This window comes from Brevibacillus composti, assembly GCF_016406105.1.
GTDB classification, from domain to species: domain Bacteria; phylum Bacillota; class Bacilli; order Brevibacillales; family Brevibacillaceae; genus Brevibacillus; species Brevibacillus composti.
Genome location: NZ_CP066308.1, coordinates 906,680 through 1,019,382, shown reverse-complemented (window position 1 = coordinate 1,019,382; position 112,703 = coordinate 906,680). Strand labels below are relative to the sequence as shown.

At 54.4% G+C, this 112,703-nt stretch carries 121 protein-coding genes, 1 pseudogene and 2 riboswitches (2 of these 124 running past the window's edge); of the genes and pseudogenes, 39 read left to right on the top strand and 83 right to left on the bottom strand.

From position 1 onward, the window contains the following. From JD108_RS05385 to JD108_RS05375, 3 genes are all read right to left on the bottom strand, one after another. A protein-coding gene (locus JD108_RS05385; protein ID WP_198828885.1) for a M14 family metallopeptidase crosses the window boundary here: on the bottom strand, positions 1-83 show its beginning. 1,762 nt of this gene lie to the left of the window's left edge; the window shows 83 of its 1,845 coding nt (coding positions 1-83); its start codon is at positions 81-83; its stop codon lies beyond the left edge, outside the window. Positions 84-2,401: 2,318 nt separating this feature from the next. Further along, positions 2,402-3,781: a S8 family peptidase gene (locus JD108_RS05380; RefSeq protein ID WP_228728319.1), complete on the bottom strand. Its 1,380-nt coding sequence runs from the start codon at positions 3,779-3,781 to the stop codon at positions 2,402-2,404. 405 nt (positions 3,782-4,186) lie between these two features. Further along, the gene (locus JD108_RS05375; RefSeq protein ID WP_198828883.1) at positions 4,187-5,767 is read right to left on the bottom strand and encodes a long-chain-fatty-acid--CoA ligase; all 1,581 of its coding nucleotides are present in this window, start codon (positions 5,765-5,767) and stop codon (positions 4,187-4,189) included. 253 nt (positions 5,768-6,020) lie between these two features. On the opposite strand from JD108_RS05375, the gene JD108_RS05370 reads away from it, so the two are divergent. Beyond that, positions 6,021-7,022 (top strand): LCP family protein, encoded by a 1,002-nt coding sequence (locus JD108_RS05370; protein ID WP_198828882.1) that lies wholly within the window; start codon positions 6,021-6,023, stop codon positions 7,020-7,022. A 174-nt stretch (positions 7,023-7,196) separates the two neighbouring features. Next, a complete protein-coding gene (gene aspA, locus JD108_RS05365; RefSeq protein ID WP_198828881.1) occupies positions 7,197-8,624 on the top strand; it encodes an aspartate ammonia-lyase in 1,428 nt (475 codons plus the stop codon). A 157-nt stretch (positions 8,625-8,781) separates the two neighbouring features. Here the strand turns inward: aspA and JD108_RS05360 are convergent, their stop codons facing one another. Both JD108_RS05360 and JD108_RS05355 read right to left on the bottom strand, forming a co-directional pair. Beyond that, positions 8,782-10,044 carry a sensor histidine kinase gene (locus JD108_RS05360; protein ID WP_198828880.1) on the bottom strand — a complete coding sequence of 421 codons (1,263 nt, stop codon included), beginning with the start codon at positions 10,042-10,044 and terminating at the stop codon, positions 8,782-8,784. Beyond that, positions 10,037-10,273, bottom strand: a complete 237-nt coding sequence (locus JD108_RS05355) for a winged helix-turn-helix domain-containing protein (RefSeq protein WP_228728407.1) — start codon at positions 10,271-10,273, stop codon at positions 10,037-10,039. The genes JD108_RS05360 and JD108_RS05355 overlap by 8 nt, the downstream gene beginning before the upstream one ends. A gap of 36 nt (positions 10,274-10,309) precedes the next feature. Here JD108_RS05355 and JD108_RS05350 point away from each other — a divergent pair, with 36 nt between their 5' ends. Both JD108_RS05350 and JD108_RS05345 read left to right on the top strand, forming a co-directional pair. Next, the gene (locus tag JD108_RS05350; protein ID WP_198828879.1) at positions 10,310-10,459 is read left to right on the top strand and encodes a transposase; all 150 of its coding nucleotides are present in this window, start codon (positions 10,310-10,312) and stop codon (positions 10,457-10,459) included. A gap of 1,302 nt (positions 10,460-11,761) precedes the next feature. Further along, positions 11,762-12,241: a hypothetical protein gene (locus JD108_RS05345; protein WP_198828878.1), complete on the top strand. Its 480-nt coding sequence runs from the start codon at positions 11,762-11,764 to the stop codon at positions 12,239-12,241. A gap of 439 nt (positions 12,242-12,680) precedes the next feature. On the opposite strand, the gene JD108_RS05340 is transcribed toward JD108_RS05345, so the two are convergent. From JD108_RS05340 to JD108_RS05270, 15 genes are all read right to left on the bottom strand, one after another. Further along, positions 12,681-13,763 (bottom strand): tripartite tricarboxylate transporter substrate binding protein, encoded by a 1,083-nt coding sequence (locus JD108_RS05340; RefSeq protein WP_198828877.1) that lies wholly within the window; start codon positions 13,761-13,763, stop codon positions 12,681-12,683. A gap of 26 nt (positions 13,764-13,789) precedes the next feature. Beyond that, entirely contained in the window at positions 13,790-15,307 is a 1,518-nt protein-coding gene (locus JD108_RS05335; protein WP_198828876.1) for a tripartite tricarboxylate transporter permease, read from the bottom strand. A gap of 13 nt (positions 15,308-15,320) precedes the next feature. Further along, positions 15,321-15,785, bottom strand: a complete 465-nt coding sequence (locus tag JD108_RS05330; RefSeq protein WP_198828875.1) for a tripartite tricarboxylate transporter TctB family protein — start codon at positions 15,783-15,785, stop codon at positions 15,321-15,323. Positions 15,786-15,986: 201 nt separating this feature from the next. Beyond that, positions 15,987-17,102, bottom strand: coding sequence for an amidohydrolase family protein (locus JD108_RS05325; RefSeq protein ID WP_198828874.1), 1,116 nt, complete (start codon positions 17,100-17,102; stop codon positions 15,987-15,989). 10 nt (positions 17,103-17,112) lie between these two features. Next, positions 17,113-18,138 (bottom strand): LacI family DNA-binding transcriptional regulator, encoded by a 1,026-nt coding sequence (locus JD108_RS05320; protein ID WP_198828873.1) that lies wholly within the window; start codon positions 18,136-18,138, stop codon positions 17,113-17,115. Between the two features lie 139 nt (positions 18,139-18,277). Beyond that, positions 18,278-18,889 (bottom strand): sporulation-specific diadenylate cyclase CdaS, encoded by a 612-nt coding sequence (gene cdaS / locus JD108_RS05315; RefSeq protein WP_198828872.1) that lies wholly within the window; start codon positions 18,887-18,889, stop codon positions 18,278-18,280. A 107-nt stretch (positions 18,890-18,996) separates the two neighbouring features. After that, on the bottom strand, positions 18,997-20,220 hold the full coding sequence (locus JD108_RS05310) for a cysteine desulfurase-like protein (RefSeq protein WP_198828871.1): 1,224 nt from the start codon (positions 20,218-20,220) through the stop codon (positions 18,997-18,999). A gap of 209 nt (positions 20,221-20,429) precedes the next feature. Next, positions 20,430-21,143, bottom strand: a complete 714-nt coding sequence (locus tag JD108_RS05305) for a methyl-accepting chemotaxis protein (protein WP_198829998.1) — start codon at positions 21,141-21,143, stop codon at positions 20,430-20,432. Beyond that, positions 21,140-22,525 (bottom strand): methyl-accepting chemotaxis protein, encoded by a 1,386-nt coding sequence (locus tag JD108_RS05300; protein WP_198828870.1) that lies wholly within the window; start codon positions 22,523-22,525, stop codon positions 21,140-21,142. The genes JD108_RS05305 and JD108_RS05300 overlap by 4 nt, the downstream gene beginning before the upstream one ends. Before the next feature lie 418 nt (positions 22,526-22,943). Then, on the bottom strand, positions 22,944-23,156 hold the full coding sequence (locus tag JD108_RS05295) for a hypothetical protein (RefSeq protein WP_198828869.1): 213 nt from the start codon (positions 23,154-23,156) through the stop codon (positions 22,944-22,946). A gap of 286 nt (positions 23,157-23,442) precedes the next feature. Beyond that, the gene (locus JD108_RS05290; RefSeq protein ID WP_198828868.1) at positions 23,443-23,643 is read right to left on the bottom strand and encodes a cold-shock protein; all 201 of its coding nucleotides are present in this window, start codon (positions 23,641-23,643) and stop codon (positions 23,443-23,445) included. Positions 23,644-23,799: 156 nt separating this feature from the next. Beyond that, positions 23,800-23,967: a hypothetical protein gene (locus tag JD108_RS05285; protein ID WP_198828867.1), complete on the bottom strand. Its 168-nt coding sequence runs from the start codon at positions 23,965-23,967 to the stop codon at positions 23,800-23,802. 102 nt (positions 23,968-24,069) lie between these two features. Beyond that, positions 24,070-24,780, bottom strand: coding sequence for a B3/B4 domain-containing protein (locus JD108_RS05280; protein ID WP_198828866.1), 711 nt, complete (start codon positions 24,778-24,780; stop codon positions 24,070-24,072). Between the two features lie 34 nt (positions 24,781-24,814). Beyond that, the gene (locus JD108_RS05275; protein ID WP_198829997.1) at positions 24,815-25,453 is read right to left on the bottom strand and encodes a LysE family translocator; all 639 of its coding nucleotides are present in this window, start codon (positions 25,451-25,453) and stop codon (positions 24,815-24,817) included. A 64-nt stretch (positions 25,454-25,517) separates the two neighbouring features. Next, complete coding sequence (locus JD108_RS05270; RefSeq protein ID WP_198828865.1) at positions 25,518-26,135, bottom strand: FMN-binding negative transcriptional regulator; 618 nt, start codon at positions 26,133-26,135, stop codon at positions 25,518-25,520. Positions 26,136-26,258: 123 nt separating this feature from the next. On the opposite strand from JD108_RS05270, the gene pdxR reads away from it, so the two are divergent. Beyond that, the gene (pdxR, locus tag JD108_RS05265) at positions 26,259-27,638 is read left to right on the top strand and encodes a MocR-like pyridoxine biosynthesis transcription factor PdxR (RefSeq protein WP_198828864.1); all 1,380 of its coding nucleotides are present in this window, start codon (positions 26,259-26,261) and stop codon (positions 27,636-27,638) included. Here the strand turns inward: pdxR and JD108_RS05260 are convergent. The 3 genes from JD108_RS05260 to JD108_RS05250 all read right to left on the bottom strand — a co-directional run bounded on the left by JD108_RS05260 (position 27,633) and on the right by JD108_RS05250 (position 30,094). Then, positions 27,633-28,223, bottom strand: a complete 591-nt coding sequence (locus JD108_RS05260; RefSeq protein WP_198828863.1) for a dienelactone hydrolase family protein — start codon at positions 28,221-28,223, stop codon at positions 27,633-27,635. The genes pdxR and JD108_RS05260 overlap by 6 nt on opposite strands. Positions 28,224-28,376: 153 nt before the next feature. Next, positions 28,377-28,862, bottom strand: coding sequence for a hypothetical protein (locus tag JD108_RS05255; protein WP_198828862.1), 486 nt, complete (start codon positions 28,860-28,862; stop codon positions 28,377-28,379). Between the two features lie 233 nt (positions 28,863-29,095). Next, the gene (locus tag JD108_RS05250) at positions 29,096-30,094 is read right to left on the bottom strand and encodes a zinc-dependent alcohol dehydrogenase family protein (RefSeq protein WP_198828861.1); all 999 of its coding nucleotides are present in this window, start codon (positions 30,092-30,094) and stop codon (positions 29,096-29,098) included. Positions 30,095-30,357: 263 nt separating this feature from the next. On the opposite strand from JD108_RS05250, the gene JD108_RS05245 reads away from it, so the two are divergent. The 11 genes and pseudogenes from JD108_RS05245 to JD108_RS05200 all read left to right on the top strand — a co-directional run bounded on the left by JD108_RS05245 (position 30,358) and on the right by JD108_RS05200 (position 36,848). Beyond that, on the top strand, positions 30,358-30,726 hold the full coding sequence (locus JD108_RS05245) for a winged helix-turn-helix transcriptional regulator (protein WP_198828860.1): 369 nt from the start codon (positions 30,358-30,360) through the stop codon (positions 30,724-30,726). 169 nt (positions 30,727-30,895) lie between these two features. Next, a complete protein-coding gene (locus tag JD108_RS05240) occupies positions 30,896-31,339 on the top strand; it encodes a MarR family winged helix-turn-helix transcriptional regulator (protein WP_198828859.1) in 444 nt (147 codons plus the stop codon). A gap of 1 nt (position 31,340) precedes the next feature. Then, on the top strand, positions 31,341-32,396 hold the full coding sequence (locus JD108_RS05235) for a threonine aldolase family protein (protein ID WP_198828858.1): 1,056 nt from the start codon (positions 31,341-31,343) through the stop codon (positions 32,394-32,396). Next, positions 32,393-33,112 carry an alanyl-tRNA editing protein gene (locus JD108_RS05230; protein WP_198828857.1) on the top strand — a complete coding sequence of 240 codons (720 nt, stop codon included), beginning with the start codon at positions 32,393-32,395 and terminating at the stop codon, positions 33,110-33,112. The genes JD108_RS05235 and JD108_RS05230 overlap by 4 nt, the downstream gene beginning before the upstream one ends. Before the next feature lie 506 nt (positions 33,113-33,618). Then, the gene (locus tag JD108_RS05225; RefSeq protein ID WP_198828856.1) at positions 33,619-33,915 is read left to right on the top strand and encodes a DUF4183 domain-containing protein; all 297 of its coding nucleotides are present in this window, start codon (positions 33,619-33,621) and stop codon (positions 33,913-33,915) included. An 86-nt stretch (positions 33,916-34,001) separates the two neighbouring features. Continuing rightward, positions 34,002-34,283 (top strand): annotated as a pseudogene (locus tag JD108_RS05220) (DUF4183 domain-containing protein); the annotation flags it as partial. Between the two features lie 279 nt (positions 34,284-34,562). Continuing rightward, on the top strand, positions 34,563-34,997 hold the full coding sequence (locus JD108_RS05215; protein ID WP_198828855.1) for an Ig-like domain-containing protein: 435 nt from the start codon (positions 34,563-34,565) through the stop codon (positions 34,995-34,997). Further along, entirely contained in the window at positions 34,918-35,406 is a 489-nt protein-coding gene (locus JD108_RS22780) for an Ig-like domain-containing protein (RefSeq protein ID WP_407649422.1), read from the top strand. The genes JD108_RS05215 and JD108_RS22780 overlap by 80 nt, the downstream gene beginning before the upstream one ends. Next, positions 35,313-35,795 (top strand): immunoglobulin-like domain-containing protein, encoded by a 483-nt coding sequence (locus JD108_RS05210; RefSeq protein WP_228728317.1) that lies wholly within the window; start codon positions 35,313-35,315, stop codon positions 35,793-35,795. Before JD108_RS22780 ends, JD108_RS05210 begins: the two co-directional genes overlap by 94 nt. After that, on the top strand, positions 35,792-36,583 hold the full coding sequence (locus tag JD108_RS05205; protein ID WP_198828854.1) for a DUF3889 domain-containing protein: 792 nt from the start codon (positions 35,792-35,794) through the stop codon (positions 36,581-36,583). Before JD108_RS05210 ends, JD108_RS05205 begins: the two co-directional genes overlap by 4 nt. Positions 36,584-36,695: 112 nt before the next feature. Next, complete coding sequence (locus tag JD108_RS05200) at positions 36,696-36,848, top strand: hypothetical protein (protein ID WP_198828853.1); 153 nt, start codon at positions 36,696-36,698, stop codon at positions 36,846-36,848. A gap of 362 nt (positions 36,849-37,210) precedes the next feature. Here JD108_RS05200 and JD108_RS05195 read toward each other — a convergent pair whose 3' ends face one another. The 5 genes from JD108_RS05195 to JD108_RS05175 all read right to left on the bottom strand — a co-directional run bounded on the left by JD108_RS05195 (position 37,211) and on the right by JD108_RS05175 (position 41,896). Continuing rightward, positions 37,211-37,804, bottom strand: coding sequence for a sulfite oxidase-like oxidoreductase (locus JD108_RS05195; protein WP_198828852.1), 594 nt, complete (start codon positions 37,802-37,804; stop codon positions 37,211-37,213). A gap of 179 nt (positions 37,805-37,983) precedes the next feature. Further along, on the bottom strand, positions 37,984-39,330 hold the full coding sequence (locus tag JD108_RS05190; RefSeq protein WP_198828851.1) for an aspartate aminotransferase family protein: 1,347 nt from the start codon (positions 39,328-39,330) through the stop codon (positions 37,984-37,986). Positions 39,331-39,485: 155 nt separating this feature from the next. After that, positions 39,486-39,920 carry a CoA-binding protein gene (locus JD108_RS05185; RefSeq protein ID WP_198828850.1) on the bottom strand — a complete coding sequence of 145 codons (435 nt, stop codon included), beginning with the start codon at positions 39,918-39,920 and terminating at the stop codon, positions 39,486-39,488. 43 nt (positions 39,921-39,963) lie between these two features. After that, positions 39,964-41,466, bottom strand: coding sequence for a leucyl aminopeptidase (locus JD108_RS05180; RefSeq protein WP_198828849.1), 1,503 nt, complete (start codon positions 41,464-41,466; stop codon positions 39,964-39,966). 34 nt (positions 41,467-41,500) lie between these two features. Then, entirely contained in the window at positions 41,501-41,896 is a 396-nt protein-coding gene (locus tag JD108_RS05175; RefSeq protein WP_198828848.1) for a DUF309 domain-containing protein, read from the bottom strand. A 149-nt stretch (positions 41,897-42,045) separates the two neighbouring features. Here JD108_RS05175 and JD108_RS05170 point away from each other — a divergent pair, with 149 nt between their 5' ends. Together JD108_RS05170 and JD108_RS05165 are read left to right on the top strand one after the other, a co-directional pair. Then, on the top strand, positions 42,046-42,528 hold the full coding sequence (locus tag JD108_RS05170) for a divergent PAP2 family protein (protein WP_198828847.1): 483 nt from the start codon (positions 42,046-42,048) through the stop codon (positions 42,526-42,528). 56 nt (positions 42,529-42,584) lie between these two features. Further along, positions 42,585-43,385 (top strand): cobalamin-binding protein, encoded by an 801-nt coding sequence (locus JD108_RS05165; RefSeq protein ID WP_198828846.1) that lies wholly within the window; start codon positions 42,585-42,587, stop codon positions 43,383-43,385. A 97-nt stretch (positions 43,386-43,482) separates the two neighbouring features. Here JD108_RS05165 and JD108_RS05160 read toward each other — a convergent pair whose 3' ends face one another. From JD108_RS05160 to JD108_RS05135, 6 genes are all read right to left on the bottom strand, one after another. Then, entirely contained in the window at positions 43,483-44,100 is a 618-nt protein-coding gene (locus JD108_RS05160; protein WP_198828845.1) for a 3D domain-containing protein, read from the bottom strand. Positions 44,101-44,309: 209 nt separating this feature from the next. After that, positions 44,310-44,570 carry a YuiB family protein gene (locus JD108_RS05155; RefSeq protein ID WP_198828844.1) on the bottom strand — a complete coding sequence of 87 codons (261 nt, stop codon included), beginning with the start codon at positions 44,568-44,570 and terminating at the stop codon, positions 44,310-44,312. A gap of 229 nt (positions 44,571-44,799) precedes the next feature. Continuing rightward, the gene (locus JD108_RS05150) at positions 44,800-44,943 is read right to left on the bottom strand and encodes a YuiA family protein (protein WP_198828843.1); all 144 of its coding nucleotides are present in this window, start codon (positions 44,941-44,943) and stop codon (positions 44,800-44,802) included. 179 nt (positions 44,944-45,122) lie between these two features. Beyond that, positions 45,123-45,605, bottom strand: a complete 483-nt coding sequence (locus JD108_RS05145) for an NUDIX domain-containing protein (protein WP_198828842.1) — start codon at positions 45,603-45,605, stop codon at positions 45,123-45,125. Positions 45,606-46,421: 816 nt separating this feature from the next. Beyond that, the gene (locus tag JD108_RS05140; protein ID WP_198828841.1) at positions 46,422-46,676 is read right to left on the bottom strand and encodes a hypothetical protein; all 255 of its coding nucleotides are present in this window, start codon (positions 46,674-46,676) and stop codon (positions 46,422-46,424) included. Positions 46,677-46,689: 13 nt separating this feature from the next. Then, positions 46,690-47,880, bottom strand: a complete 1,191-nt coding sequence (locus JD108_RS05135; protein WP_198828840.1) for an NAD(P)/FAD-dependent oxidoreductase — start codon at positions 47,878-47,880, stop codon at positions 46,690-46,692. A gap of 335 nt (positions 47,881-48,215) precedes the next feature. Here JD108_RS05135 and JD108_RS05130 point away from each other — a divergent pair, with 335 nt between their 5' ends. Both JD108_RS05130 and JD108_RS05125 read left to right on the top strand, forming a co-directional pair. Continuing rightward, entirely contained in the window at positions 48,216-49,226 is a 1,011-nt protein-coding gene (locus JD108_RS05130) for an NAD(P)/FAD-dependent oxidoreductase (protein ID WP_198828839.1), read from the top strand. 159 nt (positions 49,227-49,385) lie between these two features. After that, positions 49,386-49,667, top strand: coding sequence for a hypothetical protein (locus tag JD108_RS05125; RefSeq protein WP_198828838.1), 282 nt, complete (start codon positions 49,386-49,388; stop codon positions 49,665-49,667). A 74-nt stretch (positions 49,668-49,741) separates the two neighbouring features. Here the strand turns inward: JD108_RS05125 and JD108_RS05120 are convergent, their stop codons facing one another. The 8 genes from JD108_RS05120 to JD108_RS05085 all read right to left on the bottom strand — a co-directional run bounded on the left by JD108_RS05120 (position 49,742) and on the right by JD108_RS05085 (position 56,367). Further along, positions 49,742-50,239, bottom strand: a complete 498-nt coding sequence (locus JD108_RS05120; RefSeq protein WP_198828837.1) for a hypothetical protein — start codon at positions 50,237-50,239, stop codon at positions 49,742-49,744. 40 nt (positions 50,240-50,279) lie between these two features. Continuing rightward, positions 50,280-50,732: a hypothetical protein gene (locus tag JD108_RS05115; RefSeq protein WP_228728316.1), complete on the bottom strand. Its 453-nt coding sequence runs from the start codon at positions 50,730-50,732 to the stop codon at positions 50,280-50,282. A gap of 137 nt (positions 50,733-50,869) precedes the next feature. Continuing rightward, positions 50,870-52,507, bottom strand: coding sequence for a M20/M25/M40 family metallo-hydrolase (locus tag JD108_RS05110; protein ID WP_198828836.1), 1,638 nt, complete (start codon positions 52,505-52,507; stop codon positions 50,870-50,872). An 82-nt stretch (positions 52,508-52,589) separates the two neighbouring features. Then, positions 52,590-53,324 (bottom strand): IclR family transcriptional regulator, encoded by a 735-nt coding sequence (locus tag JD108_RS05105; protein WP_198828835.1) that lies wholly within the window; start codon positions 53,322-53,324, stop codon positions 52,590-52,592. Positions 53,325-53,343: 19 nt separating this feature from the next. Beyond that, positions 53,344-54,033 carry an amino acid ABC transporter permease gene (locus tag JD108_RS05100; RefSeq protein ID WP_198828834.1) on the bottom strand — a complete coding sequence of 230 codons (690 nt, stop codon included), beginning with the start codon at positions 54,031-54,033 and terminating at the stop codon, positions 53,344-53,346. 64 nt (positions 54,034-54,097) lie between these two features. Further along, a complete protein-coding gene (locus JD108_RS05095; protein WP_407649421.1) occupies positions 54,098-54,901 on the bottom strand; it encodes an ABC transporter substrate-binding protein in 804 nt (267 codons plus the stop codon). Between the two features lie 24 nt (positions 54,902-54,925). Continuing rightward, positions 54,926-55,648, bottom strand: coding sequence for an amino acid ABC transporter ATP-binding protein (locus JD108_RS05090; RefSeq protein ID WP_198828833.1), 723 nt, complete (start codon positions 55,646-55,648; stop codon positions 54,926-54,928). Positions 55,649-55,962: 314 nt separating this feature from the next. Then, positions 55,963-56,367 (bottom strand): cupredoxin domain-containing protein, encoded by a 405-nt coding sequence (locus JD108_RS05085; protein WP_198828832.1) that lies wholly within the window; start codon positions 56,365-56,367, stop codon positions 55,963-55,965. A gap of 255 nt (positions 56,368-56,622) precedes the next feature. Here JD108_RS05085 and JD108_RS05080 point away from each other — a divergent pair, with 255 nt between their 5' ends. Beyond that, the gene (locus JD108_RS05080; RefSeq protein ID WP_228728314.1) at positions 56,623-57,132 is read left to right on the top strand and encodes a sigma-70 family RNA polymerase sigma factor; all 510 of its coding nucleotides are present in this window, start codon (positions 56,623-56,625) and stop codon (positions 57,130-57,132) included. Beyond that, positions 57,108-58,226, top strand: a complete 1,119-nt coding sequence (locus tag JD108_RS05075) for a hypothetical protein (RefSeq protein ID WP_198828831.1) — start codon at positions 57,108-57,110, stop codon at positions 58,224-58,226. The genes JD108_RS05080 and JD108_RS05075 overlap by 25 nt, the downstream gene beginning before the upstream one ends. Positions 58,227-58,449: 223 nt before the next feature. Here JD108_RS05075 and JD108_RS05070 read toward each other — a convergent pair whose 3' ends face one another. The 3 genes from JD108_RS05070 to JD108_RS05060 form a co-directional block, all read right to left on the bottom strand. After that, positions 58,450-58,818, bottom strand: coding sequence for a hypothetical protein (locus tag JD108_RS05070; protein ID WP_198828830.1), 369 nt, complete (start codon positions 58,816-58,818; stop codon positions 58,450-58,452). Between the two features lie 151 nt (positions 58,819-58,969). Further along, positions 58,970-59,329 carry an iron-sulfur cluster insertion protein ErpA gene (gene erpA / locus JD108_RS05065; RefSeq protein ID WP_198828829.1) on the bottom strand — a complete coding sequence of 120 codons (360 nt, stop codon included), beginning with the start codon at positions 59,327-59,329 and terminating at the stop codon, positions 58,970-58,972. A 153-nt stretch (positions 59,330-59,482) separates the two neighbouring features. Further along, the gene (locus tag JD108_RS05060) at positions 59,483-59,704 is read right to left on the bottom strand and encodes an aspartyl-phosphate phosphatase Spo0E family protein (protein ID WP_198828828.1); all 222 of its coding nucleotides are present in this window, start codon (positions 59,702-59,704) and stop codon (positions 59,483-59,485) included. Positions 59,705-60,167: 463 nt separating this feature from the next. Here JD108_RS05060 and mqnE point away from each other — a divergent pair, with 463 nt between their 5' ends. Continuing rightward, positions 60,168-61,271: an aminofutalosine synthase MqnE gene (gene mqnE / locus JD108_RS05055; RefSeq protein WP_198828827.1), complete on the top strand. Its 1,104-nt coding sequence runs from the start codon at positions 60,168-60,170 to the stop codon at positions 61,269-61,271. 290 nt (positions 61,272-61,561) lie between these two features. Here the strand turns inward: mqnE and JD108_RS05050 are convergent, their stop codons facing one another. Then, positions 61,562-61,822, bottom strand: coding sequence for a DUF1450 domain-containing protein (locus JD108_RS05050; protein ID WP_198828826.1), 261 nt, complete (start codon positions 61,820-61,822; stop codon positions 61,562-61,564). Positions 61,823-62,009: 187 nt separating this feature from the next. Here JD108_RS05050 and JD108_RS05045 point away from each other — a divergent pair, with 187 nt between their 5' ends. Next, a complete protein-coding gene (locus JD108_RS05045) occupies positions 62,010-63,077 on the top strand; it encodes an NAD(P)/FAD-dependent oxidoreductase (protein WP_198828825.1) in 1,068 nt (355 codons plus the stop codon). 110 nt (positions 63,078-63,187) lie between these two features. On the opposite strand, the gene JD108_RS05040 is transcribed toward JD108_RS05045, so the two are convergent. From JD108_RS05040 to cysK, 6 genes are all read right to left on the bottom strand, one after another. Then, entirely contained in the window at positions 63,188-63,766 is a 579-nt protein-coding gene (locus JD108_RS05040) for a hypothetical protein (RefSeq protein WP_198828824.1), read from the bottom strand. Between the two features lie 44 nt (positions 63,767-63,810). After that, positions 63,811-64,152, bottom strand: coding sequence for a hypothetical protein (locus tag JD108_RS05035; RefSeq protein ID WP_198828823.1), 342 nt, complete (start codon positions 64,150-64,152; stop codon positions 63,811-63,813). Positions 64,153-64,241: 89 nt separating this feature from the next. Continuing rightward, a complete protein-coding gene (locus JD108_RS05030; protein WP_198828822.1) occupies positions 64,242-65,303 on the bottom strand; it encodes a copper amine oxidase N-terminal domain-containing protein in 1,062 nt (353 codons plus the stop codon). A 506-nt stretch (positions 65,304-65,809) separates the two neighbouring features. Then, the gene (locus tag JD108_RS05025; RefSeq protein ID WP_198828821.1) at positions 65,810-66,145 is read right to left on the bottom strand and encodes a YuzD family protein; all 336 of its coding nucleotides are present in this window, start codon (positions 66,143-66,145) and stop codon (positions 65,810-65,812) included. Positions 66,146-66,178: 33 nt separating this feature from the next. Continuing rightward, the gene (locus JD108_RS05020) at positions 66,179-67,315 is read right to left on the bottom strand and encodes a bifunctional cystathionine gamma-lyase/homocysteine desulfhydrase (protein WP_198828820.1); all 1,137 of its coding nucleotides are present in this window, start codon (positions 67,313-67,315) and stop codon (positions 66,179-66,181) included. 1 nt (position 67,316) lies between these two features. Further along, positions 67,317-68,240, bottom strand: a complete 924-nt coding sequence (cysK, locus tag JD108_RS05015; RefSeq protein ID WP_198828819.1) for a cysteine synthase A — start codon at positions 68,238-68,240, stop codon at positions 67,317-67,319. A gap of 298 nt (positions 68,241-68,538) precedes the next feature. Here cysK and JD108_RS05010 point away from each other — a divergent pair, with 298 nt between their 5' ends. Continuing rightward, a complete protein-coding gene (locus tag JD108_RS05010) occupies positions 68,539-68,760 on the top strand; it encodes a NifU family protein (protein ID WP_003389720.1) in 222 nt (73 codons plus the stop codon). Between the two features lie 25 nt (positions 68,761-68,785). On the opposite strand, the gene JD108_RS05005 is transcribed toward JD108_RS05010, so the two are convergent. From JD108_RS05005 to JD108_RS04995, 3 genes are read right to left on the bottom strand one after another with little or no spacing between them, the layout of a single operon-like run. Next, positions 68,786-69,754 carry an alpha/beta hydrolase gene (locus JD108_RS05005; RefSeq protein ID WP_198828818.1) on the bottom strand — a complete coding sequence of 323 codons (969 nt, stop codon included), beginning with the start codon at positions 69,752-69,754 and terminating at the stop codon, positions 68,786-68,788. Then, positions 69,751-70,710 (bottom strand): 2-hydroxyacid dehydrogenase, encoded by a 960-nt coding sequence (locus JD108_RS05000; RefSeq protein WP_198828817.1) that lies wholly within the window; start codon positions 70,708-70,710, stop codon positions 69,751-69,753. The genes JD108_RS05005 and JD108_RS05000 overlap by 4 nt, the downstream gene beginning before the upstream one ends. Beyond that, entirely contained in the window at positions 70,655-71,752 is a 1,098-nt protein-coding gene (locus tag JD108_RS04995) for a hypothetical protein (RefSeq protein ID WP_198828816.1), read from the bottom strand. Before JD108_RS04995 ends, JD108_RS05000 begins: the two co-directional genes overlap by 56 nt. A gap of 123 nt (positions 71,753-71,875) precedes the next feature. On the opposite strand from JD108_RS04995, the gene JD108_RS04990 reads away from it, so the two are divergent. Then, positions 71,876-72,391 carry a phosphatidylglycerophosphatase A family protein gene (locus JD108_RS04990; protein ID WP_198828815.1) on the top strand — a complete coding sequence of 172 codons (516 nt, stop codon included), beginning with the start codon at positions 71,876-71,878 and terminating at the stop codon, positions 72,389-72,391. 50 nt (positions 72,392-72,441) lie between these two features. Here the strand turns inward: JD108_RS04990 and JD108_RS04985 are convergent, their stop codons facing one another. The 4 genes from JD108_RS04985 to JD108_RS04970 form a co-directional block, all read right to left on the bottom strand. After that, positions 72,442-73,227, bottom strand: a complete 786-nt coding sequence (locus tag JD108_RS04985; RefSeq protein WP_198828814.1) for a TIGR01457 family HAD-type hydrolase — start codon at positions 73,225-73,227, stop codon at positions 72,442-72,444. Between the two features lie 126 nt (positions 73,228-73,353). Continuing rightward, positions 73,354-73,992 (bottom strand): helix-turn-helix transcriptional regulator, encoded by a 639-nt coding sequence (locus tag JD108_RS04980; RefSeq protein WP_198828813.1) that lies wholly within the window; start codon positions 73,990-73,992, stop codon positions 73,354-73,356. Positions 73,993-74,084: 92 nt separating this feature from the next. Beyond that, complete coding sequence (locus JD108_RS04975) at positions 74,085-74,519, bottom strand: DUF86 domain-containing protein (protein WP_198828812.1); 435 nt, start codon at positions 74,517-74,519, stop codon at positions 74,085-74,087. 74 nt (positions 74,520-74,593) lie between these two features. Continuing rightward, entirely contained in the window at positions 74,594-74,698 is a 105-nt protein-coding gene (locus JD108_RS04970; protein ID WP_198828811.1) for an amino acid ABC transporter permease, read from the bottom strand. A gap of 122 nt (positions 74,699-74,820) precedes the next feature. On the opposite strand from JD108_RS04970, the gene glpX reads away from it, so the two are divergent. From glpX to JD108_RS04945, 5 genes are all read left to right on the top strand, one after another. Further along, positions 74,821-75,795 carry a class II fructose-bisphosphatase gene (gene glpX, locus JD108_RS04965; protein WP_198828810.1) on the top strand — a complete coding sequence of 325 codons (975 nt, stop codon included), beginning with the start codon at positions 74,821-74,823 and terminating at the stop codon, positions 75,793-75,795. Positions 75,796-75,805: 10 nt separating this feature from the next. Continuing rightward, positions 75,806-76,075, top strand: a complete 270-nt coding sequence (locus JD108_RS04960; protein ID WP_198828809.1) for a DUF3055 domain-containing protein — start codon at positions 75,806-75,808, stop codon at positions 76,073-76,075. A gap of 246 nt (positions 76,076-76,321) precedes the next feature. Further along, on the top strand, positions 76,322-77,488 hold the full coding sequence (locus JD108_RS04955; protein ID WP_198828808.1) for a dicarboxylate/amino acid:cation symporter: 1,167 nt from the start codon (positions 76,322-76,324) through the stop codon (positions 77,486-77,488). Positions 77,489-77,651: 163 nt separating this feature from the next. After that, on the top strand, positions 77,652-77,921 hold the full coding sequence (locus JD108_RS04950) for a hypothetical protein (protein ID WP_198828807.1): 270 nt from the start codon (positions 77,652-77,654) through the stop codon (positions 77,919-77,921). A gap of 200 nt (positions 77,922-78,121) precedes the next feature. Beyond that, positions 78,122-78,271, top strand: a complete 150-nt coding sequence (locus tag JD108_RS04945; protein ID WP_198828806.1) for a hypothetical protein — start codon at positions 78,122-78,124, stop codon at positions 78,269-78,271. Positions 78,272-78,289: 18 nt separating this feature from the next. On the opposite strand, the gene JD108_RS04940 is transcribed toward JD108_RS04945, so the two are convergent. Beyond that, the gene (locus JD108_RS04940) at positions 78,290-79,393 is read right to left on the bottom strand and encodes an acyltransferase (protein WP_198828805.1); all 1,104 of its coding nucleotides are present in this window, start codon (positions 79,391-79,393) and stop codon (positions 78,290-78,292) included. A 230-nt stretch (positions 79,394-79,623) separates the two neighbouring features. Further along, the gene (locus tag JD108_RS04935; protein ID WP_228728313.1) at positions 79,624-80,214 is read right to left on the bottom strand and encodes a YutD family protein; all 591 of its coding nucleotides are present in this window, start codon (positions 80,212-80,214) and stop codon (positions 79,624-79,626) included. A 123-nt stretch (positions 80,215-80,337) separates the two neighbouring features. Here JD108_RS04935 and JD108_RS04930 point away from each other — a divergent pair, with 123 nt between their 5' ends. Beyond that, entirely contained in the window at positions 80,338-81,441 is a 1,104-nt protein-coding gene (locus JD108_RS04930) for a YhcN/YlaJ family sporulation lipoprotein (RefSeq protein WP_407649400.1), read from the top strand. Positions 81,442-81,513: 72 nt separating this feature from the next. Here JD108_RS04930 and lipA read toward each other — a convergent pair whose 3' ends face one another. Beyond that, entirely contained in the window at positions 81,514-82,401 is an 888-nt protein-coding gene (lipA, locus tag JD108_RS04925; RefSeq protein WP_198828802.1) for a lipoyl synthase, read from the bottom strand. 169 nt (positions 82,402-82,570) lie between these two features. On the opposite strand from lipA, the gene JD108_RS04920 reads away from it, so the two are divergent. Next, positions 82,571-83,782 carry an ornithine cyclodeaminase, nickel-pincer nucleotide-dependent gene (locus JD108_RS04920; protein WP_198828801.1) on the top strand — a complete coding sequence of 404 codons (1,212 nt, stop codon included), beginning with the start codon at positions 82,571-82,573 and terminating at the stop codon, positions 83,780-83,782. 80 nt (positions 83,783-83,862) lie between these two features. On the opposite strand, the gene JD108_RS04915 is transcribed toward JD108_RS04920, so the two are convergent. Continuing rightward, positions 83,863-86,049 carry an ATP-binding protein gene (locus tag JD108_RS04915; RefSeq protein WP_198828800.1) on the bottom strand — a complete coding sequence of 729 codons (2,187 nt, stop codon included), beginning with the start codon at positions 86,047-86,049 and terminating at the stop codon, positions 83,863-83,865. Next, complete coding sequence (locus tag JD108_RS04910; RefSeq protein ID WP_198828799.1) at positions 86,046-87,170, bottom strand: metallophosphoesterase family protein; 1,125 nt, start codon at positions 87,168-87,170, stop codon at positions 86,046-86,048. The genes JD108_RS04915 and JD108_RS04910 overlap by 4 nt, the downstream gene beginning before the upstream one ends. Before the next feature lie 137 nt (positions 87,171-87,307). On the opposite strand from JD108_RS04910, the gene larC reads away from it, so the two are divergent. Next, positions 87,308-88,219, top strand: coding sequence for a nickel pincer cofactor biosynthesis protein LarC (gene larC / locus JD108_RS04905; RefSeq protein WP_198828798.1), 912 nt, complete (start codon positions 87,308-87,310; stop codon positions 88,217-88,219). Positions 88,220-88,332: 113 nt separating this feature from the next. Here the strand turns inward: larC and larC2 are convergent, their stop codons facing one another. Beyond that, positions 88,333-89,349 (bottom strand): nickel pincer cofactor biosynthesis protein LarC2, encoded by a 1,017-nt coding sequence (gene larC2, locus JD108_RS22265; protein ID WP_228728312.1) that lies wholly within the window; start codon positions 89,347-89,349, stop codon positions 88,333-88,335. 168 nt (positions 89,350-89,517) lie between these two features. Between larC2 and JD108_RS04895 the strand changes: the two genes are divergently transcribed. From JD108_RS04895 to JD108_RS04885, 3 genes are all read left to right on the top strand, one after another. Then, positions 89,518-90,549, top strand: coding sequence for a M23 family metallopeptidase (locus tag JD108_RS04895; RefSeq protein WP_198828797.1), 1,032 nt, complete (start codon positions 89,518-89,520; stop codon positions 90,547-90,549). A 151-nt stretch (positions 90,550-90,700) separates the two neighbouring features. Further along, a complete protein-coding gene (locus tag JD108_RS04890) occupies positions 90,701-91,354 on the top strand; it encodes a TetR/AcrR family transcriptional regulator (RefSeq protein ID WP_198828796.1) in 654 nt (217 codons plus the stop codon). Next, the gene (locus JD108_RS04885) at positions 91,342-92,895 is read left to right on the top strand and encodes an aldehyde dehydrogenase family protein (RefSeq protein WP_198828795.1); all 1,554 of its coding nucleotides are present in this window, start codon (positions 91,342-91,344) and stop codon (positions 92,893-92,895) included. Before JD108_RS04890 ends, JD108_RS04885 begins: the two co-directional genes overlap by 13 nt. Positions 92,896-92,899: 4 nt before the next feature. Here the strand turns inward: JD108_RS04885 and JD108_RS04880 are convergent, their stop codons facing one another. The 13 genes from JD108_RS04880 to JD108_RS04820 form a co-directional block, all read right to left on the bottom strand. Continuing rightward, positions 92,900-93,265, bottom strand: a complete 366-nt coding sequence (locus JD108_RS04880; protein ID WP_198828794.1) for a Ger(x)C family spore germination C-terminal domain-containing protein — start codon at positions 93,263-93,265, stop codon at positions 92,900-92,902. A 179-nt stretch (positions 93,266-93,444) separates the two neighbouring features. Then, a complete protein-coding gene (gene ribH / locus JD108_RS04875; protein WP_198828793.1) occupies positions 93,445-93,912 on the bottom strand; it encodes a 6,7-dimethyl-8-ribityllumazine synthase in 468 nt (155 codons plus the stop codon). A gap of 7 nt (positions 93,913-93,919) precedes the next feature. After that, positions 93,920-95,122 (bottom strand): bifunctional 3,4-dihydroxy-2-butanone-4-phosphate synthase/GTP cyclohydrolase II, encoded by a 1,203-nt coding sequence (locus JD108_RS04870; RefSeq protein ID WP_198828792.1) that lies wholly within the window; start codon positions 95,120-95,122, stop codon positions 93,920-93,922. Between the two features lie 13 nt (positions 95,123-95,135). Then, positions 95,136-95,825, bottom strand: a complete 690-nt coding sequence (locus tag JD108_RS04865) for a riboflavin synthase (protein WP_198828791.1) — start codon at positions 95,823-95,825, stop codon at positions 95,136-95,138. Continuing rightward, positions 95,810-96,946: a bifunctional diaminohydroxyphosphoribosylaminopyrimidine deaminase/5-amino-6-(5-phosphoribosylamino)uracil reductase RibD gene (ribD, locus tag JD108_RS04860; protein ID WP_198828790.1), complete on the bottom strand. Its 1,137-nt coding sequence runs from the start codon at positions 96,944-96,946 to the stop codon at positions 95,810-95,812. The genes JD108_RS04865 and ribD overlap by 16 nt, the downstream gene beginning before the upstream one ends. Before the next feature lie 146 nt (positions 96,947-97,092). Further along, positions 97,093-97,242: riboswitch (FMN riboswitch) on the bottom strand. A gap of 179 nt (positions 97,243-97,421) precedes the next feature. Then, a complete protein-coding gene (ltrA, locus tag JD108_RS04855; protein ID WP_198826346.1) occupies positions 97,422-98,834 on the bottom strand; it encodes a group II intron reverse transcriptase/maturase in 1,413 nt (470 codons plus the stop codon). 486 nt (positions 98,835-99,320) lie between these two features. After that, a riboswitch (FMN riboswitch) is annotated at positions 99,321-99,471 on the bottom strand. A gap of 75 nt (positions 99,472-99,546) precedes the next feature. After that, the gene (gene yunB / locus JD108_RS04850; protein ID WP_198828789.1) at positions 99,547-100,272 is read right to left on the bottom strand and encodes a sporulation protein YunB; all 726 of its coding nucleotides are present in this window, start codon (positions 100,270-100,272) and stop codon (positions 99,547-99,549) included. Between the two features lie 156 nt (positions 100,273-100,428). After that, positions 100,429-101,703, bottom strand: coding sequence for a TRAP transporter large permease (locus JD108_RS04845; RefSeq protein ID WP_198828788.1), 1,275 nt, complete (start codon positions 101,701-101,703; stop codon positions 100,429-100,431). Then, positions 101,600-102,202 (bottom strand): TRAP transporter small permease, encoded by a 603-nt coding sequence (locus JD108_RS04840; protein ID WP_198828787.1) that lies wholly within the window; start codon positions 102,200-102,202, stop codon positions 101,600-101,602. The genes JD108_RS04845 and JD108_RS04840 overlap by 104 nt, the downstream gene beginning before the upstream one ends. A 36-nt stretch (positions 102,203-102,238) precedes the next feature. Further along, positions 102,239-103,315: a TRAP transporter substrate-binding protein gene (locus tag JD108_RS04835; RefSeq protein ID WP_228728311.1), complete on the bottom strand. Its 1,077-nt coding sequence runs from the start codon at positions 103,313-103,315 to the stop codon at positions 102,239-102,241. Between the two features lie 24 nt (positions 103,316-103,339). After that, a complete protein-coding gene (locus tag JD108_RS04830; protein WP_198828786.1) occupies positions 103,340-104,251 on the bottom strand; it encodes a hydroxymethylglutaryl-CoA lyase in 912 nt (303 codons plus the stop codon). Beyond that, entirely contained in the window at positions 104,248-105,450 is a 1,203-nt protein-coding gene (locus JD108_RS04825; RefSeq protein ID WP_198828785.1) for a CaiB/BaiF CoA transferase family protein, read from the bottom strand. The genes JD108_RS04830 and JD108_RS04825 overlap by 4 nt, the downstream gene beginning before the upstream one ends. Before the next feature lie 10 nt (positions 105,451-105,460). Continuing rightward, on the bottom strand, positions 105,461-106,135 hold the full coding sequence (locus tag JD108_RS04820) for a GntR family transcriptional regulator (protein ID WP_198828784.1): 675 nt from the start codon (positions 106,133-106,135) through the stop codon (positions 105,461-105,463). A 149-nt stretch (positions 106,136-106,284) separates the two neighbouring features. On the opposite strand from JD108_RS04820, the gene JD108_RS04815 reads away from it, so the two are divergent. After that, positions 106,285-106,797 carry a Crp/Fnr family transcriptional regulator gene (locus JD108_RS04815; protein ID WP_198829991.1) on the top strand — a complete coding sequence of 171 codons (513 nt, stop codon included), beginning with the start codon at positions 106,285-106,287 and terminating at the stop codon, positions 106,795-106,797. Between the two features lie 29 nt (positions 106,798-106,826). Here JD108_RS04815 and JD108_RS04810 read toward each other — a convergent pair whose 3' ends face one another. Next, entirely contained in the window at positions 106,827-108,143 is a 1,317-nt protein-coding gene (locus tag JD108_RS04810) for a globin-coupled sensor protein (protein WP_198829990.1), read from the bottom strand. 423 nt (positions 108,144-108,566) lie between these two features. On the opposite strand from JD108_RS04810, the gene corA reads away from it, so the two are divergent. Beyond that, the gene (gene corA / locus JD108_RS04805; RefSeq protein ID WP_198828783.1) at positions 108,567-109,502 is read left to right on the top strand and encodes a magnesium/cobalt transporter CorA; all 936 of its coding nucleotides are present in this window, start codon (positions 108,567-108,569) and stop codon (positions 109,500-109,502) included. Here the strand turns inward: corA and JD108_RS04800 are convergent. The 4 genes from JD108_RS04800 to JD108_RS04785 form a co-directional block, all read right to left on the bottom strand. After that, positions 109,499-110,590, bottom strand: a complete 1,092-nt coding sequence (locus JD108_RS04800; protein WP_198828782.1) for an HD-GYP domain-containing protein — start codon at positions 110,588-110,590, stop codon at positions 109,499-109,501. The genes corA and JD108_RS04800 overlap by 4 nt on opposite strands. A 135-nt stretch (positions 110,591-110,725) precedes the next feature. Next, complete coding sequence (locus tag JD108_RS04795) at positions 110,726-111,028, bottom strand: YunC family protein (protein ID WP_198828781.1); 303 nt, start codon at positions 111,026-111,028, stop codon at positions 110,726-110,728. A gap of 80 nt (positions 111,029-111,108) precedes the next feature. Next, complete coding sequence (locus JD108_RS04790) at positions 111,109-111,348, bottom strand: DUF6154 family protein (protein WP_198828780.1); 240 nt, start codon at positions 111,346-111,348, stop codon at positions 111,109-111,111. Between the two features lie 78 nt (positions 111,349-111,426). Next, a protein-coding gene (locus JD108_RS04785) for a bifunctional metallophosphatase/5'-nucleotidase (RefSeq protein WP_198828779.1) crosses the window boundary here: on the bottom strand, positions 111,427-112,703 show its 3' portion. Its footprint extends 163 nt past the window's final position; only the last 1,277 of its 1,440 coding nucleotides appear in the window; its start codon lies beyond the right edge, outside the window; it ends in the stop codon at positions 111,427-111,429.

The window sequence follows — 112,703 nt, the reverse complement described above, 5'->3', positions numbered from 1 at the left end:
TGCCCGGCAGGAGAAGCAGCCGAAACCAGTCCTGCCTGCGACAAGAGAATGGTGACCAGAAGTCCGGGAACCCAATGTTTCAACTGTAATCGCTCCTTTCGTATTTCAAATTTTCAGAAATATATTACATGCTTACTAGGACGGGTATCCGTTTATTCCCGTTATGGAAATTCAGATGCTAAGAACGGTACGGAAGTCCTGCACTTCTCGAGCAAGAAAAGTTCATCCTGCTCCATGTGTGAGGCTGCAGCGAGAAGAATTGCGGCCCAGAGAACGTGACTGCCGGGTGAAGAATCATGCTCCCCTGCTGCGCTCCGGGTTACGCCCTGCATGGATGCCCGGACTGTCCACTCCATAGCGGCCCGAGGGACGTGGCTACCATGTGAAGAATCATGCTCCCCTGCTGTGCTCCGGGTTACGCCCTGCACGGATGCCCGGACTGTCCGCTCCATAGCGGCGCGAGGAACGTAGCTGCCGGGTGAAGAATCATGCTCCCCTGCTGCGCTCCGGGTTACGCCCTGCACGGATGCCCGGACTGTCCACTCCATAGCGGCCCACGGGGGTTCGCAAAAGGAGTGCCGCTTCGAGGTCATCCCACGTTGCGCCCCTTTCTCCCGTGGGCCGCTATTCCGCTGGGCGGGGGCTCCACAGTCGCTCGCAGGGGAGCATGATTCTTCTGCGAGCCTTTGTGCTTCTCCCCGCTTTTTAGATGGAAAAATGATCGAAAGATACGCCATTGATCGTTCAGTAAAGAAAGTTCTGCAGCGTAGCTTCCACCAACAGAAATGGCAACGGTCTCGCGAAGAAGCCTGTTTCCCTGCGGTGCGACTGTGGAGCCCTGCCCAGCGGAGGGGCGATTCGCGGGATCCAGGAGCGTAACGTGGGATGACCTCGGAGCTAGACACCTTTTGCGTCTCCCCGCGAATCGAACCGGAGCGGACAGAACTCGCATCCCTGGAGGCGTAGCCCGGAGCTAAGCAGGGAAACAGGCTTCTTCTCACTACGGCAACTTTTCTAACGAACAAACAGATACGATTTGGTCTTTTTTTCCTTTCGGAGTGTCCCCGTCTGCTCGTTTCCCGCCAACTCATAGGAAGCCGATAAAAAAGCCCGAGGGACGTGGCTACCATGTGAAGAATCATGCTCCCCTGCTGCGCTCCGGGTTACGCCCTGCATGGATGCCCGGACTGTCCGCTCCATAGCGGCCCACGGGGGTTCGCAAAAGGAGTGCCGCTTCGGGGTCATCCCACGTTGCGACCCTTTCTCCCGCGGGCCGCTATTCCGCTAGGTGGGGGCTCCACAGTCGCTCGCAGGGGAGCATGATTCTTCTGCGAGCCTTTGTGCTTCTACTCGTTGTTTGATGGATATGTTATTGAAGATAACCCCCTTGATTGTTCAGTAAAGAAAGTTCTGCAGCGTAGCTTCCACCCACAAAACTGTAACGGTCTCGCGAAGAAGCCTGTTTTCCTGCGGTGCGACTGTGGAGCCCTGCCCAGCGGAGGGGCGATTCGCGGGATCCAGGAGCGCAATGTGGGATGACCTCGGAGCTAGACACCTTTTGCGTCTCCCCCGCGAATCGAACCGGAGCGGACAGAACTCGCATCCCTGGAGGCGTAGCCCGGAGCTAAGCAGGGAAACAGGCTTCTTCTCACTACGGCAACTTTTCTAACGAACAAACAGATACGATTTGGTCTTTTTTTCCTTTCGGAGTGTCCCCGTCTGCTCGTTTCCCGCCAACTCATAGGAAGCCGATAAAAAAGCCCGAGGGACGTGGCTACCATGTGAAGAATCATGCTCCCCTGCTGCGCTCCGGGTTACGCCCTGCATGGATGCGGGGACTGTCCGCTCCATAGCGGCCCACGGGGGTTCGCAAAAGGAGTGCCGCTTCGAGGTCATCCCACGTTGCGCCCCTTTCTCCCGTGGGCCGCTATTCCGCTGGGCGGGGGCTCCACAGTCGCTCGCAGGGGAGCATGATTCTTCTGCGAGCCTTTGTGCTTCTACTCGTTGTTTGATGGATATGTTATTGAAGATAACCCCCTTGATTGTTCAGGGAGAAAGTTTTGCATCAAAGCTTCCACCCACAAAACTGTAACGGTCTCGCGAAGAAGCCTGTTTTCCTGTGGTGCGACTGTGGAGACATACCCAGCGGAGGGGCGATTCGCGGGATCCAGGAGCGCAATGTGGGATGACCTCGGAGCTAGACACCTTTTGCGTCTCCCCCGCGAATCGCTCCGGAGCGGATAGAACATGCATCCCTGGAGGCGGAACCCGGAGCTAAGCAGGGAAACAGGCTTCTTCCCACTACGGCACCGTTTTCGCAAATTTAAAAAACCTGAAAACGTGAAAAAGAGGCGGTCTCCCGCCTCTTCATTTGTTTTTCGTAGCTTTGACTAACTTAAAACTAATCGTTTAAAGCACGATATGCGTTGGCCTCGCCAGCTCCGAAGTACTGATCGGTTCCCCTCTTGCCCATGTCAATTGCCGTTTTCTTGATCAAATTGGTCAACTGTGCCGGGGTCAGATCGGGGTTGGCTGCTTTGATCACACCGGCAATCCCCGCAACTTTAGGAGCAGCCATAGAGGTTCCGTGAAGCAGCGCGTAGTCGTGCAGATTGGAGGTAAAGTACGGCTCCAGATAGGTAGGCCAAGTGCTGAGCGTGCGGTAGCGGAAGTCTCTTTGGTCCAAATCGCCAGTCTCCGCGTAGACCGGGCCGTTGTCCCCGCCGGGAGCGGCCACGTCGATCGAGCGAGCGCCGTAGTTGGAGTAGAACGCAAGCTCATCATCCGACCACTGGTTGGAAGAGGAGACGGTAATGACGCCTGGAATTTGTCCAGGAACCTCCCTAGAAGCGCCCTTGAATTCAAAGCCATCTGGGCCATATACCTCGTTCATGTAGGCGGTAATTTCCGTCGGATTGTTCAGATTCAACGATTCATTGCCTGCCGCCACTACGACCGTTACGCCTTTGCCAACAGCATAGTCGATCGCCCGTTTCCAGATCAGCACGTCGGCTACGTCAGAGTAAGAGCCCTCTCCCTGATAAGAGTAACGTGAGATGGCATCGAAGCCGCCAAGAGACATATTGATCACATCCACGCCATCGTCGGCTGCCTGGATAATGGCGTCAGCGATCCAGGAGGTGGGAGCACCTTGGTTCGCCGGGAACACGCGGTACACCCGAAGCCCCAAATTTGGCCCTACTCCTTTGATCTTGCCGTTGCCCGCTATCGAACCGGCTACGTGTGTGCCATGTCCGTCACGGTCTGTAATATCGTCCGGATCGCCCGTCTCACTCGAATCGATGCCGGCTGGTATGAAGTTCATGCCGCCGAGCAGGTTGTCCTTCAAGTCGGGATGATCGGGATCAATACCGGAATCGATTACGCCTACTACTGCTTTATGTTTCCGACTGGTGCCTCCTGTTTCGATATCATAGGATTTTCCATCATTCGTGACGCGCTTGATATCCCACTGGTACTCCCAATAACTGTCGATATCCTCCGGTTGCGGTATATCCGTGACCGGCTGTCCATCCGCTGCAGATCGGTCGATTTTTTTGTAGTCCAGCTGATGGGTGAACTGCCTATTCGCTGCCTGAATGCCACGAATGCCCTTCAGGTTTTCCAAAAAGTTCCGGTCTCTCGACTCGATTTCAAGACCGCCAATCTCTGGCAATGCACGAACGACTTCACCGCCTGCCTCTTCGATCAACGCTTCATAATCGGAGGGAAGATTGTTTTTAAATGCGACCAGATACGAAGTGGAAGTACTCTTGGCCACAACCTGGCCACCCGCACCGACAAAAAGACTAGCCGTCAGCAGCGCACTCAAAACAGAGAATGCCATTTTCCGTTTCAAATACAAAACCCCTTTCCGTCTCGGAATAGGTAAACTATTCCATTTTCTTGCAATTAAATCCTTTCTATATATAAAAAGGATTTATCGCAAATATAGACAGGTGTCGGGCGAATCGAACTACCATCATGTCGAAGCATGACGAATCGATGATACATCTCTTCATGGAGATTTAAGATAAATAGGGGGGGAGTTCCAGCACTTTATATTGACCATCGATGTTTTTTACGGTGTAGGTGTAATGTAAACCATCTCTAAATTTTCCGTCTGTCAAAAAAGCCGCCCGGTTGCCCGAGCGGCTGTGAGTGTGTCGGATGGAAAAACAATCGTCTACGTCGTGCTTGCTCCCTTTTCCTCTTCGCGCAGCGTCCGCCGCAAAATTTTGCCTACGGCTGTCTTCGGCAGCGATTCGCGGAATTCGATGATTTGCGGCACTTTGTAGGCGGCCAGATTTTCGCGGCAAAAAACGGTTAGCTCTTCTTCTGTCAGCGCCGCCTCTTTTTTGCGTACCACGAATGCTTTGACCGTCTCTCCCCGGTACTCATCTGGCACGCCGATCACGACCGCCTCCTGCACAGCGGGATGCTGGTAGAGGACCTCCTCCACCTCGCGCGGATAAATATTGAAGCCGCCCGCGATGATCAGGTCCTTTTTCCGGTCGATGATGTAGTAGTATCCCTCTTCGTCCCGGTAGGCGATGTCTCCCGTGTAGAGCCAGCCGTCCTTTAGCGTCGCGGCCGTCTCTTCCGGCATCCCCCAGTAGCCCTTCATCACCTGCGGTCCGCGTACCACCAGCTCTCCAGCCTCATTCGGGCCGAGCACCGTCTCGCCGTCCTGGAGGCTGACGATTTTCGATTCGGTAAACGGAATCGCCGTGCCGATCGAGCCGGCTTTTCGCTTATCCATCGGGTTGAAGTGCGTAACCGGGGATGCCTCTGTCAATCCAAAGCCCTCCAGAATCATGCCCTTCGTCTTCGCTTCAAACCCTTTGATCACTTCGACAGGCAGAGGGGCGGAACCGCTGGCGCACAGGCGGATGGAGGAAATGCCGTACTCTTCCGCCTTGGGATGGGAATTCACGGCCACGTACATCGTCGGCACGCCCGGGAAGATGGTCGGTCCGGTATCCTTGATCGTCTGCAGCAGCTCCTCCAGATCAAAACGGGGCAAGATGATCTGCTGGGAACCTCCGAAGATCGCCAGGTTCATGCAGACGGTCATTCCATAGACATGAAAGTAGGGGATCACCGTGAGGATGCGGTCAGGCTTTTCCAAGTCCCCGCCCATGATGAGATGCGCTTGCTGGGCATTGATGTAAAGATTGCGATGAGTCAGCATCGCCCCTTTGGAGCGGCCAGTCGTGCCGCCCGTATACTGCAGGACGGCAGTATCGTCCGGTGAGACAGAGACAGCAGGCATCTCTTGGGGCGCGTCAGCCGCGAGGGCGAGCACATTTTCAAAGCGGAGGTAACCCGGCGGAAGCGGCGTGTCCGTCGGCGGCAGCTCGACGACGATCCTCGCGGCGAGGCCGCTTGAACCCGCTGCTTTTTCCACGACCGGCAGGAGTGGGGCAAACACGATCAGGGCCTTGGCTCCCGAGTCGCTGAGGTAGTAATCCAGCTCAGCGGGAACAGACATGGGATTCACCTGGACGACGATTCCGCCCAGCTGCAGGATGCCGTAGTAAGCAGCGACGTAGTGCGGGCAATTGGGCAGCATTACCGCGACCCGGTCCCCCTGCTCAATTCCCAGACTGTGCAGTCCGGCGGCGAATCTGCTTACCATCGCCCCCAGCGTCTGATAATCCCATTGCTGTCCTTTGAAATACAGGGCACTGCGTTCAGGAAAGCGCTTGCAACTTTGCTCCAGCATGTAGGTCAAGGTACCTTGCATCTGTTCATTCGTGCTCATCGTCCGACACTCCCTCATCATTATTGATTGGAAAGTTCCTGTCCAGCTGCGTGTCCTCGGTCCTTTAGCCCATTTCCTCTCTTCTATTGGTTATGCTTCTCCGCTCTTTTTCCTGCTGGATGTTTCAAGAAAAGAAACGAAAAACTCCCAAAAAATTGCGACATTCTTCCGTCGTTGTTACCCCCCTGTAACGAATTGTTGTCGAATTTCGTCTACAATCCATGTAGAGTATCACGATCAAGGTGGGTCTTAGATGAAAACCAAACCAAAGCATAAACGAAAAAGCAAGCTTCCCCTTGTCTTCGTGCTCATCCCCATTCTGATCCTGCTGTTCGTCTCGACCGGCTACGCGGTTGATTTATATCGAAAAGCAACCCTCTTGGAGGAAAAGGCGCATCAGCCGCTGCAGCGGGGAGAAGTCTCGCCCATGCGCGCCAAGGCCGAGGAGCCCGCTCCCGATACCGAGCGCTTTTCAGTCTTGCTGATGGGCGTGGATGACAGCGAGCTGCGACAGAAGCAGTATGGGGAAGCCGTGCGCACGGATGCCCTGCTGCTGGCCACCTTCAATGGCGAGGAGCACTCCGTCAAACTGGTCAGCATCCCGCGCGATTCCTACGTATACGTGCCCGTGGAAAAGAAAAAAGACAAGATCAACCACGCCCATGCCTTCGGCGGCGTGGATGCCACGGTCGAGACCGTCGAGCGACTGCTGGACGTTCCGGTGGATTACTATGTAAAGGTAAATTTCACGGCGTTCATGCAAATCGTGGACGCCCTGGGCGGAGTCGAGGTAGATGTCCCGATCGCCATCACCGAGCAAGACAGCAAGGACAGACCCCGCGCCATCAAGCTGAAAAAGGGGCTGCAGACGCTGAACGGCGAAGAGGCCCTGGCCTTGGTCCGGACGCGCAAAATGGACAGCGATATGGAGCGGGGAAAACGCCAGCAGCTCGTCCTCGAAGCCATTTTCCACAAAGCCCTGTCGATTGGCTCCGTTCCCAAGTACGGTGCCCTGCTGGAGGCGCTCGGCGACAATCTGAAGACGAATTTGCGGCTGCAAGACCTGGAGGCTTTTTATCAATTTGCCAAAGGCCGCGAGCTGACAATCGAGAAGCTGCAGCTGCAGGGAAGAAATATGACGCTGGACCAGATCTACTATTATCAGCTGGATGAGCTGGCGCTGGAGGAGATCCGCCAGTCCCTGAAGGAGCATCTGGGACTGACATCGGCCTCTTCCTCCCGGTCGGCTTCCTAGCGAAAAGAGAGAGAAGCCCCTGGAAAAGTAGGGGCTTTTTTCTACGGCACCGCTTTTCGTCAAGGATGAGCATATCACTGTTAATGTTCACTACTTCTTTTCCCGAAACTGTGGTACCCTTTTGATGAGAGTAAACTTTTTTTGATTTCAACAATGCGAAGGAGATGGATTCACATGGACGCGGCTTTAGACAAGCGGGTGGAGAAAGACTTTCTCGGGGAAAAAGAAGTGCCCCGGCATGCCTATTACGGTGTACAAACACTGCGGGCAATGGAAAATTTTCCAATCACAGGTTACCGCATTCACGAATCGCTGATCAAGGCGATCGCCATGGTAAAAAAGGCGGCCGCCATCGCCAATATGGAAACCGGACAGCTGAACCGCCGCATCGGCCAGGCGATCGTGCAGGCTGCCGAAGAGATTATGGATGGCCAGCTGCACGACCAGTTCATCGTCGACCCGATTCAAGGCGGTGCCGGTACCTCGATCAATATGAACGCCAACGAAGTGATCGCCAATCGCGCGCTCGAAATCCTTGGTTTTGAAAAAGGCGATTACTTCCAGGTAAGCCCCAATACGCATGTCAATATGTCGCAGTCGACCAATGACGCCTTCCCGACAGCGATTCACATCTCGGTCCTGATGATGCTCGAAGAACTGCTGGGCACCATGGAGCAGCTGAAGGAATCGTTTTCGCAAAAGGCGGAGGAGTTTGACAGCGTCATCAAAATGGGCCGAACCCATCTGCAGGATGCGGTTCCGATCCGTTTGGGCCAGGAATTCGAAGCGTATCGCAAAGTGCTGACCCGGGACATCACCCGGATCTCCACCTCCCGTCATCACCTGTATGAAGTAAACATGGGGGCGACAGCCGTAGGAACAGGCTTGAACGCCGATCCCCGCTATATCGAAAACGTCGTGAAGCAACTGGCAGAGATCACCGGCTTTCCGATCAAAGGGGCCTCGGATCTGGTGGATGCCACCCAGAATACCGATGCCTACACCGAAGTGTCTGCCGCCCTCAAAGTGTGCATGATCAACATGTCAAAGATCGCCAACGACCTGCGCCTGATGGCTTCCGGTCCGCGCGCCGGTCTCGGGGAGATCAGCCTGCCAGCCCGTCAGCCCGGCTCCTCGATCATGCCAGGGAAAGTAAATCCGGTCATGGCTGAGGTCGTCAACCAGGTGGCTTTCCAGGTGATCGGAAACGACCACACCATCTGCCTCGCCTCCGAAGCGGGACAGCTGGAGCTGAACGTCATGGAGCCGGTTCTGGTCTTTAACCTGCTGCAATCGATCAGCATCATGAACAACGCTTTCCGCGTATTCAAGGAATACTGCATCGACGGCATCAAGGCCAATGAAGAAGTGATGAAAGCCTACGTGGAAAAGAGCGTCGGCATCATCACCGCCGTCAACCCTCACCTCGGGTATGAAACAGCGGCGCGGATCGCCCGCGAAGCGATCCTCACCGGCCGCTCGGTGCGTGAGCTCTGCCTGGAGCATAATGTTCTCACGGAGGAGGAGCTTAATCTCATCCTCGATCCTTTTGAAATGACTCATCCGGGCATTGCCGGAGCCGCGCTGCTGTTCAAGGAGTAGTCCGCGCTGCGCGCATTCCCAATCGAAATAGCCGATTCCAACCCCCATCCGGTTCGGAATCGGCTTTTTTGTCCGTCCGCCTCGCCGCCTGGCTCTCTGCGCAGAGAGACCTGTTCGGGTGAATCTACTCCGGACGAACGAGAGACCGCGCCGATGGTCAACTGCTTTTGAGCGGAAGCTGGACATAGATGCGGGTGCCCTCGCCTTCTTCGCTCTCGGCGCGAATTTTTCCGCCATGCGCGTCCACGATCCATTTGGCAATGGACAGCCCCAGTCCTGTCCCCTCCTGCTGCCGGGAGCGCATCTTGTCCGCGCGGAAAAAGCGGTCAAAGATGTAGGGAACATCCTGGGGAGAGATCCCCACACCCGTGTCCTTGACGCTCAGGGCAATCGCATTCCCCTCCCGCCTGCAGCTGACTGTAATCGTTCCCTGCTCATCGGTGTATTTCAGCGCATTGTCCAGCAGGATGACGAGCAGCTGCTGCAGCCGCTCCTGATCGCCGGACAATTCCAGCGGATGCTGGATCTGCGTCTCGATCCGAATCCCTTTCACGGCCGCGAGCTGGCGAAAGGTCTGGATGCTGTTTTCAATCAACTCGCCCAGATTTACGGTCTTCTTGAGCAGCTGCAGCTCATTGGAGTCGGAGCGTGCCAGCGTGAGAAGATCGGCCACCAGCTTGTTCAGCCGTTTGGTCTCCTGCATGCTGACCAGGATGTGCTCGCTCTCTTCTTCGATCGTCCGTCCCGGGGAGCGAAAGAGCCGCTCCAGATTCAGCAGGATGACGGAAAGCGGCGTACGCAATTCATGGGAGGCATCGGCGATGAACTGCTGCTGCTTCTCCCATGACAGCTGGATGGGAATCAATGCCCGCTTGGCCAAAAAGAGTCCGGCGAAGATGGCGATGACGATGCTGGCCAGACCTCCGACGCCAAGCACGTACAGAAGCGTGCTGAGCATGTTCATTTCCGGCTCCAGATTATAAATGAACTGGATCGCGCTTACCTTTCTGATACGCCCCTGTTCCACGACCCGTTTATCCGTATAGACGGTGTAGACCCGGTAGACTTGTCCCGCCACCGTCACATTTTCGATGGCGTCCGTCCGTTTGACGGGATGGAGCGGCAACAGCTCTTCGCGCTCTATGATCTCGCCGTACATGTGGCTGATCAGCCCTCCGCGGTCGTCCCAGAGCAGCATCCCGATCCGGCGGTCCACATCTGGCAGCCGTTTTCGCTCGAACTTGAAGAGGACGAGCGGGATCTGCGTCAGTCTCTTCTCGGCCCGCTCCAGCTCCTCGTCCACCTGCGAATAGAGGCGGTATTGCATCGAGAAATAGAGGGCACAGCCCAGTCCGTTCAACAGGATCACAAAGACGATGACGTTGAGCAGGACCAGCCGAATCCGCGTCTTTTTAAACATGCTCCTGGTTCCCTTTCAAAATATAGCCGACATTGCGGATCGTCCGGATGTACTGGTCGCAATCATGCTCCACCAGCTTTTTTCGCAAATAATGAACGTACAAGTCCACGATGCCGTAATTGGTCTCCGAATCAATCCCCCAGATCCGGTCGAAAATCTGGTCCCGGGTCAAAATCTGCTCCCGGTTGTGCAGAAAGTATTGCAACAGGTCGTACTCCTTGCTGGTCAGCTTTAGCGGAGTATCCCCGACATAGGCGTCATGCTCGTGGGTCCTGAGGAAAATCGGCCAGCCAAATGTCTGCGCTCCATTCCGGGCATTGATCTGGTTTATGCAGCAGGAATTCTGGCAGAGATCGGAGATATCGAACGCAAGCGTGTATCCAAGACAGCGGCCGGGATGATCCGTGCCGGTTAACCGGTTTCTCAGTTTGCAAAGTTATGGTCGATCCATCCAGATTCTGCTTTGTGCCTCGCCTTCGGCTGATCGAGTATTGTGTTTAGCTGCATGGTCGAGTTCTTCAAAGTGGTACTTTTTTTGCCGCCTCTTATCAGTAAGGTAGGCCCCGATGAGGATAAAAAAATTGGAATACTAATTAGCGCCCAGAACAAGTAGATCAACTCCAATCAAACTGTTTTCCTTTATTTTACACAACTTTTAATCAAAGGGTATTAAAATGGCCGTATATTTTGTAACGGGAGGAACGTATGAACCCTCCAACAACGAAGACATGGGCAATACGGGAGTTTGATTCAACTGGCAACAAACTGTTGATTTTAGCAATTAGGGAGGGGTTAATACGCCATCCCCATCTCCCATGCCTTGGCCTCCAGGTGTTTTTCCCAAAGAGAAATCTATGTCAGCTCAATCAATTTGATGCTTTCTTTCAGTATTTCTTGCCGTTCCTTAAGTCTCGAATCAAAAATACAACGGTTTACACCAAGATTCTGAGTATATCGGGAAAGTCTCAGGGATTGAGGAATATGGCGTGTTCTTCTGGAAAATGGCATAGATTCGCTTTGTCGGCATCCTCGTTCTCAAATTGCATTGTAAAGGGGAGACGAGGTATTGCTGAGGATAACAAACGTAGATGTGGCAAACAAACAACTCAGTGGAAAATGCCTTCGAAGATTATAAGTACAGGTGAGGGTCATGGCTACATGGGAAGTCCTTTTTCATGCTCACACAAATGGAAATTCAACATGTCTACCAGTAAAGCACGATAAGGTCAAAATTGGAGTAGATGATGTGTTGCACGAGGAATCATCTGAGTGTCCTCTCCATCCTTGTAACACCCACAAATCTCTAAGACACGGCTGTAGTGAAGAAGGGAGTTTCCCTGCTCTGCTCCGGGTTACGCCCCTCAGGGAAGCATGGACTGGCCACTCCGGGGAGTTTCGCAGGGGAGACGCCAAAGTAGATTAGCTTCGAGGTATAATCTTCGAAGGCTTTTCTCTAAAGCCCATAATTGGATTTTGAGCCCTCTCGGTTATAAACAGAAAGTACTTTGCCCAAATTGTGCTATATTTATGCACAAATGGGTCTCCATAATATTTCCAACCGGTTCTGGATATTGCGGAGATACAGTAACGACGAAATACACCGCTCGTAGTTCTATTGGAACTCTTGTCCAGTGTTGGACTCGGAAGCCCATGAAATTAACCGCTAATAAAACCCGTGGCCTATGACCGCGGGAATTTTTACGAGGGGGTATATGGGATGGATAGGGTCAATCGATATTCCTTATTATTCGGTGCACTGGTTATCATTTCCATCGGTGCTTTTTTCCTTTTCAAGAATTTCCTCACCTCGCAAGAATGGTCATACCTATTTCAAGGGTCAAGCCAGCAATGGGAAGGACAGTTCATTGTGAGACCTTCAAGAGATGGGAGTACGGTACTCTACGAGGGAAAGATAAAGCCGTTAACACCCATGAAAATCACCCAACTTAACTATAAGACAGACTTGGTAACAGGCCAACCTAGCGGCACGATGGAATCACCGCTCATCGAAGAAGGAAAACCCATTCAAATATTTGTTACGAGTCCGGGGCATGACTCCATACAGTTTCGAGCAGGACTGAATACGGAAGAGATAACTCATATTTTTTTTCGGGACCTCGTTTATGAAATCACTTGGAATGATAAGACGGGACAGCATACCGAAAAAATCGTCTTGAAATTCGTACCGCCATCGTGACCCGACGATTCGTCTCTTATCAGAGGAAGGGATTGTTTGCTAGAAGTTACCCCATTGCTCTTTCAGAAAAAGAGTTTTTTCATCGAAGAATTCACCCACAGAACTGCAGCGGTCTCGGGAAGAAGCCTGTTTCCCTGCTGTGCGACTGTGGAGCCCTACCCAGCGGAGGGGCGGTTCGCGGGATCCAGGAGCGCAACGTGGGATGACCTCGTAGCAAAACTACTTTTGCGCCTCCCCCGCGAATCGCCCCGGAGCGGACAGTGTACACATCCATGCAGGCGGAGCCCGGAGCTGAGCAGGGAAACAGGCTTCTTCTCGCTACAGCAACGGTCCTGCCTGCGTGCTCCCATGAAATAACGAACAAAGATACCTCCCGAGCCGAACAAAAAAACGAGACAGGTCCCCCCGCCTCGCCATATAAAACGAATCAAGCTGATGCTCAATTGCGGATGCCAGTCTTCTCAGCCAGTTCCGTATAGTACTGCGTTTCCTTCTCCACATCCTGGGTAAATTGAGCCGAATCGGCATAAGCCGGCTCTACCTGGATGTCATGCAGCTTTTTGACAAAATCGGGATCGCTGGTCATCTTGGCGACAGCGGCTTCCCACTTTTTGATGACCCCTTCGGGAGTGCCTTTGGGAAAAGAGACTCCCGTCCACCAAAAGACGCTGAGGCCCTCGATCCCCTGTTCGGCCGCTGTGGGGACATCGGGAAGAAACGGGCTTCTCTCTTCGCCGCCGACGGCCAGTACTTTCACTTTTTTCGCCTGCAGCATAGGGTTGATTTCTCCTACCGTATGGATCGCGAGGACGGCATGGCCACCCGCCACTTTGGGCACCGAGTCGGAGGCTCCCTTGGTGACGATCATGCGCGTCTTGACGTAGTCGCCGCCGATCCGATCCAGCCATTCCGCCACGCCGAATGCGGAGAAGCCTGCCGGACCCACGGACGTCCAGGTGAGTGCATCCGGGTTGGCCCGAGCCCACTCGGAAAAGCTGGCAAAATCGGACCAGGCCGCGTCCTCCTTCACAGCAAACGCCATCGTCCCTTTGCCGATCCGAGCCGTGTAGATCTGATCGTCATTTTTGATCAGCGGTTCGGCCATCCCGGCGGCCAGCATCGACGTATTGGAGACATTGACGGCAAGCACGGTGTATCCATCCGGCTTTGCCTGCTTCAGGGCGTACTCGGCCCCGACGGTTCCGCCGCCGCCCGGCTTGTTGATCACCGCGATCGGCTGCCCCCACTCTTTGCTGAGGTAATCAGCAGCCGCCCGGGCGACCAGGTCTACGCCACCGCCCGCCGAGTAAGGCACGATGTATTCGATTTGTCGGACGGGATAAGCAGGCTCCGTCTTCGTCGCCCCTTGATCCGCAGCGGCGGATGGAGAAGCGGAGGCAGGCGAAGCGTCCGCGGGGGCTGTTTGGGGCTGTGGCTGGCTGCCGCCCGCACCGCAGGCGGCGGCGACCAGGACCGCCAGCAGGGAAAGCAAAAAACGCGACCAGATTTGATAAGCTTTCAAGCAAGATTCCTCCCATAGATGTTCCTCTAGGTAATGTCGATTCCACGCTCCCGCTCTTGCTGCACCCGCAATTGCGTCCGTCTGTTCAGCACCAGGGAGATGACCAAGAGCACCGCAGCGGCCGCCAAGATAACGGAGGAGATGGGTCGCTGCAGCACCAGGGCCAGGCCCTCTGCTGACATCGCTGTCGTCTGGATCAGCGATTCCTCCAGAAGCGGTCCGAGGATAAAACAGAGAACGAGCGGAACGACAGGCCACTTGTATCGGTTCAGCAGGTAGCCAAGCCCGCCGAACAGAAACGCGACCAGCACGTCAAACAAGCTGTTGCGGACAGAGTACGCACCGATCGTGCAAAAGACGAGAATGATCGGGGCCATGATCCCGTACGGCACCCGGGTCAATTTGACCCATAGCCAGACCATCGGCAGATTGAGCACCAGCAGCATCGCATTGCCCACGAACATCGAAGCGATGACCGTCCAGACAAAGCTGGCGTTCTGTTCAAACAGCACCGGCCCCGGGGTCAGACCGTAAATCATCAGGCCGGCCAGCAGGATGGCAAGCGGCGGCGAAGACGGGATGCCGAGTGAAAACAGCGGGATAAACCCTGCACTGCTGGTCGCATTGTTCGCCGCCTCTGGCGCAGCGACCCCCTCCAGCGCCCCGCGGCCGAACCGCTGCGGCTCTTTGGCCACCTTTTTCTCCAGATCATAGGCGAGAAAAGAGGTGATGGCCGCCGAGCAGCCGGGCAAAAGGCCGAGGAAAAAGCCTACCAGACCCCCCCGGACGGCCGGGCCGGCGCTTTGCTTCAGGTCAGCCTTTGACGGATAGACGCTGCCCGGCTTGCCGATTACGGTGGTGACGCGTTTTTCCTCTATCCCCTTCAGCACCTCGGTGATGGCAAACAGCCCGATGATGATGCTGATCATATCCAGTCCACCGACCAGCTTTGCGAAGCCGTAGTCAAAACGGGGCATGCCGGAGGAGGGACCGAGGCCGACCAAAGCCAGCACGTATCCCAGCGCCCCCATGATAAACGCTTTGAGAAAGGAGCCTCCCGACAGGCTGACCATCAGCGTCAAGGCCAGCAGCATCAGCGCCAGATACTCGGGCGGTCCGAACCTGAGCGCCTGATCCGCCAGCACCGGAGCGAAAAAAACGAGTCCGATGACACCCATGATCCCGGCGGCAAAGGAGGCGATGGCCGAAATCCCCAAGGCCGGCCCTCCCCTCCCCTTTTTCGCCAAGGGGTATCCATCCAGGCAGGTCGGCACCGAGGAGATCTCGCCGGGGATATTGAGCAGGATCGCCGTCGTGGAGCCGCCGTACATGGCCCCGTAGTAAATGCCGGCGAGCATGATGATGCCCTGGGTGGGCTCCAGTACCCCGGTCACCGGGAGCAGGATCGCGATGGCAGATGTAGGCCCGAGTCCCGGCAATACCCCCACAAAGGTTCCCACCAGTGCACCTACTGCGGCCATCAGCAAATTTTCCAGGGTCAATGCTTCTGATAAGCCGGATAGCAGAAGTTGCAAGGTATCCATAAACAGCAACCTTTCATAAGAAGAATCCGGTCGGAAACATGATCTGCAGCCAGAGCACGAACACGACGTACAAGCTTCCCGTCAAGATGACGGCCTGGAAGAGAGCCGTCCGCCAGCGGTACGCACCGATGACGCGAAACAGAATCATCGAGACGAGCCAGGTGGACAGCACATACCCCAGTATGTCGATCACCAGTCCGTAGATGAACAGGACCAAGAGACAGCACGCCACATTTTTTCCATAGGGAGGCGGCTTTTCTCCGGCTTCCTCCCGATTCCCCGGACGATACGATTGCAGAAGCAGCGATCCTCCCAGAACCAACAGCAGCAGTCCGAGCATGGCTGGCAGGGTGTGATCGCCTACATACAGGGAGGATGAATAGGATTGCAAGCGATACGCCTCCAGACTGACGACGATTCCCACCGCGATCGAGACCAAGGCTCCCAGAAAATCAGGCAGGTTATAGGGAGCTTTCACATCTTCACCTCACCCTCTGAACCATACAACAGCCTATGGCACAGGCGCCCAGAGTGTTACGTTTCAACTGCTCTTTACCTGACCACAGCAAGATTGGCGCGGGGAAAATCCGTTGGCAGATGGTAAAAAAGAAAACAGGCCAAAGAGACAGGGCTGCTTCCCTGACTTTCAGCCTGCTTTTGATGTCTTGCGGATCAGCTCTTACTTTTTGACCGCTCGTTTTTTCGCTTCCAGTTCTTTGATCAGCTTGGAAGCCATGCGTTTGTTCATCGCCTCTCCCGCGATTGCTTCCCCTGTCTCCGCGGATAACTGCTTCAACAACTCTCTTTGCGTATGCGTCGGTGTCTGCTCCTCCATCAGCCGCTCAAAATTTTCATGGGAAATTTTTACGGCAGTATCTGGCGAGAGCTTGTCGATCACCCGGTATATCGCTTCGTAGGCTCGATCGTAGTTCATGCCGTAGCCGCTGTCTGTGCTCAAAAAGAAGCGGTCGGGGAACCTTTCCATCACCGGTATGTACTCGTCGATCTCCTTGTCGCCCGAGATTGCCGAATGGCCTGCAAAAAAATCGATGTACAGATTGGCGTTCTCTTCCAGCAGACTGGCAAGCAGTGCGGCATTATTGGAAACGGCCGCAGCATTTCCATGGGCCAGAATCATTTTCGTCTCGGGGTGGGCTTGCAAGGCTTCCCGCAGATACAGGATCTGGTTCCCTGCGAGCGGATCCATGTGCAGCAGGATCGGCACCTGGTACTGCGCGCACAATCGATACACTTCGGGAAGCAGGCCATCCATCGGGTTATCCCCTTTCCACGCCACCTTGGAAGTGACGGGCGAACTGGTAGAGGCGGCGATCACCTCGCCAATCCCCATGAAGCCTTGCTCCAGATTTTTTTTCACGATCTCGATGCCTTCCGACGTATGCATGTTAAATCCGGAGAAGAACGGGTAGTACCGATCCGGATTTTTGGAAAAAGCCCGCCAGGTAAGCTGATCGTCACGCATGGCAGCCGGTTCACTGACCGCTCCAAACAGGACAACCTTGTCGATGTGGTATTGATCCCAGATCGGCCCGGTGAACTCTGTGTGAGGCCCATCGTGATTATGGACGTCGATTACTTTCAAATCTTTGTACTTCTCCGCGAGCGGCAGGCTGCCTCCCTTCTCCCGGGCCTCCAAAATGATTGTGCGCATGGCGGGATCAGGCTGGTACACATACGGAAGTCCTCCCGCATCGCGATTCACCAGTAGATAGCCCGCCAGCAGGAGGAGGCTTGCAGCGGTAACCCCTGCTAGATACAGCGTCCGTCTCTTCATCAAAAACACCTCAATTATCAAAGGATGGCAAGATTTTGACACTCTCCCGGATGACCAGCTCCGGCTTCACGACGCGGCTTCTGCCCGTCTGCCCGTTCATCAGCTCCATCAGCATTTCGGCGGCGCTGATGCCGATTCTCGCATGATCGATTTGAACAGTGGTCAGCGGTGGAGTGAAATAGGCGCCCACGAAAAGCCCGTCGTATCCCATCACAGAGAGCTGGTCGGGAACGCGCATGCCCTGCTCCTGCAAAGCATGGATCGCTCCCATCGCCATCAAATCGTTGGCAAAAAAGACGGCGGTCATCCCGGGATTGCGCTCTATCAGAGTGAGCACACTTCGCGCTCCGCCTCTCCCGGTGAAGTCGCTGTCGATCACGCATCGGGCATCGAAGGGAATTCCAGCCTCCTGCAACGCCTTCAGATAGCCTTCATACCGCAGTTTGCAAATGTAAACCAGATCACGGGGGCCATTTACAAAGCCGATTCTGCGGTGCCCCGACTGGATCAGATGCCGAACTGCCCGACAAGCCCCGTCTACTTCATCGGTGCCCAGATTGGAGCAGTGCCGTCCCTGTGTGCTCTCTTCCAGCACCACAGCCGCAAGCTTCATGTCCAGAACGTCGCGCAGCACCGGGTGATTTTCCAAGAACCCCGGCAAAACAACAACGCCCTCGAGCTTGCGAGCCTTGCATATTCGCGGCAATTCTCCCGGTTCATACCGGTCGGGGGGCAGCGAAATCATAATCGTTTCTTTGCCGTACATCCGCAGCGTTTTGATCAGCGATGGAAACGTTTCGAAAAAAGCAGGACGCACCTCGAAATCCGTCTCCGGGATAATCAACCCGATCAGATTGCTCCTTTTGTTAACCAGTTCCTTTGCGCCCAGATGCGGCACGTAGCCCTTTTCCCTGGCCATCTCCAGGATTTGTTCTCTCGTTTCTTTTTTGACCCCGTACGCACCGTTCAATGCACGTGAAACCGTGCTTGGGGAAATGTTCAATGCCCTCGCGATATCTTTGATGGAGATGCCCATCGATTCACCACCTGTTTTGCAAACGTTTGCGAAATTACTTAAATTATGACATAAAATACAATGTTTCATCCATTTGTTTTATGCAAACGTTACCAAAAAAGACAAAAAAGGAAGCTGCCTCCCCTGCACCATGCCGTTTTTACACGGATGGCAAGGGATACAGCCTTCCTTTATAAGCAAAGCGGGCTTGCCCCGTCTCTTCTGATACGATCAACACCAGCGCATCGCTTTTCTCCGTCAGACCAAGCGCTGCCCGATGGCGTGTGCCGAGATTGGGGTCTACCAGGCTGGAGCCGGAGAGCGGAAGCACATTGCCCGCCGATACGATGGAATTGGCGCGAATCAGGACGGCTCCGTCATGAAGCGGACTGCCGGGATAAAAGATCGATTCCAACAGCGTGCTGCTTACCGCCGCGTCAATCATCGTCCCGCGCTGCATCCACGAATCCAGCGGATCTGTCCGCTCGATGACGACCAGAGCGCCGTGTCTGCGCTGCGACAGCCGCTGGATGGTCTGGGACAGATCGAGGTATTTGTCCGTGTAGGGCGCTAGGTAGCAGTAGAGGTAAAAGGAGGCAGACGTCGCTTCGATCCCGGCGAGTCTCCGCCTAATCTGATCCAGGTTGCCGAGGACGCACTGATTGTCGTCAGCCATCTGGGCCAGACTTCGTTCCATGTCGCCAATCAACTCTTTCAATTCCTGCTCCACCTTTAGCTTCATCGGTGACAGGTCGCAATCCTGCAGATCCATCTGCGGTCGCCTCCCCTCTGGGCTGTAAAACGGGTCCGTATTCACAGCATTCCAATTTATAACCGGAATATACCAACCCCGTGTCCAGCCCAGTCGGCGTAATCCCGCTACGGCCGCAGCAGCTCCTCCACGCATTGACACACGCGCTCGATTTCCTCCCGGGTATTGTATAGCGAGATGCCCACCCGGACGAGTCCCCCTGTTTTTTCCAGGCCTAGCGATTCGACTACGCGCATGGCGTAAAAGTGGCCGCCCCAGACAAATAATCCTTGCTCGCCCAGCCGCTTCGCCACCTCGCCTGAATCGGCCCCCGCTACAGTAAACGAAACGGTCGGCGCCCGCAATCCTGCTCCAAACCGCTGCCCGTAGACCGTCACTTGCGGAATCGCGGAAAGCTGTTCGCACAAGTGGCGGGCCAGCTCCTCTTCGTAAGCGTGGATTCTCGTCATTCCGTGTATGATCCGTTCGCGGAGCGTCTCCCCTTCGCCGTATCCGGCCAGATAATCGACAGCCGCGCTCACCCCGGCGAGGGCAGCGAAATTGAGCGTTCCTGTCTCGATCCGGTACGGGGACTCGGCAGATTGCGGCCGAAGCCTGTCTGTCTGCACCTGATCAAGCAAGCCGGGACGAGTGTAGAGAATCCCGACGTGCGGGCCATAAAATTTGTAGGCGGAGCATAGTAAAAAATCGGGATCAAGCGTTGTCACATCCACCGGAAAATGGGGAGCGTAATGAACCGCATCGACGATCATCCAGGCGCCCGCCGCTCGGCTCCACTCGCGGATGGTGGCCAAGTCATTCACCGTTCCCAGCGAATTGGACGAATAGCCGACCGCGACCAGTTTGGTCTTTGCGGAAAGCAAGGATTGCAGTTGCGCCATATCCAGTTGTCCATCCGGCGTCATGCGGACCGAATGGATGACCGCTCCCCGTTCGGCCAGCGTCTGCCAAGGGCCGCGATTCGCTTCATGATCCAGGTCCGTGATGATCACCTCGTCACCGGGCGCAATCAGCCGGGACAAGCCTCTGGCAAGCGCAAAAGCGAGCGAGGTCATATTGGCCCCAAACGAGATGCACGCGGGCGAAGGCGCACCCAAGAGCGCGGCCATCCGCTCTCTGGTCTGCTCGACGATGCGGTCCGTCTCCTCGCTGGTGACAAAGGGGCCGTGCGCATTGGCGTTGCTCGTCTCATAGTAGCGGGCGATCGCGGCGATTACCGAACGGGGCACCTGAGTCCCCCCCGGACCATCCAGATAGGCTGCTGGCTGATCTCCTACCTTTCGCTGCAGCGATGGAAAATCCAGCCGATGCCGTTCCACGTCAAAGTTCATGATCATTCCTCCCGGGTAAATGTATACTGAATATTCTAAAGATATGTTCCATTTTACACTTCTTTCCGCCAAATCGGAATCCAACTTCATTCCATTCTGCCGCAGCCTCTCTGTGACGGTCTGTCCGGCCCGGTCCCGCAACAAGCAAAACAGCTGCTCCCTGATGAGGCGAGCAGCTGCTGATTTGCGCTTGATGACAAAGGTTTGTACTATGCACGTGGAATCGGCGACAACTCGCCTTCGACGATAAATTTGCTCACCGTGCCGCCCAATTCTGCCACCATCTGATTCATCAGCTCCGCCGAGATCGTGACAGTCTCATAATCCCGCACCTGCTGATGGACGACAGCCGCCACCTGACTTGAGGAGGCAGCGCTCTCCTGGGCAATCGACGAGATGTATTCCATCTCACTGACCAGTTGGGCTGCATTGGCGCCAAGGCCCGTGACGATCTGGCCATGCTGTTCGATTTTTTTCGCGATGGTGCGTATGGTGGCAGACATCGTGGATACGGCTTCGCTCACATCTCTCGCGGCCTGTACCTGTTCGCCCGTACTTGCCTTCACTTCCTGCATGGCGTCTACCGTCTGGTAGGAGTTTTCCTGAACGGCCATGACGATCCGCTGGATGTGGTCGGATGCCTGTTTGGACTGTTCGGCCAGCTTGCGGATCTCATCGGCCACGACCGCAAAGCCCCGGCCCCACTCTCCCGCCCGTGCCGATTCGATCGACGCGTTCAAAGCCAGCAGATTGGTTTGATCGGCGATCCCGCTGATCGTGCCCATGATGTCGGATATACTTTGGGCTTGCTGCTTTAATTGCGTGACGATCGCTTCGATCTGGACCGCGGCCTGTTCGTTTCTGGCTGTTTTTTCCTCCAGCTGCCTGATCAGTTCAAAGGTTCGTCTGTTCTCTCCGTTCATTCCGTCCAGTTGACTGACCACCACCCCCCCCCCGTCTCATCCTGGAGCTCTTGAAACTTGTGAGACAGATCGGACGTGATGCGGACACAGGTGTCAATCGAGACGGACTGCTGCCTGTTTGCGTCTGCGATCTCCTCGACAGAGGCGGACATTTCCTCCGAGGAGGCGGTGACTTCCTCCGAGAAGGCGGCCAGCGCTTCGGAAGACGTTTTGATTTCCGCTGACACCAGGTGAATGCTTTTGGTCAAGTGCCCCAGCTCTTCTACCATCCGGTTGAACTGTGTGCCGATTAGGGCCATTTCATCTCGGGTCTGAATCGGAGTGCGGACCGTCAAATCGCCGTCCTTTACTTTCTCCATATCAGATACCAATCTGCGCAGCGGGCGGAACAGCCGATTGCCCGTCCAGAATGCGATCAGGAGGGCCAACAGAAATACGCCGCCCAAAATGACGAGGAGCATCCCGGTCAATTGATTGAGGGCATGATACACATCTGCCTCCGCAGAAGTGACGGTGAGGGTAAAACCATTGGAAAGTTTGGCGTAAGAAACAATTTCATTTGCCTCTTTTTGCAAGCGGATGACCCCTGATTCGCTTTTGCCAAGCTGTTCAAACAGGGCGGCATCCACATCGGATAGGTTTTCTTTCGCCGTATAAGCGGGGTGAATGAGGTAATGCTGTGCGGAATTAAGCAGAGCGGCAAAGCTATGCTCATAGGGCTTGATCTGCCCGACCACATCGGTGAAGAGCTGAAAATTGATGTCCATGCCAACGACGCCGATGGATTCCCCGCCTTTTTCCAGGGGAATCACATAGCTGATCATGTCCACGCCGATATTTTCATTGCGGTAGGGGTCCATCCAGGTCGGCTTGCCAGCCTTTACCGGGATGTAGTACCAGCCGACATGCTCCAAGTCATTCGGATCGTACTGGCTGAAGTCGGTCGGAGTCAATGGTTCGATCGTCCCGTCTCCGTCGGTGTCCGCATGAAACAGACCAGAGGTAGGGGCGGAGTATTCGGGGTTAAATCTGACGTAAAACGCCATCGCTCCATTGGTCTCTTTGGCAATATTCTCTGCGATGGGCCTTACTTTTTCCTGAAGCGAATAGATGTAGCCGTCATCCGTCTTAAATTTCTCCACATCATCGAGCATGGACAGGACTGCCACGGAGAGATAGTCTACGGAAGACTCAATCTTCTCGATGGTATTGTTCAGATCTTTGGCTTTATTTTCAACCAGGTACTGCGCATTCTGATACATCTGTTCCTCAATCATCTGTTTGCTGGAATACCAGGAAGCAAATCCGACCAAGGATACGGTGAGGACAGAACAAAGCACGATTGCAAGCATGATTTTTGTCTTGATGCTGCCAAATAGCAAAGGGGACCACTCCTAGGACGTCGATGTCTTTGTCTTGATTTATGAAATTTATGGTACGACGTGACCAAGGTCCCTGTCCATGAAAATTTTTCAGGTCTAAGCGCCTGGATGAAATAAGCCTGCGAGTCCGCTACCAGCCAAAAAAAACCCGTCTCTGCTCGGGGCAAAGACGGGATGTTGCTCTCCACATTATTTATTCTCATCAAGCTCCTTGTAGCAATCCATGCAATATGAGTCGTTATTTTCGATCTCATACTCTGAGAGACGAGCCTTGCATTCTTTGCAAAGCACTTCGGTTAATACCAGGTTCAAGACTCTTACCCCTTTCGATGCTGTCCTGTAGTCACCTATAGTGTACCCCATAAATGTGATCTTTTTTTACGACAAGAGTTAAAATTCTGTGAATTTTCCCCGCATATTATCCACAATTGGACGGTCGCCTGCTGCTGCGCGGCTCCACCCAGCCCAATCGGCACAGTTCACTTACGATTCTCCTCATCCTGCGATCCTTGATCAATCGGTCGATGTCTGTGCCGGCGGTAATCATCTGGTAGGCTTTCAGATGCTGGGACGTCAGGACGGGAACGCGCTGCATCCTCCGGTCCACAGGTACGAGTATCGTTTTGATCATGATTCTCCCCACTTCCAGAACATTTGTTTGCATAGATGTATGATACTACAAATGGCGAGAAATGGCAAAAAAGGCGGACAAGCGTTTGTCCCCATTCCGAAACCAAAAAAAATCCCCCGCTAGAGGAGCGGGGCTGAAAAAGGTTGTTAACAGCGTCAGTACCAGTATCGCCGGCAAAGTGCCCGTTTATTCCTCAAAAACGATGTTTTTCATCTGATAATCGCCAGCGGACATAAAAAAACAGACCCCTAGGAGTCTGTTTTATCTTGTCTTTCCTTAATCGCGGCTAGACTTTGCGAACATTGGTGGCTTGGGGCCCCCGCTGGCCTGTCTCGATTTCAAACGTGACCTCTTGGCCCTCTTCCAAGGATTTGTACCCTTCTTCCTGAATGGCGGAAAAGTGAACGAATACGTCCTCTCCACCCTCGCGCTCGATGAACCCGTAACCTTTTTCGCTGTTAAACCACTTTACTTTACCGTGTTCCATGTTTTGCCTCCTAGCTTCTAACAATTGCTGGTCAATTTTTGATCCTGCTCGTCTAGTATTGCCAGACGAAGCAAGAATTAAACATCGGCCGGAGAAACAGCGGATATTTCACGCAGTCGAGCCGATCATTCGGCTGCTGCCGCTCGTCTGTCGCGTTTACCCCAGCTCGTTTACTTTCTCCCCTTGTTTTTCAGGCTCTACGGTACCGTCGCCTGCGTGCTCCGCCAGGCTCTTCTCCCGCTTGGTAAGCGAATAGCCGTGCATGTTGCTCCCGTGATAGCCCATTTCCTGCTTTTCGTTTTTCTCCTCATTTCCGAAAGACATCTCCTTCACCTCCTGAAGGTATTGTTTCCGGATTTGGCAAATCATAAGGCTTGGACGACTTTAGTGATGACATTGCCCGGTGAGTGCCTCGGCTGCTTGCCCTTACCCAAAGATCGTCATTTCCCTATGATTCCGATCTAACACTTCCATCTTCACAGTACCGCCAAGATGATGCGACACCAACTCAGACAATTCTTTCAGCGCCAGATGAAACTCATCGCTTCTCGTTTCATCGATACATTCTATGCAGAGGAATGCATTTTTCGTTTTTTCTGTGAGCATCGTCCTCTGGGCTTCACGCCAATTCCAGCATCTGCAGATGGCACCTTCCTCGTCTTTATAAACAATTTCCCCCTCATAGGGCGGAGCATTTTCATCACTTCCCAATGGGATAAACGGTTCGTTGCCATTTGCCAGCGTTAGCCGAATATCGCCGGCAAAAGTGTCGATGTCCTCTCCGCCACACGGAAGCCCATAACGCAATGAGATGGAATTATAGATGTCGACAAGCGGGTTGATGGTTCCGATCTGGTTGCCGTTTTTCACTCTTTTTAACAGGGCTTCGATGGAGCACCTTGCCCCTTTCTTTGTCTTGAATTTCTGAAAAGCTTCTCGCCAAACGGATATGACGGGATTGCTGCTGAATTCCTCCAGGCTGAAGAATTTGTGTGCTTCCTTCTCCGCCTCTCGCAGCAGCTTCTCGTAGATGTCAATGTCCCGTATTGAATTATCGATTCCCTGGCAAATTACGATGCCGATTTTTGCCTGAGGGAATAACGACCAAAAATCGTCTTCAATGATAAATTTAGGCATAATCTGTCTCTCCCTTTCATTTTTCATCACACGATTAGGTTTTGGTGGGGCTCGCAAAGGCGGAAAATACCCCTAAAGCGATATAAAAATAACCGGTTATCCGATTCATCAACTTGGCACTCGCTTTGCTGCCCACAATTCGCTTCCTGATGCTTGCTGCAAGCACGGCATACAGACCATCACTTATAAAAGCCAGAATAATAAATATCGTTCCCAATAGCAAAAATTGGACGCTGACTGATCCGGCAGAAGGTGAAATGAATTGCGGAAAGAAGGCTAAAAAAAAGAGTGCTGTCTTCGGATTCAATACTTCTACCAGTGCTGATTCGTAAAAAATCTTTATCAATTTTTTGCGAGGGGCTTTGGGAATGTCGGAAGTCGTGCCATCCGCTGCAGAAAATAAAGTCTTACACCCCAGATAGATCAGATAAGCCGCACCCAGGTATTTGACGACAGTAAAGGCGGTTGCGGATGTCATCAGGATCGCAGAAACGCCAATTGCTCCCGCCAAAACGTGAACAGAACCGCCAAGAGATACTCCCAGGACGGAGACCAGGCCCGCTTTCTTCCCTTGATCGATGCTCCGCGCCATAATATAGAACACAGCCGGTCCAGGAATGATTAGCAATGTGGCAGCAGCAATGATAAACAGCCAAATCGTTGAAAACGCCATGGTATGCAACTCCTTGTTGTCATTTTGCACATGATGGGCTCCTCCTGGGTTGGTGAAAGCAAGGTTACCCTTTGTTTGTAAGGTTCGCTTTCATCAAGGAGGCTATTTGTTGCTCGTTTGTCAGGGGAATCTGTTCCAACTGTTTGATAACGCGCTCTTGCCTGTGCGAGGAGTGGTTTTGACTTAACTTTGCTTTCCCTTCTATCCTCTCGATTTTTATTTTGAATCCTTGTATCCCTTTGTTCATGCCACTGAGCAATTCGGCATCTACATCCTGCAAGCGGTAAGAACTGTCAGGCGCTTCATATTTCCGTACCATCTCATCCAAGGAACGCATTAACTCCTGCTCATCCCGGATCAGCTCAACTTCTCCGTAAACATGTACGGTCACATAATTCCATGTTGGCACTGCTTGATTGGTCTCATACCAAGAGGGAGAGATATAACAATGAGGACCATGGAACACGGCTAACACTGACTGATTTTGAATATCCCTCCACTGCGGGTTCGAACGGGCAACATGACCGTACAAACAGGTTTTGTCCTTATTTAATAGCAGAGGCAAATGTGTGGCGAACGGCATTCCTTGATGAATGGAAAACAATGTTGCGAAACTGTTCTCCTGTATGACATGGTAGGCAGCCGTTGCGTCTTTCATTGTAAAATGCTCGGGGATGTACATTTGAATTCTCCTCTATCCTCTTTTTGACATACAACAGATATCCTTTACACGGTATGATAGTAGTCAAACTGACATTTAAAAAGGTACAATATTAAAAAAATGCGCATGTCAGGGGAGGTGCAAATGAAAAATACGATTTTTACCTTCCACGATCGCTCTCCCAAATACAAACAAATCTACGAGAAATTGAAATCATTTATTGAGCAGGGCGACATCAAAGCGGATGAGCCATTGCCCTCCATCCGTCAACTTGCCGATTCCTTACAGGTAAGCCGCAATACAACATTAATGGCATATGAACAGCTTGTTGCTGAAGGGTATATTCGGGGAGAGGGCCGAAAAGGGTATTTTGCAAATGAAATTGAGCCCCTTTTGTTTCAAGAGGCTCGCAGCTCTTTTACGCATAAGCAAACAGAGACGGTGCCGCCTGTGCGCATTGATTTCCGCGCAGACGTCGTCGATCAATCGCACTTCCCTGTAAAGACGTGGAGGAGGATCTCGAACCAAGTATTGTCGGAAAAGGACAGCTTTCGATACGGGGAGCCTTTTGGCGAAAGGTGCCTGCGCGAACAAATCGCGGCATATCTGCTCCAGTCTCGCGGGGTGAGAACAGATCCAGATGCGATCATCATCGGAAGCAGCACCCAGCAAATGCTGGTGTATCTCGGTCTTGTCCTGAAACGTGATTTTTCTGGCATTATCGTGGAGGACCCCGGTTATGACGGCGCTCGGGAAGCTTTTCGATTAAACGGCTTTGCGCTTGAAACCCTGCCCGTGTATGAGACAGGTGCCGATTTTTCACATTTGGAGCGCAGAAAATCGCGGCTGATCTATGTGGCGCCGTCCCATCACAGTCCATACGGGGTAAGCATGTCCATACAACAAAGGCATGCCCTGATCCATTGGGCAAACAAGATGCAGGGATATATTATCGAAGACGATTATGACAGTGAATTTCGCTATACCCAGCAACCATTTCCCGCTCTCGCTTCCATCGATTCTACGAGAGTGATCTATCTGGGAAATTTCTCAAAATGCTTTCTGCCGGGAATTCGCCTCAGTTATATGGTGCTGCCGCAGCCACTTTTAACCAGCTACAAAACTCAATTCACACCTTTCGAGAGCACCACTTCACTGCTTAGCCAATTCGCCATGGCGAAGTTTATGGAAGAAGGCGAATGGAATCGCCATATCAAACGCATGCGTCTCGTCTATAAACGAAAGATGCAGGACTTGGTTTTTGCATTAAGGAATCATTTCGGGGAACATATATCCATTATTGGCGAGCAGTCCGGTTTGTACGTGTTAGTCAAGGTACACTTGGAGCGTTCAGAAGATTGGCTCATTCAACAAGCGTCCATTCAGGGGGTGAAGGTCTATCCTACCTCGCCTTTCTTCATTAAAAACAAAACCGATAGACCGATGGTGAGACTTGGTTTTAATAATTTGTCATGTGAGGAAATCCGGCTTGGCGTGAAGCTCTTAAAAAAGGCTTGGTTATAAAATAAAACGAAGCATCTTTTCGTGCGCTTGCCTTGCCGAAGACTCTTGGTATGCAGGAGAATACGGGTCGCTGAATCCGTGCCGGCCGGCCAACTGGCAGACCTTCACCATCTCTCTCCCGGACAATTGCGCGATCAACTCGTCCACATCAAAGGACCGCTCCTCTTCCGGAAAGAAAAGCAGGGCCGGACACCGCGGCGATTGGTCCGGATAGTTCCGAATCCGCGAACCGTAAAATCCCACGATGCCGGCGAGTCCCTCTTCTTCGCTCAAGAGCCAGCTTACCGTCGCGCCGGCGCTGTATCCGACGAGAAACACACGAGCGTAACGTCCTTTTTGCTCTCGCAGCACGCTCTTTATTTTTTCTGCGGCCCGCAAAAACCCCACGTTTTCCATAAAGCTGCGGTAGGCCTCTGCTTCTTCCGCGTATTCATACGGAGACTCCCGCTCCAATAGATTGGGGCACAGGACCGCATAACCTGCCGCTGTCAATTGCTGGCAAACATGCATCATGTGGGAGTTTTGGCCGTAAATTTCATGAACCACGAGGATGAGCGTGTCTGTTGTTGGATGGGTGTCGATCATCTGTCCCTCCTGTTTGTCTGTCGTAAGACGTTTTTTATCCGATCGGGTCCCGACTTGCTGTCAGGATAGCACGCTCATCTGCTTTTTTCCAAGCCCGCAAAGCAGAAATTCATTTCCCAAATAACGGGTGCTGGTGCTTTCCCGCAGTCAACTTCACGTCTTGCTCCTTGCAAACAGAAGCGAGAGACTCCCCGACACCAATGGAGCAACCCAGCTCCATACAAAGAGATCATCAACAAATTCATTCATTTTTTCCCCCAGGGTCAAGGGTCTGCCATCATAAAATACTCCCTCCTGAGGAAGGTAGTACAAATAGTGATCGCTGGTGAGATCAAACAGGGAAAAAGCCCAATAAAGTCCAAATGCACTGAACGCAGCCAGAATTCGAGAAAAACCATTCCGTTTTCCGTACGCGGCATGGATGATAACCGCAATCATACAGGACGCCAACACGACGACGATCATTTCTGCCCATTCAACATACAGCCCTTTGGTAAAAAGAAGGGCTCCCCCTGCCAGCAGCAGTGCCAAGAGTAACATCGTACGCATACGCAGCCTCCCTATCTTCTTCCTCGCCTCAATACTGGCTTTTCCTTTGATTTCCTCTATACAGACGTCTGAATAAAACAGATGTTTCATTTCGTTCGCTCGGGAGTATGAAGCCAGCTTTGCACTTGAACACAGAAACGGAAAGAATAACGAGCGATTTCATGCAAAAGGAAACGGCCTTTCGTCCCATCAAATTCTGGACGAAGGCCGCTTAACTGATTCTTATTAGTTTCACTGTCTGCAAGATTTTCCGGCTCGACGCTCCCAGCGTCGGCGTGCTCCGCCAAGCTGTGCTGTCAAGACATTTCAAATTTGCGGTACTATTACCAGCTATTTTTCAAAACAATTTTTCCGATCGCCTTGCCAGACTCCATGTACTCATGGGCTTTTGACACTTCATCAAATGTAAAAATGTTTGAATCCAATAGCGGACGCAGTTTCCCTTCCTCAACCACCCCGGCTACCTTCTTCAAAATTTCTCCATATTGTTTACGCATGTCCTTATTTAGTATCTTCAACAACATAAAGGTAACATGAAGAGATAGTCCCTTCGAATGCACCGGAGAGAGGTCATGGGTCGAACGAGCAGCGATGGCGATTACCGTTCCATGTACCGCTGCCGCCTCAAAAGAGCGATCAAGATTTTCACCCCCGACCGTGTCAAACACGACGGCAAATCCTTTTCCGTTTGTATATTTTTGTACATAGTCGTGAACGCTTTCTTCTCGATAATTAATCGTTACATCAGCACCAAGGCGCGCGCCAATCTCCAGCTTCTCTTGCGAAGAGGCAGTCGTATAGACTGTTGCACCTCCCCATTTGGCCAGTTGGATGGCGACGTGTCCTACGCCTCCGGTGGCGCCATGGATCAAAATTTCTTGTCCAGGTAAAAGCCTTGCGCGGTTAAATAATGCTTCCCAAGCGGTAATGGAAACAAGCGGCAAAGAAGCAGCTTCTTCCATCGTCAAATTTTTTGGTTTATGAGCAAGCAGATCGGCATCTGCCAACATAAACTCTGCAAGTGCACCGCCGTCAGTCCCCCTAAATCCACCCGCGCATCCAAACACTTCATCTCCGATTTTAAACTCAGTTACTCCTTCCCCCACTGCAGCTACCACACCTGCCACATCTCCATGCAATACTGCTGGAAACTCGGGGGCAACGGCAGGCACTATACCAGCGCGAACTTTCGTATCAATCGGATTAACACTTGTAGCCTTTACTTGAATAAGTACATGCCCAGGTTTCCGTTCAGGTTTTGAAATTTCCTGATATTGAAATACAGATGGTGCACCAAAAGATTGAATAATTTGCGCTTTCATTCAAGTCACTCCTTTTTATCTGTTTTACCTAAAAATAGGTTCATGCATGATCGAATCCTCTTCTCTCCTCTATGTCTAGGTGATCCGTACATTGCCTGTTAAACAGGAGAATTGCGCGATAAGCAGAAACATTCAGTCTTTTATTTGCAAATCCAATGGTACTTTATATAACATAAAATGAAAAGTACGCACATTTTTGATGAATAGGATGAAATTTGTCATATAGGATACAATTTGATACTTATAAAGATTGGGGTGTTACGATGAAGGATGTTAAAACAGAAAAGTGTCCTGATACCCAGGCTTGTCCTGTTGCAATTACAGTAGATGTGATCGGCGGCAAATGGAAAGCCAAAATATTATATAACTTAATTTCCGGACCGAAACGTTTTAACGAGTTAGGAAGACTTATGCCCGCTACAACAAAACGCATGTTAACGCTGCAACTTCGGGAACTGGAGCAAGATGGTATCGTACATCGTGAAATATATCGTGAGATTCCTCCAAAAGTTGAATATTCTCTTACTTCTTTTGGCGAAACATTAAAACCGATTCTCTACCTCATGCGGGATTGGGGAGAGATGTACGAAAAAGAGGTCTTACTGAAACGAAAGAACTCAGAAAATGTGTAGCTTTGGTCTCGCCGAAAAAGGATGTCAGTACATGGAGGCTGCCGATCATCTGGCAGCCTCCTTACGCTATTGGACAGGATATGGTCCGCTACATATCGTTTTTTTGTTGACGCAGTCCACTAAATGAAGTAAAGTTTTGTTGACTGAATCCACTAAAAAGGAGGGCGCCATGAATCTGAATAAAACTATCATTGCGGATATACGGAAATTCAACCAGTTTTACACGAATATACTCGGAGTCTTGGATAAGCATGTATTGGAAACCGGATATTCTTTAACGGAAGCACGGGTACTTTTAGAGATTGGTTTCATGGAGCAGTGTATTGCAAACCATTTGGTCGACAAACTTAAAATTGATCGGAGCTACATGAGTAGAATCATTGCCAAGCTTAGTAAAGACGGACTGCTTTCTAAGGAGAATTCGACCTCAGATAGCAGAACGAGTCTGATTCGATTGACACCCAAAGGGACCGCTCTGTTTCATCAGCTCAATGAAAAATCTGATGAACAAATTGTGAGATTATTCCAAGGTCTATCAGAAAAAGAAATGAAAGAAATACATGCGGCTATGCTGTTCATACAGAAGAAATTGGATCGGGCGGAGAGGATATAGGATGATTCGATTTGAAAATGATTATACAGAAGGTGCTCACAAGAGAATTCTGGAACGGTTATGGGAAACCAATGAAGAGCAGACAGCCGGATATGGTATGGATGAACACTGTGAAAAAGCCAGGGCGTATATTCGAAAAGCGTGTGATGTGGAGAATGCAGATGTACACTTTTTAGTTGGAGGAACACAAACGAATACGACGATCATCGCCTCCATATTGCGCCCGCATCAGGGAGCAATTGCGGCCATGACAGGTCATATCGCCGTACATGAAACGGGAGCGATTGAAGCTACGGGTCATAAAGTGCTTACTTTGCCGAGTGATGATGGAAAAATTAAAGCAGAACAGGTAAAAGAACGATTTGATGCTCATTGGAATGATGGTACTCATGAGCATATGGTGCAGCCAGGCTTAGTTTACATCTCCCACCCTACCGAGAATGGAACGATCTACAGTAAATCCGAACTGGAAGAATTGAGCAAGGTTTGCCGGGAATGTGGTTTGCCGCTGATTTTGGATGGAGCCAGATTAGGATATGGCCTGGCTGCAAAAGACAGCGATCTATCCTTGGCGGATATTGCAAGACTTTGTGATGTGTTCTATATCGGGGGAACGAAAGTTGGAGCATTGTTTGGGGAAGCAGTCGTCATCATAAATGATGACCTTAAAAAAGATTTTCGGTATTTGATCAAGCAAAAGGGAGGGTTACTTGCTAAGGGGAGATTATTGGGGATCCAATTTGAAACCTTGTTTGAAGATGGTTTGTACTATGAAATTTCGCATCATGCCGTAGAAATGGCGATGATGATTCGAGAGGCATTCGCTGAAAAAGGTTTTTCTTTCCGGTATGATTCTCCAACCAATCAGCAGTTTCCCATTTTACCGGATGAGGTATTGAAGGAATTGGGCAAAAAGTATTCATTTTCGTTTTGGGAAAAAGTCGATGATGCACACACTGCTGTGAGATTTTGTACAAGTTGGTCCACGAAAAAAGAACATGTCGACATGCTGACCGCGGATATTAAGGCATTGCAAGGGGACTGGTGGCCTGAATGACAACGATAGAGTTATATGCAGAGAATAGTTATCGAAAAGAATGTACGGCAAATATTCTATCCATACAAGAACGATTTGTAGTATGCAATCAAACTGTTTTTTATCCGGGCGGCGGGGGACAACCTTGTGATCGTGGCATCATTAAGCAATTTGGGGAGATCTATGAAGTAGTAAACGCAAAAAAAATAGACGGCCAGATTGTCCATGAATTAAACCGTCAATTGCAGTGCACCCAACAAGAAGTCCGTATGGAGATTGACTGGCCTTGGCGATATCAGAATATGAAGTATCACACATTATTGCATATGATTTCAGGATATTTCTATCAACAGTACGGCGCTTTAGCGACCAGCAGTCAAATCGAGGCGGACCACGCGAGATTAGAATTGGCCTTTTCTCCCGAAATAGTATCCGTCATCCCGTTTGAACATATAGAAAAATCGCTGAAGGAGGCATTCATACAGCCTCAACAGGTCCGCACAAAAACAATGAGCAGAAGAGAAGCAGAGCAAAATGCAGGCATCCTTAAAACGTATCTGAACATACTCCCTGCTTCCCTAACTGAAATACGCGTCGTCGAAATTGATCAGATAGATGAGCAGGCTTGCGGCGGAACTCATGTAAACAACACATCTGAAATTGGCGATTTTTCCATTGTAAAAATTCAAAATAAAGGTGCCACGAAAAAACGGATGAGAATTCAACTGTTGGATTAAGGTTCTGAGGGAAAAATCAATTGTACACGTTTCATAAATGACACCTAAGGACTCCCGTCTTCCCGCTGAGCATCGCCAGTTTCTCCCTTCCCCTATCCCCTGTCCAGTCATCCCATCCGCCCATGCATCTCCATCGTCTTTCATTGGCCTATTTTTCGTGCGACCGCTTGTCTGTCGCTGGCCGTCGAAAGCCTCCTGCCGTTCATTAACGTAGCATAACGTAAGCAATGGAATCGGGAGGTGTTTGGATGCGATGTCGACGTTCAAAGCGGCCTCGTCATAAAAACAGGAAGAGAACCGTGCTTCGATGTCCTCGCACAAAGAAAGGCGCGATAAAAACCGTATACTTCTCCTGTCCTCCGAAAATCATCGTGAATGCCCCGCCCGGACCAGCTGGACCACCTGGCAAGCCGGGGCCTCAGGGTTTGCAGGGGCCTTCGGGGTCTTCGGGGCCTCAAGGGCCTCCGGGGCCTGCAGGACCTGGCGGATCTGTCGGCACCCTAACCGTGCTGCCGGAAGTGAACCGCTATTTTTATCTGTCCCCTACTGATATTCAATTGAACAGCCCCGTTACCATCCCGGCAACACAATTTACAAACGATCAGGGACAACCCGTAACTGAATTTGTCACGCTTGGTCCGAGCAGTTACAGCAGCCTCTTCCTGAACGGAATCTTGCAAAAATCTAGCTTGAGCCGAATCAGTGCCAATGCTTTAACACTGAACGCGATGGGAGGAACGATCTACGCAGGAACCTCCATCATTCTCGAAATCATTCACTTCTCCGTCATCATGGATCCGTAAAAATGGTGGAATCTACGGTGTCAAGCGCACGAGCAACTCGTCAAAGTCTTGAATTTACTAATACGGAACGGAGGTGAACTACCATCATGCCAATCGTTAAACCTTTTATTGCGAGTAGAAGATTCACAGGCACAGCAGGGGCGGGTACAGGCACGGGGGATACCTTTTCGATTGCTGCGACAACATTCACAGACGACACAGGTGCGGCTGCTACAGCATTCCCGGCTTCTTTTTCCTACTATAATCTGTACATTAATGCCGTAATTCAGACAGGCGATACGTCAACGGTTACCACGACAGCGATCACGATTCCCGGTGGCGATGTCTTGGACCCGGCCACGCCGATTGTAGTAGAATTCGTCGCTGACAGCGCCGACAGGTCCTATTCTCATGGAATGTCGGCGCTGGTTTGTTTTATCTTAGCAATATCGTCGGAGGTTCTCTTTACCAGAACGATCTGGTGGAAATACCCAATCACACTTACATACCGCTTGCGGAAGCGGCAAAAGGTCTGAGATTCCGTCCAAATTCCAATGCCAATACCGTGGCAGGCGATACGTTTTCCTTTACCGCGCAGGCCGCCCAAACGGCACAAGGCTCAGGCCTCGGCGGGCCGACAACCGCTTCGATCACGGTTCTAGAAGTAAATGACAAGCCAATTCCTCATGATGATCTCCTGGGCACCCACTACCTCGCCTCAGATCGATCCCCAGTACGGCTCTGTCCGCATCTCCGGTGAATCGGTCATTTACACGCCGGCCGCTGACCATCGCGGCCCTGCCAGCTTTACGTACCGGGTAGAGGATGACGGCACCACACTGGGAGCGCCGGACCCGCTCATCAGCGAGGGAATCGCGACGGTATCCTTCGACATTCAGGAGAACGCCAAGAAACCGAGCGTCACAGGAGTAACGACGTTGGAGGACACGATGAGCGCGGGGGGATTAGAAATCACGCCGAACGATGAAAACGGAGTGACCACTTCCTCCTACAAGATCAGCCATATCACCGGCGGCACCCTTTATCCCCAAAACGGAGGCACGCCCCTCGCTGAAGGCCGGGACGGTACGGATCGGCGATGATGGAGAATCCGTCATTTTTACCCCCCTCTCCCAATATCTCGGAACAGCAGGTTTCCAATACACGGTGAAGGATGACGGCGGCGCAACGAGTAATGGCATGGTCACGTTCACCATTCGCGCGAGGACGGACAGCCCTCAAGTCACGCCGGCTATGACGGCGGAGGACACCATGACGTCAAGCGGTCTGGTGATTACCCCGACGGAAGCGGGCGGGTCTACCACGACCCATTTCAAAATCAGCGGAATTACTGGGGGAACTCTCTATCACAAAAACGGGACAACTCAAATCCGGGCCGATTCGCCAAAGGGGCGCCAGTGGTCACCATCCCCTACTCCAAGTTGTTGGCCAATGATTCCCCCGGACCTGACGATGAACTCATCTGGCAAACTCTGGCGGTTACCGGAGTAGGTAATGCGCTTGGCGGCACGGCATCCATGGAAGAGAATCATGTGGCGTTTATATCAAATCCGGATTTCTCGGGATGGGCTTCTTTCCAATATACCGTGACCGACGACGGCATCACGAACAATTCCCCCAAACCGGAGTCAGCTACGGCACAGGCCCGTTTCTATGTTGGGGATACGGAGGCGCCCGTGACCACCCTGTTTGGCGACAATCCCGCCTACATACTCAAAGGGCAAACCTATTCCGAAACCGGGTTCATGGCGGACGATAACGAAGATGGGGACCTCACGGGCGAAGTGAGTGTAGACGGCTCAGTCAACCACGACCGGCTCGGAGACTATGTTCTCCGTTACAACGTATCGGACAGCAGTGGAAACGCAGCCACCGAGTGACGCGGACCGTCCATGTCGTGTCGCATCACCTGGACGAGCTGTCGGTTTCCTCTGTGGAACTGACTCCTGCCTTTGAACCTGAGAGACAAAATTATACTGCTGATGTGCCTGAGAACCAAAAAACCGTCACGATTACGGCCATGGCGGAAGATCCTACAGCCACGGTTACCATCGGCGGCGTAGCCAAAGGCCACGGCTCGGACAGCCACGATCACTGGGCCGCATCGGCCATCGCTGCGGTGCAAGCCTTCTTTCTTTCCTCTCACCCCGAGGGTCCCCGGCCCATGAGAAACCATTTTCGGACTCATCCGTATCTTTTTTTCCTTCTGGGAAGACTACTCTCGAAAAGGAGTGGTCTTGTGCGGGTATTCACTCGGTTGTTCATGCTGATTATGCTGCTGTCCAGTGTTCACATCGCCTCTGCAGAAGTTCGAGAAATTCCGCCCTATGCGAAATGGGGGAGATTCGCCATGCAAGAGACCAAGAAACGCTATCCCCTTGCCGACATCGTGGATTACCAGCATCTAGGCCGAGACGTCGTCAGTTCGAATCGCGCCACCGAAACCTTCAAGCTGTGGTTGAGACAAGACCGGAGGGAGTGGGCGGTTCGGGTCATCATCACGTTTGATACCAAAACGGAAAGAGCGGTTTCGATTCAATTCCGCGAAGAGCCGCCGCCATCCCAGGCTTCCTTTGTTTTGTCGCAACGGTTCACTCCTGTGCAGATGATGGCCGCACTAAAGACCGCCTCTCAGTCATCAGTTCGGCTTTTAGACAAATCACTGTAACCCTCAATTTGTTAAAGCACCTTTGTTTCTCCCCATGTTAGTCATTCAAAATGGGAATACTGAAGAACACGACGAAAGAAAAAGAAAACAATGTGCTTCAGGAGGGATTTACATGGATGTAACCACAAACAAAGGTAACGTAACGAATCAAGAGAAAACTATAAGAACGAGAGAAATTGTTGATGCTGAAAAAGTAGAAACTCAAACGAATCCAATTAAGTCCGAGCTGATCCGCGCCGATAATGCCGATAACATTTACGAATGACGGTCAGGTTGCCAGGGCATGACTGATAGAACCTTAACCGGATAATGTGCCCCAATCGTTTGACACTTGGATCGGGCTTCTCATTTTGGAGTTTATTATCTTAGCATTTGCCCTGATGAATGAAACTTCTGATATTCCTGATTACTGTCATCGCAGCTGCGTTAATTGTCAGATCAGCCTATCTGTTATTGAAAAAGGAATCTTCCTCAAAGCCGGATATTTAATAGCATGGTGATTTGTGGAATTCAGAAGGGTTTGACAATGACAAAGAGGCTGAATCCCCGCCTCTCTTTCCATTGCCAACGATGCCATTCATATAACAAACTAAGAGGCGAAACTCCCGCCTCTTAGTTTGTTCCGCTTTAATCCCAAGCAAACCTCTGCTCTTTCCACGGGTCTCCATACATATGATACCCGTTCTTCTCCCAGAATCCCTGCTTATCCTTCGCCAAAAACTCGATGCCGCGCACCCACTTGGCGCTCTTCCAGAAATACAGATGAGGAACGACGAACCGCAGCGGCCAGCCGTGATCCGGCGTCAGGTCTTCGCCATTGTGCCGGTAGGCAAACAAATTGCCCGGGGTGAGAAAATCGCTCAGCGGCATGTTGGCGGTCCAGCCGTGCTCTGCGTGCAGCAGCACGTATTTGACCTCCGGCTTGATCTTCACCAGCTTGACGATCTCTTCGACAGGAATGCCTTCCCAGACATTGTCCAGCTTGCTCCAGCCGGTGACGCAGTGGATATCATTCGTCGTACTTCCTTTGGGAAGAGCCATCATCTGCTCATACGAGAGCGTCACTTCTTCGTCCACCAGGCCGAAGATGCGAAAGTTCCATTGCGCAGCGAGGTCCGTATATTCAGGCACTTCCCCGTAATGCAGGACGGGAAAGCCGGTCGTCACCTTTTGATTCGGCGGTACCCGGTCTTTTGTCAGTTCTGTCATGTTCCCACTCATCCATTCTCCGCTCCTTTTTTCCATCATCCCTACCGATCCCTGCTTCCAGATGGACGGTCGTTATCTCTGCGTAGTATTCGGCAGAAGACCGCTCCTCATACGGTTCAGCTATATCCTACCATGATCGCCACAGGGAGGGAACCCCGGCCGAGAGAGGAAGTGCGGAATGCCGCGCGTCCTTACAGGTGGCGTGAGACTTTCGCCATCACGTCGGCAAACGCATCGACAGCCTGATCGATATCCGTCTCCTCCATCACGGTGGAGAGGTTCCACATGCCGCGCGGCGCGGTAAATACGCCCCGATTCAACAGCTCCAGATGAACCAGCTTGGACAGCTCTTTGTACGGGCTGTGCGTGCTGGCATAATCGACAGGGGGCCGCTCGGTAAAATGCAGGTTGAGCATCGAGCCGATCCGGTTGACCGAAGCCGGGACGGCATACCGCCCGATCGCGGCCCGCATGCCCGCCTCCAGCCGCTCTCCCAATAGATCCAGACGCGCGATGGCGCGCTCATCCAGCAGCGTCATCGAAGCAATCCCCGCAGCCATGGTGGCCCGGTTTCCGTTAAATGTGCCGCTTTGCGACAGACAGCCCGATTGATTCGGATCAAACTGGGCCATGATCTCCGCCCGTCCGCCAAAAGCCCCTACCGGAAAACCGCCGCCGATGATCTTGCCGATGGCCGTCAAATCCGGGGTGACGCCGAATTTGCGCTGCGCCCCTCCGAGATCGAGCCGCAAGGTCTGCACTTCGTCAAATACCAGAAGCACGCCGTACTGGTCAGCCAGGCGCCGGAGCTCGGCCAGATAGCCGGGCAGCGGCGGGATGACACCGGCTACGCCCATCACCGGCTCCACCAGAATGGCTGCCACCTCTTCCCCCTTCTGCCGCAAAATCTCTTCGACTGCGGCGGGGTCATTGAAAGGAGCCACATAGACGTCGCGGGCGACACTCTCCGGCACTCCTTTGGTATCGGGGATCGGCGTCCAGCCCGGCTGACGGCTGTCCCGCTCCGCGCCCGGCGCGATGGAAAACTCGACGGCATCATGCGTGCCGTGATAGCCCCCCTCCATCTTGATGACGGCAGGCCTTCCCGTATACGCTCTGGCTGCACGCAGGGCAAACATCGTCGCTTCCGTCCCGGAATTGCAAAAGCGCACCTGATCCATCCCGGGGATGCGGCCGCAGAGGATTTCGGCCAGCTCTCTCTGCTCGGCGATGGCTGCCGCATAGCCGGTTCCCAGAGTGATCGCCGCTTGCACCTTTTCCAAAATAAAGGGATGGGCGTGACCGTGAATCATCGCGGTGTAATTGTTTAAAAAGTCCAAATATTCACAGCCGTCTGCATCGTAGATTCTCGGTCCGCTTCCCCGGCTGACGGTCAACGGGTACGGCTTGAAAAAGGCAATCGTCCGCGTATCGCCCCCGGGCATTACTTTTTGCGCAGCTGCGTGAGCTTCTCGCGACCTTTCTGTTCGTTTGCGATACGCCTCTTCCGCTTCCTGAAAAACCGTTTGAAGCAACATCTCCACACGCCCCTTCATCGGATTTCGTCATAAAGCCGCTTACTACTCTAAGGAATTCGTCATGGAGCGTCGAACTCCCTTTTCTGCTCGGGATGAGAAAAGCCCGCCCTCGCAGCCGAAGCCGACCAGGCGGTCTGTATTCCCCATCGCAAACCCTATTTCTTTCCTATGCGCAGCAAAGCATGATCCACCTTGATGCACAGGTCCATAATCACCTGGATTCCTTCGGCGGACACCTGCTCGGCTGCCTGTTCATTGGCGATGCCCTGCTGGAGCCAGAAGGCTTTCGGCTTTTGTTTCATCTTCAAGGTCTCTTCGGCGACGGGCGGAATGTCTTCACTGCGGCGGAATACATTGACGATGTCCACCGCCTCCTCGATGTCGGTGAGGGAGGCGACGACCTTCTCGCCGAGCACAGTCTCGCCCGCGATCATCGGATTGACCGGAATAATCTTGTAGCCGACATTTTGCATCGCCGCGGACACCATATAGCTGGTGCGGTCTGGCTTGTTGGACAGCCCGACGACGGCGATTGTCTTGGCTTCCTGCAAAAGTTCACGGCGCTGCTCGTCACTTGGATTGTGAAACATAATAAGGACCTCCTCGCTTCTCGAAAAAATAGGTAATGGGCGACTATCCCTCGCTGCGATTCAGAACAAACTGGGCGATCGTGCGCACCATTACACCTGTGGCACCCGAGGGATGCAATTCCCCCGCGCTGGCGGCGTACGCCGTACCGGCAATATCCAGATGGGCCCACGGCGTATCCTCCGCGAACTCCTGTAGGAAAACTCCGCCGATGATGCCGTGGCCGTAGCGCCCGCCCGAGTTCTTCAGGTCGGCAAAGCGGCTCTTGTTCAGCTCGCGGTATTCCTCGAACGTCGGCAATTGCCAGAGTCGCTCGCCAGCCTGGCCGGCAGCGCTGAGGATGTCGCCGACCAATCCGTCGTTGTTGGTCATGACCCCGGAGCAGATTGTGCCGAGTGCGACGACAATTCCCCCCGTGAGCGTCGCGGCGTCGACCAGACAGGAGACGCCTTGCGACCTCGCATACGTGATGCAGTCTGCCAGAACCAGTCTGCCCTCGGCGTCTGTCGTGATGATCTCCACCGTTTTCCCGCTCATCGTCGTGATGACGTCACCCGGCTTGTAGGCTGTTCCCGACGGCATGTTTTCCACACAGCCGATCACGGTGAGGACGTTTGCCTTTGGCTTCAGCTGACCCAGCGTCTCCAGCGCCCCGATCATGGCGGCGGCACCGCCCATATCGGACTTCATGTCCTCCATGCCTGCTACCGGCTTGATCGAGATGCCCCCCGTATCAAAGGTTACTCCTTTTCCGATCAGGCCGATGGCGTCTTCCCATTTTTCCTTGCCCTGGTATTTGACCACGACGACATATGGTTCTTGGGCGCTTCCCTGAGCCACGGACAGCACGCCGCCCATCCCCAGTTCCTCCAGCTTATCTTGCGCCAGCACTTCATACTCCATCCCGTATCTCTTCGCCACGGATACGACCGCATCCTTCAAGGCGGCCGGCGTCATGTAGTTGCCCGGCTCATTGACCAGTGTGCGGGCGAGATTGGTCCCCTGGGCGAACGCTTCGCCGCGCATCACGCCGATCATGGCAGCGGCCGCCTCTTCGTCGCTTTCGACCAGCAGCTGGACCGTCGCGATCGGCTCCGATTCCCTTTTTGGCTTGGAGCGATAGCCTTCATAATGGTAGGTAGCCAGGCCAAAGGCTTCCGCGGCCGCATGCGCCAAACGCTCCAGCACAAGTCCGCCCTGGGACCGCAGATCGACGGCGACCACTTTTTCCTTCCCTTTCGCCGCGGCGGATTTGGCTGCGCGGGCGAAGGCAGATCGCGCGGACCGGAAATCAGAGGATTCCGGCTTCCCCATTCCCGTGATGAGCAATTTTTTGGCGGACAGTTTGCCCATGGTGTGCAGGACGGTGAGGGCTTTGGCGTCCCCGCTGATTTCCTTTTCCTTTTGCATCGCGGCCAGCGCGCCGTCAAAGAGCTGATTCAGCTCCGGATAAACTTCGGCGATCTCTTCTCCCCTCCAGAGCGGAATGACCAGCTCGTCACAGGCCATGCTGTTCCATTCTGTACGTTTTTCTACCGTTACGTTCATATACTCTTCCTTCTTTCTCTGTGATAGGATACAATTATGAGCGATTTGCCCCTTCGCAATCGGCAGGATCCAGTCTTAGGCGCAAGGTGGGAAACGGCATCTTTTTTGCATCCGTGTACGGGATGGCATCCGCCTCGGGGAGGGCTGCCAGGCAGTCATCCAGATAGGCGAGCACCGTATCCACATCGAGATCCCAGTGGCAGGGAGCATAGGGAGCGAGATATTTTTTGCTGTTGCCAAACATCCAGCGCGCCCCTTTGATGTTTCCGCCTGAAAAATGATACAAGCCGACTGCCATCTGCAAAAGTCCCTGGAGAAACTTGTTGGATTTGTCCTCCATCCAGATTTCCTCCAGCAAATCGTGGCACTCGTAGTACTCCTTTTGGTTGAAGAGTTCGATAAACCGGAGATACTGCGCGGGGTAACTCATCGGCGTTGCCTCCATATTTTATACCTTCTCATCATGGTAACACAGATTGGCTCGTCTCGAAATCCTGACGAAATCTTCACGGATGAGGTTAGCCCCCTTCTGTTACAATAAACTCAATACCTGTTTTGCAGAAAGGAATGGATTTTTCTATGGCAGCGTTATATGACAATTTTCCCTTATGGGCAGCTTTGATTGCCATAGGAATTGCCCAGTTTGTCAAAATCCCGCTGACGTACATCGCCACCCGCTCATGGCAGTGGTCCCTGATGTTCAGTACGGGCGGCATGCCCAGCTCTCACTCCTCGGCCGTCACCGCGCTCTCGACTGCTGTCGGCATTCGCGAAGGCTTCAGCAGCAGCATGTTTGCCATCTCCGCGATCATCGGCGTCATCGTAATGTTTGATGCCGCAGGCGTACGCCGTCACGCCGGGATGCAGGCCGTGGTGCTCAACAAGCTGGTCGATGAATTCAACCACCTGTTGGAAGGGATGAAGACCTTCAAGGTGCGTCCGAATGAGGCAAAGGCGAAAAAACTGAAGGAACTGCTCGGTCACCAGCCCATCGAAGTGTTGATCGGCGGCTGGCTGGGGGTTATGATCGCCCTGGTCATGTACAGACTCTTCTACATATAAAAGACCGGATCAGAATCCAGCGGTTCACACCGGACATATAGGGAGGGGTAGTGCTCATGCGCATTGTGTCGATCTGTCCTAGCAACACGGAGATCCTCTATTACCTGGGGCTCGGCGATCAGGTGGTCGGACTCGATGACCACTCTGACTGGCCCTCCGAATGGCAGCATCTGCCCCGCGTCGGACCGGATCTGACGATTGACATGGACCGGGTGGAGGCGCTCCAGCCCGATTTGGTGGTCGCGTCGCTCAGCGTACCGGGCATGGAGAAAAACGTGGAAGCGCTCAAAGCCCGCTCCCTTCCCCATATCGTCCTCGATCCCCAGCGGCTCTCCGATATTCCGCGAGACATCCGCCTGGTTGGGGAAGCGACTGACAGCAGACAGCAGGCGGAGCAGCTCGCTCTTCATTTTGCCGAAAAAACCGAAACCATCAAACAAGTGGCGCAATCCGCCGGACATCGCCCCAAGCTGTACTGGGAATGGTGGCCCAATCCCATCTACACGCCAGGGAGAGAAAACTGGCTGACCGACGTCAGCGAGCTTGCCGGGGCGACCAATGTATTTGCCGATTACCCCGTCGCCAATGTAAAAGCGACAAGAGAGATGGTGCGGGAGCGCGATCCCGACCATATCTGCGTCGTCTGGTGCGGAATCGAATTGAAACGCATCAAAACCTCGATGATTACGGATCGTCCGGAGTGGTCTGAGATGACCGCGATCCAAAGGGGGCAGGTGCATCTTCTGGAAGAGGGCCTGTACTGCCGCCCCTCTCCCCGGATTCTGGACGGACTGCGACAGCTGGTCCTCCTGATCCACCCGGAGCTGGAAGGGAAGCTGCCCGCCACCATCGCATAACCCATCAGACGAAAAAAAGGATTTGCCCAGCTGCAACAGCAACTTTGGCAAATCCTTTTTTCAACCTCTTTTTCCTGCTTTCCATTGGCTTTTTGCGCTAATGTACCTGATCGGACATCGCTGCGATTCCCTTTTCATTCAGCCTGTTCATCATCGCTTCGGTCACTTTGCCGTCACCGCGGCGGACGACATACACATCAACCGACTTTTTGCCCCAGAGCTTGTAGACATCCTGCTTGGTCTCAAAGTACAGGTCGATCTTGTTGCCGCGGATGGCGCCGCCTTTGTCTGCCACAACGCCGTAGCCGTAGCCCGGGATGTACAACACCGTACCCAAAGGGAATACGCGGAGATCGGCTGCGATCGTAGAATACTCGTCACGGCGAACCTTTACGCCGGAATATGTAATCCCGTAGGATGGATGTGTCGGATGTTTCCCGGTTGATTCATATCCGGCGTAGTACCCGGTTGCGACAACGCGGACTTTGGGGTATTGCTCCAGCACGGCCTCCGCTTTGTCGATGACCGGGCTGAACGAGCTGGTGGAGACGGCCCGCCTCTTTACCATATGCTGTCCTTCCCGGGATTCCCTGATTCCGTACGTGTTTTGGACAGAGCGATCACCGATGGCATTGTATCCGAAACTGTCACTGGCAAAGCTGGTCAAGGCAAACGCGCAAAGCATCACGATGCAAATCATTCGCTTGGCATTCATTTTTGTAAAATACCTCCTCTCGCTACTAGTCTTGTCCACGAGAGGAGGAAACTATACACAAATTCAACCAGAAGCTGAAATATTCTGGTTCGTTACCGATCTTCCACCCTTTGCAAAACTCCGTATTCTACGGTGCGCAAGGCCGGGAGACAAGGGCTTTTCTCAAGAAAAAACTGCCCTCAAGATCTCACTTGAAGGGCAGTTTCCGCTTAAAACATCCGGTATCCTTTTTTCCGCAGTGTCTGGATGGTCCATCCGCTGGCTACAGCTCCGGCCATCCCGAAGCCGAGAATGATGGCATCCCAGAGACCTGGAACAATTCCTTTATAGATCAGTGCGCCGACGACCACGCCGCAGACGAGAATGACGGGCATCCAGGTGGTTCGCAAAATCATGTTTATAATGAAGCCGATGCCAAATCCCAGCACTGCAAACAAGACAACGGATACGACAAACTGCAGCAAGCTCATACGCGGTCAGACCTCCTGCTTCTTTAAGGCGAATAGCGGGACAGGCTTCGAGCCTGTGCCCTGTTTCGCTATTAAGTGTAGCGGAATCAGGTGCACAGGTCAATTGGAAAACTGGGCTTTCGTGGAGGTTGAGGCGAGGTCATCGCTGCCTGGAGCATCCATTGCGTCCCGGCGGTTGAGGGGCGGGGACCAAAAAAAGAAGCCGACTGCCATCGGCTCCTCCATTCGTTTACGATCGTTTTCCCGCTGCCGTTGGCTCCTCCGTATGGGCGCCTGAGCCCTCGCATCCCGGACAGTCTTCCGTGCCTCCCAGCAGCAGTTGAAAATAGCCTTGTCCTTTGCAGTACGTGCAGGCTTCTTGTTCTTTTCTCATGTTGATCGCTCCTTTCACCGTTGCCGGGTTTCCGGGTTTTCATTGTTTCATTATTCTGATTTTTCGGATGTATCTCACTATAACAGAAACGGAAACTCTCGTTCAATCCGGAAAAAGAGAGGAAAAATAGAAAAAAACCGCTATGTAAGCGGCAACAATGCATGTTATCTCCCCGATGCTCAGGATTTCGAGAAGACTTTATAAGCGGTGTATTGAAACACCGGGTCGATTGGATAGTCACGACCAATCAAGCCCTGCTCCCGCTCCCGGTACTGCGGCAGAATAATTTTCAGGTACGTCGAGGAGAGGGGATCCTGGATCAGCTGCTCAATCGGCAAAAAGGCGGCGGTCTCGATCTCTCCCTCCTGCGGACGCGGCTCTCCGCTGAGGTAATCCATCCAGAAGACCACCATGTTGTCGCTGATGGTCTCGCGAATCACACCGGAGCGGACGGCGGCAAGCTGCCTGACGACCGCCTGCACCCCCGTTTCTTCCTGGACCTCTCTGACGGCGGCCGCATCCACGGTCTCCCCCGGCTCTACAAAACCGGCGGGAAAGGACCATTGCCCCTTGAGGCCGCCATATGCTTTTTTCACGACCAGGGCTTCCTCCCCGCGGATTACGATTCCGCAGGCGCCCAGCCATACATTGCTTCGTTTCATGCTGCCCCCTCCTTCTTTTTCCAGTATAGCGCATGCGGCCGTGCGTAGGTGAGCCTGTCCTTGGAACGCGGCCGCGGTGTGAAGAAGCATGTTTCCCTGCTTTGCTCCGGGCTCCGCCCCCATGGTAGCCAGCACTGTTCGCTCCGCGAAAGCTGGCGGGGGTGCGCAAAAGTAGCTGCGCAGCAGGTTCAGGGTTGCGCCCCTTTTTCCCGCCATCTGCCGCTCCGCTGAGCCGGGCTCCACAGTCGCGCCGCAGGGAAACATGCTTCTTCTGCGAGCTTTGGGCTGGTTTGCTGTTGCTCGGGGAGTGGAGAGTGGTCAAAGTACAGCGGTTTGCTTGTAAGCAGTTTGGTTCGGCAATCGTGGCTCAGCGGTAACGGTAGCATGGCTCCTCGGTCAGTTCATGGTTGCCTCTCTTTTTGATTGCACAGGATGCGTTTGGGTGCTTGTCCTTGCGCTTCCATGCGATGCTCTCAAACCTGTTAACCTCGGCTCCATGAAGAAGCATATTTTCCTGCGCCGCGACTGTGGAGCCCTGCTTAGCGGAGTGGCGATTCGCGGGAATAAGGAGCGCAACCTGGGTTGACCTCAGAGCATAGGCTGCTTTTGCGTCTCCCCCGCGAATCGTCACGGAGCGGACAGTTTAGCTTCCTCGTAAGGCGGAACCCGGAGCACAGCAGGGAAATATGCTTCTTCTCGCTGTGGCAACATTGGTAAAGAAATACTTCGGAGCAAAGCAAAACAAAAGGGCTTGCGCCCTCTGCTAATGAATACCCAAAACAAAAACCCCCGACTGCTTGAGCCGGGGGCTTGCTCTCAATCATCATCGTCCTCATCCAAGAGACCATTGTCAATCATGTAGCGCAGATTCTCCCTGTCGCGTTCGCGGCCTTTTTCCTTCAGCCGATCAATGGCCGGCAGGATGAGAATATCTACCTCACGCTGAACATGATGAGCCAGATCGTGGCGTCCCTGTTCTTCCAGATAAGCGCCTACCTCCATCAGGGCATTGTAGCGCTCCATCTCTTCGCGTGTCATCAATCCTCTGACCTGGATACTGGCGTGGCGCATAGACAGCTCCTCTTTACAGGCGCACTTTTTTCAGCGCGAGGCCGACGCCGCCGATTTTGTACAGATAGCGCAGGTCGCTCGCTTTTTTCATCAGTGCCGCCGAAGTTCCGAACAGTTTTTTGCTGCCGACCATTCCGATGCCTTCGCCTCTTCCGAGAGAAGCCAGCGATCCTTGGAGAGCCGGTTTGAACGGCATCATCACTTCGCCGCGAATGAGAGCAGCCAGATTGTCACCCAGCGCTTCGCCCTCTTGTACGGCGATTTGCGCGGTTGGCGGGTACGGACGACCTTCGTCGTTGAAGATCAGGGCGCAGTCGCCGACGACGAATACATTGTCATAGCCGGGAGCACGCAGGTACTCGTCTACCTTCACACGGCCGCGCATGACTTCGAAGCCGGATTTTTCGACGATGCTGTTGCCGCGTACACCAGCGGCCCAGACGACCGTCTTCGATTTGATCTCTTGACCGTCGGCAAGCAGGACGCCATCCGGGGTGCACTGCTTGATCGCCGTACCGATCAGGAATTCGACGCCTTTTTTGGTCAGGACATCGACTGCGTAGGAGACCAGCTCAGGATCGAAGCCGGGCAGAGCCGTTGGCGCCGCTTCGATGTTGTAGATTTTCACCAGGCTTGGATCCACGTCGAACTCCTCGCACAGCTCAGGCACGCGGTCAGCCAGCTCGCCGCTGAACTCGATGCCGGTAAAGCCTGCTCCCCCTACCACAAAGGTGAGGTAGTCCGTGCGATGCGGTTCATTTTTATATTTGGCAAACATATATTCGATATGCTCGCGAATTTGCCGAACAGCGTTGATGCTGCGGATGCTGAAAGCGTATTCTTTCAGGCCTTCGATACCGAATGTCTCCGGATCGCTGCCCAGTCCGATGACCAGGTAGTCGTAGCTCAGAACGTCGCCGCTCTCCAGGGTAACGGTGCGCTCCTCCGGCTGAATGGACTGAACCGTGTCCTTTACGAAGTTGATTTTGTTCATGTCGATGATCTGATCCAGACCGACTCGGGCATGATCGGCCGGTGCGGTTCCCGCCGCAGGCTCATGCAGCCAGGTGGTGATGTAATGATAGTTGTGCTTGTTGACCAGGGTGATCTCTGCTTCGTTGTAGTTGAGCTTTTTCTGCAGCTGCAGCGTGGTCAAAAGCCCCCCGTACCCGGCGCCGAGGATGAGGATTTTGGGTGTGCTCATGGATATCCCTTCCATTTCATGAATGATAGTCATCCCATTTGAGTTTGTGCGAAATTTCACGTGAGTGGTTACGCTTAAGATTCCCTTTTTGAATGGAGTTGTATAAACGGAATTATTGCCATGTCACATCCTATGCGTGCATCTGTGAAAAATGGCACAACCAACGGGATAAAAAAATGTGTCAATTTTTTTACATTCAAAATCATCTTAAAAGGTATCGACAAATTTTGCAAGCCATATTTGCCCACCAACTGTTCTTTTCCCACCTTTTTTTCGTTTTCAACAATGGGTATAATAGGAAAGGATGCGTTCAGAATATTTCGGAGGTGCTGAGATTGAATTTTCTGCAAAAGGACGAGCATGTGTACGACATCACAATTATCGGTGGAGGACCCGCTGGACTGTTTACAGCGTTTTACGGCGGAATGCGTCAGGCAAGCGTAAAAATTATTGAAAGCATGCCCCAGCTCGGCGGCCAGCTTTCTGCCCTATATCCGGAGAAATATATCTACGATGTGGCTGGGTTTCCGAAGATATTGGCGCAAGATCTCATTCATAATTTAAAAGAGCAATTATCTCGTTTCAATCCCACTGTCTGCCTCGAAGAAAAGGTGCAAAATGTCGAAAAGCAAGCGGACAACGTATTCGAAATTACCACGGACAAAGGCATCCACTACTCGCGCGCTGTGATTATCACCGCCGGGGTGGGCGCATTCGAACCGCGGAAACTAGAGCATCCAGACGCCGTCAAATACGAAAAGGCAAACCTGCATTACTTCGTCACCGATCTGAACTCCTTCAAAGGCCAGCGTGTCGCCGTCATCGGCGGAGGCGACTCGGCCGTAGACTGGTCGCTCATGCTGGAGCCGATCGCCAAGCAAGTCACATTGATTCACCGCCGCGATAAATTCCGTGCACACGAGCACAGCGTTGAAATGCTCATGTCCTCCAAAGTAAATGTCATGACACCCTACGAAATCGCAGCCCTGCATGGCGATGAGCAAATCGAACGCCTGACGCTGCTTAACGCATCGACAAAAGAAGAAACCGAACTGGAAGTAGACGCCGTGATCGTCAACTTCGGCTTCATCTCCTCGCTCGGCCCTATCAAAAACTGGGGATTGGAGCTGGACAAAGGCTCGATCGTGGTCAACTCCAAGATGGAATCCAACATTCCCGGCATCTATGCCGCTGGAGACGTCACTACATACCCGGGCAAAGTCAAGCTGATCGCCGTCGGTTTTGGCGAGGCCCCCACAGCGGTCAACAACGCGATGGGCTACATCAACCCGGATGCCAAGCTGCAGCCTGGCCACTCTTCCAGCATGGAAAATTTCAAATCGTAAATTCTCTTCCTGCAGAACTTCAGCATAGATCTACGCACACGAGCGTCCTGTCAGCCCATTTCGGCGGCAGGGCGTTTTCGGTTTTGGCGGATGAATAAGGGCTGCCCCCCTGGTGCAAAGTAGGGAGAGAACCGGACACGGAAAAGGAGCGATCGCCAGATGGATCATCTCTGTCCTGTATGCAACGGATTTCTCTCGCTTCACGAGGAGTGTCCGCTCTGTTCCGAGCCTCTGGACGACAGCGGCCGACTCTATGATTACTACGGCGATTACAGCCCCTACCGGGAGATTGACGATGCCAAACTGACCAACGGCGTACAGGATGCGCTGCACCACCACTGCCTTCATCTCGGCTGGTGCCCCCGCTGCAGGCAGGAGCATATCCTGGCCGTGGAGGAATGGGATGAAGTCACGCTGTACGAGTACGATGGCATTCGCTGATGCCCCTCTGACCAAAAAAGAAGGACGATCCCCTGCGGACTCGTCCTTTTCCGTTCACCTATCGTTTTTTCAGCTTACCGCTTTTCGCCCAGCTTCCTGGCGAGGTATGCGTTGGTTTCCTTTACTTCAGCCAAAAGCTTCGGCAAAACGGCCTTGATTTTGGCCTCGTCGCCCGATTCGATCGCGGCGTGGAACTCCCGATGGTTCTCTTTGTACTTTTCTTTGAAAGCCCGCATCGACTCCTTTGCTTCCTTTTTCTTGGCCGGGTCGGCTTTCATTTTATCTTTTTGCGCTTTGAAGGCTTCCTTCAGGCGTTTTCTCTCGTCCAGTGCCGCTTTCCACTCTTCTGCGCTCTCCGGCGTGTATTTCTCCGCCAGCAAGGTCAAGTACATCCGCTTGTGGACGCTTTTACAGTGATAGGCATATCCTTTGTGATGCCCCATCTGCTCGTGGTGAGACTTGGCCTCCGATACCGGCACCTCCGGCTCCGCTTCTGTCGCCAGCACCCCTGTCGGCAGCGACAGTCCGAGCGCCAGAACGGCCGCAAAGAGACTTTGGCTCCATCGTTTCATGGTATGTTCCCCCCTTCATTCTGATAGCATCAAAGCTCGCTTACAATTCCATCGTATCCTCCAGGGGACCATCCAGCTTGGCATCGTCCTCCTTTACCTGTGCGGCGGGCTCCAGCGGGCCTCCTGCACGGCCCTGGGGCGGCTGCAAGTCATGTTGATCCAGTCCAAGTGCGCGAACCAGACCCATCTGCTCGAGGTCGTGCTTCGTCTTGGGAGTGCTGCAGCGGTAGATCATCCGGTAGACTTCCCGCAGGTTGTCATCGTACTCGTCGTTGTCTCTGTCAGGCAGATCCGTCCACAGGAAGTGCCCGTGCATCCACATCATGTAATCGCCGTGCTTGCAGTGTTCGAACAGATCCCGCAACATGCCCGCTTCTACCGGAGTGGCTTCGATTTCAAAATCGTAACTGGCATTCGCCCCCCCTCTCACGTCACGGATCTCGGCGACGGTCGTGCCGCGTTGCAGGGTGATGTAGTACCGTTGCTTTTCCACGGACGCACATCCCTCCTTTCTCCAGCTTTCTCCTATTTACCATGCGCCATGAAAAGGAAAAACATGTACACGAAAAAAAATCCACCCGGCAATAGGGTGGATTTTTAACCGGCGGCTCCTCGCAACCGGCCGGCTTCTTAGCTTTTCTTTTCGAGCAGTTTCTCGATGGCAAACGGCACCAGATCCGTCATCGTATCAAATGCACTCTGAACATCCAGACGCTCTGTCCATTTGTGAGCGTCTTTGCCAAACGGCCCCAGGTTCATCACCGGCATATTCAGCTCCACCAGCTCCCGGATCGGCAGCGAATAGCCTTTTTCCCACAGCGGCATATTTTCCACCAGCGGCTGGACGGCCTGATCGTCTTGCGGCAGCCCCGTATAGCTGAGGTCAGAGAGTCCCTGGAAGTAATGCTGATGCTTCAATTCCAGCTGATGCTTGGCGGCGGCGCGATCGATCACCTCTGCGATGACGCCTGTAATTCGCGGATGACGGCGCGAGCTGACCGGCGGGTAGTACGGCGGCGCGTAAAAGAGCACGATCATCGGCGCCAGTTCCTTGCACAAGAGGCCCAGTTCGTCGATCAGACGAATCGTCACTTCCCGGTCGTCCATCCCTTCCCGCTCCGCCATCACCTGCTCCTGGATCCGGTCCACGCGCTCTTTCCCGAGCTTGTCTGTCACATAAGCGAGCATCTCCTCAAAATGCAGCACCCGGACGCTCATGGAGGTCGGCTCGGACTGGTTCATCCCGGCGAACACAGCGGCCCGCGCGGCGTAATCCTGCTCGATTTTTCTCGCTGCCTGCTCGGCCAGCTGACGAAGCTCGCTCGTCACCTCGGCGATCGATTTTTCCATCAAGAACAGATTGAACAAGGCCACCGCCCGATCCGGAATCTGCACCGAGTATTCCTTTTTCAAATCCTTTTGCTGCAGGCTGGTCGGCGGCGGCGTCACTTCTCCTTCGACCACCTCGCAAAAGTCCGTATTCAATTCCAGCTCGCAAGCGATGCGGGAAGCCATCACGTTGGCATTGAGCCCGGAAAATGGCTCGCCGACATGCGTTTCCTTGCCGTAGCAGTAGAAGCCGGGAAGCACCTTGCCGAGCGATCCGCTGTAGACGTACGTACTCTCATCGCCGGGGTAGGCGGAAAAGACCGGCTCGCAGTTGAGGCAGGCGTGATAGTCGAGTCCGTGCTCCCGGGACAGCTGCAGCAAGGCGGGTACCGCCGCCCGCATTCCGAGTGAATTCACCTCTTCATCCGGCACGGCCAGGAGCAGGACATTCCCCTCAAATTCGCCCGCGCAGGCACGCTCCAGCATCGACATCTGCAAGACAAGTCCCGCTTTCATGTCCATCGAGCCGCGGCCGAACAGCCACTCTCCTTTGGCGAGGTCGTCCTGCACCTGCTGCGGCAGCTTCTGCTGATTCTGCCTGTACGCCTCGGTCAATCCTTTTACATCGAAAGCAAGCGGCTTCCACTCGCCAAAATCCTGAACATCCACAACGTCAAAATGGCTGACCAGGACTACCGTAGGCGCAACCGGCTCTGCCTTTTTGGCCAGGGCCGTCACAAAATAGCGTCCGTCCCCTGTCGGGTGAAGCTGCACGAGATCGGGATGGGCCTGAAAATACGGGAGCGTCCGGATCTCTTCCACGAGAGCCCGCGCCAACTCCACTTCGGCCGGAGAACCTGTCACGGATGGATAGCTCACCAGTTTCGCGAGCAGCTCGATCAATTGCTCTTTTGTTTGCCATTTTTCTGCTTTCATCATTGCGGACTCCCTCGTCTTTCCGTATTGTGGAATCATTTTCTATCAACAGGGCAAAAAATAGGCGGCCGGGGGCCTCCACCTATCAGTTATTCCCGATCAGCAGCGAGATTTCCTCCGCCGCCTCCCGAACTTTTGCGATCAGTGTCGGCATCCTGTCCTCCGTGATGCGGAAGGCAACCGCATTGATCGACAGAGCCCCCACTACCTTGCGATTGCGCCCGAGTACCGGTGCGCCGATCGCCGTCGTCCCTTCTGTGCGCTCACTATAGCTGATTGCATAGCCCTTTTCCTTAATCGCACTGAGCTGCTTGAAGAAATCGGCTCTCTGCTCCGCAGGAACAAGCTGCTCGACGATCCGCTCTACCTCCATCTTCGGCATAAATGCCAGCATGGCTTTATTGGGAGCGCCCACCGTCAGCGGTATCCGATCTCCCAGATCTTCCGCGACGCGCAGCTTGAGCGGACTTTCCACCTTATCGATCAACAAGCCCTCCAGCCCGCTCGGAATGTTCAGGCAGATGCTTTCCTCTACCTCTCGAGCGAGGCGTTCCATGACAGGCTTCGCGACGTAGCGAAAATCGATCTTGTCCAGCAGCCGCATCCCGATGGTGATCCAGGTGTGGCCGATCCGGTAGTGCTTGGTTACCGGGTCCTGGCTGGTCAGTCCATGCGAGATCAGCGAACCCAAAATGCGATGCAAGGTACTGAGCGGTAGGGAGGTGGCTTGGGACAGCTCCGAGATAGACCAATCCGTTTTTGTTTCGTCAGAGACCAATACCGATATGATCTCCATTGCCCTGTCGATTGACTGTACCATTTGTCATTACTCCCGTTCCTTAGGCCGCTTGGGAAGCATCGGCCTGACTTTGCTTCTTTCTGCGTCCCAAACTGGTGTTCAGGCGCTTTTCCAGACGATTGACCACGTACGTGAAGATCAGAACCAGCACCAGGTAGTAGAGACCCACTACCGCGTAAGTGTCCAGCTGCCGGTAGTTGGAGGCAGCTTCGCTCAGCGCGGTTCCCCACAAATCCTGCATGCCGACATAGGCGACCAGGGAAGAGTCTTTCAGCCCGATGATAAACTGGTTGCCAAGCGGTGGAATGGCACGTCTGAAGGCTTGCGGCAGGATGATCCGGCGCATCGCAAGCGGCGTCGGCATCCCCAGCGACTTGGCAGCCTCCATCTGGCCGCGGTCAATCGACTGGATGGCTCCGCGGAAAATCTCCGAAATATAGGCGCCGTTGTGAACGGCCAGTGCGATGGCTCCCGCCCAGAAGGAGGAAAGCGTAATCGCTCCCGACAGTCCGAAGTAGAGTACGGCGATTTGAACGATCAGCGGCGTTCCCCGGATGATCGTGATGTACACATGAGCGATGGATTGCAACAGCTTGGAATTGGAGATGCGAAAAAAGGCGAAAACAAGACCCACACCGCATCCCATCAAAAGCGAAATCAACGTCAGCCGGAGAGTCAAATAAGTGGCTTCCAAAAACATAGGATAGGTGGACAAAAGGATGTCAAACATATTGGTTCACCCCGGTTTAAAAAATAGAGGCGTCCGCTAAAGACGCCCGGCTGGTACGGAAAGGTTATTCACTTCCCAAAATGTCGCGTCCAAACCATTTTTCACTGATTTTCTGGTAGGTACCGTCTTTGATGATCTCATCCAGGGCCTTGTTTACCTTTTCCAACAATTCCTTGTCATCTTTGCGCAAGGCGATGGCCTGGTTGTCCTTGCTGAGCGGCTCGCCGACATCCTTGATTTTGCCCGGCACTTCCTTCATGTAGCGGAAGCCTACCATCTGGTCGGTGATCACGGCATCCAGGCGGCCGGTGGAAATATCCATCAGCGCCGTAACGTCGCTGTCAAACGTCGTGATATTGCTCTTGTCGGTCAGTTTCAGCGCCTGTTGCTCATAGCTGGATGCTTTTTGCACGCCGATTTTTTTGCCTTTCAGATCTTCGGCTGATTTGATCGTGTCGTTGTCAGCGGCGACGAAGATCTGGGCGCCGGAGCGATAGTAGACATTTGAAAACGCTACCGCTTTTTCCCGCTCAGGAGTAATCGTCAAGCTGCCGATGACCGTATCGTATTTTTTCGCCTGCAATCCCTGAATGATCGTCTCAAACGGGTTGGTGATCGGCACAGGGTTCATCCCCATTTTTTCGGCCAAGGCCTTTCCGATCTCCACGTCGAAGCCCATCAGCTCTCCGTTTTCTTTAAAGTTAAACGGCTTGTAAACACCGCTCATCGCATAAGTAAAGTCTTGCTTGGCGCCTTCCTTGCCTGCATCTCCGCTGGGTTGAGAGGAAGTAGAGGAACCACAGGCAGACAGTGCCAGCGAGCCCAGCAGCAGGGTAGAGAGGAGTGCCATTGTCCATTTTCTTTTCATCATGTGAAAGCCCCCTTTTTTGGTTTACAAAATACTCTGCAAAAACTGTCGGGTCCGCTCATGCCGCGGATTGGTGAAAAATTCGGAAGGCTGTCCTTGCTCCAGAATGACGCCGCCGTCCATGAAGACCGCCCGGTCGGCCACTTCACGCGCAAAGCCCATCTCGTGCGTGACCACCACCATCGTCATGCCTTCCTTCGCCAGCTGCTTCATCACCTGCAGCACTTCGCCAACCAGCTCCGGGTCCAGCGCCGAGGTCGGTTCGTCAAACAGCATGATTCGCGGCTTCATCGCCAATGCCCGTGCGATCGCCACCCGCTGCTTCTGTCCGCCCGACAGCATGTCCGGATAGACGTCAGCCTTATCCTTCATGCCCACCTTTTCCAGCAGGGCGTACCCTTCTTCTCTCGCTTGGCTGGGGGGAACCTTTTTCACAAAGATCGGCGCCTCGATCACATTTTCCAGTGCCGTCTTGTGCGGAAACAGGTTAAAATGCTGGAACACCATGCCTACTTCCGCCCGAAATTTGTTCAGGTCCGTTTTCTTCGGATCGATCACCTGTCCATCGATGCGGATTTCTCCCGAATCAAGCGTCTCCAAAAAGTTCAGACACCGCAGCAGCGTGCTTTTTCCGGAACCGCTGGCACCCAGCAGCACGACTACTTCTTTTTCAGCGACAGTCAGGTCGACGCCTTTTAAGACTGTCAATGAACCAAACGACTTGACTAATTTTTTTACTTCAATCACTTCGATGTGTGCCCCCCTTCCAGCTGTTCAAGTGATTAAACCAAGCAATTCGGTGCATAACTATACATTTCCGAATTGTGAAAATAGTTTCTGTTTTGATTATATTTATCTGTGAACGTTCTGTCACGCGTTTTTTTTTGCTAGGGGTACTCTTTTTTAAAATCGGCTTGGCAGTCCAGAACGGAATTTGGATGAATATTCCATTCAAAAATTCATTTTGACCTTCATATTTTCACTATACATAAAAAAACACCCCGGCCGAACACAGCCGAAGTGCTTGTTTTTTTCCTTTTATTCCATTTTCTGATGTTCCGTTATTTTACGACAAGCGTCGCGATCATTTTGCCGTGGTCAGGTCCACACAGGACGTTGCAGAAAATCTTGTACTCTCCTGCTTTGTCCACGGTAATGGTTTTGCTGCCCTCATTTTGAATATCGACATCGAGACCTTCAATGCCAATTCCGTGGTAGCCTTCTGTAGACTTGAAGTTGATCGTAATGGGCTCGCCCGCTTTTACCTCAAAGGTATCCTGGTTGAACTTCCAGTTACTGGCTTCGATATTGATCGTATTGTCAGCGCTTGCCGCAGCCTGCTCGCCGCTGGCCGCCGGAGCCTGCTCGCCGCCTCCTGCCGCTGTTTCTTTTTTGTCTGCTCCGCAGCCTGCCAGCATCGCAGAGATAGCTACAGCCGAAATCAGTAAACCCCACGTTTTTTTCATAAGGCACCCTTCTTTCATGCATTGATTGCAACGTTTACACTTTCATTGTATCGAAAAGAGGCGCCCAGAATCTGGTAAGCTGTGAACGAAGTTTGACGAACCGACGAACGATTGGTGAACTTTGGAAGAAATTAGAAAGAGGAAAGAGTTGGCTGCCTTTTTTTCTGTAGCATTCGCGCCGCTGCCCTCGTCAAATCAACAGAGATAGAGGAGGTGATCCCCTTAGAGCCGCTGTCCAAAAAGAGTGAGCACATCATGAAGGAGTGGATGGCCGAATACCATGGCCTGGTCTTTCGGACCACCTATTACTATGTCAAAAACAGGGCCACCGCGGAAGATTTGACGCAGGAAGTATTCGTCAAAGCCTTTCAGAAAATGGATACCTTCCGCCATGAAGCCCGCCCGGAGACCTGGCTGTACCGGATTGCCATCAATACCGCCAAAGATTACCTGAAATCATGGAATCACCGCAAACTGATGCTCACCTCTACCTTTTTTGAGAAAGACGCCTCAGACTCGATCGAGCATCAGGTCATGAAGCAGTTCCAAAACGACGAACTGCTGAAAAATGTCATGGCCCTCTCCACCAAGTACAGGGAAGTCATCGTTCTCTATTATTTTGAAGAGGTAAAAACCCCGGAGATTGCCGTGCTGCTGGGGGTAAAGGAATCGACGGTGCGCGTCAGGCTGATGCGCGGATTGGAAAAGCTGCGACAATCGTTGAAAGGAGGAGATCAGGATTGGATATCCTGGAGCAACAGCTAAAACAACGTAAAGAACTGGTCCGTCAAACGCTCAAGCTCACGCCGGAGGAAGCCGCCGTGCTGGAGCAGCGCGTCCTGGCGGCCCACGCCGCGCAAAAGAGACCCAGGAGAAGTTCTGCCCGGGGCTGGGCCTTCGCTGGCATCGCGGCCGCCTGCGCTTGGTTTCTTTTGGTACAACCGCTCTCCCTGCCACAGGCGGATCCAAACCAGGTAGATACTCCTCCGAGCCCTGCTCCACTCCGGGCGCTTACTCCCCACGAGACTGTTCAGCTCCCTGACGTCCCCCCTCAGCGAATCGCGTGGCAGACGGAAGCCGACAAGCTGGCGCTGTATCAGGTGTTTTCGCTGGGCATGACGTACGCCGAAGCGAAAGCGCTCTTCCCCGAGCTGGGCGAGCTGGGGCCCCAGGGCGGACTGGATGGCCTGGGAGAAGCCGGTTTGCATCAAGCCACCATGCCGGTCACTCTGGGAGACGATCAGGCCGAGCTCTCGCTCCATTTTCAACACGGCTTTCTGTACGCCGCGCGCTATCAGATCGAGAGCACCGACGAGGCCGGGATCACGCAGGAGAAAGAGCGCCTGGAGGCCTTTTACGCACCTGCGTTCGGGACGCCTCGGGAAGAAGGCATCGAGGCTGGCACCAGCACCGCCTGGAGCCCCTACTTTAACATGGGACTGACGAAAAACTATGACGGCCGCTTTTTCCTCATCTGGGGCCTGCAGGGCGGCGAGCCTTCTTTCGAGGAGCTGTACCGCGACAAGGAATTTACGGTTCAGGAAGCCATCGACCTGGCGCTGGCCAAGCAGCCCGGCTTCCCGGCGAAGACAGATGAAGCCATCGACGCCCCCATCCCCGATCTGCCTAAAACGAACGCGGCCACATCGCTGCGGACAAAAGTAAAGCTGGCGACCCGCGACAGCTATTTGGTTACCTTCGAGCGCAACTGGACGGTCAAGGACGCAGCAGGCGGCGAGCGCTCGATCCCCAGCTATTGGACGTATCGCGTGACAGAGGATGGCGCGGAGCTGGTCGAGAGCCGGGATGTCGATCAGGCTGTGCGGGAGTATTTGCGAAGCATCGACCCGTCATCGTAGCTTTGTCTGCCCGGATGCAGTTTCGCCTGCCCCGATCCAGTTTCGCCTGTCCGGACATAGCTTTGCCCGCCCGGATACACTCCGCAGCAGCCTACCCTCCCTGCCCGACGAAAAACCCCAAGGAGCCATGAACTCGCTTGGGGTTTTTGGGGCGATCTTGGGGGGCTCTGCGTGGCCTTAGCTGCTCCGGCGACCATTCGGGATGTCTCCCCGCATTCAGCAGTCAGCAGCTGCCGCTTTTTGTCTTTACCACGCGGACCAGATCTTCGACGGCAATCCATCGCGCTTCCCAGTCGTTCACCAGCTTGAATTTCCGCTGGTTCGGATCGATATTGCGAACGACTCCCCAGGCCGTTTCCACCACGCCCCGTCCGCCCTCTTTTTCCGAAAACCAGGAGACCGTAATGGCGTAATCGTACTGTGTCGAGTCGTACACGCGAAAACACATCTCGCCGAAATCATCCTCCTCCACCACAGGTCGGGCGATCCACGCCGTCTCCGCAGGCGCCTCGTCTGTTTCGGGGATTGCCGCGGTCTGCGGGGGATAGAGAGATTGCATCCGCTCCGAAAAATCTTCGATGTTTTTGGCCATTCTTGCACCCTCCGATAGGAACGTTTGTTCTTATTTTACTCTCTTTCTCGGAAAGCGCAAGGGGAAAAAGAGAGAAGACAAACGGAAAAAAACCCCTTTGGCGATCCGTGCGTTTGGTCAACGCATCATTCACCTCAGGGGTTTCTTGCCGTTAGTCGTCACACTTTTCCGCTTTGCCCTCGGCCAGCGCCGTCTTGAAGGACGCCCCGCAGCCGCAGCTTGCCACCGCGTTCGGATTTTGGATGGAGAAGCCTCCGCCCATCAGGGATTCCTTGAAATCGATCTCGGTGCCTTTGATATATGGGTAGCTGTCTTTATCGACAACAATCTTGATTCCGTTCTGCTCGAAGGTTTCGTCCCCTTCTTTGATCTCTTGGTCCCATCCCATGCCGTAGGTGAAGCCGCTGCAGCCTCCGGGACGGACACCCACACGCAAAAACAGGTTCGGGTTGTTTTCCGCCGCCAGCATTTCTTTTACCTTCAGGGCGGCTTGCTCGGATATGGTAATCATTCGTTTCCCTCCTTGTCAGCCGTTTTGTACTAGGATGCGGCGTTCTTCTTTCAGTATACCTAAGAAACGGCTCCGCTCTCAAGACTGCGCTGCACTTTGACGTGCCTGATTATGCAGACAGAGGAAGACAGCAAAAAAAGAGGGTCGCCCCTCCTATGCAAAATAAGCCTTATTATCCATAAAGTAAAAACAATAAGCCTGCTTTTTCTTCCCTGCCTTGGACAGATTATGATCCAATTGGTTCAGTTCGTTGTGAAGTTGATCAATTTGTTTACTGTATTCCAGAACCTCTGGATGATCTAACCCAAACTCTAACCCCATACTAACCATACGCTGTCGAAGGAGTTCAATCTTCTCAAGCAAAATGTCCCGCATTGCTGAAGCTCCTCCTAGAAAGTAGTAAGGCTTTCGTACCTTTATTTTACAAGAAACAGTACAAATACGCAAACAAATTTTCCTGAATTACCCAAGAAATGTCTGGATTTTTGCCGACCTTTGTAAGTTTATTACATTTGGTCCTACATGACAATACATGTTTCTCACAAAACTTCTCATATTGTTCGACTATCGGAAGAGGTTTATAATATAGATGCTTTTGTCTTCACCGATCCGAACGCATTCACGCCATCAATGATACATGGACTAGGCTCGTTGTCACTTTTTGACGTCACTGTTCGGACAATGGCTACCTTTGCGAAAACAACATCAGAAAACTTGGCGGCACCAAGCCTTTTGGCGCAGGCCAAGCCTTCGTTGCACTTATGTCGATAGGCACAATCAGACAAAAAAACGACAGAGAATGGCAACGTTACTTACTGTGGAAGGGAAGTGTTTTGGTATGGCACTCGATACCCTGATCATTCAAGACAAGAATCTGGAGGGCATTGCCAAAAAGGTCATGAACGGAGAGCGTCTTACGCTGGAGGATGGCGTCACGCTGTTCAACTCCAACGACCTGCTGACGATCGGCCAGCTGGCCAACCTGGTCAATCAACGGATCAACGGCGACAATGTGTACTTCATTCAAAACATGTACATCAATCCGACCAACGTCTGTGAAGCGCACTGCAAATTCTGCGGCTTCCGCCGGGATCTGGGCGAAGACGGCGCTTACACCATGAACGAAGAGGAACTGCTTCATTATGTTGAGACGCGCTACCATGAAGGCATCCGGGAGTTCCACATCGTCGGCGGACATAACCAGCACATGCCGTTTGACTACTATCTGAACAATATCCGCATCCTGAAAAAAGCGTATCCGCAAGTCACGATGAAGGCATACACCGGCGCGGAGATTGAATTCTTTTCCCGGATCGCCGGCTTGTCCATCGAGGAAGTGCTGATTGAGCTGAGAAAAGCGGGGGTCGAGAGCTTGACCGGCGGCGGCGCCGAAATCCTGACAGAGCGCTACCGCCTGAAAATGAGCCCGGACAAGGCGACCACGGATATGTATCTCCAGGTGCACCGCACCGCCCATCTAATGGGAATGAAGACGCACTCCACGATGCTGTACGGCTCCATCGAGACGCTGGAAGAGCGTGTCATTCACATGCTGCGCCTGCGCGAACTGCAGGATGAGACCCAGGGCTTTATGGTATTCATTCCGCTCGCCGTGCAGCCGATCAAGGCGACGGCAGGCATCAAGCGGCGCAACTCTGCTATCGACGATCTGAAAACGATGGCCATCAGCCGTCTGATGCTGGACAATTTCCCGCACATCAAGGCGTATTTCATCAACATCGGCACGCAGTTGACGCAGATCTCCCTGACCATGGGGATGTCCGATGTCCACGGTACGCTGATCGAAGAGCGGATCAGCCACTCGGCGGGCGCTCTGACCCAGCAGGCTCTGACCGTAGACGAACTGGTCTGGCTGATCAAAGGCGCAGGCAAACGCGCTTTGGAACGCGACACCTTCTACAATGTTGTTAAGGAACACTAAAATCGCCTATATCTTTGCAGACAGGACGCCTTACCCGGGTGTCCTGTCTTTTTATTCGCATGTCGTTCGGCTTTTTTGCTTCTTCACGGATGCTCGTCACCATCTGCCGTTTACCAGGCTGTTTTTTCGCGGAGGGGCCGTTGAGGCGAGCATAGGCAATGAGTAACCGTATCATAATAGAAAGAATTCCCACAAAAGGAACAAGGGCTCTCCCCTCATCATCTGCGAGAGAACAGCCCCTTTGCGATACGCCAAAAATCAAACGATGCCCCATTTCCCCTGCCGCTTGCTCAAAAGGGAAAGTCCCCCAGCTCTTCCTCGTCTGCCTTGAGCTTCGCTTTGATTTTATCCAGCAGCTCCTCGGCGGTCTCCGCCTGCACCAGATCCCCGTTCACCAGGGCAAAGGGGAGCATGTAGCATTCGCCGCAATAGCCAAGGCAGCCGTATTCCAGTACATCCACATCCAGCTCGGGATCATTTTCCAATGATTCCATGACGGATTTTGTATAGGAAGAAACGTTACTCGCGCAAAATTCAACTAAGGCTTTCATCTATTATCACCTGCCAGACTTGTCGGCTTCTCATTACGTTCTATATTGTACCGCTTTTTTGGGGATAAAACAGCAGAGCAATTGTACGTCATCTGGGAAAAAGATTCTGCTTGCAATTTGTACAAAAGAGACTAACAATAGAGTGGGTGCTGTAAAATAACGGACAGAAGAAAGGAAAGACCTTCTTATGAAACGACTTGTTATCCTTGGCGGAGGATACGGGGGTCTGCGGATTATTGAGCGCATCCTGTCCCCTGAATTGCCAGATGACGTCTTCGTCACGCTTGTAGACCGGATGCCGTTTCACGGATTAAAGACGGAGTACTACGCTCTGGCTGCAGGCACAGAACCGGAAATGTCCGTACGTGTGGCTTTTCCGAACGATCCCCGATTGACAATCAAGTACGGAGAAGTATCGGGAGTAGATCTGGACGAGAGACTCGTCCATTTTGCAGGCGGCGACTCCCTTTCCTATGACTGGCTGGTACTGGCCCTGGGATGCGAAGACCGTTATCACGATATCCCCGGAGCCCAAGAATTTACGAATTCCATTCAAACCATGAGCGCTACGCGCAATACTTACGCGGCCATCAACAACCTCAATCCATACCAGACCGTGACGATCGTCGGCGGAGGGCTGAGCGGCGTGGAGCTGGCCTCCGAACTGCGGGAAAGCCGTCCCGACCTCAATATTCGCATCGTCGACCGCGGCGAAAGCATTCTCAGCCCGTTCCCGAAAAAACTGCAAGAATACGCCTCCCAATGGTTTGTCGAACACGATGTGCAACTGGTCTCGATGGCGAACGTCAACCGAGTCGAACCGGGCGTGCTCTACAACCACGATGAACCGGTAGAGAGCGATGTAATCGTATGGACAGCCGGGATTCAAGCCAATCGGATCGTCCGTGCCCTGCCGATCGAAACAGACAATATCGGACGAGCCAAGCTGAATGCCTACCATCAGCTGCCGAGCCATCCCAATGTCTACGTCGTCGGCGACTGCGCGAGCCTGCCTTTGGCGCCAAGCGCGCAGACTGCGGAATTGCAGGGCGACCAGATCGCCATGATCCTGAAAAAAGATTTCCGCGGGGATGAATATCCCGCTTCGCTGCCGGCGATCAAGCACAAAGGCTTCCTCGGCTCGCTGGGCAAAAAAGAAGGCTTCGGCGTCATGGGAAAAATGTCCCTCGTCGGCCAGATGCCTCGTGTCATGAAGAGCGGCGTTTTGTGGATGTACAAAAAACATTTGGGTTAAGGACAACCACCAACGCCCTTCCTCCCATAAAGTGAAAAGCCGATTTTTCCCGCATGGAGGAAAAAATCGGCTTTTTTACTCCAAATATAACTGCACAGCCTCCCATGTTCTTACTCTTCCCCCCGTTGCATGATTTTTTTGATTTTATCCTGGTCGGAATCGAGAATGCCATAAAGAACGCCTGGCATGTTGTAAAGGTGCTCGTTGTCCCCCAATCTGTAGGAAAGAATGGGAGTCATCGTGATAAAATCATGTTCTTTCTTGGTGTGGAGGGAACCGGTGGCAATCCGCTTCAGAGCTGAATAACCGACTTTATATTCTCCAGAAGGCGCCAAATGTTCCTTATGGAAAGGCAGGCAGTTTTGAACGGTGATCTCCCCAAAATCGTGGGTTGTTGTTTTTTCATGATCAAACTGAACGAACAATATATCAGCTTTTTCTACATGGTTCGTTAAAACCTGTACGGTGACGATCATATTCACCAGCCGATACCCATTTTGAGAGATGCCTGTATCGACCTTGTAATCCACCACTTTGATATTCGGATTATGAAACGCAATAGAAGTCACCTGATCTTTGAGGGATGAATTATGCTTTCGGATGTCTTGCACGCCAAAGATATTGAAAGACATCCCGTTTTTGTCATCGATGACATAACTGATAAAATTGTCTCCGAACAGCAGATTCACTTCTTCTGTTCTTTCCTTCGCGGCCCTGTATGACTTTTTTTACATTACGATTTTTGCACCTTGATCACAGGCACTTGCTTCCGCTCATAGGTGCCTTCCAGGATTCCCTCGTGGATAACGTTCAGCTTGAGCAGGCTGTTGATTTTCCCCACATCCGCCCTTGACACCAGTCTCCACAAGGAAGCGTCCGGCAAGGCATTATACAGCCGATTGTCATCATACTCCCGCCGCTCTTGATAATTGACGACCATCTGGTAGGCTCCCGCGCGAATGGGGCCTGCCTGTGCGTACTGCTCGAGGAGGTCCTGCCGTAGAGCCTGCAGTTCCTCCTCTATTTTTTTCTGCTCCTCTTTTAGCTGGTAATACCGGGCCAGCTTTTCCTCCATCGCCCTTCTCCCCTTTTGTCCATTTCGCTCGATGTATATGAAAGGGAGCAAGGGCGTAGAACATGACGCCGATCGCATTTCTGTTTGCGCTACGGCTTTCCTTTGGTTACCTCCGAATCCTTGATCCAAATCTTGCTGCCATCGGTATAGACCCCGCCGGAATCCCCCGACAGCACCAGGCTGCCATTGGGATTGCGGATCACCGCCCAATCGGCATCTCCCGGCCCGCCCGTCAGGATGATCGCCTGGTCAAAGCCCGGAACCTCGCCTGCTTTTGCCAGTCGCCATGTACCGGCCCCTTTCCCTTGGAGGGTGTGATTCATCTCATAGGTGCCATTTGGCTGGATAACCAAGGAGCCCGCACCTGCTCCCGGGGTGTAGGTGCTGGTGGCGTATTGCCCGGTATCCTGGTAGTAATAGCTCGTCATGCTGCCCGGTACCCAGAGGGACCATGCCCCGATGAATGCCGAGGCGTCCGCATGGGCGGTGGGCGCTGGCTGGGTCGGGGAGCCGCTCGCAGAGCTCGCCGCTCCCTTGAGCGTAATCGTCTGGGTCTGGGGATCAAAGGCGATCTCTTGCTGCAGGCTTTCCCCGATAAACCGCAGCGGCACGACCGTCGTGCCTTGGACGACCGTAGGGGCCGCTTCCAGCTTGACCGATTTTCCGTTTACGATCGCAATGGATTGATGGACCCACAGTTGAACCGTTTGTCCCGCCCGCGTCAATGTGATTTTCTGCTCGGTGGCCTCCCACTCCACATGGGCCCCCAATGCTTCGGCTATAAAGCGGAGCGGCACGAATGTTCTGCCCTGGATCGTCACGGGAGCCGTCTGCATCGTCACGGCCTTTCCGTTTACGTTTGCCGCGGAACTCCCCAGCTTGATCGTGATTAGGGTACTGGCCCCTGTGCCGACGGAAGCTGCAGGCTGCTGTTGCGGGGATTGGCCGCTCCACACTTCTGTCTTGGGTGGTTCACTCCACACTTCTGTCTTGGGCGGGTCGCTCCACACTTCGGTTTGGGCAGCCTCGCTCCACCTTTCCGTTTGCGGGGGCTCGCTCCAGGTGTCAGCCGAAGCTGTCGATCCAAACAGCATGCTCCCCAGGAATAGCCCCGCAGCCAACGCTCTTGTCCTAACTCGCAAACTTTTCACCCTTTCCTCTTTTGGTTCTGCCATCCGGTGCCGGAATAAAATCTGGATACATATAGTCAAATGATTGCAGGACATTGGAAGCATACCGGAGTGAGGCATTAGACTCATTATAACGAATATTCATAAAAATCACTTCTTCTATTTTCGCAGCCGGGTATGTAACGGAGCTGCGCTTCCCTGTCTGACCAAAGCCCTTGTGAGAGGGATATTGCGAAATGTCTCCACCCGGATTTTGCAGACAGTGTTTGCTACGCTCCGGATTGCGCCCTGCACGGATGCCGGAACTGCCCCGCTCCATAGCGCCTAAAGGTACGTAGCTGCCGAGAGAAGAATCATGCTCCCCTGCCCCGCTCCGGGTTCCGCCCTGCACGGATGCAGGGCGGAACCCGGAGCCAAGCAGGGAAACAGGCTTCTTCTCACCACGGCAACGATTGCACATTCTGAAAGCAAGAAAAAACGGCCAGACCGTTATCCGTCTGACCGTTTCGACAAGCTGTATTTATCGGTTATTCACTGTCCACTGTCGCAGCCACAGGCTGCAGGCCCATGCTCTCCAGCTTCTGGTAGATATCTTTGAGCTTTGGATTTCCCTCGCCGACAATTTCCCCGGAAATTACGACAAGCGGATACCACAAATCTTCCTCAATGATGCGCTTCGACCAGCTTTTGTCTTCCTCTGTCTCTGGCTGTTGAAAATCGCTGTAGGTGATGCTGACGCTGTCGCTCCCGTACTTGCGGCCGACAGCGGCTCGCAGCCACTCCGCTGTTTCCTTTGCCGATGGCAAATTGACACAACTGGCGCATAGCTGCTCCGTACCGTACACTTTGATTTCAACGCTCATGCTCGCTGCCCCCCGCCGTTTTCTTTCATCTTATCACTTGGAGAGAGCTTGATCCAGATCTTCAATCAGATCTTCGACGTCTTCAATCCCGACAGAGATGCGGACCAGGCCGTCTGTGATGCCCAGCGCTGCCCGGCGATCCGCCGGGATGGATGCGTGGGTCATCCGTGCAGGTACGCTGATCAGGCTTTCGACAGCACCGAGGGACTCGGCCAGCGTAAAGTATTTAACGCGGGTCAATACTTCATCGGCACGCTCTGCACTGCCGACATCAAAGGAGATCATGCCGCCAAAGCCGCGGCCTTGTTTTTTCGCCAGCTCATGCTGCGGGTGGCTGGGCAGGCCCGGATAGATCACGCGGCTGATGTCGCTGCGCTTGTTCAGCCAGTCTGCCAGCACGCGCGTATTCTGCTCATGCTCTTCCATGCGTACGCCCAGTGTTTTCATCCCGCGCAGGAGCAGCCAGGAATCCTGCGGTCCGAGGATGCCGCCGATGGCATTTTGCAGAAAATGAAGCTCTTCGCCCAATGCCGCTTCCTTGGTCACGACCAAACCGGCTACGACGTCGCTGTGTCCGCCCAGATACTTGGTCGCACTGTGGTAGACGATATCCGCCCCCAGGTCGAGCGGGTTCTGCCAGTACGGCGTCATAAAGGTGTTGTCTACGATGAGGAGCAGGTTATGTTCTTTGGCAATCTTCGACACCGCCGCGATATCGCTCACTTTAAGCAGCGGGTTGGTCGGCGTCTCCAGGATAATCGCCTTGGTTTCCGGGCGGATGGCCGCTTTTACCGCATCCATGTCGCCTGTATCGGCATAGGTGGCTTCCAGGCCCAGTCGCGAAAATACGCGGGTAATCACGCGGTACGTACCGCCGTACACGTCATCCCCGACGATGATGTGGTCGCCCTTGTTGAACATCGACAAAATCGTCGAAAGAGCGGCCATGCCGGAACCGAACGCCAGTCCGCGGGCACCGCCCTCCAGCTCGGCGATGTACGTCTCCAGCGCATGCCGGGTCGGGTTCCCCGTGCGGGAGTATTCGAATCCCTTATGCTGGCCGATGGCTTCCTGTTTGTACGTGCTGACTTGATAAATCGGGACCGAGACGGCTCCTGTATGCGGATCTCCCTCGATTCCTCCGTGGATCAAACGCGTTTTGATGCGCATCTTATACCCCTCCTTGATAGATTTTCTTGCTCAGATAGCGCTCGCTGCCATCGGCAAACAAGGTGACGATATGAGTTCCCGGCTTGGCGTTTTCCGCTTCTCGCAAAGCTGCTGCCAATGCCGCTCCAGACGAGCTGCCGGCGAGGATCCCCTCTTTGGCTGCCAGCTGCTTCACGAGATCAAATGCCTCGGTGTCCAAGATCGTATGGATCGCGTCAAAATAGCCCGTATCCATAAACGGCGGCAAGAACTCCATGCCAATGCCCTCCGTCTTGTGCGGACCCGGTTCGCCTCCGTTGAGGATGGAGCCTTCCGGTTCGACGATGACGGTCTTGATCTGCGGATTCCTCTCTTTCAGGTAACGAGCGGCTCCCATGAATGTGCCGCCGGAACCTGCCCCTGCTACGAATACATCCACTTTCCCTTCCATTTGTTCCCAAATCTCCGGCCCGGTCGTCTTATAGTGAGCGTCCGGGTTTGCCGGATTGGCGAACTGCTGCGGCACGAAGGCGCCGGGGATGCTGGCTGCCAGCTCTTGCGCTTTGGCGATCGCTCCCTTGATCCCCTTTTCGGTCGGGGTATTGACGACTTCTGCCCCCAGGGCCCGCATCAGCTCTTGCTTCTCCTCGGAGAACTTTTCCGGCACACAAAAAATGACGCGGTATCCTGTACCGACCGCCGCCAAGGCAAGTCCGATTCCCGTGTTCCCCGCTGTCGGCTCGATGATCGTGCCGCCCGGCTTGAGCTGCCCGCTCTCTTCCGCTGCCCGGATCAGCTCCAGGCCCAGTCTGTCCTTCACGCTGCCGCCCGGATTAAAATACTCCAACTTGGCGAACAAGCGGACGCCCTCCGGCAGCGAAAACTGTGACAATTCGACAATTGGCGTATTTCCGATCAGTTCTTTGATATTTCCGTATACGTTCACGGCACCAGACCCCTCATCTTTTCTGCGAAAAACGCCCCACTACCGTAAAAACCCAGCCTCGTCGACGTTTTTCAAGAAATTGTGATGCGACCTCTTGCGGTCCTCAAAACGGCTATGACCGTTTTGATGATATTCTGCTTTATTATAACATGCACCCCGGACAAAAAGTCCACGCTTCTTCCTTTCTTCGCCCAAATTCTGCAAACTGCAAACCAGGGGGATCCGGTCATGGATTTCTATTGACACGGGGATTATAATGGAAGGAGGAATGGAAAGGAGTGAGTACCCCATGGATAACATGTTCGATCAAGTGGAAGAAGTTTTGGATAAATTGCGTCCTTACCTCCAGCGCGACGGCGGTGACGTGCAGCTCGTAGACGTAGAGGATGGCATCGTCAAGCTTCGTTTGATGGGCGCTTGCGGCAGCTGCCCTTCTTCGACCATTACCCTCAAAGCTGGGATTGAGCGCGCCCTGCTGGAAGAAATTCCGGGCGTAAAAGAAGTACAGCAAGTATTCTAAGTGGGATACAAAGAGCCCTCCCCGGTCATTCGGCCGGCGAGGGCTTTTTTGCGTGGGAGACCAATCGAGGCGGGGACAGGCGCGAACTTCCCCAAACTCGTTCGAGAAAGGAAAGCACCTTCTGCTGGTATGCCTCCGGATCATGCGGATAGGTCCGCACATGGCCCGGTCCCGGGACGAGCCACAGCTCCGAGTGGGGGTGCCCCGCGTGCCGGTAGAGAAGCTCGCTATTGGAGCTGGGAACGGTCCGATCCCCCGTCCCGTGGATGAAGAGGATCGGCTTTTCCGCTTGTTTCACCGCTTCAAAAGGCCGGACATGCCGGGGATTTGCTCCCAGCATCAAGGGGCTCAGCGTCAGAATCAGCCCATTAAAGGGAAAACGGGGAAGGCCTGTCCACTGCGGCAGGTTTTCTTCCAGATACTCCTTGAGGGAGTAAAACGGCGAATCGGCGATAATCGCCTCCACTCTCGGATCGCGTCCCCCCACCAGCAGAGAGGTAGCCGCCCCCATCGAGAAGCCCACCAGTCCGATTCGTTGCCCCGGCCGGGTGCTCTCCACGTAATCGATCGCCCCCAGTAGGTCCTCCTGCTCCCGCAGTCCGATCGTCGTCAGGGCCGGCGAAGATTCCCCGCTGTTGCGAAAATCAAACATCAGCACGTCGTATCCGCTGGCTACCAGACGGGACGCGAGCGAGAGAGCAGGGAGATGCGGCTCCAGGCGATTTTGGCCATAGCCGTGAGAGAAAATCAGGGTCTGCCGGCGCTGTTCATTTCCGCCCGCTTGTGCCGGGAGATACCACCCTTTTATCGTAATCCCTCTCTCCCGACTGGGAAACGAGATCTCCTCGTACGTCTCCACCCCATACTCCTCGGGCCTGCTGTCTACCGGTTTGCCCAGAGGGTGGATCAGCTTCCACGTCACGCGCAGCGCCACATAGGCCGCGGCCGCCAAAGCGAGCAGGGCTGTCGCAAGCAGGATCTTCAGGAGTGTCATACCGGTGTGACGGGCTCCTTTCCTTCCAGCACTGCGCGGATGTTGGCCGCAGCCAGTTTGGCCATCTCCAGGCGAGTCTGGTATGTAGCACTGCCGATGTGGGGCAGTGCGACCACATTGGGCAGCGTGAGCAGCGGGTGATCCATCGGCACGGGCTCCTTCTGGAAGACATCCAGTCCGGCCGCCCAGATTTTTTTCTCTGCCAATGCCCGGTACAATGCCTCCTCATCCACCGTTCCCCCGCGGGACACATTGATAAAGACAGCAGTCGGCTTCATCAGGGAAAACTCCCGCTCGCCCATCATCTGTCTCGTTTCCGGAGTGAGCGGCGTGAGCATGACGACATAGTCAGACTCGCGCAGCAGATCATCGAGCTGTCTATACCCGGCGCCGACCCTCTCCTCCGATTCCGGCTTGGGGCGGCGGTTATGGTACAGAATCTTCATCCCGAAGCCTTGCGCTCTGCGGGCGACTGCTTCTCCGATTCGTCCCATGCCGATGATGCCCAGCGTCGAATGGTAGACATTTTGCCCGGCCAGCAGGTTCGGACTCCAGGAGGTCCATTCCCCCGCCAGCAAAAAGCGGTTCGCCTCCGTAATCCGGCGGGCTGTCGCCATCAGCAAGGCAAACGTCAGGTCGGCAGTCGCTTCCGTCAGCACATCCGGCGTATTTGTCACCGTCACGCCGCGTTTTTTTGCCGCTTCGGCATCGATATTGTCGTAGCCGACGGCCATGTTGGCCACGACCTTTAGGTTCTGCGCGCGCGTCAGCAATTCTTCATCTACGCGGTCCGTCAGCATCGTGAGGAGAGCTTCAGCCTGCTCTGCTTTTTGCAAAAAAACCTCTCTCGGGCAGGGGCGATCCTCCTCCCATACCTCTACTGCGGCAACTTCCCTTAGCTCATCGATTACTTCCCTGGCTAACTTCCTCGTCACATACACGAGCGGCTTCGTCATCATCAGACCTCCACAACCAATCAATTTGCGGGATGGGCACGCCATATCGCCGGTGAACCAGCAGCGGATACTGAATCAGCGCCTCTTCCATCCGCAGCAGCTCCTCATCCATTTGCTGCTGCCAGCTGTCCCCATCCACTTTCTGCTTCTCTTCGAGGGGCAGCTCCCGATACCCTTCCACCAGCTTCAGAAATCTTCCCGGATACAAGAGAAGACCGTAAATCACCGCATACTCGCTCTCCAACAGGGGCGTGACACTGTTGTAGCCGTCGAGAAAGGAGACGATGCTCTCCTCCTGCCACCCGTGACGCCGCACCACGGTCTTGATCCATTGGCCGATATCCCTCGTCCGCATATCCAGCACCCAGTTCCATTCCCCGGTCAGATACGGGCCGCGCTCCTCGTCCCAGAGCACGTAGCCGGGCTCGAAGTTTTGGTAGGCCACCTTGCCGCAAGCGGACGTCTCCTTGACCACTTTTTCGTAATCCGCGTGGTAGAGGTACTGGACGGCCGTCTCCCCGAGCTGGTGGACATAGGTATAGCTGGTCAACAGGTATACATCCAGAGGGCTGAGCGCTTCGGTCCATTCGTCCATTTCGTCGCGATAGCCTTCGTACTGGCGCAGTTTTTTCCTCCACATCGCCGGCCAGCTGCCAAGCGAACTGTACGGCAGGAAAAGCTTTTCCCCTTTCAAGCTGCCCGTCCCTTGGTGGAACCGGGCCAGCACCTGACCGCTTTCGAAGGAGGGATTTTCCGGCACCGTCTCCCTGACGCCCCGGTACAGATACAGGAGCTGATCTTCGTGGAGCATGTGCGGCTGTCCGTTGACCGTTTTCATCAGGCTGAGCGGGACCAGCTCTTTTCTCTCCTGCAGCTCTTTTCGCACCTGCTCGACGAATTTCTTCTTGTATTTATACACCGCAGGCGCTTCATAGAGATAAAACAGACCGCGGTCCGTCATCAGTTCGATCCCGGGTCCTTTTCTCGCCGCATGCGTCAGCGTAAAACCGTAAGACTCCTGCAGAAGCTGCTGATATTCCATTAGAACAACCCTCCTTTACACCTTCTCACCAAGCAGAGTATGTAAAAACGCCGGGATAGGTGCCTAGATCCCTGCGAATACTACCTTCGTGCCAATTCGTGCGAAGAGAAGGGGGTCTCTCTGATGAAAGAGTACAGTCCGCTCAACAGCATGACCTGCTATGACGTCACGCTGGAGCTGCTGCAGAAACGGGGCGTCGATGTCGACGACATTGCCGAGATCGTGCTGTTTTTGCAAAAGGACTATTTTCCTCATTTGACTCTGGAGGCTTGCCGAGAGAGCGTTCACGCCGTGCTGAGAAAACGCGAGGTGCAAAATGCCTTGATGACCGGGATTCAGCTGGACGTCCTGGCGGAAGAAAAGATGCTGTTCTCCCCGCTTCAGGAGATCATCGAGAGCGACGAGTCCCTGTACGGAATCGACGAAGTGATGGCCCTGGCCATCGTCAATCTGTACGGCAGCATCGGCTTTACCAATTACGGATACGTCGACAAGCTGAAACACGGCAAACTCCGGGAGTTAAATGGCAAGCGCAATGGCGTGCATACCTTCCTCGACGACCTGGTTGGCGCCGTTGCGGCCGCAGCCTCCAGCCGGATCGCTCACCGTCAGAAACAGGAGGAAGAATCCTGCACCTAGCTGCGCGGACCGAACTTCTCCCTGTCCGTCGGCGCTGCCGTGCTGTCCGGTCACGCCTGCTCGGCAATCATCCGCAGCCACTCCGTCAGATCGCGGGCGATATGCGTAGGCTGGCGGAGATGTCGGCGAGCATCCTCGGCGCTGGAGTATCCGGTGAGGACCAGCAGGCTGTCGATGCCGCTGCCCGCTCCCGCGTCGATGTCGGTATGCAGATTGTCCCCTACGATGAGCGTCTCCTCGGCGGGAGTGCCCAGCTTCTCCAGGGCCAGGCGCATGATGATCGCCTCCGGCTTCCCGATCACCACCGGCTCCTTGCCGGAAGCGACAGAAACGGCTGCGACCAGGGAGCCGTTTCCGGGTGAGAGCCCGTGCTCGGACGGCAGCGCTGCATCCCGGTTGGTGGCGATCAGTTCGGCCCCCTGGCGGATAGCGCGAGTAGCTGCGGCCAGTTTGTCGTAATCAAATTTGCGATCGATCCCCACCACCACGTAGCGAGGCTCCTTTTCCGTCAGTACAAAGCCCTGCTTGGCCATCTCGGCCCGCAAACCTTCCTCGCCGATGACGTAGACCGGCGTGCCGGGCGGGGCCTGCTTCGCCAGATAACGGGCCGTCGCCATGCCGGAGGTGTACACCTCGCCCGCTTCGGCGGGAATGCCCATCGCTTGCAGACGGGCCGCGACCTGCTCCGGCGAGGCAGCCGAATTGTTCGTCAGATAGAGATAGGGAATGCCAGCCTGGCGCAGATGCTCGATAAAGGCATCTGCGCCCGGAATCGCCTCACTCCCCCGATAAATCGTGCCGTCGAGATCAAGCAAATAGCCTCGATAGTTTTTCATGGGTTCCATCCACCTAACCTTCCAAAAGGCATTCGCCTCTGTCTGTCGTATCTTCCCTATGTATGAAAGAAAATCCACTCGAAATCGAGTGGATCGCAGGTATGGTTATGTCGAGACCGTACGGAGCTACGCCTCGCGCACCTCGCGTATGTCAAACACGCATTTTTCGCCGCCCTTGGCCATGCAGGAGGTTTGCTCCACTTCGGCCTTCAATACGCGGCGGAACAGAGAGAGCTCACAAGTGCAGGCCTGGTTGAATTCGCGGGCCACTTGGGAAATCGGGCAATTGTACTCCTTGATCGAATACTGCCCTTCCTCTTCGCCCTTTTCCCATTCTACCATATAGCCCTTCTCGTTTTGCAGCTCAGCCAGCTTGGCAACTCTCTCCTCCAAACTGCCCTGAATCTGCGGGCGGTATGCTTCCTCGAGCCGATTCTCCCGGCGGCGAAACAGCATTTCTACCTTTCCATTGCCATCTATATCCTGTAAATCTCGCAAGAAATCCAAGGTTAAGTGAGAATAATTGCGGGGAAACAGTTCGTCTGCTTCCTGCGACAGCGAATAGACATTGGTCGGACGTCCCATCGCCTGCCGGACCAAAGTGGACTTGATCAAATTGTCCCGCTCCAGCGTATTCAAATGGCGCCGTACGGCCATTTCCGTAATGCCCAGCTCCACAGCCATATCACTGACCGACAGCGATCCCTTTACCTTCAGCATGTTCAGGATCTGGTCGCGGGTTGATGTATTTTCATTATTGCTCATTCGTATCACCGCCCTTTCTTCTTATTGTACTGAACCGGGACACTTTAGTAAACAAAAGAAAGTGTTTTGTATATAAAATCCACGGAAGCCTGTCAGAACAGCTCCTTCTCCAGATAGCTCCGCACCGCAGGCTCGAATTGACGCAGCACCGGCAAACCTCTTCCGGCCAGCGCAATCATCGCTTCCTGTGGAACGTTGGTGTATTCATTGACCAAATACCTGCGGAATTCGACGACACTTGCAAGCACGCCGGCCTGCTCGTCCGATACGACTGTCTCATCCCGAAGAATTTCCACGATATCCGCATAGCTTCCCGGATCGCGCATGATAAATCCGTCAATCAGCGCATTGCCCGTGTCAATCACCGCTTCAATCGATAGATGAAGAGCTCTCTCCATCGCCGCCAGCGCGATCTCGTCCGCGAGCAGAGCCTCTTTGCCGCGGGCCGTCAAGGTCTCCAGGAGAGCAAGCATTCGGGACATTTGATCCAAAACCTCGTCGATCCGCTTTGTATTTACGTCGTACATGTTACATCCCCCTCATCCGATACTGCCTCTCTCCCGTTCGACGGGCTAAAGCCATGAGGCAAGTTCAACTGCTGTTATTGCTTCCGCTTCTTACGTTTTGCGTACCAAATGGTGATCGCAAAAGTGAGAATCAGGACAATCAGAACCAATTCCCCTTCCTGCAAATAGGAATTGCTCATGCTCTCACCCCTTTTCCACCATCAGTATACCAAAATTGGCCGGGCTGTCACGAAATCGGATTGATATTTATGTTACAATGAGGTTTAGGTTTTTGTCCGTATACGAATAAGGAGGAACAGAAGTGGAACGCGAACTGGCACTGGAAGTAGTGCGTGTAACGGAGATGGCCGCGCTGGCTTCTTCCCATTGGTTGGGACGCGGCAAAAAGAACGAGGCGGACGGAGCAGCCACGAATGCGATGCGGGCGATGTTCGATACGATTAACATGCGGGGCACCGTCGTCATCGGCGAGGGTGAGCTGGATGAAGCGCCGATGCTCTATATCGGCGAAAAGCTGGGGCATCCCGATTCGGCAGGGCCGGAAGTGGACGTGGCCGTCGATCCTTTGGAAGGGACGACCATCGTCGCCAAGGGGCATAACAATGCGATGTCCGTGGTGGCGATCGGGGATCGGGGCACGCTCCTGCACGCGCCGGATATGTATATGATGAAAATGGCCGTCGGCAAGCGGGCTGCAGGGAAAATCAGCCTGCACGACCCCGTCGAAAAAATGGTAAGAGTCGTGGCAGAGGCCAATAACAAGCGGATTCAGGATGTCACCGTCATCATCCAGGAGCGGGAGAGACATCAGGACATCATCAACGCTGTCCGGGAGACCGGCGCACGCGTCAAGCTGTTTGGCGACGGCGATGTCGGCGCTGCCATTGCAGCCTGCATGCCGCAGACGGGGATCGACCTCTTTCTCGGCATTGGCGGCGCTCCCGAAGGCGTGATCAGCGCAGCCGCGATCAAATGCCTCGAAGGCGATATGCAGGCACAGCTCAAGCCGCAAAATGAAGCGGAGCGTCAGCGCTGCATCAAAATGGGCTTGCAGGAACCGGAACAGCTCCTGACCTTGGATGACCTGGTAAAAGGTGACGACGCCATCTTCGCAGCCACCGGCGTCTCTGACGGGGAGCTGTTAAAGGGCGTACGCTATCTGGGGGACGACATCGTGGAGACCGATTCGATCGTCATGCGCGCCAAGACCAAAACCATCCGGTTTGTTCGCGCACTGCACCACCTTAACCAAAAACAGAATGTGATCGGGAAGTGAGGAAAAGAACATGTCTCAGGACCTTTTTTACCTGTACGATGACACCGAGGAGACGCGGACGCGCTTTGTCAGCTTTATGGCCGAAGCCACGCGCTTTGACCTGGCGATTACGACCACCAACCGTTTTTACGGGAAAAAACTGGTGGTTAACATCCAGAACGGCCGCTCCGCCATTATCGGAAGCGACGATCTGAAAGAAGAAGGCTATCTGGAGTTCGCTTTCAATCTGAGCGAAGCGGAAGCAGAGGAGCTTCGCTCTTTCCTCGAGTCCGTCGTCTAAATTCGGAAATACGAACCGCCATCGCGGAAGTAGGAACATGTCTATCGGCATGTTCCTTTTTTATGCAGACAGGTCCCGCATGAGAAGAATGTGCGGTGCTCCTGCACTTTCATTTTGGTTGAATATTTCTAATATTACTATTTTTCCTGAGGATACTGACTTCAGCAAGTTGATGTGTTACCTTGTGTGTATCCATGCCTGATAAATAATTGTACATTCCCAATGAACAAAGAAGGGGGTTCTCTCATGAAAAAATGGGGGCTTTTGCCCAGAGTGATTATCGCCATCATTTTCGGTATATTCATTGGTTCGATCTCTCCACAAGTCGTTATTCAAGTATTGGCTACGTATAGCAGTCTCTTTGGCAATTTCCTCGGCTTCGCCATCCCGCTCATCATCATCGGCTTCATCGCGCCGGGGATCGGAGAGCTGGGCAAAGGAGCGGGCAAGCTGCTGGGCCTGACCACGGCTGTCGCCTACGGCTCCACTATTGTTGCCGGTACGCTCGCTTATCTCGTCAGTGCCGGTCTATTCCCCAAGCTGCTGGTAGTCGGGGCGATGAACAACTCCTTCGCCAATCCGGAGGAGGCATTGGTCGCACCGCTCTTTTCCGTGGACATGCCGCCGATTATGGGCGTGATGACCGCTCTCTTGCTGGCCTTTACGCTGGGCCTCGGAGCATCGGTGGTCAAAGGCGATTCCCTCCAGCGGGTCATGGTTGATCTGCGGTCCATCGTGGAAAAGCTGATTTCCGCTGTGATCATTCCGCTTCTGCCCTACCACATCCTGTCAGTATTCGCCAATCTGACCTACGGCGGACAGGTAAAAATGATCCTGTCGGTGTTTGCCAAGGTGTTCGTCATTATTATCGCGATGCATCTGGCTTACCTGGTGATCCAGTATGTTATCGCTGGACAGCTGGGGCGGAAAAACCCGTTTGTCCTGCTCAAAAACATGATGCCGGCCTATTTTACGGCGATCGGCACGCAGTCATCCGCGGCCACGATTCCGGTGACCCTGAAGCAAACCAAGGAAAACAAGGTAACGGATAAAATCGCTGATTTTGTCATTCCGCTCTGCGCAACCATTCACCTGTCCGGCAGCACGATCACGCTGGTCGCCTGCTCGATGGCCGTGATGATGCTCAATGGCATGTCTACCTCCTTTATCACGATGTTCCCGTTCATCCTGATGCTCGGCATCACCATGGTGGCTGCTCCCGGCGTGCCCGGCGGCGCCGTCATGGCTGCGCTGGGCCTGTTGGAATCGATGCTCGGCTTCAGCACGACCTTGACATCGCTCATGATCGCGCTGTATATCGCTCAAGACAGCTTCGGCACAGCCTGCAATGTGACGGGAGACGGCGCGATTGCCGTAATCACGGATCGCTTGAGCAAACCGGAGACAGCCTGATAAAATCGCTGCTTACCTTTTCCTCCCCCCTATCGCCCTGGGCCTTTTGGCTTCAGGGCTTTTTGCGCCCATTTCCATTGGGACAACGCTCCAGTGGGGCATATGCCCCGTATACTGCTACTGGAAAACAGAGAGAATTCATGAGAGGAGTGTCATACGCACGATGCAGCCTTACCAACAACAGCCAAGTGACGCGTCGACAGGGTATCCGTCCCAGGATTATCAAGCGTATTTAGAGGAGCAGGCCTATCCCGTTCAGTGGCGGAGACGCAGAAGACCACGTTTTGATATTGTCGTTCCGTTCATTTTCCCGTTTAACTACCAGCCCTACTATCCGTACTATCCTCCCTACCCGTACCCTTACCCGTACTACCCGCCATACCCTTATCCGTATTACGGCGGATACCTCCCCGTATCCGGTACGGATGAATAGCCCCCAAAGGAAGACGGCCGCCCTCTGAGGCGCTGCCCCGGTATTGCCAGACACGGATCACAACACCATAGCCGTGTTAGCAGCCAGTTGCCGAAATGGAATCGGTGACTGGTTATTTTATTTGGTTCCGAAGCGGAAGTGAAACTTTTTCACGCAGCGTCCGTCTACTTAGCAGAGTATGTAACCCAAGAGGAGGATTTATGGCTAACCCGATTTTTTCCCGATTGTTTTCCGTCATGCTGACGCTGGTCACCGCCGCTGCCGACAGTCCGATTACCGCTTTTTCCATCTCGCCGGATGAAAATTACATGGCCTTCTACCAGAAAGCGAACGGCGTCTCGGGGGAGTAAAAGTGAACTTTTTTACCTTTATGGAACCATCTTTTTTAGGAGCGGCACTCTCTGCAGAACCAACACCGTGATCAGACTGAGAGCGAATACAGCGAGATTGGTTAAGGGAACGCGAAGCAGGGCTGGCGTCTGCAACTGAAAGATTTCAAATCCGCGGCCTAATTCTGCCAGAAAGATCAGATGCACCAGATAAATGCCAAAGCTCACGTCGCTTACCGTCCTCAGGAACGGCAGGAGCCTTTTCGAATTCTCCAGACGCTTTTCCCAGTTTACGGATTTGCTCCCGATAAAAATGGCGGTGGAGGCAAGAACGACGGCGAGGCCCAAGTAATTATAGAAGAAACCGTCCAGTTTCCCTCCGTTTTTGGCAGTCAGTACATACGTCAGCAGAGGGATGGCCGCCAGACTGCTAATGCCCGCTGCATAGAGCACGAGTCTGAGTTTCCTGCCAATCTCTGCTCTACTCAATACATACCCCAAGACAAACAGCCCTAAATACCCTTCCGTAAACGAAATTTTACTGCTAATGTAAAAATTCACATGCAGGCTTCTCTCAAGCAGAGGAATGCAGCAGGTCGAAACAAACCAGATCCCCAGCGCATACATGATGAGCTGTTTTTTGGCATGGGCAATAAAAAACTTTACAATGGGGGTAAATATGTACAGGGCGATGATCGTATATAAGAACCAGAAATGCAGGTAAATCTTTCCCGTTACCAGTTCTTTTAGAAAAACCGTCAGGTCAAACGGAACTCCTGTATACCTGGTCTTCACAAGTCCATAAATCAATCCCCAAATAAAAAAGGGCACCAGCACCTTTTGCGTTCTTTTCCGAAAAAATTGTCCCACCGTTTCTTCTTTCTTCGTTTGCAGCAATAGCATTCCCGAAACCATAAAAAAGATGGGGACGCTCCACCTCGACAATGAATTAAAGAGGTTCTCCACCCACCAATCTGTCAGGTTCGTGGTTGTAAAGCTCGCTAAGGAATAAGAGCTGGTCACATGGATATTGATCACCGCCAAAGTGGCCAACACCCGCAAAATGTCGGCATAGATAACGCGTTTTTTCTCGCTTTTTATCGGGTAGGATTGCTCCACCTTTACCCGTACAAGATTTGACATGGTTTGCTCCTTACTAGAATTCCCCCACTGAAAAAGGCCGCTTGGCCCATGCAGGAAGACTTGTTTTTATCAACACCTTTTCTATTCTACCACGATTGGGAAAACAATCAAAATTATCCCTCGTTTATCTATCTCTTCCAAAGGAGACGCAATGAAAAAACACCTCCAAGTTCGTCTCCGTCTGCTGCGACACGGCGACTTTCTCTTGAAGGGGTTTTGTTTTGTTCAAGCTACTCCTTTTTGGGCTGCCCTTGACCCGTGGGAACCTTGTCCCTTTCGCGAGCAGGACGACCTTGATTCGGACGTCGTTCCTTTCCGTTGTCGCGCCCATTTTTGTCCGAACGGAATTTGGGCCGATCTCCCCGCTCCTTCCGCTCTCCCGTGCCCGCATTTTGGTTTCGCTCGCTGCGATCCTGACGGTTTTGGCGCGGATGGACGCGCTTGCGCTCCTTGCGCTCGACAAAAATCTCTTCCTCTGCCCCGTTGGCCTCGCCATCCCCATACCGCTCATCTCCGTCGGTAGCATAGGGGTCCTGATGATGCGGATTGGCTTTTACTTTGCGGAGGACAAAGTACGGGCAGCCAAAATTGCAGTATTCTTGCAGATACTCATCCAAAGCAGCAATACGCTGCTCAAACGGCACTTTTCGGTTGGTGCTTTCGTAAAAACCACGTAAGCGGAGCTGGCCATAACCCCAATCGCCCACAATGTAGTCGTACTTGTCAAGAATGTCGCTGTAGCGCTCTTTGAACGCTTCCGAATTCCAGCCGTCGCGATTGTCTTCCATGACCTCATAAGTGCCTGCTTGTGTGCGAATCAAGGCCGCTTCCTCCTTACTGATGCATAGTATGATCATCTTACCACATTTTTTGCAGAGAGAGATAAATTTCCCACGAAAACGACTGCGGCCCAAAGGACACCCTAGCTGTAGGGGGTGGATCCATTGAATAAGAAATCTTGGTTGCTTCAAGCTGTTGCAGGTATCGCTCTGTTGACTGCTGCTTGTGGGAACAATGCTGCTCCGGCACCAGACGCCACGAACAATGGCACCCGGGTCAATCAAGCCGCACCGCGCCTTTTCAACACGGACAAAGCCAGCATCTACAACAATGCTCCGGGAGCACCGGGCGGACAGGCTATGACCAATTTCCCCTATACGGACTCCGGCGTGGGGAATTACGGTTTTACCAATAATGCCGTCACAAACGGGTATACCTTCGGGACCAATAACCCGCGAACCGGAATTGGTCCGAATGCAGGTACCGATGCTGCGCTCAATGGGTACCGCAGCTACAATGCCTTCACGGACAACGGTACTCGCGCCCTGAACCGAAACGGAAATGCCAACCAGTCGATTTACCGCGCCAATAATGGTGTCGGCACCATGTCCGCTGCGACTATGCCTCACACCGGCTTTGTACAGGTGCATAGCACAGATGTACGAGGAACCGGGGCAGGTACGATGGGCAATCGGACGGGGACAGCAGGTGTGACCGGCTTCGGTCCTGGTGGCGTTGGCGGCGCTGGAGGTGCTGGTACCGGTGCTAACGGCGGCGCTGGCTTTGGTGCCGGAATGGGTGCAGGTGCCGGGGCGACCAATGGTGGCTATGGGGCGAACAATGTCTACGTGGATCGTCAAGCCCTGGCCCGAGCAGTCGGCAATGTGGCTGTCAGCTGCCCTGGCGTGGATCGGGCGACTGTTCTGGTGACGGATGAAGAGGTATTTGTCGGTCTGAATACCCAGGGTCCAAATGCCCGTACAGCAAAAAATCAGGCGAGAGCGAACGCCCTGTCCGTTACCCCCCGTTACTACAAGGTGTACGTGACGGACAATCCGCAGCATATCGATGAAATCTCTCGAGTGGCGAGCCGTACCACAAATGGTCCGGTGATCCGTGCTGAGGATACCCGTCAGTTCGATGCCTTGGTAAAGCGGATGGGCGGTACGGTGGATGGCGAAGAAATGAGAACCAAAGGCTCATCCATGACAACCGAAACCAATCGTGGCCAGAAAGCAAAACAAGGTATGGGAACCTCCTCCCGCTAAACATGCTTGAAAACCCCTATGCGACCATAGGGGTTTCCTTTTTCACCAAACGGCAGATCACTCCGCTTTTTCTTACCTCGCTTGTGCAATCGTTTCTTTGGCGGCATTGGCTTGTTCGTGCGCGTGATAGGAGCTGCGCACCAGAGGGCCGGCCTCGACGTGGCTGAAGCCTTTGCTCATCCCCGCTTCCTTCAGGCGGGCAAAATCATCCGGGTGGTAGTAATGCTCGACGGCCAAATGTTTTTTCGTCGGCTGCAAATACTGGCCGATGGTCATGATATTGACATCGACCCGGCGCAGATCGTCCATCGTTTCCAGGATTTCTTCAAACGTTTCGCCGACGCCGATCATCAGGCTGGATTTGGTCGGAATGTCCGGCTGGAACTCTTTTGCCTTTTTCAACAGCTCCAGCGTACGGTCGTATTTCGCCCGGGCCCTGACTCGGTCAGACAGGCGCCGAACCGCTTCGATATTGTGGTTCAGCACATCGGGACGGGCATCCATAACCACTTTGAGCGCATCCCAATTGCCCATGAAATCAGGGATCAGCACTTCGACGGAAGCAAGCGGCAAGCGACGGCGAATCGCCCGAATCGTCTCGGCAAACACAGCCGCTCCCCCATCGGCAAGATCATCCCGCGCTACGGAGGTCACGACCACATGCTTCAGCCCCATTTGCTCAGAGGCTTCCGCCACGCGTTCCGGTTCGGCCAGATCCAGTTCAGTGGGAAGGCCTGTCTTCACGGCACAGAATCGACAGGCGCGCGTACATATGTCACCCAAAATCATAAAGGTGGCCGTGCGATTGGCCCAGCACTCATGGATATTGGGACATTTGGCTTCTTCGCATACGGTATGCAGCGTTTGGCTGCGCATCGTCTGCTTTAATTCTTTAAAGGTGGCCAGTTCTTTTCCTGATACAAGGTTAATCTTGAGCCACTCCGGTTTGCGTTGCGACATCAGGGCTCACCCCTTATTGGACTTGGTCAATCCTCTTCATTATAGGGTTTGTGCCTGGCTTGGGCAATACTTGCATATTTATCCGTTTTCACGCATCCCCTTTTAGCGGATCGAGACAACCGATATACTAGGAGTAATGACTTCGACGTGTAAAAGGAGGCCCTCTCATATGGAACGTGTCATCGAATTACGCGGCCACATCATCCGCGATAATATCTTGAAGCTAATCGACGCATCCGTCGTGCAGTACAACGGGCGTTACCGCGTCCTGGAGCTGTCCGTAGGCGACCAGGTCGACGATGAATCGGTTGCCCGCGTGGCCTTGAACCTCCCGGAAGACAAGGTGGAGCTGATCCTGAATGAATTGATCAACCTCGGCTGTGTCATCCCGACCGGAGAGGAAGCCCCGACGATCAAGCTGGCGGAAAAGGACAAGGTCGTGCCAGATGATTTCTACTCCACGACCAATCACGCCACAGAGGTATTTTTGAACGGAAAATGGGTACGAGCCAAATACCAGCGCATGGATGCTTGTCTCGTCGTCAAAGGCGACGAAGTCCACTGCGTGAAGCTGCGCGATATCAAAAAAGACGATCAGGTGATCTGCGGTAGCAACGGCGTCCGCCTGGTGGTCCAGCCGGTGGAGCAGCAGAGTTCGGAATTTTCGTTTATGAGCAATGAAGTGAGCTCGGAGCGCCGCGTAGAGGTCATCGTCAAGCAGTTGGCGGAAGAAATGCGCGGGATTCGCGAGCGCAATGGTCGCATCGTATTCGTAGCCGGTCCGGTCGTCATCCATACCGGAGGCCAGGAAGCCTTTCAAAATATGATTCGGAGCGGCTATGTCAACGCGCTGCTGTCCGGCAATGCGCTCGCTGTGCATGATATCGAGCGGGCTCTGTTCGGCACCTCGCTCGGGGTGAACCTCGATACCGGCTCCGTCGTGCGCGGCGGTCACAAAAACCATATGCGGGCGATCAACGCCATCAACCGTTCCGGCTCCATCGCCGAAGCCGTGGCTGACGGGACGCTGCAGAGCGGGATCATGTACGAGTGTGTCAAGCATCAGGTGCCATTTGTCCTCGCCGGTTCGATCCGGGACGACGGCCCGCTTCCCGACACGCTGATGGATCTGATCGAGGCGCAAGCCCAGTATGCCGAGCAAGTGGCAGATGCCGAGATGGTGGTCATGCTCTCGACCATGCTTCATGCGATCGGCACCGGAAATATGATGCCGAGCTGGATCAAAACGGTCTGTGTCGACATCAATCCCGCTGTCGTCACCAAGCTGATGGACCGCGGCTCCGCTCAAACGGTCGGCGTCGTGACCGATGTCGGTCTTTTCCTCACCATGCTGGACAAGGAATTGAACGGAAAAAACTAGCAACCCCTGCGCATGCGAAACAGCCCCGATCGACCGGGAGCATTTTATTCCCGAAGCGACAGGGGCTTTTCTATGCTCATCTAGGAGGACGGCAAGAGGTGCAGCCGATGGCGGCCGTCTCCCTCGATCCACGGCTGGAGCAGTTCGCGCTCCCGCTCCGTGCAGCTGAACAGGAAGACTTGATGTTCCCGGGACAGCTCCGCCAAGAGCTCCAGGGTCCGCTCCAGCCTCCCCGCGTCATAATGAACAAAATGATCGTCCAGAAAAATCGGCAAAGGCTCAGACTGCCCGCTGACATGGCGGAGCAGCGCCAATCGCTGGACGAGATAGAGCTGATCCTGGGTGCCCGTCGAACAGCGTTCTTGCTCGACGATACGGCGGTGGCTGGCCTCCCAGATTTTCACGTCGAACTGGGACTGGGGGTCCAGCCTCACATCCGCGTACTTTCCGCCCGTGATGCGTGCCATCAGCTCTGAGGCGATGCGGTTGACAGCCGGGGAGAACTCGCGATTCCACTCGTTTAACACCTGCTGCAGCGTCTCTCGGGCGAGCGCCAGCGCCTCCCGCTTCATTTGCAGACGGCGAAGGTCTTCGACGGCTTCTTCGTATTCGCTGCGGGCTTTGGCCAAAGAGACCTCGTCCTGCCCGCCAATCTCCCCCGCTGCCCGCGCCATTTGCTCACGGATCAGCTGCAGCTGCTCGCCGAGCTGCCTTTGCTCCTGTTCCAGCTGCTCCCGCTCTCTGTCCAGCCCGGTTTTTTCCTCTTCCAATAGGCGGCGAAAGGCCTCTCCCCACTGTCTCGCCAGCTGGGCCTGCTCTTCCTGATGCCTGCCTTCCAGCGCTGCGATTCCCGCTTCTTTTCCCTGCGCACGGTGCTTCTCTTCCTCGCGCAGGACCAGGAAAGAGTCCCAGTCCGCCATGCCCCATTGGCGCAGCAGACCGTCTATTTCCGCTTCGCAGCCGGCGGCTTTTTCCTGCCATTCCAGCCATGCCCGCTGCTGATGCGAATGCCCCTCTCCCGCTTGTTTTCTCCGCCTGACCATCGCTCCCGCGCCGGCAGCCGCCAGACAGACCGACAGCGCGATCAGACTGAGAACGGGCTCCCCGGCGGCATACAGTCCAACAGCCAGGAGCAGGCCGAAGATGCTGCCGGTCCACCAAAGAGCAGGGGAGACGTGTCTTGCGTCCGGCTTCCGCCTCTGCCTCCCGCTGTGGAGGGCGCTCTCCGCCAGCTTCTGCGCCTCGGCGATGCACGCCTCGCGAGTTTTTCGCAGTTCGCTCGCCCGCCGATACGTCTCCTCGATCCGCTCCTGCCGGGACACATCTTCCCGAATGGACAGCAGTCTGCTCTTCTCCTCCGCATAAGCCGTACCAAGCGCAGTCCATTTGCGCCATGTCTCCCGGTGAAGCTCCCGCTCCTCCTCTGTACCGGCGGTCTCGATCCACTGCTCGGCGCGTTCCCACGGGCGCTGTGCAAAACTCTGCTGCCAGCGGGTCTGCCAGTTCTGCTCGGCGGCCTGCAGCCGCGCGAGCCGCTGATGGATCCGCTCCATGCCGTGCTGCAGCTCCTGCCGTCTCTCCTCCCACACAGCCAGCTGACGGGTCAGGGCTTGGACGGCGGCCCAGCTTTTCTCGGCTTCGGCCAGTTCCCGCTCTTTTTCCGCCACCCGCGCTCCTGCTTTGCCCAAGAGGGTATTTTCGGCCCTCTCTTTTTTGCCGATCTGGGCCAATTCCCGGTCCATCTCGCTCAGCATGCGATTGACGGCCGGATCTGTCTCGCCGCCGCCGGAGAGGGACGGCAAGAGGTACGCGGCAGCTTCCAAAGGCGTCCGCCGGATCCAGGTGAGATCGGTAAACAGGCTGCGCGTCAAGCCGAGATGCAGCTCGAGAAAATTCCGCTCCTTCCTCCGGTCTTCCTGATACAGATGGGTCACCTCGGTCCAATCCGGATCGAGGTAGAGCTGCGCCTGCTCCCGCTCTTTTGCCAAGCGCCTGTGGAGCTGGTACCGCTTCCCGTCCAGCTCGTAGCGCACGACCGTCTCGTAGCTGCCGTCATGCCAAGGCAGGTATCTCTCGTATTCCGGCAGGTACCGTGCCGAACGGGCGTAGTCCTTCTTCATGCCGTACAAGGAGGCGAAGAGTGCCTGGAGCAAGGTCGTCTTGCCCGCCTCATTGGGCGCGGCAAACAGGTTCAGTCCCGGGGCAAAACGGAAGCGGGCATCCCGCCATTTTCCGAAGCCTTTGATCGACAGCTCATCGATTCTCATCGGATGATCCCCCCGATCCGATCCAGCGCTTCCCTGACAGCCAGCCGGGCTACCTCCCGGCGCTGTTCGTCCGCGGCAGCCGCCTCTTCCGCCAGCAGAAGGCTCAGCCAGCTGCCCCAGACGCCCCCTTCGGCGATCACTTTCTCCACATCTACATCGGGCCTCGACCTATCGCTGATCCGCATGGAAAAGAAGCGGGAAAACCGCTGTTCCAGCACGTCTGTGGCGGGCTGAAAATGGGCGGGTCTCTCTCCTGTGAGCGTGACGGCTGCGATCTGCCCATCCTCCACATCGGCCAGTTCCCGCTCCATCCGCTCGATGAGCTGCTCCATCGTCTCTTCTCCCTGGAGCACAATCTCCCGTTTGAGGATCATCCGGGTCTGGACCGGGATATCTTCCAGACGAAGACGCCCCTCCCCGTCCAGTTCGCCGTAGAGAACATGCCGCGGGCCGCTTTCTTTCTGGGAGAGTCCCTCCGGCGATCCCGGATAGGCGGCAAAAACCTGACGATGGACAGGATGGAGAAATTGCATCGGCTTGTGGATGTGGCCGAGGGCGACGTAGTCCATACCTGTCCGAGCCAGCTCCTCTACAGTCACGGGCGCATACGGATGGTGCTCCTCCCCGCCGCTGTGGACGACACTGGCGTGCAGCACCATCAGATGGTGGCGGTAGCCCGGCAGCCTGCCTGGAAAATCGGCCAGCGGCGACGCGTACACATGCGGCTGGGGAAAGCCCCATCCGTAGATGACGCAAGACTTTTCCGGAAATTCATACGCGCCCCACTCCGGTGTAAACCAGTACACGTTCGCAGGCCAGTCCAGCGATTGATAAAAAGAATCGGCCCGCCACGGATCGTGATTCCCCGGAGCGATACAGACAGGCGTGGGGGCGACGCTGGCAAACAGATCGCGCAAAAAAACCGCGGTAGAGCGCCTACCGCCGTGCAGTTCCAGGAGATCTCCGGCAATCAGCCAGACATCGGCCTGCCTGTCCAGGACCAGATCCCGGATCCTCCGCATGGTGCGCCGAAAATCATCCTGCCTGCTTTCGTAGGACCCCGCCAGGCTGTGCAGCGGCGCATCCAGATGAACATCCGCTGTATGTAAAAACGACAACATGAAAAACACACTCCTCAACATGACAGACAGCTGGGGGAAATGGTACACTTTGGTCAGCAGAAGCCTGTCTCATACACGAACATATTTTCCCTTTTATGATACAGGAAAAGAGCACCGGTTAAAAGGAGCGATTGCATATGCGAATAGCGTATTTGGATTGTTTTTCGGGGATTAGCGGCGACATGCTTTTGGCGGCATTGGTAGACGCGGGAGCGGATCGCGGGCGAATCGAGCAGGAGCTGCGCAAACTGCCGCTCGGCCCTTTTCGCATGGAGTGGAAAACCGTCGTAAAAAAAGGGGTAAGCGCACTGAAGCTGGATGTGATTGACGAAGAGCTGGAGAAGCTGGCTTCGCGGAAAACCTTGCCCGTCCTGGGCAGCGGTCACGGGCACCATCACCACCACGAGGACAGCCACGACCACGGGCATCACCATCACCACGAGCACAGCCACGACCACGGGAACCATCATCAGCACGACCGCGACCACGGCCATGATCACCATCATCACCACGATCACAGTCATGATCATAGCCACCACCACCGCCGCTACAAGGAGATTGCGGCCATGATCGATGCGGCCGATTTTCATCCGCGCGTAACTGCGCGGGCGCAAGCCATCTTTGAAAAGATCGCCGTCGCAGAAGCCAAGATTCACAATGTGCCGGTCGAAACCGTCCACTTCCACGAGGTGGGGGCGCTGGATTCGATCGTCGATGTCGTAGGGATTGCACTGGCGCTGGAAGAGCTGCAAATCGACCAGATTATCAGCGGCCCGGTACCTACGGGCAATGGCTATGTCCGCTGTGACCACGGGCTTTACCCCGTGCCCGCGCCGGCGACAATGGAGATGCTCAAGGGCATTCCCCTCCGGCAAACCGCGATTCAAAAAGAACTGACCACACCGACCGGCGCCGGCGTTGCCGCAGGCATCGTTCAGTCCTTCGGGCCGCTTCCGGCCATGACTGTGGATGCGATCGGCTACGGCGCCGGGACCCGCGATCTGCCCGACCAGCCCAATGTCCTGCGGGTCCTCGTAGGCACCGTCTAGAAGCGCGCAGGAGGACTGTCTGCCGCTTTCTGGCGAGGACTGTCTGGCGGCGTGCCGGCAAGAACAGTCCAGCTGCGAGCCGGTGAGGACCGTCCAGCCCCTGCCCGTCCGGCTTACTCGCCGGCCCGCAGCTGCTGCCTGGCCAGATACAGCGCTTCCTGATGCACCTCTTTGACAGAGACCCCCGCTTCTTTCGCCAAGCGGGCACAGACAGCGTATTCCGGCGAGCATTGCACCCTCGTCCCGCGATGATATCCCATTTTGACCGGCACCTCGCCCCAAGCCGTCTTCACGGTGAGAAACTGCCTTGCCAGCCGATGGCAGGCGGCAGGGAAATAGCGAATACCAAACGTGGTGGTCTCCTGAAACAGGATCGTCTTGAGCGCCTCCAGCCGGCTTCGGTAGCACAGCACCTGTACCAGAATGCCGGGGCGGCTTTTTTTCATTGTTACCGGGATAAAGTGCACATCATTGGCTCCCGCTTCCAGCAAGCGTTCCATCGCGTGGGCCATCCATTCCGGGCTGCAGTCGTCCACATTCGCCTGCAAAAGCAGCATGCCTGTATCGATATGCTCCACATCGTGATGGCGAAACTCATGAACCTCGGGGATCTGATCACTCTCCGGCAGATCCGGCAGGTGGCTTTCCACCGGCGAGACGGCAATCACGGCGACCCCGTCATTGGCACAGATGTGCTCTGCTTTTCCCTGCATTCGCCGCACCGAGCTCGCCCCCATCTCCCGCAGCCATAGCATCGCCAGCGGAGAAAAGCTGCCGGCAAGCTCCGCAGCCTGTTCCTGTACCTCCCAGCCTTCCAGCAAAGGGAGAGCCGACAGCGGCAGATCGTCCGGAAAGGCCAGGGGCTGGACCATCAGGGGAAACAGCGGCGCATCCCGGTTCATGGGCATGGCGGCCAATAGCTGGCCGAGAGCGGTTTCCTCCGCTTCCCACAGCTCGCTCGGACAGCAGGCGCGATAGCGCTCGGCATGCTTTCGTATCGACATAAAGCGCTGCTCCGCGTCCGCATGTTGCCGAGCGCCCTGACCACAACATCTCTCCCATACGCGCAGCAAGGGGTCGCGCAGCTTTGCCAAGTGTAAAGGTTGATCACAGCGAATGATGATCTGCATCGTTCTGCCTCCGTTCTGCTTCCGTTCGGAATCTCCCTTCGATCATACACCAAATGATAGGGGAAGGCCTATCGCCGAAGAGCCTCCCGGTGGGAAAAACTTCACGGATAATCGCGTTGGGAAGGTAAAACCTACTACAGAAGAGACTACTTCTGGAGGGAGACGGGCATGCGAAGGTTTCGCCAAATGATGCTGATCGGCTTGAGCGTACTATGTACCTGGTGTTCATTGCCCCCTGTTACACAGGCGGACGCGTCCGTCCCTGCAGCGGCATCTGGCGCGGACGATGTTTACGCGTCCAGACTCTCGCTGTTCCAACGCTTCGAAACGCTATACGGCATCCCCTGGTCCTATCTGGCGGCCATTGACCAATACGATCGCTCTATTCACAAGCGCGGACGAAATAGGGAGAGCAAAGAGCAATCATCCCGTTTGACGGCCATCACGGTTCCCGCTTCCTTATGGTGCGGTGCGTTAAACCCCGATCAGCAGGACACCAGCCTGACTTCCATCCGTTTCTTTGGCGGAATCGGCATGGATGGGGACGGAGATGGAAAAGCGGACCGCGAGAACGATCTCGATGTCTTGACGACGTTGACCTATTATTTCGCGCAATACGGCCACTCCCGCGAGGATTGGCGCATTGGCCTCTGGTCGTATTATCAGCGGGACCGCGCAGTGAAGACCGTCGATCAGTTCGCCAGGATTTACGAGCACTTCCAGCGCATCGATCTGGACGACCATCACTTTCCTATCCCCAAACGATATAACTACAGCTACAGAAGCACCTGGGGCGATCCCCGCGGATGGGGCGGCAGACGCATCCACGAAGGCACCGATATTTTTGCCGGCTACGGCACACCGGTATTGAGCACCAGCTATGGCGTGGTCGAGGTAATCGGCTGGAACCGCTACGGCGGATGGCGCATTGGCATGCGCGACATCGGCAATGTCTATCACTATTTCGCTCACTTGAGTTCGTTTCGAAAGGGCTTGAAGCCAGGCGATATCATAAAGCCGGGCGAGGTGATCGGCTACGTCGGCAGCAGCGGTTACGGACGGCCCGGCACAGCCGGAAAGTTCCCGCCCCACCTGCACTACGGCATGTACAGCGACACCGGAAACAATGAATGGGCCTTCGATCCTTACCCATATCTGAAGCGCTGGGAACGGGAGATGTACAGAAAAAAGAAGCGATGAGCAACGCTCTTATTCCATCCTGGAGATTCCGATAGCCTGATGCAAAACGCGATCGGGCTTTTTTTCTTGGACTTTTGTTGACAGCCGGAAGCCATCTCCCCTACAATACAGATAAAAAATTGGACAGTCGTCCAAAAAAGTTGGTGGACCTATGAAGCCGTCGTCACCCAAACAAGCAAAAGCGGAAGCGCGGCGCGCCTATTTGGTCGAGCAGGCGACCCGCTGCCTGGCCGAAAAGGGGTATGCTCACGTATCGCTGCGCGACATCGCCCAGGAATCGGGTGTCTCGCTCGGGATCCTGCATTATTATTTTCGAAACAAAGAAGACTTGCTGCTCGCAGTCATCACCGGCTACAAGAATCAGTTTTTGCGCGAGCTGGAGGAAGAGCTTCTGAGCGGCCCTTTTGACGGACGGCAGACCCGGCTCTCCGCGATTGTTTACAGAGCGCTTACGGAAGACCGAAACATCCATCGGCTCTGGTACGATCTGCAGATCCAAGCCATGTACACGCCTGCCTTTCGCCCGCCCGTTCAAAACATTCGCGACCGTCTGCATGCACTGATCGAAAGCATGCTGGACAGAATCTGTCACGAGTATGCGGCCGGCGTGGAAACCCGCATCATAAAGAGTTGGGTCCCGCTCTTCTACACGGCCATCGACGGTCTCTTTCTGCAGGCATTGACCCTGGAGACACAAGAGGCACGCGAAGCGGTATCCCGGCTGGAAGAGGACCTCTCCCGGCTGCTCTCCGCACTGTTCGCTGCACACTCACACCAAGAGGAGGTGGAAAAATGGGAACTTTGACGATGCGCAACCCGGCTACCGGAGAGGTACTGGGAACCCTTCCGGAAGCGACGCCGGAAGAGGCACAGCAGGCGATGGAACGGGCGCGCCAGGCCTTTTCTCTCTGGGGAAGCACCCCCGTCGCCGCACGGATTCACTATCTGCGCAATCTGCGCCACTACCTCGTAGAAAATGGCGAGGCACTCGCCCAAAAAATCAGCGAAGCGACCGGAAAAGTGGCGTTGGAAGCGTACATGACGGAGATTTTTATTACCGCCGACACCATTCGCTTCTACGAGAAACATGCGGAGAGGATGCTGGCCCCGCGCAAGGTATCCACCCCGCTCGCGCTCGCGCCCAAAACATCATCCATCTACTACAAGCCGATGGGAGTCATCGCGGTCATCTCTCCGTGGAACTACCCGTTTCAGCTCTCCGTCGTCCCGGTTTTGTCCGCACTGGCGGCAGGAAACACCGTGATCTTGAAGCCTTCCGAAGTGACCCCCTCTGTCGGACTGATCATCGAGGAGATGTTCCGGGCAGTCCCCGCCCCTGCCGAAATCGTGCAAGTGCTCCACGGCGGCAGAGAGGCCGGCCAAGCCTTGGTGGCAGCGCGGCCGGACAAGATCTTTTTCACCGGATCGGTCGCCTCCGGCAAAAAGATCATGGCGCAAGCAGCGGAGCATCTGATCCCCGTGGAGTTGGAGCTGGGCGGAAAGGACCCGATGATCGTCCTGGAGGATGCCCATCTGGAGCGGGCTGCGGCCGGGGCCGTATGGGGCGCCTTTACTAATTCCGGCCAGGTCTGCATGTCGGTCGAGCGCGTCTACGTCCAAGAGCGGGTCTACCCAGAATTTCTCCGCCTGGTCAAAGAAAAAACAGCGGCGCTCCGCCAATCCCCGTCCGGCATTGGGGAGATCGGTTCCATGACATCGCCCGACCAGATTCGCATCGTCCGGGAGCATGTGGAAGAAGCGCTTTCCCGGGGAGCGGTCGCGGAGACCGGCGGTACCTTTTCCGATGAGGGCATGTTTCTCGCGCCGACCATCCTGACCAAAGTGACGCATGACATGAAGATCATGCGGGAAGAGACATTTGGTCCCGTATTGCCGATCATGACCTTCTCTGCGGAGGAAGAAGCCATCCGGCTGGCCAATGATTCCCCCTACGGATTAAACGCCTCCGTCTGGTCGCAGGACAAGGCAAAAGCGAGACGAGTCGCCCTGCAGCTCGCAAGCGGCAATGTCTGCATCAATGACGTCATCGTCAGCTATGCGAACCCCGCTCTCCCCTTTGGCGGCGTCAAAGAAAGCGGGATCGGCCGCTATCGCGGACCGGAGGGGCTCCAGGCCTTTACCCATCCCGTCTCGGTCATCCACGACCCGGGCAAGCGAAAGCGGGAAATAAACTGGTATCCGTATACGGAAGAGCAGCAATCGCTATTCATCGGACTGACCCATACATTGTACGGCAAATCAGGCTTCTGGCCCCCAATAAAGAGAGGCGAGCGGCCGCCTCTCCTCAAAGCTGCCTTGCGGGAGTGGAGACGTCTGTTTCGATAATCTGTTACCCCATCGTACCCGCACCAACAATTTCCATCCTTATCCGAATCCGAAATTCCGCCTTCTCGTACAAGGAAATCCCTGTATCCCTGTTCCACTTTCCCCGGTATTTTTGCCGAAAGCTTTCTTCGACTCCAGCAGGATCCCATTTTTTCTGCTGGAGTTTTTTGATGAGCGCGCTTAACTCTTTTGGGAACTCTCTTTCCATGTCCTTCGCTAACGCCGCCCGCTGCTCGCGATCATCCAAATAGCGGTTCCCCGTGTAGCCGATCAATACGCCGCGCACCTCTACGTCTATATCGGCCTTGGGCTTCCGCGTGTCTCCGTTGCTATTGATCTGGCCATTGCTATAAATCGGGTTGAATATCACCCTGGCGTGTTTTCGTTCCAGATATGGCAAATGGCCAATCTACGGCGAATCAGAGAGATGTTGACATCGAGCATCTCAATCATTCTTACTTTTCTTTTCTTTTCCCTTCCCTCCCCTATTTAATCCAGAGCGAAAAAAGGGCGAGAGCTGTCTGCTCTCGCCCTATGCGGCTGCTGTTTTTAGCCGGTAATTTGTCTGCTGAGATTGGCCATCTCGATGGCGGAGGCCGCCGCCTCCCAGCCTTTGTTGCCGACCTTGGTGCCTGCCCGCTCGATAGCCTGTTCGATCGAGTCCGTGGTCAGCACGCCAAATATCACCGGAATCCCGGTCGCCAGCGAAACAGAGGCGACGCCTTTGGCACACTCGCTGCAGACGTAATCAAAATGCGGCGTAGCGCCGCGAATGACTGCTCCCAGCGTCACAATTGCATCGTATTTGCCCGATTCCGCCATCTTTTTGGCGATCAGCGGGATTTCAAAAGCGCCCGGCACCCAGGCCACTTCGACCGCCTCCTCCGCGACACCGTGCCGCTTCAGTGCGTCGAGTGCCCCGCCCACCAGCTTGCTTACGATCAATTCATTAAAACGTCCCGCCACAATTCCTACGCGCAGTCCAGTTCCGATCAGATTTCCTTCATACAGTTTCATGATCTCTTCACTCCTTTACGAATTGAAGCAGGTGACCCAGCTTGTCCTGCTTGCTGTGCAAATAACGTTCATTTTCCGGATGCTCCGGCATCTGCAGCGGGACCCGCTCTGCGACTTGCAGACCGTAGCCGGACAGCCCGCGTATTTTCCGCGGATTATTGGTCATCAGCCGCATCTGCGAGATCCCCAGGTCGCGCAGTATTTGCGCGCCAATCCCGTAATCGCGCAGGTCGGCGGGGAAGCCCAGCTTTTCATTGGCCTCGACGGTATCGAGACCTTGCTCCTGCAGCTGGTATGCCTTCAGCTTGTTGATCAGTCCGATGCCGCGTCCTTCCTGGCGCATGTAGAGTACGACGCCCCGCCCCTCCCGCTCGATCATCCGCAGTGCGGCGTGAAGCTGCGGGCCGCAGTCACAGCGGTGAGAACCGAAGATGTCCCCGGTCAGGCACTCGGAATGGACGCGCACCAGCACCGGCCCCCCGTCTGCCACTTCTCCTTTGACGATGGCGACATGCTCTTTGCCATCCAGATCATTGGTATAGGCGATGATCCGGAAGTCTCCGTACTCCGAGGGAAGCTTGGCCTCCGCTTCGCGTTTGACCAGCCGCTCATGCTTCATGCGGTAATCGATCAAATCCGCGATCGTGATCAGCTTCAGCCCAAAACGCTTGGCCACCTCGACCAGCTCGGGAAGCCGCGCCATTGTGCCATCCTCATTCATGATTTCACAAATCACCCCTGCCGGTTTGGCCCCTGCCAATAGCGCCAGGTCGACCGCCGCCTCCGTGTGTCCGGCCCGGCGCAGCACTCCGCCCGGCCTTGCGATCAGCGGAAAGATATGCCCGGGTCGCCGAAAGTCCTCTGCTCCCCGCTGTTCATCCAGCATCGCCAGGACGGTTTGGGATCGCTCTTGTGCGGAAATGCCCGTATGCGTACCCGCCTCGTCAATCGAGACGGTAAAAGCGGTGCCCTGCCTGTCTGTATTGGCCTCTACCATCGGCCCCAGCTTCAGGCGGGCTGCATCTTTTTCCGTGATCGGGACGCAGATCAGCCCGCGCCCGTGGGTAGCCATAAAATTGATCATCTCCGGCGTCGCGGCTTCCGCCAGGCAGACAAAATCCCCTTCGTTTTCCCTGTCTTCGTCATCGACGACGATGACGGGACGGCCTTTTCGCAAATCGTTGATCGCCTCTTCGATGGTAGCAAACACCGTATCTCCCCCTTTATGCATAGCCGTGTTCCTCCAGAAAAGCCAGATCGATGCCTGCTCTGCCGGCACCGGGCTTGCCTCCTCGCCCATCCGCTCCCGACCGGGCCGCGCCGGCTCTCCCCGTAAGCAGTCTCCCCACGTATTTGGCGATCAGGTCGGTCTCCAAATTGACGGCATCGCCCACCTTTTTGCTTCGCAGATTGGTCTGTGCCAGCGTGTGCGGGATCACCGAGACGGCGAGGTGTTCGTCTCCCGCCTCTGTCACGGTCAAACTGATGCCGTCTACCGTAATGGAGCCGCGCGGGATGACCTGACGGAGCAGCTCGGGCCCCGTGCGGATCTGAAAGCGGATAGCATTGTGATCCGCGTTTCGGGAGATAATGGTGCCGACGCCATCCACATGGCCCGAAACCAGATGGCCGCCGAGCCTGGCTCCCAGCTGCAAGGCCCGCTCCAGATTAACCAGGCTGCCCGGCTTCAACTGGGAGAGCGCCGTCACTTGCCAGGTCTCCGGCATGACATCCGCCTGAAAACGAGTGGGCGTATAGGAAGTCACCGTGAGACACACGCCGTTGACGGCAATGCTGTCTCCGATTGCGGCATCCTCCAGGACGGTCTGGGCGCGTATCACCAGCGTGCAGGATTGGGCGTTTCGCGTGATGCTTTCTACTGTGCCTACTTCTTCGATCAGTCCGGTAAACATGTGAGATCCCTCCCTGCCGGCTGCCCCCATACGGGATAGCCTGTGATGCACAAATCATGGCTGCCGATCATTTCTACCTCGACATCGGCCAGCGGGATGGCGTCCTGCATCTCCGCGAACCCCTGACCGCCATACGAGGTAGGCGCTCCCTGACCGCCGATTAGTTTGAAAGAGAAAAACTGGATGACTTTTTGAATCGCACCTGCCTCCAAAAACGAGCCGTTTACCGCTGAGCCCCCCTCGACCAAAAGAGAGGTAACCCCTCTTTGCCCCAGGGATTCCAGCACGCGTTCTATGCCTACGCCATCCGGCAGTCTGACGACCTCGACACCTCTCTGCTCCAGCTCCTGTTGCCGAGCAGAAGGAGCCTTGTCCGAGGTATAGATCAGCGTCGGCGCATGCCCGTCGCAAATCACGCGGGCATCTGCCGGGATGCGCAGCCGGCTGTCGAGGATGACGCGCAGCGGCTGCCGCCCGCGCACCTCCCCGTCTTCCCGGGCAGTCAGCTCCGGATTATCCGCCAGCACGGTCTGCACCCCGACGAGGATCGCATCATGCTCGCGCCGCAGCCGGTGCACCCGCTTGCGAGACTCTTCCCCCGTAATCCAGCGGCTGTGCCCGGTGCGCGTCGCGATCTTTCCATCCAGTGTGCTTGCCGTTTTTACCGTAACAAATGGCTTTTTTGTGCCGATGTAATGGAAAAACACCTCATTCAGCCGCTTCGCCTGTGCGGCGCAGATTCCGACGCTCACCTCCAGGCCCGCCTCCTGCAAAAGACGGATTCCCGCTCCCGCTACCCGTGGATTGGGGTCTTCTACGGCGACGACTACTCGCCTGATCCCCGCTTCGATCACCGCCCGCGCACAAGGCGGCGTCCTCCCCTGATGGCTGCAAGGCTCCAGGGTAACATAGAGGTCCGCTCCTTTTGCGTGCTCGCCAGCCATTCGCAGCGCGTGCACCTCGGCATGCGGTTCGCCCGCTTTCACATGCGTCCCCAATCCGACGACCATGCCATCCTTGACGACGACTGCTCCAACTAATGGATTGGGTGCCGTCTGCCCCTTGGCGGATCGGGCCAACTCCAGCGCAAGCGCCATGTGCTGCCAGTCATGTTCAGACATCTCCTCTGCTCCTTTCCCGTTTGTAATGGCCATCGCCGCTCGGCGCGACTTCCTGGAATGCCAAAAAGCCCTTGAAGCGCGCTTCAGGGCAAGGGGAAAGAAGCCTTCTCACTCCCGTTTTTTCAACGAAGAGACAGAGGCTGCCTCACTGCCTTCTCCCATCCGGACTATACCGTCGGCCCTGGATTTGCACCAGGTCAGTCGCTCGCTATCACGTAGGACAAGCGAGCGAGTCGCGGGCTCAGACTGTCGTCATCACCGCCGGTCGGGAATTTCACCCTGCCCTGAAGGTCTGCTTTTTGTGGTTGTAGTACCGCGGCACCGATTCCTCCACCGCGATGGCTTGCTCCTGTCTCTCCTTTCGGCGACCGGACTCGTCCGGTCTTTTGCAATCGGGTAGGGGGCTACCCATTAGTTGAGTAGCCGACCTCCCACACCACCGTACGTACCGTTCGGTATACGGCGGTTCCTTAGTTCACGCAGTCACTTGTCGATAATAATCTGAGAAGAAAAGAAATCCGAGGCCTTTAATGGTGTTGTTATCGAGGGCTTTCGCGAGGATGGGGCTATTGGAGATTCTCCAGTAGCTCTTTCTTGTATTTGCGTATTCCCATGCCTTGAACTTTGGGATTCCAAACGAGATCAGCTTTTCGAATTTTGTCCTTATTCGTTTCCATTGTTTCCAGTAGATCATTCGAATCCTTCTTCTCATCCATTCATCCGTTGTTTGGAGCAGGTTCTTCATATCCGCAATCTTGAAGTAGTTGACCCATCCCATGATATAGCGTCTGAGCCTTTCGGCTCTCTCTTCATTTCCCATGCCATTGCTTCTTGCGGTTAGTTCCTTCACTCTTGTTTTCATTTTGGCGATGGATTTGGGATGGATGCGGACTTTCACTTGCCCTCGTTGGTTGTAGAATGAGAATCCCAGAAACTTCACTCGAATGGCTAGGTCCACCACGGTTTTCTCCCGATTTACTTTTAGGAACAGCTTCTTTTCAATGTAGGGGAGAATGTTGGTTAGTGTCCGTTCGGCACTTCGTCTGCTCTTGCAGAAGATGAGTAAATCATCTGCGTATCGCACAAACTTGTGTCCTCTCTTCTCCAGCTCCTTGTCCAACTCATTCAGCATGATATTACTGAGAATTGGACTCAGATTCCCGCCCTGCGGTACGCCGACTTCTGTTTCCTCAAACTTGTGCTTCACGACAACTCCTGCCCGAAGATATTTATGAATTAGTGAAATGACTCGTCCGTCCTTAATCGTTCTTGAGAGTACTTCAATGAGCTTGCTTTGGTTGACGGTGTCAAAGTATTTCTCTAGATCCATATCCACAACATAGCGGTAGCCTTCCTGAATATATTGCTGGCTGCGCCTTATGGCTTGGTGGGCACTTCGTTTGGGTCGGAACCCGAAGCTGTTGTCCGAGAACTGTTGCTCATAGATCGGCGTGAGCATTTGTGCAATTGCCTGCTGGATTACTCGATCAACCACCGTTGGGATGCCCAGGTTTCTTTTCTTTCCGTTCTCTTTTGGGATTTCTACCCTTCGAACGGGATTTGGGCGATATCTGCCCGCCAGGATTTGTTCCTTGATGGTTTCACCGTTTTCTTTGAGATATTGTAGAAGTTCATCTACGCCCATCCCGTCGATTCCGTGTGAACCTTTATTCGCTTTGACTCTTTTGAACGCTTCGTTCAAATTGTCTCTGCTTATGATTTTCTCAAGTAACCTTTCCTTCGACTCGTTTGCGTTGGTGTCGTCGGTTTCAGCTATCCTCTCAGGAACGTGCACTCCCGCATATCCTTCGTGTTCCGCACTATTCTTTTGCGGTGAGCCTTCCGTTGGAAGTTGGCTGCCCTTATCTCCTGTTTCGGTAACATTCATTGACGACCACCTCCTAAGGTTCAGCCCTTCCCTCAAGCCGTCGACTGCTCGAGGTACTATGGCGTCTGCTGACTTCTCATGATAAATCTTGTTTCAACCGTGATTCGAATGTCATCTTCTCACGTCCATGAGACCTCCCACGGTAAGACGACTCACTTTCCTCCCATATACCCGCATCATTTACACCGGAATGTCCGTGTAGTGTATTGGACTTTGCTTTGTCTCGCAAGCTTGTCCCATTCCATATGCCTGATGATGTTCGTGTTCCTCGGGCCGGGATTTTGCCTCCAGCTTCCTTCAGATTCCACCTCACGGTGGACACCCTTGCTCTTGGCTAGTGGTTGGCCACTACCAGCCCCCACAGCGGACTTTCACCGCCTAGTTAGTCGCCATGCGTGGCGCACTAGAAAAAGCCCCTGAAGCATGTTCAGGGGCATAGAAGAAGAAGCCTTTTCACGCTGCTTTTTCAAACAGAGCGAAAGACTGTTCCACCTTCTCCCATCCGGACTTTACCGTCGGCCTTGGGTTTGCACCAAGTCAGTCGCCTGCAGACATGTGTCGGCAAGCGAGTCGCGGGCTTAGACGTGCGTTCGTCATCACCGCCGGTCGGGAATTTCACCCTACCCTGAAGGTTGGCTATTCCGTTTCTAGCATTATAACACGACTTTCCCCATCCCTTACACTTTTTCGAGAAGGAAGTTTTTTCGCTGCCCTAGGGGCGCGGCGGCATCGGCTGTTCATCCGGCCGCGGCACATCGGGTTTTCCTTCGGGATTGTTGTACAAGTACTGCGGCACATCCCCGATAATCAGGGAGTGTGTGATCGGAATTTTCGTCGTAATCGTCTTTTGGTCCGTCGCGAACGGAATGACGATGCGCAAGTCGACTTCCACGTAGACATAGACGGTCGCCAGGACCATGTTGATGCCCGCCTCGCTCAGTTCGGTGTCCAGCATCGTTTTTACGGAGCCAATCGGGACAAAGGTGAGCGGAAGCTCCGGTCCCATCTGTGCCAGAAAGCTGTTTCCCGTCGCGAGACCGAGCGGAATGTAACGGTCTACTTTCTCTTCCTCAAACTCCATCAGTTTGTTTTGTACACGGGAGGTCGTCTCTCCCACTATCCGGGCGTACTCCTTAAAATTGAATTGATACGCCTGAATTCGGCCTTGATTGTCTTTCTCGATTTTGACGATCTGGTTGAAATCGACGCCTTGCTGAGCGATCCGCTTCGTTACAGCATCGGTAATCGCCTGTTTGGCCAGCTGCTCCGCTTTTTGACTGGCGAGAATTTTCAAAGTAGGCTCCAGCCGCTTCTCGATAAACACCAGCATCTGGATACTCAGCGCCAAAAAAATCACCAGCGCAATAAAAAACGCTTTCGTACGAGATAGAGGGTTCTTCCACCTACGACGGGGTCGAAACACGGCCACGCCCGTCACCTCCCAGTTGCTACATCCTATGGCTTGGGAGCGAAAAAAATACGTGACGGTCTGCGGGAAAGGTTCTCCGGCCTAGACACGGGTCTGCATGGAAAGGAAAACCCCCGTCCAGTATGGACAGGGGCATCGAAGCAGTCCGCCGAGATGGCAGAATCGCTATTTGACATGCTCGATCAAGCCGACTGACAGCCAGGGGAATACCGAGAGCAGGATCATAAACAAGATCATGATGACGGCATAGGGCAGCGCTCCACGCACAATCGTGGAAATCGGCGAAGACGGGTCTACGCCCTTCAGCACGAACAGATTGAGCCCAACTGGCGGCGTGATCAAGGCTAGCTCCATGTTGACCACCATGATGATGGCAAACCAGATCGGATCGAATCCAAGCGCCATAATGATCGGATACAGGATCGGCAGCGTGATGACGAGGATCGACACGGTTTCCAGGAAGCAGCCCAGGATCAGCAGCAGGATGTTGATCAGGATGAAGATCACCCATTTGGAGACGGGCAGGCTGGTGGCCAGCTCTGTCATCGCCTGCGGAATCTGCAGCGATGTCAGGATAAAGCCAAACAGCATGGCCCCGACGATGATAAACAGAATCATCGCATTGGTCGCCACAGTCGAGAGCAGTATTTTCTTGATGTTCTCCCACGACAGGCTCTTATACACAATCCCAGCCACCAGCGCGCTGAACACCACGCCTACGGCTGCCGCTTCCGTCGGTGTAAAGACACCGGAGTAGATGCCGCCTATGATCAGGACTGGCATCATCAGGCCCCATACGGCTTTGCGGGTCCCTTGCCAGCGCTCTGTCCAGGTTGCCGGCGCCTCCTTGATATGGCGCATCTTCCAGGCGGCATAGGTCATAAAGATCAAAAGCAGCAAGATCCCCGGCAGCACACCGGCGATAAACAGCTTGCCGACCGATTCGCCTGTAACGGAGCCATAGATGATCATCGGCACACTGGGCGGAATGAGGATTCCCAAAGTGCCGCCCGCCGCCAATAGACCGAGAACCGTTTTCTTCTCATAGCCCCTGGCCGTCATCTCCGGGATGGCAACCATTCCGATGGTCACCGCCGTCGCTACACTGGAGCCGGAGATGGCCGCGAATATCCCGCAGCAGACCAGCGTGGCCAAGGCCAAACCGCCGGGCAGATGGCGCAGCCACCGGCTGGCCATCTCATACAGCTCCTTGCCCACACCGCTGAACAATAGGATTTGACTCATCAGGACGTACATCGGCAAGGCGCTCATAGTGAAGTCATCCAGGGCCTTGTAGGCAATAATCGGAATCTGCGATAGCCCGAGTGCCCCTCCGTTAAACAAATACATGCCGATGGCTGCCAGTACGGCGAGCGCAAAGGCCACAGGCACCCCTACCAGCATGAGGGAGGCCATGCCGCCTGCAAAAAACCAACCCATTACGCCTTTCCTGCCCGGAAATGTAATCAACCAGTTGCAAAAGGAAGGCGAGACAAAGCAGGACTCCTCCGATAGGCAGAAGCATTTCCGGGATGTACATCGGAATTTGCAGCAGAGATGCGGAGGTGAAGCCCAGCTCCATCGAGCTTAGCACATGCTCCCAGCTGAAATAGGTGAAAACCACGCTGAACAGTATGCCGATCACGGTAGAGACGATCAGCATCCACCTTCTCGCAGCCGCGGACACATTATGCAGGAGCAGATCCACTTTGATATGGGCGTCGGCACGCACGGCATAGGCGGAACCGAGAAAACAGCTCCCGATAATCGCGTAAATGGACAGCTCGGTCGCCCAAATGGTGGGGGCATTGAAAAGGAAACGGGAGACGATCTCGAAAAAGATCATCCCCGTCGTCAGAACGATGAAGATTCCGGCGATCATGCCTCCCCATTTAATTAAGCGATCTGCACCGTTGTACAGAATTTGAAAAAGTTTCATCCAAAGTCCCCCGTTTTTCCCTTCTCCTCTGACGCTCTACTGAATGTTCTGGATCTCTTCCAGAAGCTCTTTGCCCAAGTCGCCAGCCGTTTTCACGTACTCGTCCCAAGCAGGCTTGGCCGCTTCCTTCCATGCCGCGAGGTCTGCTTCCGGTACGACGTAGACTTCCATGCCTTTTTCTTTCAATTGTTCAGCGGTAGCCTTGTCTTCCTGTTCAGCCTGCTGGCGAATCCACTCTTCCGTTTCCTTTGCGGTCGTATTGATGAGCTCTTGCGTTTTTGCCGGGAGGTTGTCCCAGTACTTTTTGTTGACGGCGAGCACGAACTCCAGATACGCGTAGTTGCTGATCGTCAAATATTTGGAGACTTCATCGTATTTGCGCTGAACCATGGCAGTCGTTCCCGAGGTGGCTCCGTCAATCGTCTTCCGCTGCAGGGCCATGTATACCTCGCCTGCACCCATGAATACCGGGGCAGCGCCATACGCTTGAATCATAACCGAGGGAATATGTCCGATACTGCGGATTTTCAAGCCTTGGAAGTCTGCCGGCATCTTCAACGGACGAGCGCTGTTGGCAAACTGGGCATAGCCATAGTCGGCAAACAGCAGGACCTTGGCTCCTTTTTTCTCCATCTCTGCTTTCAGCTTGTCGCCCACCGAGCCGGACAGGGCTTTTCCGGCCAACTCATACGAGGTAGGGATCGCGTAGGGAACGTCAAAAATCCCCATGGCCGGGACGACCGATGCCCACAGCGTCGAAGAGTTGACGCCCATCTCTACGCCGCCGGTCAAAATCGCCTGGTTCATCTCCTTGTCGCTGAGCAATTGGCCTGCGGGATATACCTGAATTTTGACATTGCCGCCAGAGCGCTCTTCCACTTTCTTGGCAAAGTCTTCAATTCCTTTGGAGATATGGTGATCCTGCGGAAGATTGTAGGCCAGCCGAATCGTCGCCTTTTCGTACTCCTCGGTGGCCGCTCCACCCGAGCCGGTATTGGCCTGAGGAGCGCCGCCGCTGGTTCCGCTTTGGGCCGCAGGGGCACCGCCGCAGCCCGCCAGCAAACTGCCCAATAATCCTACCGTCGTCAACATCCCAATCCACTTCTTCTTCACTTTCTTTCCCCCCGTTTATTCGCTTTAATAGGCAATCGTCGAATGCTCTTTGTTCTCGACAAGACGGATACGCCCCAGCGGCATTCTCATGGATAGGCCGACCGCGTATTCCGAAGCGTCTAAAAGTTTAGAAAATTCAATTCCCGTTCTTACTTTCATCCTCTCAAACAGATACACGACATCCTCTGTCGCCACGTTGCCAGCCGCGCCGGGTGCAAAAGGACAGCCTCCCAGTCCCCCGACTGCTGTTTCAAACGTGCGGATGCCCGCCGTATAAGCTGCGTATGTATTGGCCAGAGCCAAGCCGCGCGTATCGTGCAGATGCAGACTGAGCCGATCTTGCCCGCACGCTTGGATCAGGCGGCTGCACAGATCGTAGACTTCATCCGGTACAGCGATGCCGATCGTGTCGGCAATGGCTATCTCATCTGCTCCTGCGGCCAACGCCTTTTGCGACAGCTGGAGCACGTCATCGGGATTTACCCTGCCTGCAAACGGGCAGCCAAAGCTGGTCGCGATGGAAAAGCGGACTAAAAGTCCTGCCGCTTTGGCCAAGGGGACGAGTTCCCCAAATGCCTCCAGATTTTGCTCAATGGTCTGGTTGATATTCGTCCGGTTAAAAGCCGGGCTGGCAGAGGTCACCCAATTGACTTCCCCCAACCGGAACCGGGCCGCCCGCTCGAAGCCCTTCCGGTTGGGAACCAGCGCACTGAAGGAGACACCGGCGATTCCATCCAGCGACGAGCAGATCTCCTCTGCATCGGCCATCTGCGGCACGCGGCCCGGATGGACAAAGGAAGTGGCTTCGATCCTCCGCAGCCCCGCATCCGCCAGCATACGGATCAACTGCTGCTTTTTCTCCGTCGGGATGAAGCCCGATTCATTTTGCAGGCCGTCGCGCGGGCCTACCTCGATGATCGTCACGTCTCTGTTCATATGGCTCTCTTCTCCTTCAGCATTGCCAGGACAGCGGGATCGATCTGGAGCAGTTTTTCCAATATCTCTTCATTGTGCTCTCCCAGCGCGGGCCCTACCCACTCATGACTGCCCGGTGTCTCCGACAGCTTGGGCACGATGCCCGGGAACATGACCGACTCTCCATCCGGCAGCTCGATCCGCTCCAGCATTCCCCGCTCCCGGTAGTGCTCGTCCTCCGCAATCTCTTCGATACTGTAGATCGGTCCGACAGGGACGGCTGCTTCATCCAGCAAGCGCTGCGCCTCCCGGAGCGGGTGGCGGCTGGTCCACTCGCCAATCACCTGATCGATGAAGTCGACGTGATCGACCCGCCCCTGATTTGTGGCAAAACGCGGATCTTCCGCGATATCGCTGCGGCCGATCGCATGCATCAAGCGCTTGAAGATGCTGTCGCCGTTTGCCCCGATCACCAGGTATTTTCCGTCTGCACAGAGGTAGGTATTGGATGGGGCAATGCCGGGCAATGTGCTCCCGGTCCTCTCCCGCACCAGTCCCTTCAGGTCGTATTCCGGCAAAACGCCCTCCAACAGACTGAAAACGGCTTCATACAGGGCGACGTCGACCATCTGCCCCTTTTTCTCCGGGGAGAGGTCTCTTGCTCGCAATGCCATCATGCCCCCGATCACGGCGTACAAGCCTGCCGTCAGATCGCCCAGGGCGACACCGGCACGGACGGGCGGACGATCGGCATAGCCCGTCAAGTGGCGAAGTCCGCCGATGGCTTCGGCCACGCTGCCAAATCCCGGTTTATCCCGATAAGGGCCCGTCTGTCCGTAGCCGGAAATCCGCACCATGATCAGACTGGGATTCAGTTCGCTGAGCGCGTCGTAGCCGATTCCCCATTTTTCCAAAGTCCCCGGCCGGAAATTCTCGATGATGATGTCTACCTTCTGCGCCAGGCTGCGGATAATCTCCTGCCCCTCTTCCTTGCGCATGTCGACCGTGACGGATTTTTTGTTGCGCGACTGGACATACCACCAGACAGACGTGTCATTGTGCATCGCCCGCCAGTTGCGCAAGGGGTCTCCGGTTTCCGGCGCCTCCACCTTGATCACTTCGGCACCGAACTCCGCAAAAATTTTCCCGGCGAACGGTGCAGCCACAAGTGTACCCAGCTCCAGTACGCGCACACCCTGCAGCGGCTTTTTCGTTGTCATGGGCCCCTCCTTATAGATCGTCTTGTCGGTTTTGGTTCGTGCTCATGCAAAGCTCAAAATCGCGTTTGATGTGTTCCTCCATGCTCGCTTTCGCTTTGGCGCCATCCTGCGTGCGGATCGCCTCCAGGATCGCTTCATGCTCACAAATAACGGTCTCCGGCCGACGCGGGTGAACCTCCAAAATCGCGTTTCGATAAAAAGAAATCAGCACTTTCAACTCGTTCATGATCTTGGTCAGATAGGGATTTTTGCTCGCTTCCGATATGCGCTGATGAAACGTAAAGTTCAACTCATGGGTCCGGCGAGGGTCGCTCGGATACTGAAGCTCCTTCATTTGCTCCAGAAGCTCCTCCAGTTCACTCAGTTCAGCATCTGTACGGCGCTCGGCAGCATACTGGGCCGCTGGCGGCTCCAGATTGAGACGGCACTCATACAGGTGGGTAAAGTCCGCCAGGGAAGGCTGATAGACCGTCACGCCTCCTTGTGCCTGAACGACGACCAAGCCGTCCTTTTCCAAGCGGCGGATGGCCTCGCGTATCGGACTGCGACTGACACCCGTCTCTTCGCAGAGCCTCTCTTCGATCAGCCGCTGCCCCGGGGCAAGCCCGCCAAACAGGATTTGCTCCCGCAGATATTCGTACACCTGAGACTGGAGTGTTTCACTTCGCTTGATCGCTTTGGCCAAGAACCTCAACCCCTTCTCGATGCATACTGTATTCTGTATACAAAGGTACTGCGCAAATAGTAGCACAATTTTAAATAAGTAGTCAACACTTCGCGCCGGATTGCACCGCCTCTTTTTTGGTGGTATGTTGGGGGACGGGAGTGATGACTGTGCGACTACACAAAGGTGATATTCTCTTTCGCCAGGGAGAGTCGGGGCCGCTGTTCCACATTCGGACAGGCCTCTTTAAAGTGGTCCGGCTGCAAGAGGACGGCTCCCCCTTTTTGTTCAACCTCCTCCTGCCGGGCGAAACGATCCCCCACCATTCCCTCCTGTCTCCGAAGGAATACCACGGGACAGCCATTGCCCTGATGAGCAGCGAGGTGGACGTGATCCCTTGCGACAAGTGGTACCGCTCTCTAGAGGAAGACCCGTACCGGTACAAGGAGATTGCCCTGTTGCTCCAGTCCAAGCTGCGGTTTACCCAGCAGCGGATGGATCAGCTCACCGTCTCTTCTCCCAAAGAGAAGCTGGCTCTCATGCAGGAGTGGTTCCATACCTACATCGGACCCTATCCCTTGAGCGATCTGTTGACGCAGGAGGAAATCGGCCAATTCCTCGGGCTGCGCCGGGAAACGGTCAACCGGTTGCTGCGCCAAACAAAACAAGCACATCCCGGCTGAATCCGAGATGTGCTTGTTGGCTTTCGCAACTACAAATTTTCGGTCATCTCCGACAGTTGGTCGGCTGAGATAGCGACCTGTGAGACCGCCTGGCTCATCTCCTCCATGACGCGGAAGAAGTTCTCCAGCTCTTTTTGGATCCGTCTGCTCTGTTCCTGACTGTCGCTGACGGCACCGTGAATCTCGTCAAAGAACCGGTTCGTCTCGCTGGTCATCGCCGCGCTGGATGCGACCAGCTTCCGCACCTCCGCTACCACTGCGGACAGGCTCGCAGTCTGGGCATTGGTCTTTTCGATCAGTTCGGTTACGCCCGAGACAGAGTGCTTGGTCTGCTCGGCCAGCTTCCGGACTTCCCCCGCGACGACTGCGAATCCGCGCCCCTGCTCACCGGCCCGGGCGGCTTCAATCGCCGCATTCAGAGCCAAGAGGTTGGTCTGTTCGGCGATCGCTGTCACCACATCGACGATTCCGCGAATCTTTTCCGAGATCTCTTCCAGTGTGCGCATCTCCGCCGCGATCCGCTCTGCGCTGTGCTGAATCAATCCCATCTGCTGCTGTTGATTCTCCAGCTTGTCCTTTCCTTCCTCGGAGAGGGATTGGGCCTTGCCGGTGAAACGGGTCCCCTTTTCGACGTAGCTCAATACCTCGTTGGACTGTTCGGTCAATTGCTGGACGGAGGCGCTCGTCTCCTCCGAGACGGCGGCCAATTCATGCGCCGATTGGGAGAGCACGCGGCGCAGCTCGTCTTTTTTGCGCTGCGTTTCCTGGCGAATTTGCTCATGCTGGTTCTCGTATTCCTCCAGTACGATTTGCTGTTCGATATTTAATATCTTTGTGGTCACGATGATGGAGCGCTTGAATTCCGCCTTGTCTCCAATATGGCGATCCAGCAGTTCGATGATGGAGACCAGCAGGTTTTGAAACGCGCACATATACCATTTGGGTTCCAGTCCGATCTTCAGATGCATGATTGCGATGCGGCTCCGCTGCTCGATGTACTGGCTGTCGATCGTGCCGCTGAACATTTCCGTAATATGGCGGGTCAGTGTTTGTTTCAACCGGTCGATGGTGCTGTTTTTTTCGATGATCTCCATCAAGCTGGTTTCCTGCTCAAGATTGGCGTAAAATTTGGTGACAATTTCATCAATATTTTGGATAATGAGCGGCTGGAGCATTTTCGCCACAGCCAGGTCTTCTTCGGTCAAGCTGATCATGGCTAATTGCTTGTGAAGCTCAGCCTGTTTTTCCAGCTTCAACTCTCCCTTTTCCGTCCGCTGCTGGAAGTAGGAGTCTTTCTGCTGCTTGCCTTTCACGTCAAACAAACGGGAAAACGGACACATGGACATGTTCTCCTTTACCTTCATGCTTATTTCACATTACTTTAATAACTATACAATAATTCATCCGTATTTGGTATTCCTCTCCTGGATCATTTGGCCCAGAGAGGAGGATCGTCTATCTCCGTTTTTGCGCAGCTTGCAACAAAAGAGGGCAAATGAGGCACACTATTCCAGACTTGTGAATGACGGTCCCATATGCAAGTGCAAAGGCCTAACGGACAACCGGCGCCTCATACCCTGATAGAAAAGAGGAAGAGGAGGGGTCCGGCCTGAACACGGATCGGCACAGCACTGCCCGCCGTACTCCCAGCGAATCCGCCTTGCGCATGGCTTGCGACTATTTGCTTGCGACCGTCTTTCCCCGGATCTGGGCACAGGCAAAACAGGAGCGGGGCAGCGCTGCATCAACCATTGTCAGGAGCAAAAGGGATGAAGATTCGGCTTGTCCAAAACGGATTGATCACACTCATCGACGATATCGAGCAGACACAGACACCGCCGAATAACGGTTTTTACTGGATCGATGCCTCTTTGTTTGACCTGGCCATCCTGCAGCCGCTGTTTGGCCTGCATGATCTGGCGATTGAGGACTGCATCGACGAAGAAGAGCAGCGGCCTAAGCTGGAAATATACGAGGATCACTATTTTATCGTGATCAACAGCGTGGAATTGGCCGATCAGGACATTTTTTTGCATGAAGTGAATCTGTTTCTCGGCGGCCACTACGTCATCACCGTCACCAAGCATGATATCGGGCTGCAGCCGCGCATGCTGCAAATCGTCCGGGAAAAAGAAATCAACCATGCGGATTCCTTTCTCTACTACCTGGTGGATCACATTGTGGAGCGATATTTTGACGTAATCGAAAAAATAGAAGATCTGATTGAAAAGCTGGAAGAAGAGATCCTGGTGAACGCGAAAAAAACGCAGCTTCATCAGATCATCGGGCTGAGAAGCGAGGTTCTCTACGCGCGGAAAATGCTGCTCCCCCAGCGGGAACTGATCGACGCGCTGCATAAAAAAGACCTCCCGCTCATCGACAAGCGCCTGCGAAAATACTTTGGCGACCTCCTGGAGGATGCAGTCAAGATCGTCGAGAGCTTTGAGACCTTTCGCGAACTAATCGGCAACCTGCGGGAAGCCTACCACTCGTCCGTAGCGGGGCGGGCCAACGACATCATGCGCATCTTTACCGCATTGACGACCATTTTCATGCCGTTGACCATCGTGACCGGCATCTACGGCATGAACTTCGACTACATGCCCGAGCTGCGGTCGCCGCACGGCTACTATATCGTCCTGGCTTTCATGGCCGCTCTCGGTGCAGTTATGTATCTGATTTTCAAGCGAAAGGAATGGCTTTAAAACAGATCGTCGCAGGAGACGATCATCAGATGGAGGCGCTTGGACAGGTCGTACTCAAAGGGCTCGACCGGCTGGCCGTGTTCATCGTACAGAATGCGAACGACGGGCCTGCTGGGCGTGCCCTTGTTGTAGTCGACGACGACGCCCGATTCCTTTGTATTCAACACGACGGACAAGCCCAGCGGGTACAGCGCGATCGTGTCGCGGAAGCGCTCCACGAAGCCTTTGTCAAACAGCGTGCCTGCGCCTGTGTACAGCATTTCCATCGCGACGTGAGGCAACATGGGCGCACGGTACACGCGATGGGTCGTCAGGGCGTCAAAGACATCGCAGACGGCCATCAATTTGGCGTAGGGATGGATTTCTCCCTCCTTGAGCCCGCGCGGATACCCTGTTCCGTCCAGCCGTTCGTGATGCTGAAAGGCGCAGTGGGCAGCCAGGAGCGGAATCTCCTCCTGCCGCCGGAGCATCTCGAAGCCGATCTCGGTATGCTTTTTCATTACATGGAACTCTTCTTCCGTTAAGCGTCCCGGCTTTTTCAGCACCTCATCGGGTATCGACATTTTGCCGATGTCGTGAAGCATGGCCCCGATGCCGATCTCCAGCAGCTCTTTTTCTCCGAAATCCGATTTGAGCGCGAGTGCGGTGGAATAGAGCATGACATTAAAGGAATGCGCAAAAATATAATGGTCAAACGCACAGGCATCCGCCAGCAGGTTCATCGCCGCGTTTTTTCCCTTGAGCTCATCCTGCACCTGGCTCAGCACCTGCCGGATCTGCCGGCCGAATTGCCTGTCCGCAAACATATTCTGCCATTTTTGCGGGCTGTGGCTGGAAGCCCGGAAGGCATCGTTGATCAATCCCATCGCTTCCCGACGAGTTGCTTCGGATACAGGCGCTTCCACCTGAATATCCGCTGTGCGACTATCCTGAATGTATAGATTGGTGACATTCATCTGGGTCAGCCTGTCGATCATGCGCTGGGTCAGCTCTACGCCCGAGCCCACCAGAACGGTGCCGTTCTCCGCGTAGACGGAGCGGGCGAGAACATTGCCTGGCTGACATTTATGTATAGAGAGCAGTCTCATTATCCATTCTTCGCCTTTCTGCCAAAAAGTAACTCTATTATAGCTCGATTCGAGCCGGTTCTACATGTATTTTTCAAATGATGTAGATTTATGTCGAAAAAACGCCTCGTCGCAAGGACAAAGGCGTTTTCAGGATTAAAACATCCGGCGTATGGCGTCTCGGCCAATGGTTCCGGCCGTAATGCCCAGTTTCTCGGCGGTGACCGTCACCGATTCCAGCGGCGCGTCCAACAATTGCTCGATGGTCTTGACGCCGACGGCCCTGCCGGCAATGATCTCCCGGTCGGCCAGTTTTTCATTTAACAGTCCGACATCCAGGGCACCGCACATAATATATCCCTTATCGGTTGTAACCGCCAGCAGTGTAGTCTTGGGCAAGCGAACCGTGACAGCGATGGCCGTTCCCTCTGAAAAGTGGATGGGTTGTACTTCCATCATCTTGAGATTCCTCCTTCTTTTCGCTTTACACACAGGCGCGTTACCATCGTATGTCATTCGCCCGCAAGTGGTGTCTGTGCCTAATGCAGGATAGCAGGGGAAGGCCGTTCATCATCCATGGCTACCTTGCGCTTCATGACCTCGACCATATACGACGCCAGCATATGAAACAGCTCATCTTCGTCCATTTCCGCCACCAGCTTCAGCAGATCCTCGTGCGACTGCTCTTCCAAGAGTCCGACGATCACGGCCACGATGTCTTCCTCCGCACCGTTGAAATGCCCTTTGTACAATTCGTATACTTCGTCTAAAAACCGCATGGCTGCCTCCTCCTTTTTTCCCTGTTAGCATGCCCCAGTTGCGGGACTGATCTGCATCCGATCAGCGTCCGATCTGTGTCAGGAGCTGGCCATCATCAACCACCGCGGCTTCTGGGCGGCGGCCAGCAGCTCGGCGTCTCCCAATGTCTGGGCGAGGATCTCGCGCAGCATCTCCGGCAGGTAAAAACGGACGTGCTCCCCCTCTGCCAGATCGGGAAAAAGGCGGTTCAGCATAAACATATCCACGGTGCCCACCCGGTAGCTCCGCTCCTTGTCGAGCAGTTCGCCATTTACCTCGATTCGGGTAATCCTCGGCTGCTCTCCCTCTTCGTACCAGACCTGAAGGCCATCGATCCCCATCCAGCCTGTCACTTTCCCCCGGAAGCCGAATCCGCGCAATTCCCGCCGCACGGTCTCCGGCTGGATGGATTGCGCCAGCAACCTCCAGAGCTGCTCGCCTGAGAGTGAGACGGCACAAGGCTTGATCGGATGGGGCAAGCAGCGGAGCAAATCGCGATAGCTCACCTTTCCCTTGGAAAGCGGCGCGAGCAAAAGGCCGTTATTGGCCATCCCCACCTCGGCCTTCGTCCACTTCCGCAACGAAGCGGCCAATACCGATCCAAAGACGGTCTCCTCCATCCAGGAGACGTCGAGATCGACAGCGAGCTGGACGGCTGTCTGCTCCAGCATCTCTTCGGTCAGCAGCTGTTTTTGGGCGAGGTATTCCGCCAGCTCTCGCTCCGGCAGGTACGCCTCGGAGGCAAACAGCTCCGCAGAGGCTTCCATCACCTGCTTGGCCTGGCGATCCCATACCAGCCGGACATGGCCTACCTTTTTGCCCAGCACCCCAGTCTGCGCGATCAGCGTCTTCCCGATGCGCTCTCCATGCTCCAGCTGGTGATGCGTGTGCGCGCCCAAAATGATGTCTACTCCGTCCAACTCTCGGGCCAGCCGGCAATCTTCGGGATAGCCGAGATGGGACATCAGGATGATCACATCGACGTGGGGACGGAGCGCGGCCACCTGTTGCCGCAGCTGTTCGAGGGGATCTCGCGCTTCCCAGCCCAGCATTTTGTAAAAGAGCGGAAACGATGCCGTTGCCCCCAAGATGCCCACGCACAAATCCTCCCATTGGTGGATGGCGTGGCTCACCGCCCAATGCGGAACCTCTCCCGTGGCGAGTTCGAACAGATTTCCCAGCACGACCGTAAAGCTGGCCTTCTCATACAGGGCATCTAATTTCTCCTTGGGAAACGTGATTCCCTCGTTATTGCCGATCGTCACGTACTGGTAACCGCTGTGGTTGAGCACATCTACGTTTACCTGGCCCCAGGTCGCTTCTGTTTTCACGTCCA

What these genes read in the sequence shown, in the direction of transcription:
- JD108_RS05375 (WP_198828883.1), bottom strand. Translation starts at nt 5,767, where the DNA reads ATGAGCACGAATGAACAGATGCAAGGTACCTTGACCTACATGCTGGAG.
- JD108_RS05370 (WP_198828882.1), top strand. Translation starts at nt 6,021, where the DNA reads ATGAAAACCAAACCAAAGCATAAACGAAAAAGCAAGCTTCCCCTTGTC.
- aspA (WP_198828881.1), top strand. Translation starts at nt 7,197, where the DNA reads ATGGACGCGGCTTTAGACAAGCGGGTGGAGAAAGACTTTCTCGGGGAA.
- JD108_RS05360 (WP_198828880.1), bottom strand. Translation starts at nt 10,044, where the DNA reads ATGTTTAAAAAGACGCGGATTCGGCTGGTCCTGCTCAACGTCATCGTC.
- JD108_RS05345 (WP_198828878.1), top strand. Translation starts at nt 11,762, where the DNA reads ATGGATAGGGTCAATCGATATTCCTTATTATTCGGTGCACTGGTTATC.
- JD108_RS05335 (WP_198828876.1), bottom strand. Translation starts at nt 15,307, where the DNA reads ATGGATACCTTGCAACTTCTGCTATCCGGCTTATCAGAAGCATTGACC.
- JD108_RS05325 (WP_198828874.1), bottom strand. Translation starts at nt 17,102, where the DNA reads ATGAAGAGACGGACGCTGTATCTAGCAGGGGTTACCGCTGCAAGCCTC.
- JD108_RS05320 (WP_198828873.1), bottom strand. Translation starts at nt 18,138, where the DNA reads ATGGGCATCTCCATCAAAGATATCGCGAGGGCATTGAACATTTCCCCA.
- cdaS (WP_198828872.1), bottom strand. Translation starts at nt 18,889, where the DNA reads ATGGATCTGCAGGATTGCGACCTGTCACCGATGAAGCTAAAGGTGGAG.
- JD108_RS05310 (WP_198828871.1), bottom strand. Translation starts at nt 20,220, where the DNA reads ATGAACTTTGACGTGGAACGGCATCGGCTGGATTTTCCATCGCTGCAG.
- JD108_RS05305 (WP_198829998.1), bottom strand. Translation starts at nt 21,143, where the DNA reads ATGAACGGAGAGAACAGACGAACCTTTGAACTGATCAGGCAGCTGGAG.
- JD108_RS05295 (WP_198828869.1), bottom strand. Translation starts at nt 23,156, where the DNA reads ATGATCAAAACGATACTCGTACCTGTGGACCGGAGGATGCAGCGCGTT.
- JD108_RS05290 (WP_198828868.1), bottom strand. Translation starts at nt 23,643, where the DNA reads ATGGAACACGGTAAAGTAAAGTGGTTTAACAGCGAAAAAGGTTACGGG.
- JD108_RS05285 (WP_198828867.1), bottom strand. Translation starts at nt 23,967, where the DNA reads ATGTCTTTCGGAAATGAGGAGAAAAACGAAAAGCAGGAAATGGGCTAT.
- JD108_RS05280 (WP_198828866.1), bottom strand. Translation starts at nt 24,780, where the DNA reads ATGCCTAAATTTATCATTGAAGACGATTTTTGGTCGTTATTCCCTCAG.
- JD108_RS05275 (WP_198829997.1), bottom strand. Translation starts at nt 25,453, where the DNA reads ATGGCGTTTTCAACGATTTGGCTGTTTATCATTGCTGCTGCCACATTG.
- JD108_RS05270 (WP_198828865.1), bottom strand. Translation starts at nt 26,135, where the DNA reads ATGTACATCCCCGAGCATTTTACAATGAAAGACGCAACGGCTGCCTAC.
- pdxR (WP_198828864.1), top strand. Translation starts at nt 26,259, where the DNA reads ATGAAAAATACGATTTTTACCTTCCACGATCGCTCTCCCAAATACAAA.
- JD108_RS05260 (WP_198828863.1), bottom strand. Translation starts at nt 28,223, where the DNA reads ATGATCGACACCCATCCAACAACAGACACGCTCATCCTCGTGGTTCAT.
- JD108_RS05255 (WP_198828862.1), bottom strand. Translation starts at nt 28,862, where the DNA reads ATGAAACATCTGTTTTATTCAGACGTCTGTATAGAGGAAATCAAAGGA.
- JD108_RS05250 (WP_198828861.1), bottom strand. Translation starts at nt 30,094, where the DNA reads ATGAAAGCGCAAATTATTCAATCTTTTGGTGCACCATCTGTATTTCAA.
- JD108_RS05245 (WP_198828860.1), top strand. Translation starts at nt 30,358, where the DNA reads ATGAAGGATGTTAAAACAGAAAAGTGTCCTGATACCCAGGCTTGTCCT.
- JD108_RS05240 (WP_198828859.1), top strand. Translation starts at nt 30,896, where the DNA reads ATGAATCTGAATAAAACTATCATTGCGGATATACGGAAATTCAACCAG.
- JD108_RS05235 (WP_198828858.1), top strand. Translation starts at nt 31,341, where the DNA reads ATGATTCGATTTGAAAATGATTATACAGAAGGTGCTCACAAGAGAATT.
- JD108_RS05230 (WP_198828857.1), top strand. Translation starts at nt 32,393, where the DNA reads ATGACAACGATAGAGTTATATGCAGAGAATAGTTATCGAAAAGAATGT.
- JD108_RS05215 (WP_198828855.1), top strand. Translation starts at nt 34,563, where the DNA reads ATGACAAGCCAATTCCTCATGATGATCTCCTGGGCACCCACTACCTCG.
- JD108_RS05200 (WP_198828853.1), top strand. Translation starts at nt 36,696, where the DNA reads ATGGATGTAACCACAAACAAAGGTAACGTAACGAATCAAGAGAAAACT.
- JD108_RS05195 (WP_198828852.1), bottom strand. Translation starts at nt 37,804, where the DNA reads ATGAGTGGGAACATGACAGAACTGACAAAAGACCGGGTACCGCCGAAT.
- JD108_RS05190 (WP_198828851.1), bottom strand. Translation starts at nt 39,330, where the DNA reads ATGTTGCTTCAAACGGTTTTTCAGGAAGCGGAAGAGGCGTATCGCAAA.
- JD108_RS05185 (WP_198828850.1), bottom strand. Translation starts at nt 39,920, where the DNA reads ATGTTTCACAATCCAAGTGACGAGCAGCGCCGTGAACTTTTGCAGGAA.
- JD108_RS05180 (WP_198828849.1), bottom strand. Translation starts at nt 41,466, where the DNA reads ATGAACGTAACGGTAGAAAAACGTACAGAATGGAACAGCATGGCCTGT.
- JD108_RS05175 (WP_198828848.1), bottom strand. Translation starts at nt 41,896, where the DNA reads ATGAGTTACCCCGCGCAGTATCTCCGGTTTATCGAACTCTTCAACCAA.
- JD108_RS05170 (WP_198828847.1), top strand. Translation starts at nt 42,046, where the DNA reads ATGGCAGCGTTATATGACAATTTTCCCTTATGGGCAGCTTTGATTGCC.
- JD108_RS05165 (WP_198828846.1), top strand. Translation starts at nt 42,585, where the DNA reads ATGCGCATTGTGTCGATCTGTCCTAGCAACACGGAGATCCTCTATTAC.
- JD108_RS05160 (WP_198828845.1), bottom strand. Translation starts at nt 44,100, where the DNA reads ATGAATGCCAAGCGAATGATTTGCATCGTGATGCTTTGCGCGTTTGCC.
- JD108_RS05155 (WP_198828844.1), bottom strand. Translation starts at nt 44,570, where the DNA reads ATGAGCTTGCTGCAGTTTGTCGTATCCGTTGTCTTGTTTGCAGTGCTG.
- JD108_RS05150 (WP_198828843.1), bottom strand. Translation starts at nt 44,943, where the DNA reads ATGAGAAAAGAACAAGAAGCCTGCACGTACTGCAAAGGACAAGGCTAT.
- JD108_RS05145 (WP_198828842.1), bottom strand. Translation starts at nt 45,605, where the DNA reads ATGAAACGAAGCAATGTATGGCTGGGCGCCTGCGGAATCGTAATCCGC.
- JD108_RS05140 (WP_198828841.1), bottom strand. Translation starts at nt 46,676, where the DNA reads ATGCGCCACGCCAGTATCCAGGTCAGAGGATTGATGACACGCGAAGAG.
- JD108_RS05135 (WP_198828840.1), bottom strand. Translation starts at nt 47,880, where the DNA reads ATGAGCACACCCAAAATCCTCATCCTCGGCGCCGGGTACGGGGGGCTT.
- JD108_RS05125 (WP_198828838.1), top strand. Translation starts at nt 49,386, where the DNA reads ATGGATCATCTCTGTCCTGTATGCAACGGATTTCTCTCGCTTCACGAG.
- JD108_RS05120 (WP_198828837.1), bottom strand. Translation starts at nt 50,239, where the DNA reads ATGAAACGATGGAGCCAAAGTCTCTTTGCGGCCGTTCTGGCGCTCGGA.
- JD108_RS05110 (WP_198828836.1), bottom strand. Translation starts at nt 52,507, where the DNA reads ATGATGAAAGCAGAAAAATGGCAAACAAAAGAGCAATTGATCGAGCTG.
- JD108_RS05105 (WP_198828835.1), bottom strand. Translation starts at nt 53,324, where the DNA reads ATGGTACAGTCAATCGACAGGGCAATGGAGATCATATCGGTATTGGTC.
- JD108_RS05100 (WP_198828834.1), bottom strand. Translation starts at nt 54,033, where the DNA reads ATGTTTGACATCCTTTTGTCCACCTATCCTATGTTTTTGGAAGCCACT.
- JD108_RS05095 (WP_407649421.1), bottom strand. Translation starts at nt 54,901, where the DNA reads ATGAAAAGAAAATGGACAATGGCACTCCTCTCTACCCTGCTGCTGGGC.
- JD108_RS05085 (WP_198828832.1), bottom strand. Translation starts at nt 56,367, where the DNA reads ATGAAAAAAACGTGGGGTTTACTGATTTCGGCTGTAGCTATCTCTGCG.
- JD108_RS05080 (WP_228728314.1), top strand. Translation starts at nt 56,623, where the DNA reads ATGAAGGAGTGGATGGCCGAATACCATGGCCTGGTCTTTCGGACCACC.
- JD108_RS05070 (WP_198828830.1), bottom strand. Translation starts at nt 58,818, where the DNA reads ATGGCCAAAAACATCGAAGATTTTTCGGAGCGGATGCAATCTCTCTAT.
- erpA (WP_198828829.1), bottom strand. Translation starts at nt 59,329, where the DNA reads ATGATTACCATATCCGAGCAAGCCGCCCTGAAGGTAAAAGAAATGCTG.
- JD108_RS05060 (WP_198828828.1), bottom strand. Translation starts at nt 59,704, where the DNA reads ATGCGGGACATTTTGCTTGAGAAGATTGAACTCCTTCGACAGCGTATG.
- mqnE (WP_198828827.1), top strand. Translation starts at nt 60,168, where the DNA reads ATGGCACTCGATACCCTGATCATTCAAGACAAGAATCTGGAGGGCATT.
- JD108_RS05050 (WP_198828826.1), bottom strand. Translation starts at nt 61,822, where the DNA reads ATGAAAGCCTTAGTTGAATTTTGCGCGAGTAACGTTTCTTCCTATACA.
- JD108_RS05045 (WP_198828825.1), top strand. Translation starts at nt 62,010, where the DNA reads ATGAAACGACTTGTTATCCTTGGCGGAGGATACGGGGGTCTGCGGATT.
- JD108_RS05035 (WP_198828823.1), bottom strand. Translation starts at nt 64,152, where the DNA reads ATGGAGGAAAAGCTGGCCCGGTATTACCAGCTAAAAGAGGAGCAGAAA.
- JD108_RS05025 (WP_198828821.1), bottom strand. Translation starts at nt 66,145, where the DNA reads ATGAGCGTTGAAATCAAAGTGTACGGTACGGAGCAGCTATGCGCCAGT.
- JD108_RS05020 (WP_198828820.1), bottom strand. Translation starts at nt 67,315, where the DNA reads ATGCGCATCAAAACGCGTTTGATCCACGGAGGAATCGAGGGAGATCCG.
- JD108_RS05010 (WP_003389720.1), top strand. Translation starts at nt 68,539, where the DNA reads ATGTTCGATCAAGTGGAAGAAGTTTTGGATAAATTGCGTCCTTACCTC.
- JD108_RS05005 (WP_198828818.1), bottom strand. Translation starts at nt 69,754, where the DNA reads ATGACACTCCTGAAGATCCTGCTTGCGACAGCCCTGCTCGCTTTGGCG.
- JD108_RS05000 (WP_198828817.1), bottom strand. Translation starts at nt 70,710, where the DNA reads ATGACGAAGCCGCTCGTGTATGTGACGAGGAAGTTAGCCAGGGAAGTA.
- JD108_RS04995 (WP_198828816.1), bottom strand. Translation starts at nt 71,752, where the DNA reads ATGGAATATCAGCAGCTTCTGCAGGAGTCTTACGGTTTTACGCTGACG.
- JD108_RS04990 (WP_198828815.1), top strand. Translation starts at nt 71,876, where the DNA reads ATGAAAGAGTACAGTCCGCTCAACAGCATGACCTGCTATGACGTCACG.
- JD108_RS04985 (WP_198828814.1), bottom strand. Translation starts at nt 73,227, where the DNA reads ATGAAAAACTATCGAGGCTATTTGCTTGATCTCGACGGCACGATTTAT.
- JD108_RS04980 (WP_198828813.1), bottom strand. Translation starts at nt 73,992, where the DNA reads ATGAGCAATAATGAAAATACATCAACCCGCGACCAGATCCTGAACATG.
- JD108_RS04975 (WP_198828812.1), bottom strand. Translation starts at nt 74,519, where the DNA reads ATGTACGACGTAAATACAAAGCGGATCGACGAGGTTTTGGATCAAATG.
- JD108_RS04970 (WP_198828811.1), bottom strand. Translation starts at nt 74,698, where the DNA reads ATGAGCAATTCCTATTTGCAGGAAGGGGAATTGGTTCTGATTGTCCTG.
- JD108_RS04960 (WP_198828809.1), top strand. Translation starts at nt 75,806, where the DNA reads ATGTCTCAGGACCTTTTTTACCTGTACGATGACACCGAGGAGACGCGG.
- JD108_RS04955 (WP_198828808.1), top strand. Translation starts at nt 76,322, where the DNA reads ATGAAAAAATGGGGGCTTTTGCCCAGAGTGATTATCGCCATCATTTTC.
- JD108_RS04950 (WP_198828807.1), top strand. Translation starts at nt 77,652, where the DNA reads ATGCAGCCTTACCAACAACAGCCAAGTGACGCGTCGACAGGGTATCCG.
- JD108_RS04945 (WP_198828806.1), top strand. Translation starts at nt 78,122, where the DNA reads ATGGCTAACCCGATTTTTTCCCGATTGTTTTCCGTCATGCTGACGCTG.
- JD108_RS04940 (WP_198828805.1), bottom strand. Translation starts at nt 79,393, where the DNA reads ATGTCAAATCTTGTACGGGTAAAGGTGGAGCAATCCTACCCGATAAAA.
- lipA (WP_198828802.1), bottom strand. Translation starts at nt 82,401, where the DNA reads ATGTCGCAACGCAAACCGGAGTGGCTCAAGATTAACCTTGTATCAGGA.
- JD108_RS04920 (WP_198828801.1), top strand. Translation starts at nt 82,571, where the DNA reads ATGGAACGTGTCATCGAATTACGCGGCCACATCATCCGCGATAATATC.
- JD108_RS04915 (WP_198828800.1), bottom strand. Translation starts at nt 86,049, where the DNA reads ATGAGAATCGATGAGCTGTCGATCAAAGGCTTCGGAAAATGGCGGGAT.
- JD108_RS04910 (WP_198828799.1), bottom strand. Translation starts at nt 87,170, where the DNA reads ATGTTGTCGTTTTTACATACAGCGGATGTTCATCTGGATGCGCCGCTG.
- larC (WP_198828798.1), top strand. Translation starts at nt 87,308, where the DNA reads ATGCGAATAGCGTATTTGGATTGTTTTTCGGGGATTAGCGGCGACATG.
- larC2 (WP_228728312.1), bottom strand. Translation starts at nt 89,349, where the DNA reads ATGCAGATCATCATTCGCTGTGATCAACCTTTACACTTGGCAAAGCTG.
- JD108_RS04895 (WP_198828797.1), top strand. Translation starts at nt 89,518, where the DNA reads ATGCGAAGGTTTCGCCAAATGATGCTGATCGGCTTGAGCGTACTATGT.
- JD108_RS04890 (WP_198828796.1), top strand. Translation starts at nt 90,701, where the DNA reads ATGAAGCCGTCGTCACCCAAACAAGCAAAAGCGGAAGCGCGGCGCGCC.
- JD108_RS04885 (WP_198828795.1), top strand. Translation starts at nt 91,342, where the DNA reads ATGGGAACTTTGACGATGCGCAACCCGGCTACCGGAGAGGTACTGGGA.
- ribH (WP_198828793.1), bottom strand. Translation starts at nt 93,912, where the DNA reads ATGAAACTGTATGAAGGAAATCTGATCGGAACTGGACTGCGCGTAGGA.
- JD108_RS04865 (WP_198828791.1), bottom strand. Translation starts at nt 95,825, where the DNA reads ATGTTTACCGGACTGATCGAAGAAGTAGGCACAGTAGAAAGCATCACG.
- ribD (WP_198828790.1), bottom strand. Translation starts at nt 96,946, where the DNA reads ATGTCTGAACATGACTGGCAGCACATGGCGCTTGCGCTGGAGTTGGCC.
- ltrA (WP_198826346.1), bottom strand. Translation starts at nt 98,834, where the DNA reads ATGAATGTTACCGAAACAGGAGATAAGGGCAGCCAACTTCCAACGGAA.
- JD108_RS04845 (WP_198828788.1), bottom strand. Translation starts at nt 101,703, where the DNA reads ATGGGTTGGTTTTTTGCAGGCGGCATGGCCTCCCTCATGCTGGTAGGG.
- JD108_RS04840 (WP_198828787.1), bottom strand. Translation starts at nt 102,202, where the DNA reads ATGAAACTTTTTCAAATTCTGTACAACGGTGCAGATCGCTTAATTAAA.
- JD108_RS04830 (WP_198828786.1), bottom strand. Translation starts at nt 104,251, where the DNA reads ATGAACAGAGACGTGACGATCATCGAGGTAGGCCCGCGCGACGGCCTG.
- JD108_RS04825 (WP_198828785.1), bottom strand. Translation starts at nt 105,450, where the DNA reads ATGACAACGAAAAAGCCGCTGCAGGGTGTGCGCGTACTGGAGCTGGGT.
- JD108_RS04810 (WP_198829990.1), bottom strand. Translation starts at nt 108,143, where the DNA reads ATGTCCATGTGTCCGTTTTCCCGTTTGTTTGACGTGAAAGGCAAGCAG.
- corA (WP_198828783.1), top strand. Translation starts at nt 108,567, where the DNA reads ATGAAGATTCGGCTTGTCCAAAACGGATTGATCACACTCATCGACGAT.
- JD108_RS04800 (WP_198828782.1), bottom strand. Translation starts at nt 110,590, where the DNA reads ATGAGACTGCTCTCTATACATAAATGTCAGCCAGGCAATGTTCTCGCC.
- JD108_RS04795 (WP_198828781.1), bottom strand. Translation starts at nt 111,028, where the DNA reads ATGATGGAAGTACAACCCATCCACTTTTCAGAGGGAACGGCCATCGCT.
- JD108_RS04790 (WP_198828780.1), bottom strand. Translation starts at nt 111,348, where the DNA reads ATGCGGTTTTTAGACGAAGTATACGAATTGTACAAAGGGCATTTCAAC.